The 115,343-nt window shown below is 63.4% G+C and carries 97 protein-coding genes, 1 tRNA gene and 5 pseudogenes (2 of these 103 only partly in view); 46 read left to right on the top strand and 57 right to left on the bottom strand.

The window, feature by feature from the left end; all coding sequences use genetic code 11:
• On the top strand, window positions 1-655 hold the 3' portion of the coding sequence (locus CKW37_RS19675; RefSeq protein ID WP_095157512.1) for a CSS-motif domain-containing protein. The gene continues 146 nt to the left of window position 1, outside the view; only the last 655 of its 801 coding nucleotides appear in the window; the start codon falls outside the window, past its left edge; the stop codon is at window positions 653-655.
• A gap of 171 nt (window positions 656-826) precedes the next feature.
• Here CKW37_RS19675 and hppD read toward each other — a convergent pair whose 3' ends face one another.
• The gene (gene hppD, locus CKW37_RS19670; RefSeq protein ID WP_095157510.1) at window positions 827-1,903 is read right to left on the bottom strand and encodes a 4-hydroxyphenylpyruvate dioxygenase; all 1,077 of its coding nucleotides are present in this window, start codon (window positions 1,901-1,903) and stop codon (window positions 827-829) included.
• 362 nt (window positions 1,904-2,265) lie between these two features.
• Between hppD and CKW37_RS19665 the strand changes: the two genes are divergently transcribed.
• The gene (locus CKW37_RS19665; RefSeq protein WP_095157508.1) at window positions 2,266-3,846 is read left to right on the top strand and encodes an EAL domain-containing protein; all 1,581 of its coding nucleotides are present in this window, start codon (window positions 2,266-2,268) and stop codon (window positions 3,844-3,846) included.
• Between the two features lie 43 nt (window positions 3,847-3,889).
• Window positions 3,890-4,777, top strand: a complete 888-nt coding sequence (gene rarD, locus CKW37_RS19660; protein WP_095157506.1) for an EamA family transporter RarD — start codon at window positions 3,890-3,892, stop codon at window positions 4,775-4,777.
• Here rarD and CKW37_RS19655 read toward each other — a convergent pair.
• The 12 genes and pseudogenes from CKW37_RS19655 to CKW37_RS19605 form a co-directional block, all read right to left on the bottom strand.
• Window positions 4,740-6,311 carry a TerC family protein gene (locus CKW37_RS19655; RefSeq protein ID WP_095157504.1) on the bottom strand — a complete coding sequence of 524 codons (1,572 nt, stop codon included), beginning with the start codon at window positions 6,309-6,311 and terminating at the stop codon, window positions 4,740-4,742. The two genes, rarD and CKW37_RS19655, sit on opposite strands and share 38 nt — an antisense overlap.
• Window positions 6,312-6,596: 285 nt before the next feature.
• Window positions 6,597-8,072, bottom strand: coding sequence for a TolC family protein (locus CKW37_RS19650; RefSeq protein ID WP_095157502.1), 1,476 nt, complete (start codon window positions 8,070-8,072; stop codon window positions 6,597-6,599).
• 50 nt (window positions 8,073-8,122) lie between these two features.
• Window positions 8,123-18,253 (bottom strand): DUF4347 domain-containing protein, encoded by a 10,131-nt coding sequence (locus tag CKW37_RS19645; protein WP_095157500.1) that lies wholly within the window; start codon window positions 18,251-18,253, stop codon window positions 8,123-8,125.
• Window positions 18,254-18,343: 90 nt separating this feature from the next.
• Complete coding sequence (locus CKW37_RS19640; RefSeq protein ID WP_095157498.1) at window positions 18,344-18,889, bottom strand: phage tail protein; 546 nt, start codon at window positions 18,887-18,889, stop codon at window positions 18,344-18,346.
• Between the two features lie 41 nt (window positions 18,890-18,930).
• Entirely contained in the window at window positions 18,931-19,272 is a 342-nt protein-coding gene (locus CKW37_RS19635) for a hypothetical protein (protein WP_095157496.1), read from the bottom strand.
• The gene (locus tag CKW37_RS19630; RefSeq protein WP_256587809.1) at window positions 19,269-19,676 is read right to left on the bottom strand and encodes a GNAT family N-acetyltransferase; all 408 of its coding nucleotides are present in this window, start codon (window positions 19,674-19,676) and stop codon (window positions 19,269-19,271) included. The genes CKW37_RS19635 and CKW37_RS19630 overlap by 4 nt, the downstream gene beginning before the upstream one ends.
• 208 nt (window positions 19,677-19,884) lie before the next feature.
• Entirely contained in the window at window positions 19,885-21,984 is a 2,100-nt protein-coding gene (locus CKW37_RS19625; RefSeq protein WP_177454449.1) for a site-2 protease family protein, read from the bottom strand.
• Window positions 21,981-22,985: pseudogene (locus tag CKW37_RS19620) on the bottom strand (efflux RND transporter periplasmic adaptor subunit); the annotation flags it as partial. The pseudogene CKW37_RS19620 and the gene CKW37_RS19625, both read right to left, overlap by 4 nt.
• Before the next feature lie 83 nt (window positions 22,986-23,068).
• Window positions 23,069-23,300 (bottom strand): annotated as a pseudogene (locus CKW37_RS33715) (HlyD family secretion protein); the annotation flags it as partial.
• The gene (locus CKW37_RS19615; protein WP_095157489.1) at window positions 23,297-24,058 is read right to left on the bottom strand and encodes an efflux RND transporter periplasmic adaptor subunit; all 762 of its coding nucleotides are present in this window, start codon (window positions 24,056-24,058) and stop codon (window positions 23,297-23,299) included. The gene CKW37_RS19615 and the pseudogene CKW37_RS33715, both read right to left, overlap by 4 nt.
• A gap of 78 nt (window positions 24,059-24,136) precedes the next feature.
• On the bottom strand, window positions 24,137-24,469 hold the full coding sequence (locus CKW37_RS19610; RefSeq protein ID WP_095157487.1) for a hypothetical protein: 333 nt from the start codon (window positions 24,467-24,469) through the stop codon (window positions 24,137-24,139).
• Between the two features lie 182 nt (window positions 24,470-24,651).
• Window positions 24,652-25,074, bottom strand: a complete 423-nt coding sequence (locus CKW37_RS19605; RefSeq protein WP_095157485.1) for a hypothetical protein — start codon at window positions 25,072-25,074, stop codon at window positions 24,652-24,654.
• A 233-nt stretch (window positions 25,075-25,307) separates the two neighbouring features.
• Here CKW37_RS19605 and CKW37_RS19600 point away from each other — a divergent pair, with 233 nt between their 5' ends.
• A complete protein-coding gene (locus tag CKW37_RS19600) occupies window positions 25,308-26,621 on the top strand; it encodes a glycosyltransferase family 4 protein (RefSeq protein WP_095157483.1) in 1,314 nt (437 codons plus the stop codon).
• Here the strand turns inward: CKW37_RS19600 and cobF are convergent.
• The gene (gene cobF / locus CKW37_RS19595) at window positions 26,590-27,327 is read right to left on the bottom strand and encodes a precorrin-6A synthase (deacetylating) (protein WP_095157481.1); all 738 of its coding nucleotides are present in this window, start codon (window positions 27,325-27,327) and stop codon (window positions 26,590-26,592) included. The genes CKW37_RS19600 and cobF overlap by 32 nt on opposite strands.
• 53 nt (window positions 27,328-27,380) lie before the next feature.
• Window positions 27,381-28,670, bottom strand: coding sequence for an OprD family porin (locus tag CKW37_RS19590; protein ID WP_095157479.1), 1,290 nt, complete (start codon window positions 28,668-28,670; stop codon window positions 27,381-27,383).
• A 343-nt stretch (window positions 28,671-29,013) separates the two neighbouring features.
• Here CKW37_RS19590 and CKW37_RS19585 point away from each other — a divergent pair, with 343 nt between their 5' ends.
• Both CKW37_RS19585 and gloA read left to right on the top strand, forming a co-directional pair.
• On the top strand, window positions 29,014-29,373 hold the full coding sequence (locus tag CKW37_RS19585) for a histone-like nucleoid-structuring protein, MvaT/MvaU family (RefSeq protein ID WP_095157477.1): 360 nt from the start codon (window positions 29,014-29,016) through the stop codon (window positions 29,371-29,373).
• Between the two features lie 216 nt (window positions 29,374-29,589).
• Window positions 29,590-30,111 (top strand): lactoylglutathione lyase, encoded by a 522-nt coding sequence (gloA, locus tag CKW37_RS19580; protein WP_095157476.1) that lies wholly within the window; start codon window positions 29,590-29,592, stop codon window positions 30,109-30,111.
• Window positions 30,112-30,213: 102 nt separating this feature from the next.
• On the opposite strand, the gene CKW37_RS19575 is transcribed toward gloA, so the two are convergent.
• A complete protein-coding gene (locus CKW37_RS19575; protein WP_095157474.1) occupies window positions 30,214-31,614 on the bottom strand; it encodes a cytosine permease in 1,401 nt (466 codons plus the stop codon).
• A 330-nt stretch (window positions 31,615-31,944) separates the two neighbouring features.
• Here CKW37_RS19575 and CKW37_RS19570 point away from each other — a divergent pair, with 330 nt between their 5' ends.
• From CKW37_RS19570 to CKW37_RS19560, 3 genes are all read left to right on the top strand, one after another.
• The gene (locus CKW37_RS19570) at window positions 31,945-32,430 is read left to right on the top strand and encodes a flavin reductase family protein (RefSeq protein WP_095157472.1); all 486 of its coding nucleotides are present in this window, start codon (window positions 31,945-31,947) and stop codon (window positions 32,428-32,430) included.
• Between the two features lie 94 nt (window positions 32,431-32,524).
• Window positions 32,525-33,568, top strand: coding sequence for an LLM class flavin-dependent oxidoreductase (locus tag CKW37_RS19565; protein ID WP_095157470.1), 1,044 nt, complete (start codon window positions 32,525-32,527; stop codon window positions 33,566-33,568).
• 206 nt (window positions 33,569-33,774) lie between these two features.
• Window positions 33,775-35,187 carry a PLP-dependent aminotransferase family protein gene (locus tag CKW37_RS19560; RefSeq protein WP_095157469.1) on the top strand — a complete coding sequence of 471 codons (1,413 nt, stop codon included), beginning with the start codon at window positions 33,775-33,777 and terminating at the stop codon, window positions 35,185-35,187.
• Here CKW37_RS19560 and CKW37_RS19555 read toward each other — a convergent pair.
• The 7 genes from CKW37_RS19555 to CKW37_RS19525 all read right to left on the bottom strand — a co-directional run bounded on the left by CKW37_RS19555 (window position 35,138) and on the right by CKW37_RS19525 (window position 41,071).
• Window positions 35,138-35,428 (bottom strand): hypothetical protein, encoded by a 291-nt coding sequence (locus tag CKW37_RS19555; RefSeq protein ID WP_095157467.1) that lies wholly within the window; start codon window positions 35,426-35,428, stop codon window positions 35,138-35,140. The two genes, CKW37_RS19560 and CKW37_RS19555, sit on opposite strands and share 50 nt — an antisense overlap.
• 41 nt (window positions 35,429-35,469) lie before the next feature.
• Window positions 35,470-36,180: a class I SAM-dependent methyltransferase gene (locus CKW37_RS19550; protein ID WP_159985275.1), complete on the bottom strand. Its 711-nt coding sequence runs from the start codon at window positions 36,178-36,180 to the stop codon at window positions 35,470-35,472.
• A gap of 117 nt (window positions 36,181-36,297) precedes the next feature.
• The gene (locus tag CKW37_RS19545; protein ID WP_095157463.1) at window positions 36,298-37,197 is read right to left on the bottom strand and encodes a DMT family transporter; all 900 of its coding nucleotides are present in this window, start codon (window positions 37,195-37,197) and stop codon (window positions 36,298-36,300) included.
• 65 nt (window positions 37,198-37,262) lie between these two features.
• Window positions 37,263-37,886 (bottom strand): 2OG-Fe(II) oxygenase, encoded by a 624-nt coding sequence (locus tag CKW37_RS19540; protein WP_095157461.1) that lies wholly within the window; start codon window positions 37,884-37,886, stop codon window positions 37,263-37,265.
• A 2-nt stretch (window positions 37,887-37,888) separates the two neighbouring features.
• Window positions 37,889-39,127 carry a hypothetical protein gene (locus tag CKW37_RS32800; RefSeq protein WP_095157457.1) on the bottom strand — a complete coding sequence of 413 codons (1,239 nt, stop codon included), beginning with the start codon at window positions 39,125-39,127 and terminating at the stop codon, window positions 37,889-37,891.
• Window positions 39,127-40,170: a hypothetical protein gene (locus CKW37_RS19530; protein WP_143502041.1), complete on the bottom strand. Its 1,044-nt coding sequence runs from the start codon at window positions 40,168-40,170 to the stop codon at window positions 39,127-39,129. The genes CKW37_RS32800 and CKW37_RS19530 overlap by 1 nt, the downstream gene beginning before the upstream one ends.
• 160 nt (window positions 40,171-40,330) lie before the next feature.
• A complete protein-coding gene (locus tag CKW37_RS19525; RefSeq protein ID WP_095157452.1) occupies window positions 40,331-41,071 on the bottom strand; it encodes an SDR family NAD(P)-dependent oxidoreductase in 741 nt (246 codons plus the stop codon).
• 331 nt (window positions 41,072-41,402) lie between these two features.
• Here CKW37_RS19525 and CKW37_RS19520 point away from each other — a divergent pair, with 331 nt between their 5' ends.
• The 7 genes from CKW37_RS19520 (at window position 41,403) to CKW37_RS19490 (ending at window position 46,751) form a co-directional block, all read left to right on the top strand.
• On the top strand, window positions 41,403-41,993 hold the full coding sequence (locus CKW37_RS19520; protein ID WP_095157450.1) for an amino acid synthesis family protein: 591 nt from the start codon (window positions 41,403-41,405) through the stop codon (window positions 41,991-41,993).
• 75 nt (window positions 41,994-42,068) lie between these two features.
• Window positions 42,069-42,902 (top strand): alpha/beta fold hydrolase, encoded by an 834-nt coding sequence (locus CKW37_RS19515; protein WP_095157448.1) that lies wholly within the window; start codon window positions 42,069-42,071, stop codon window positions 42,900-42,902.
• Window positions 42,899-44,380 (top strand): aldehyde dehydrogenase, encoded by a 1,482-nt coding sequence (locus CKW37_RS19510; RefSeq protein WP_095157446.1) that lies wholly within the window; start codon window positions 42,899-42,901, stop codon window positions 44,378-44,380. Before CKW37_RS19515 ends, CKW37_RS19510 begins: the two co-directional genes overlap by 4 nt.
• Before the next feature lie 13 nt (window positions 44,381-44,393).
• Window positions 44,394-44,879 carry a flavin reductase family protein gene (locus CKW37_RS19505; RefSeq protein ID WP_095157444.1) on the top strand — a complete coding sequence of 162 codons (486 nt, stop codon included), beginning with the start codon at window positions 44,394-44,396 and terminating at the stop codon, window positions 44,877-44,879.
• Between the two features lie 73 nt (window positions 44,880-44,952).
• Window positions 44,953-45,342 (top strand): carboxymuconolactone decarboxylase family protein, encoded by a 390-nt coding sequence (locus tag CKW37_RS19500; protein ID WP_095157442.1) that lies wholly within the window; start codon window positions 44,953-44,955, stop codon window positions 45,340-45,342.
• A gap of 90 nt (window positions 45,343-45,432) precedes the next feature.
• Complete coding sequence (locus CKW37_RS19495) at window positions 45,433-46,185, top strand: GntR family transcriptional regulator (RefSeq protein ID WP_095157554.1); 753 nt, start codon at window positions 45,433-45,435, stop codon at window positions 46,183-46,185.
• A gap of 2 nt (window positions 46,186-46,187) precedes the next feature.
• On the top strand, window positions 46,188-46,751 hold the full coding sequence (locus CKW37_RS19490; protein WP_095157440.1) for an NUDIX hydrolase: 564 nt from the start codon (window positions 46,188-46,190) through the stop codon (window positions 46,749-46,751).
• Between the two features lie 3 nt (window positions 46,752-46,754).
• Here CKW37_RS19490 and CKW37_RS19485 read toward each other — a convergent pair whose 3' ends face one another.
• From CKW37_RS19485 to CKW37_RS19465, 5 genes are all read right to left on the bottom strand, one after another.
• Entirely contained in the window at window positions 46,755-47,633 is an 879-nt protein-coding gene (locus tag CKW37_RS19485; protein ID WP_095157438.1) for a LysR family transcriptional regulator, read from the bottom strand.
• A 73-nt stretch (window positions 47,634-47,706) separates the two neighbouring features.
• Window positions 47,707-48,618, bottom strand: a complete 912-nt coding sequence (locus CKW37_RS19480) for a hypothetical protein (protein ID WP_143502039.1) — start codon at window positions 48,616-48,618, stop codon at window positions 47,707-47,709.
• A complete protein-coding gene (locus CKW37_RS19475; RefSeq protein WP_095157434.1) occupies window positions 48,603-49,253 on the bottom strand; it encodes a hypothetical protein in 651 nt (216 codons plus the stop codon). The genes CKW37_RS19480 and CKW37_RS19475 overlap by 16 nt, the downstream gene beginning before the upstream one ends.
• A 152-nt stretch (window positions 49,254-49,405) precedes the next feature.
• The gene (gene map / locus CKW37_RS19470) at window positions 49,406-50,173 is read right to left on the bottom strand and encodes a type I methionyl aminopeptidase (protein WP_095157432.1); all 768 of its coding nucleotides are present in this window, start codon (window positions 50,171-50,173) and stop codon (window positions 49,406-49,408) included.
• Complete coding sequence (locus tag CKW37_RS19465) at window positions 50,170-50,424, bottom strand: ParD-like family protein (protein WP_095157430.1); 255 nt, start codon at window positions 50,422-50,424, stop codon at window positions 50,170-50,172. Before CKW37_RS19465 ends, map begins: the two co-directional genes overlap by 4 nt.
• 184 nt (window positions 50,425-50,608) lie before the next feature.
• On the opposite strand from CKW37_RS19465, the gene CKW37_RS19460 reads away from it, so the two are divergent.
• The 11 genes from CKW37_RS19460 (at window position 50,609) to CKW37_RS19410 (ending at window position 61,788) form a co-directional block, all read left to right on the top strand.
• Window positions 50,609-51,211 (top strand): CDP-alcohol phosphatidyltransferase family protein, encoded by a 603-nt coding sequence (locus CKW37_RS19460; protein WP_095157428.1) that lies wholly within the window; start codon window positions 50,609-50,611, stop codon window positions 51,209-51,211.
• A 27-nt stretch (window positions 51,212-51,238) separates the two neighbouring features.
• Window positions 51,239-52,996 carry a bifunctional alpha/beta hydrolase/class I SAM-dependent methyltransferase gene (locus tag CKW37_RS19455; RefSeq protein WP_095157426.1) on the top strand — a complete coding sequence of 586 codons (1,758 nt, stop codon included), beginning with the start codon at window positions 51,239-51,241 and terminating at the stop codon, window positions 52,994-52,996.
• The gene (locus CKW37_RS19450) at window positions 52,993-54,312 is read left to right on the top strand and encodes a phosphatase PAP2/dual specificity phosphatase family protein (protein ID WP_095157424.1); all 1,320 of its coding nucleotides are present in this window, start codon (window positions 52,993-52,995) and stop codon (window positions 54,310-54,312) included. The genes CKW37_RS19455 and CKW37_RS19450 overlap by 4 nt, the downstream gene beginning before the upstream one ends.
• Window positions 54,309-54,764 carry a hypothetical protein gene (locus tag CKW37_RS19445; protein WP_095157422.1) on the top strand — a complete coding sequence of 152 codons (456 nt, stop codon included), beginning with the start codon at window positions 54,309-54,311 and terminating at the stop codon, window positions 54,762-54,764. The genes CKW37_RS19450 and CKW37_RS19445 overlap by 4 nt, the downstream gene beginning before the upstream one ends.
• A gap of 10 nt (window positions 54,765-54,774) precedes the next feature.
• Entirely contained in the window at window positions 54,775-55,398 is a 624-nt protein-coding gene (locus CKW37_RS19440) for a 1-acyl-sn-glycerol-3-phosphate acyltransferase (protein WP_095157420.1), read from the top strand.
• A 1-nt stretch (window position 55,399) separates the two neighbouring features.
• Window positions 55,400-56,332, top strand: a complete 933-nt coding sequence (locus CKW37_RS19435; protein WP_095157418.1) for a phosphatidate cytidylyltransferase — start codon at window positions 55,400-55,402, stop codon at window positions 56,330-56,332.
• A gap of 219 nt (window positions 56,333-56,551) precedes the next feature.
• Window positions 56,552-57,472 (top strand): 3,4-dihydroxyphenylacetate 2,3-dioxygenase, encoded by a 921-nt coding sequence (hpaD, locus tag CKW37_RS19430; RefSeq protein WP_095157417.1) that lies wholly within the window; start codon window positions 56,552-56,554, stop codon window positions 57,470-57,472.
• Between the two features lie 233 nt (window positions 57,473-57,705).
• A complete protein-coding gene (locus tag CKW37_RS19425) occupies window positions 57,706-59,004 on the top strand; it encodes an FAD-binding oxidoreductase (RefSeq protein WP_095157415.1) in 1,299 nt (432 codons plus the stop codon).
• 187 nt (window positions 59,005-59,191) lie between these two features.
• Window positions 59,192-60,175, top strand: a complete 984-nt coding sequence (locus CKW37_RS19420; RefSeq protein WP_095157413.1) for a DUF1852 domain-containing protein — start codon at window positions 59,192-59,194, stop codon at window positions 60,173-60,175.
• 27 nt (window positions 60,176-60,202) lie between these two features.
• Window positions 60,203-61,237 (top strand): methionine synthase, encoded by a 1,035-nt coding sequence (locus tag CKW37_RS19415; RefSeq protein ID WP_095157411.1) that lies wholly within the window; start codon window positions 60,203-60,205, stop codon window positions 61,235-61,237.
• A 35-nt stretch (window positions 61,238-61,272) separates the two neighbouring features.
• Window positions 61,273-61,788 (top strand): flavin reductase family protein, encoded by a 516-nt coding sequence (locus tag CKW37_RS19410; protein WP_095157409.1) that lies wholly within the window; start codon window positions 61,273-61,275, stop codon window positions 61,786-61,788.
• Window positions 61,789-61,836: 48 nt separating this feature from the next.
• On the opposite strand, the pseudogene CKW37_RS33710 reads toward CKW37_RS19410, so the two are convergent.
• Together CKW37_RS33710 and CKW37_RS33705 are read right to left on the bottom strand one after the other, a co-directional pair.
• Window positions 61,837-62,022, bottom strand: a pseudogene (locus CKW37_RS33710) (methyl-accepting chemotaxis protein); the annotation flags it as partial.
• A gap of 102 nt (window positions 62,023-62,124) precedes the next feature.
• Window positions 62,125-62,340: pseudogene (locus CKW37_RS33705) on the bottom strand (PAS domain-containing protein); the annotation flags it as partial.
• A 998-nt stretch (window positions 62,341-63,338) separates the two neighbouring features.
• On the opposite strand from CKW37_RS33705, the gene CKW37_RS19400 reads away from it, so the two are divergent.
• Both CKW37_RS19400 and CKW37_RS19395 read left to right on the top strand, forming a co-directional pair.
• A complete protein-coding gene (locus CKW37_RS19400) occupies window positions 63,339-63,602 on the top strand; it encodes a hypothetical protein (RefSeq protein WP_371864306.1) in 264 nt (87 codons plus the stop codon).
• A 34-nt stretch (window positions 63,603-63,636) separates the two neighbouring features.
• Window positions 63,637-64,314: an MFS transporter gene (locus CKW37_RS19395; protein ID WP_371864305.1), complete on the top strand. Its 678-nt coding sequence runs from the start codon at window positions 63,637-63,639 to the stop codon at window positions 64,312-64,314.
• Between the two features lie 23 nt (window positions 64,315-64,337).
• Here CKW37_RS19395 and proS read toward each other — a convergent pair whose 3' ends face one another.
• Entirely contained in the window at window positions 64,338-65,828 is a 1,491-nt protein-coding gene (gene proS, locus CKW37_RS19390) for a proline--tRNA ligase (RefSeq protein WP_095157552.1), read from the bottom strand.
• A 233-nt stretch (window positions 65,829-66,061) separates the two neighbouring features.
• On the opposite strand from proS, the pseudogene CKW37_RS19385 reads away from it, so the two are divergent.
• The 4 genes and pseudogenes from CKW37_RS19385 to CKW37_RS19370 all read left to right on the top strand — a co-directional run.
• Window positions 66,062-66,288, top strand: a pseudogene (locus tag CKW37_RS19385) (transposase); the annotation flags it as partial.
• Window positions 66,289-66,452: 164 nt separating this feature from the next.
• The gene (locus CKW37_RS19380; protein WP_095157403.1) at window positions 66,453-67,712 is read left to right on the top strand and encodes an MFS transporter; all 1,260 of its coding nucleotides are present in this window, start codon (window positions 66,453-66,455) and stop codon (window positions 67,710-67,712) included.
• The gene (locus CKW37_RS19375; protein ID WP_095157401.1) at window positions 67,709-68,155 is read left to right on the top strand and encodes a heme-binding protein; all 447 of its coding nucleotides are present in this window, start codon (window positions 67,709-67,711) and stop codon (window positions 68,153-68,155) included. The genes CKW37_RS19380 and CKW37_RS19375 overlap by 4 nt, the downstream gene beginning before the upstream one ends.
• Before the next feature lie 13 nt (window positions 68,156-68,168).
• Entirely contained in the window at window positions 68,169-68,825 is a 657-nt protein-coding gene (locus CKW37_RS19370; RefSeq protein WP_095157398.1) for a LuxR C-terminal-related transcriptional regulator, read from the top strand.
• Here the strand turns inward: CKW37_RS19370 and CKW37_RS19365 are convergent.
• Window positions 68,785-69,708, bottom strand: a complete 924-nt coding sequence (locus CKW37_RS19365) for a phosphate/phosphite/phosphonate ABC transporter substrate-binding protein (RefSeq protein WP_095157396.1) — start codon at window positions 69,706-69,708, stop codon at window positions 68,785-68,787. The two genes, CKW37_RS19370 and CKW37_RS19365, sit on opposite strands and share 41 nt — an antisense overlap.
• The gene (locus CKW37_RS19360) at window positions 69,696-72,023 is read right to left on the bottom strand and encodes a bifunctional diguanylate cyclase/phosphodiesterase (RefSeq protein ID WP_095157550.1); all 2,328 of its coding nucleotides are present in this window, start codon (window positions 72,021-72,023) and stop codon (window positions 69,696-69,698) included. Before CKW37_RS19360 ends, CKW37_RS19365 begins: the two co-directional genes overlap by 13 nt.
• Before the next feature lie 157 nt (window positions 72,024-72,180).
• Here CKW37_RS19360 and CKW37_RS19355 point away from each other — a divergent pair, with 157 nt between their 5' ends.
• The 4 genes from CKW37_RS19355 (at window position 72,181) to CKW37_RS19340 (ending at window position 76,048) form a co-directional block, all read left to right on the top strand.
• Window positions 72,181-73,002, top strand: coding sequence for a molybdenum cofactor biosynthesis F family protein (locus CKW37_RS19355; RefSeq protein ID WP_095157394.1), 822 nt, complete (start codon window positions 72,181-72,183; stop codon window positions 73,000-73,002).
• Entirely contained in the window at window positions 72,995-73,786 is a 792-nt protein-coding gene (locus tag CKW37_RS19350; protein ID WP_095157392.1) for an SDR family NAD(P)-dependent oxidoreductase, read from the top strand. The genes CKW37_RS19355 and CKW37_RS19350 overlap by 8 nt, the downstream gene beginning before the upstream one ends.
• The gene (locus CKW37_RS19345) at window positions 73,783-74,538 is read left to right on the top strand and encodes an SDR family oxidoreductase (protein ID WP_095157390.1); all 756 of its coding nucleotides are present in this window, start codon (window positions 73,783-73,785) and stop codon (window positions 74,536-74,538) included. The genes CKW37_RS19350 and CKW37_RS19345 overlap by 4 nt, the downstream gene beginning before the upstream one ends.
• A 202-nt stretch (window positions 74,539-74,740) precedes the next feature.
• Entirely contained in the window at window positions 74,741-76,048 is a 1,308-nt protein-coding gene (locus CKW37_RS19340; RefSeq protein ID WP_371864312.1) for a hypothetical protein, read from the top strand.
• 88 nt (window positions 76,049-76,136) lie between these two features.
• On the opposite strand, the gene CKW37_RS19335 is transcribed toward CKW37_RS19340, so the two are convergent.
• The 3 genes from CKW37_RS19335 to CKW37_RS19325 form a co-directional block, all read right to left on the bottom strand.
• Window positions 76,137-77,246, bottom strand: coding sequence for an MFS transporter (locus tag CKW37_RS19335; RefSeq protein WP_095157548.1), 1,110 nt, complete (start codon window positions 77,244-77,246; stop codon window positions 76,137-76,139).
• Window positions 77,247-77,330: 84 nt separating this feature from the next.
• Window positions 77,331-78,044, bottom strand: a complete 714-nt coding sequence (locus tag CKW37_RS19330) for an alpha/beta fold hydrolase (protein ID WP_256587808.1) — start codon at window positions 78,042-78,044, stop codon at window positions 77,331-77,333.
• Window positions 78,045-78,243: 199 nt separating this feature from the next.
• Window positions 78,244-79,134, bottom strand: coding sequence for a LysR family transcriptional regulator (locus CKW37_RS19325; RefSeq protein WP_095157386.1), 891 nt, complete (start codon window positions 79,132-79,134; stop codon window positions 78,244-78,246).
• Window positions 79,135-79,239: 105 nt separating this feature from the next.
• Between CKW37_RS19325 and CKW37_RS19320 the strand changes: the two genes are divergently transcribed.
• Both CKW37_RS19320 and CKW37_RS19315 read left to right on the top strand, forming a co-directional pair.
• A complete protein-coding gene (locus tag CKW37_RS19320) occupies window positions 79,240-80,631 on the top strand; it encodes an aldehyde dehydrogenase family protein (RefSeq protein ID WP_095157384.1) in 1,392 nt (463 codons plus the stop codon).
• A gap of 208 nt (window positions 80,632-80,839) precedes the next feature.
• Window positions 80,840-81,451, top strand: a complete 612-nt coding sequence (locus CKW37_RS19315; RefSeq protein ID WP_095157382.1) for a hypothetical protein — start codon at window positions 80,840-80,842, stop codon at window positions 81,449-81,451.
• Window positions 81,452-81,495: 44 nt separating this feature from the next.
• Here CKW37_RS19315 and CKW37_RS19310 read toward each other — a convergent pair whose 3' ends face one another.
• The 4 genes from CKW37_RS19310 to CKW37_RS19295 form a co-directional block, all read right to left on the bottom strand.
• Window positions 81,496-82,926 carry an aldehyde dehydrogenase family protein gene (locus CKW37_RS19310; protein ID WP_095157380.1) on the bottom strand — a complete coding sequence of 477 codons (1,431 nt, stop codon included), beginning with the start codon at window positions 82,924-82,926 and terminating at the stop codon, window positions 81,496-81,498.
• Between the two features lie 6 nt (window positions 82,927-82,932).
• The gene (locus tag CKW37_RS19305; RefSeq protein WP_095157378.1) at window positions 82,933-84,432 is read right to left on the bottom strand and encodes a cytosine permease; all 1,500 of its coding nucleotides are present in this window, start codon (window positions 84,430-84,432) and stop codon (window positions 82,933-82,935) included.
• Between the two features lie 126 nt (window positions 84,433-84,558).
• On the bottom strand, window positions 84,559-84,951 hold the full coding sequence (locus tag CKW37_RS19300) for a nuclear transport factor 2 family protein (RefSeq protein WP_371864311.1): 393 nt from the start codon (window positions 84,949-84,951) through the stop codon (window positions 84,559-84,561).
• A 169-nt stretch (window positions 84,952-85,120) separates the two neighbouring features.
• The gene (locus CKW37_RS19295; protein ID WP_095157374.1) at window positions 85,121-86,347 is read right to left on the bottom strand and encodes a benzoate/H(+) symporter BenE family transporter; all 1,227 of its coding nucleotides are present in this window, start codon (window positions 86,345-86,347) and stop codon (window positions 85,121-85,123) included.
• 133 nt (window positions 86,348-86,480) lie between these two features.
• On the opposite strand from CKW37_RS19295, the gene CKW37_RS19290 reads away from it, so the two are divergent.
• Window positions 86,481-87,977 carry a PLP-dependent aminotransferase family protein gene (locus CKW37_RS19290; RefSeq protein WP_095157372.1) on the top strand — a complete coding sequence of 499 codons (1,497 nt, stop codon included), beginning with the start codon at window positions 86,481-86,483 and terminating at the stop codon, window positions 87,975-87,977.
• Window positions 87,978-88,103: 126 nt separating this feature from the next.
• Window positions 88,104-89,315, top strand: a complete 1,212-nt coding sequence (locus tag CKW37_RS19285; RefSeq protein ID WP_095157370.1) for an MFS transporter — start codon at window positions 88,104-88,106, stop codon at window positions 89,313-89,315.
• Between the two features lie 68 nt (window positions 89,316-89,383).
• Here the strand turns inward: CKW37_RS19285 and CKW37_RS19280 are convergent, their stop codons facing one another.
• Window positions 89,384-90,310: a LysR family transcriptional regulator gene (locus CKW37_RS19280; RefSeq protein ID WP_095157367.1), complete on the bottom strand. Its 927-nt coding sequence runs from the start codon at window positions 90,308-90,310 to the stop codon at window positions 89,384-89,386.
• Window positions 90,311-90,449: 139 nt separating this feature from the next.
• Here CKW37_RS19280 and CKW37_RS19275 point away from each other — a divergent pair, with 139 nt between their 5' ends.
• The 3 genes from CKW37_RS19275 (at window position 90,450) to CKW37_RS19265 (ending at window position 93,319) form a co-directional block, all read left to right on the top strand.
• Window positions 90,450-91,868 carry a coniferyl aldehyde dehydrogenase gene (locus tag CKW37_RS19275; protein WP_095157365.1) on the top strand — a complete coding sequence of 473 codons (1,419 nt, stop codon included), beginning with the start codon at window positions 90,450-90,452 and terminating at the stop codon, window positions 91,866-91,868.
• Window positions 91,869-91,942: 74 nt separating this feature from the next.
• Window positions 91,943-92,620, top strand: coding sequence for a type 1 glutamine amidotransferase domain-containing protein (locus CKW37_RS19270; RefSeq protein ID WP_095157363.1), 678 nt, complete (start codon window positions 91,943-91,945; stop codon window positions 92,618-92,620).
• A gap of 78 nt (window positions 92,621-92,698) precedes the next feature.
• Window positions 92,699-93,319, top strand: a complete 621-nt coding sequence (locus CKW37_RS19265; RefSeq protein ID WP_095157361.1) for a glutathione S-transferase family protein — start codon at window positions 92,699-92,701, stop codon at window positions 93,317-93,319.
• Window positions 93,320-93,629: 310 nt separating this feature from the next.
• On the opposite strand, the gene CKW37_RS19260 is transcribed toward CKW37_RS19265, so the two are convergent.
• A tRNA-Ser gene (locus CKW37_RS19260) sits at window positions 93,630-93,717 on the bottom strand.
• 125 nt (window positions 93,718-93,842) lie between these two features.
• Between CKW37_RS19260 and CKW37_RS19255 the strand changes: the two genes are divergently transcribed.
• Window positions 93,843-94,514, top strand: a complete 672-nt coding sequence (locus tag CKW37_RS19255; protein WP_095157359.1) for a Bax inhibitor-1/YccA family protein — start codon at window positions 93,843-93,845, stop codon at window positions 94,512-94,514.
• Between the two features lie 69 nt (window positions 94,515-94,583).
• On the opposite strand, the gene CKW37_RS19250 is transcribed toward CKW37_RS19255, so the two are convergent.
• The 5 genes from CKW37_RS19250 to CKW37_RS19230 form a co-directional block, all read right to left on the bottom strand.
• Window positions 94,584-95,405, bottom strand: coding sequence for a bifunctional 2-polyprenyl-6-hydroxyphenol methylase/3-demethylubiquinol 3-O-methyltransferase UbiG (locus CKW37_RS19250; protein WP_095157357.1), 822 nt, complete (start codon window positions 95,403-95,405; stop codon window positions 94,584-94,586).
• Window positions 95,406-95,493: 88 nt separating this feature from the next.
• Entirely contained in the window at window positions 95,494-98,028 is a 2,535-nt protein-coding gene (locus tag CKW37_RS19245) for a TonB-dependent siderophore receptor (protein WP_095157355.1), read from the bottom strand.
• A gap of 106 nt (window positions 98,029-98,134) precedes the next feature.
• Complete coding sequence (locus CKW37_RS19240) at window positions 98,135-99,088, bottom strand: FecR family protein (protein ID WP_256587807.1); 954 nt, start codon at window positions 99,086-99,088, stop codon at window positions 98,135-98,137.
• Window positions 99,089-99,598 carry an RNA polymerase sigma factor gene (locus CKW37_RS19235; RefSeq protein WP_256587806.1) on the bottom strand — a complete coding sequence of 170 codons (510 nt, stop codon included), beginning with the start codon at window positions 99,596-99,598 and terminating at the stop codon, window positions 99,089-99,091.
• Between the two features lie 109 nt (window positions 99,599-99,707).
• Window positions 99,708-100,613, bottom strand: a complete 906-nt coding sequence (locus CKW37_RS19230) for an AraC family transcriptional regulator (RefSeq protein ID WP_095157348.1) — start codon at window positions 100,611-100,613, stop codon at window positions 99,708-99,710.
• A 173-nt stretch (window positions 100,614-100,786) separates the two neighbouring features.
• Between CKW37_RS19230 and CKW37_RS19225 the strand changes: the two genes are divergently transcribed.
• Window positions 100,787-101,845: an NAD(P)-dependent alcohol dehydrogenase gene (locus CKW37_RS19225; RefSeq protein ID WP_095157347.1), complete on the top strand. Its 1,059-nt coding sequence runs from the start codon at window positions 100,787-100,789 to the stop codon at window positions 101,843-101,845.
• 59 nt (window positions 101,846-101,904) lie between these two features.
• Here the strand turns inward: CKW37_RS19225 and CKW37_RS19220 are convergent, their stop codons facing one another.
• From CKW37_RS19220 to CKW37_RS19175, 10 genes are all read right to left on the bottom strand, one after another.
• A complete protein-coding gene (locus CKW37_RS19220; protein WP_095157346.1) occupies window positions 101,905-102,651 on the bottom strand; it encodes an outer membrane beta-barrel protein in 747 nt (248 codons plus the stop codon).
• 266 nt (window positions 102,652-102,917) lie between these two features.
• Window positions 102,918-104,105: an amino acid aminotransferase gene (locus CKW37_RS19215; RefSeq protein WP_095157344.1), complete on the bottom strand. Its 1,188-nt coding sequence runs from the start codon at window positions 104,103-104,105 to the stop codon at window positions 102,918-102,920.
• A 10-nt stretch (window positions 104,106-104,115) separates the two neighbouring features.
• A complete protein-coding gene (locus tag CKW37_RS19210) occupies window positions 104,116-105,762 on the bottom strand; it encodes a thiamine pyrophosphate-dependent enzyme (protein ID WP_095157341.1) in 1,647 nt (548 codons plus the stop codon).
• A gap of 20 nt (window positions 105,763-105,782) precedes the next feature.
• Window positions 105,783-107,186: an amino acid permease gene (locus CKW37_RS19205; protein ID WP_371864304.1), complete on the bottom strand. Its 1,404-nt coding sequence runs from the start codon at window positions 107,184-107,186 to the stop codon at window positions 105,783-105,785.
• A gap of 197 nt (window positions 107,187-107,383) precedes the next feature.
• Window positions 107,384-108,334: a LysR family transcriptional regulator gene (locus tag CKW37_RS19200; RefSeq protein WP_095157338.1), complete on the bottom strand. Its 951-nt coding sequence runs from the start codon at window positions 108,332-108,334 to the stop codon at window positions 107,384-107,386.
• Window positions 108,335-108,344: 10 nt separating this feature from the next.
• On the bottom strand, window positions 108,345-109,064 hold the full coding sequence (locus tag CKW37_RS19195; protein ID WP_159985273.1) for a B3/4 domain-containing protein: 720 nt from the start codon (window positions 109,062-109,064) through the stop codon (window positions 108,345-108,347).
• 289 nt (window positions 109,065-109,353) lie between these two features.
• On the bottom strand, window positions 109,354-111,120 hold the full coding sequence (locus tag CKW37_RS19190) for an acyl-CoA dehydrogenase (protein ID WP_095157336.1): 1,767 nt from the start codon (window positions 111,118-111,120) through the stop codon (window positions 109,354-109,356).
• Window positions 111,117-112,358: a thiolase family protein gene (locus CKW37_RS19185; RefSeq protein WP_095157334.1), complete on the bottom strand. Its 1,242-nt coding sequence runs from the start codon at window positions 112,356-112,358 to the stop codon at window positions 111,117-111,119. The genes CKW37_RS19190 and CKW37_RS19185 overlap by 4 nt, the downstream gene beginning before the upstream one ends.
• The gene (locus CKW37_RS19180; RefSeq protein WP_095157542.1) at window positions 112,355-114,196 is read right to left on the bottom strand and encodes a feruloyl-CoA synthase; all 1,842 of its coding nucleotides are present in this window, start codon (window positions 114,194-114,196) and stop codon (window positions 112,355-112,357) included. The genes CKW37_RS19185 and CKW37_RS19180 overlap by 4 nt, the downstream gene beginning before the upstream one ends.
• 117 nt (window positions 114,197-114,313) lie before the next feature.
• A protein-coding gene (locus CKW37_RS19175) for an aldehyde dehydrogenase (protein WP_095157540.1) crosses the window boundary here: on the bottom strand, window positions 114,314-115,343 show its 3' portion. The gene runs 419 nt beyond the window's last position; 1,030 of the gene's 1,449 nt are visible here — the last part of the coding sequence; the start codon falls outside the window, past its right edge — the gene reads right to left on this strand; the stop codon is at window positions 114,314-114,316.

Here is a 115,343-nt window from a genome sequence, read left to right as displayed (position 1 = left end):
GCGCGAAGCCTTGCGGCGCGTTGACGGGCTGATCGAGTCCCTGCACGGAGCCAGCAACAAGGTACTCAACCTCGCAGAGTTACCGTGCGACAAGGCCCTGCCGACGCTGTACACCGAGGTGGTGGCAAACCCCGAGCTGCGTTCGCTGACACTGGTCCGGGAGAATCGTGCTTATTGCAGCACCTTGCGCGGGGAGTCCGGGCTGCTGGTGGATCCCGGCGACTACTTCAATCACCGGCTGCGCCTGGAACCGGGCAACGACAACACCCCGGACTCGGCGATTCTCTACTACCGCTTGCAGGAATACCCCTACGGTGTACTGGCGGTGGCTGACGGCGCGATTCTTCAGCGCCTGCTGAATGGCATCCGTGAGCCGGCCAATGTGATCCTGCAATTCGGGCCGACATCGATCGGCGCCAGCGGCGAGGTGCAGGAGAACGCCGGCATCGTGGACATGGAGCAGTACGCAAGCCTGGTCTCGCCGATGTACGGCTACACCCTGCACGTCGGCTATCGGCCGGGCCATACCGCCCGGCAGTTGCTGGAAAACAGCCTGGCCGTCGCCCCGTCGCTGCTGTTGGTCGGCCTGATGACCGCCATCGGTAGCTACTGGGCGATGTACCGTCGACGCCAGCCCACCGCGCGGCGGGTGTGAAATGGGCTTAAGGATGCAAGGCGGTTGAACCTGTGGGGCCTTTCGCGAGCAAGCTCGCTCCTACAGCATCATGAGCCGCGCCGCTCGTGTAGGAGCGAGCTTGCTCGCGAAGGGCCACTGAAAACCCATAAAAAAACGCCGGCATGCCGGCGTTTTTTTTGCTTTCCGCTATCAGTCGGCGCTAAGCACGCCACGACGAACCTGGTCACGCTCGATCGACTCGAACAGCGCCTTGAAGTTGCCCTCGCCGAAACCATCGTCGCCCTTGCGCTGGATGAATTCGAAGAACACCGGGCCCATCAGGGTTTCCGAGAAGATCTGCAGCAGCAGGCGCTTATCGCCCGGGTTGGACGAGCCGTCCAGCAGGATGCCGCGGGACTGCAGTTCGGCGGTCGGCTCACCGTGAGCCGGCAGGCGACCTTCGAGCATTTCATAGTAGGTTTCCGGCGGCGCGGTCATGAAGCGCATGCCCATCTGCTTCAGGGTATCCCAGCTCTTGAGCAGGTCGTCGGTGAGGAAGGCGACGTGCTGGATCCCTTCACCGTTGAACTGCATCAGGAACTCTTCGATCTGCCCGGCGCCCTTGGACGATTCTTCGTTCAACGGGATGCGGATCATGCCGTCCGGCGCGGTCATGGCCTTGGAGGTCAGGCCGGTGTATTCGCCCTTGATGTCGAAGTAGCGGATCTCGCGGAAGTTGAACAGCTTCTCGTAGAAGCCGGCCCAGTAGGCCATGCGCCCGCGATAGACGTTGTGGGTCAGGTGATCGATGAGCTTCAGGCCGGCGCCGACCGGATTGCGGTCTACACCTTCGATGAAGTTGAAGTCGATGTCATAGATCGAGCTGCCTTCTTCGAAGCGGTCGATCAGGTACAGCGGCGCACCGCCAATACCCTTGATCGCCGGCAGGCGCAGTTCCATCGGGCCGGTTTCGATTTCCACCGGCTGCGCGCCCAGCTCCAGGGCCCGGGCGTAGGCGGCATGGGCGTTGCGCACGCGGAAGGCCATGCCGCAGACCGACGGGCCATGCTCGGCGGCGAAATACGACGCGACGCTTTTCGGCTCGTTGTTCAGGATCAGGTTGATATCGCCCTGACGGTACAGGTGTACGTCCTTGGAGCGGTGGGTGGCGACCTTGGTGAAGCCCATGATCTGGAAGATCGGCTCAAGGGTGCCCGGGGTCGGCGAGGCGAATTCAATGAATTCGAAGCCCATCAGGCCCATCGGGTTCTCGAAGATATCTGCCATGTTCGTATTCCTCATCATCAAAACGGTTCAATAACGGTTGTAGCCAGCGTTACCTGCGGTCGATGCGGAAGAATCTGGTGGCGCGCAAGAGATGCCCCTCACACTGCGGGCGAGGTAGTCACCATAAATCAGTTTGAACCCATGACACTTCATAGGGGACCATTCCCGGCGGGCTTGATTCCCCATGAGGCGGGGAACCTTATTATTGTATGCGTAACGCGATTCTACAGGGCGTAAATGAATTTGTCGCGCACCGCGTACAGGCCCCGCCCCGCCTACAACCAATAGCAGGCGCCCCGCCCCGGCGCCCGGTTATCTCTCCGCTATCATGAGCGAACACCAAACACACGGACGGACCCGGCATGCCTCTGCAGTATTCCCGTAACCGCGGCCGCCTCACGCGCCGCCTGGTGCCTTGGCTGGTGGGCGCGGTCCCGGTGGTCTGCGGCCTGGCGATCATGCACTGGCAGGCCCAACGCGAATTGCAGGCGCGGGCGCTGGGCAGCGCGCATGAAGCGGTCAGCCACCTGGAGCGGGTGCTGGACAACGTCGCCGGTGCCGCCCGCGACCTGCTGCCACTGGCCGGCCAGCCCTGCGAGCAGGTCAACCTGGCGCTGCGCGAGCAGGTCACCCGGCGCTCCTTCGTACGCTCCACCAACCTGACCTTCCACGACGAGATCTACTGCACCTCGCTGTTCGGCGACTTCCGGGAAAAGGTCAATCCGGCCGACTACACCGAGGGTAGCCTGTGGCTGATGAACGGCAACTCGGTGTCACCCGGCCATCCGCTGCTGGTGTACCGCCTCACCGAAGGCGAGAAAGGCGCCATCAGCACCCTCGACGGCGACCACCTGACCAGCGCCCTGCGTCTTATCGCACCGAACATCGACCTGCGTCTGCAGGTCGGCGGGCACTGGATCGACCAGCGCGGCAAGGTCAACGACGGCCCGGTGCCCGGCTACGCCCTGGCGGCCGAGCAGGTGCGCTCGCAGCGCTATGCCTTTTCCCTGCACAGCGGCTTCGGCCCCGGGCAGACCTGGCAACTGATACGCAGCGAATACCCGGCGTTGTTTGGCCTGCTGCTGTTTCTCGGCGTCAGCGCCGGCGCCGCCTGCTACTGGCAGTTGCGCCGCGCTTCGTCGCAGCGGGCGGAACTGCAACGGGCGCTGGATGCCGACGAATTCCTCCCCTACTTCCAGCCCGTGGTGCGCAACGGCGACTACCGTTGGTCCGGCGCCGAAGTGCTGATGCGCTGGCAGCATCCGCGCGAGGGCCTGGTGCGCCCCGACCTGTTCATTCCCTATGCCGAGCACAGCGGCCTGATCGTGCCCATGACCCGGCGCCTGATGGAGAAGGTCGGCGAGCAACTGGCGCCGCTGGCCCATACCTTCGAGGACGGTTTCCACCTGGGCATCAACATCACCGCCGCGCACTGCCAGGACCTCTCCCTGTACGACGATTGCCAGGCGCTGCTGGCGCGCTTCCCGCCAGGTCGGGTGAGGCTCACCCTGGAACTGACCGAGCGCACGCCGATCATCCCCAGCGACACCACCGACCACCTGTTCGAACGCCTGCACACGCTCGGCGTGCTGCTGGCCATCGATGATTTCGGCACCGGCCAGTCGAGCCTGAGCTATCTGCGCCAGTTCGAAGTGGATTACTTGAAGATCGACCAGAGCTTCGTCGCCATGATTGGCGTCGATGCGCTGTCGCTGCACATTCTCGACAGCATCATCGAACTGTCGGGCAAGCTCGGCCTGGGTATCGTCGCCGAAGGCGTGGAAACCACCGAGCAACGCGACTACCTGGCCCGCTACCAGGTGGATTACCAACAGGGCTACCTGTTTGGCCGGCCCATGCCCCTGAACGACTTCATCAACGCTCTGGCCGAACAACCGACCGGGGCGATGGTTGCCGAACCGGTGGCGCCCCTGAGATCATGACCGGTCAATCCTTCCCCCCGCTTTTCGTTGTATCGAGGCCCCCTTGTCCAGAGGCATTGCTTTATCGGTGATGGCATCCTGCCTGTTCGCCGTGATGTATTACTACACCTCCCTCCTCGCCCCGCTCGATGGCGAGGAAATCTTCGGCTGGCGCATGCTCCTGACCCTGCCATGCATCACCCTGTTCATGCTGATCAGCCGCGACTGGCCGCTGGTCACCGGGCTGCTGGCGCGCATCCGCCGGACCCCGGCGTTACTCCTTGGCCTGTGCGGCACGTCGGCGCTGATGGGCGTGCAATTGTGGCTGTTTCTCTGGGCGCCGCTGCACGGGCGCAGCCTGGAAGTGTCGCTGGGGTATTTCCTGCTGCCGCTGACCATGGTCCTGACCGGGCGGTTGGTGTACGGCGAACGCCTGTCGCGCCTGCAGAAAGTGGCGGTGTTTTTCGCCATCACCGGCGTTGGCCACGAACTGTTCCAGCACGGCAGTTTCGCCTGGGAAACCCTGGTGGTGGCCGGTGGTTATCCGATCTATTTCGTGCTGCGCAAACGGCTGCGCACCGACCACCTCGGCGGGCTGTGGGCGGACATGTGCCTGCTGATGCCGGCGGCGCTGTATTTCGTGATCAAGGGCCCGCTGAGCGCGGACGACCTGGCCAGCCATCCGCAACTCTATGGCCTGATCCCGCTGCTGGGGGCGATCAGCGCCCTGGCGCTGATCAGCTACGTGCTGGCAAGCCGGGTGCTGGCGTTCAGCCTGTTCGGCCTGCTCAGCTACGTCGAGCCGGTGCTGTTGGTGATGGTGGCCCTGCTCCTGGGCGAAAGCATCGCCCAGGATCAATGGCTGACGTACCTGCCGATCTGGCTGGCCGTGGTGGTGCTGGTGCTCGAAGGCGTCAGGCACCTGCTCCGTCAGCGGCGCCGGCCGGTGTAAGGCGGACCTGCCGCACCCGCCGTTCCTCGACCTCCACTACCGTCATCCGCCAGTCGTTCCAGGCCAACTGGTCGCCCACCCTCGGCAGGCGATCGAGCAGGCTCATCACCAGCCCGGCGAGGGTCTGGTAGTCGTCGGTCGGCCTGGCGGCAAAACCGATCTGCGCCTGGATCTGGCGCAGGTTCAGCGCACCGCTGACCAAGTAACCCTCCTGGTCGGCGACGATGCCAGGGCCTTCCACTTCACTGGCGTCAGGCAACTCGCCGGCGATCGACTCAAGAATGTCGGTCATGGTCAACACGCCGGTGAAATCACCGAATTCGTTGACCACGAAGGCGATGTGCGTCGACTCGGCGCGCATCTGCTCCAGCGCGTTGAGGATGCTGAAACTCTCCAGCAGGTTCAGCGGCGCCCGCATCAGTTGCTCCAGGTCGGGTTGCTCGCCCGCGAGCATGGCCTTGAGCAGCTCCTTCTTGTGCACGTAGCCCAGCGGTTCCTCGATGCGGCCGCCACGAATCAGCGGCAGGCGCGAGTACGACGAGTTGATCAGCGCGTTGCGGATCACCTCGGGCGGCTGCGCCAGGTCGATGGCATCGACTTCGGCGCGCACCGTCATCACCGTCTTGATCGGTCGCTCGGCGAGGTTCAACACACCGCTGATCATCACCCGCTCGCGGCGGTCGAACAGCACCTGTTCCTCGCCGTCGCCCACCAGGTCGGCGATTTCTTCACCGACCTCGTCGGCCTCGACCCGGCGTCCGCCCAGCAGGCGCAGCACGGCATGGGCGGTGCGCTCACGCAGCGGCCGGTGTTCCTGCAGGCTGCGTTTGCGGCGGGCCCGGGCCAACTGGTTGAACAGCTCGATGAGGATCGAGAAACCGATCGCCGCGTACAGGTAGCCCTTCGGAATGTGGAAGCCCAGGCCTTCGGCGGTGAGGCTGAAGCCGATCATCATCAGGAAGCCCAGGCACAGCATGATCACCGTCGGGTGGGCGTTGACGAAGCGGGTCAACGGCTTGCTGGCGACGATCATGATGCCGATCGAGAAAATCACCGCGATCATCATGATTGACAGGTGTTCGACCATGCCGACCGCGGTAATCACCGCGTCGAGGGAGAACACCGCGTCGAGCACCACGATCTGCGCCACGATCGGCCAGAACGCCGAATGCCGGACCGGGCCGTTGGCTTGCACCACATGGCCTTCCAGGCGCTCGTGCAATTCCATGGTGGCCTTGAACAGCAGGAACACACCGCCGAACAGCATGATCAGGTCGCGGCCGGAGAAGGATTTGTCGAACACCTCGAACAGCGGCGCGGTGAGCGTCACCATCCACGAGATCGAGGCCAGCAGGCCCAGGCGCATGATCAGCGCCAGCGACAGACCGATCACCCGCGCGCGGTCGCGCTGATGGGGCGGCAGTTTGTCGGCGAGGATGGCGATAAAGACGAGGTTGTCGATGCCCAGAACCAGTTCAAGGACGATCAGCGTGGCCAGTCCCAGCCACGCGGTGGGATCGGCTAGCCATTCCATGTTTGGGCACTCATGCAGGAAGCGTCGCAAGGACGGTGAAGAAAGGAAGGCCGGAAAGGCCTGCTACTGGGGGGCTCCGAGAACGCTGTCATATCAACCTGAGATCAAAAAAGGGACGTTGATCCTACAGTTGTAGCGGCGTTTTACTACACAGGGAAAGTATTTCAATCTGTGGCGGCAAATTCAGGGCCGCTCTGCCGCCGTTCGCGAGCAAGCTCGCTCCTACAAGTAATTATGTAGGAGCGAGCTTGCTCGCGAAGGGCCGCAAAGCAGCCCCCGGAGCCATCAATGGTTCCAGTTCGCCTCGCCGTTCTGCAGCGCCGTGGCAATCGTCTGCAGGTTGTTGTCCGGCAGGCTGTCCGGCAGCAGGTCGGTGCCGGAGCTGACGTACAACTGCGCGTAGGCATTGCGCAGCTCTGCGTAGGACAGGTCGCGCTTGAGCTGGGTCTGCAGGTTGTTCAGTTCGCCCTGGATCAGTTCCAGTTCACCGATGTTCTGCGTCTGGAAGCGGTTGCGCAGTTGTTCGGCGATCTGTCCGTCGAGGGTCGCCAGCTCTTCGCTGGTGTGGAACTGGCGCACGGCTTCGCTGTAGTTGGCGCGGGCCACGTACAACTGCGCCAGTACCGCCATCGACATCGCCTGACGACGGGCCGCGGCAACGTCTTCACCCGCTTCGGCGACCTTGATCGCCGCCGGCGCCGAGAGCACGTTGAACAGGTTCCAGGTCACCTTGACGCCGTAGTCCGCCCAGCTCTGGTTGACCAGGAAGGAGTTGCTGTCGTAATGACCGCCAACCGAGAATTCCAGGCCCGGCAGCAGGCGCAGCATGGCCTTGCGGGTTTCCGCGGCGCTGATGCGCGCCTGATAGTCCTGCTCGCGCAGTTCCGGGCGGTTGGCCAGGGCCTTCTGCTCCAACTGGGCGAAGTCAGCCTTGAACTCCGGCACCACATAGCCCTCTTCCGGCGCCAGGGCGAAGTTGGTGTTCAGCGGCAGGTTGACCAGCGCCGCCAGCTCGGTCTTGGCCAGCGACAACGCGCGGCGCTGCTCTTCCAGTTGGCGCGTTGCTTCGATCAGCGCGCGCTGGTAGCTGAGCGACTGCACCGGATCACCGACCCGCTGGGCCGCCATGTGTTGGCTGTTGGTGCGGGCTTCGTGGATACGCGCCATCAGGCCGTCGATCTGGGTCAGCAGGCGCTGGGCCGCCACCGCACGCCAGTACGCCGAACGTACGTCCTGGGTGATGGTGTGGATCACTTTGCGCCGGCGTTCTTCGAGGATCAGACGCTGATCGGCCTGCTGCTTGGCGCTGACGTAGCTGACACCGAAGTCCAGGACGTTCCAGACCATGGTCAGGTCCGCCACTTCGCGGTCACGGTCCTGGGAGGTCGACGGTTCCAGGGATTGGGTGCCGGTGCGGACGCTCTGGCTGCTGGAGGCGCTGGTGTTGTTGCGGCCTGCGTAACCGGCCGCCACGGCCATGCGCGGCAGCATGTCGAAGCGCGCCAGGTCGACCTGGCGCTTGGACAGCGCTTCTTCCATCACTTTCAGGCGCGCTTCGAGGTTGTATTTCACCGCGCGGGCCATGGCCTGGTGCAGGGTCAGCGGGCCGTTGAGCGGTTCCTGGTCCTTGAACATGGTCGCCAGGTCGGTGCGTGCACGTTCCTCGCTGGCACTGCGGTCGATTGGCTGGCTGGTGACAGCGCAACCGCTGATGGCCAGCGCCAGCAAGCTGGCACCGAACAATTTCTGGCTTTTTTTCATCCTTGGGCCGCCCCCTGGTACGGCTTTATTTCGCAAGTGTGTGCTGTACGTCATGCCCGCTTCCCGATCTGCGCCGGCTGAGCCAGGGCTATGGCCAACTCGCGCACCTGGCGCTGGTCGGTTTCATTGATGTGATGCAGTTGCTGGCCGAGGGTCGGTGCCCCGAACACCCCGCGCAGCCCCTGGTTGAGGTCGCTCTGGCGCCACTGGCTGCCATTGAATATGTTCATTTCGCTGACACCCGGCACATCGCGACCAAAGATGTTGGCGAAGGTACTGCTGCCGAACACCCCGCCATCGCCGCCGCCAAAGCCGAGGAATCCGCCCTGGCCGCCGCCGATACCGGCGTCGCTGCTGGCGAAGACCTGGGCGATGAAGCTCGGCGCGCTGCTGCCGTTGCCGAGGAAGATGGTGCCCAGCGGCTGCAGGCTACCGCCGACGGTGCGTATTTCGAACAAGGCCGGCGCCGCCAATGGCGACACCGCCTCGTTGACGACGAAGCCCGGGACTTGCGGCTGCACCACCGCTACCTGCGGCGCGACGAGGGTATCCGGTGGGTTGAGCCGGTAGTTGAGGTCGCCGACGTCCTGCGACTGGATGGTCTGCGACTGCCCTGTGAGGGACACCGCCAGTTCGTTGCCGGCCTGGTCGCGGATGCCGCTGCCGAAGGCGTTCAGGCTCAGGGCCAGGGCTCCCGCCCCGCTCATGTTGCCGACGGTGATGCGATAGGTCTTGGCGTCGATCTGCTGCACCGACTGTACCGAACCACTGGCGCTGCCAGTACCGACCACGCTGAAGTCGCCGGCATCGACGCCGCTGACCGCCTCGTCGAAGGTCAGGGTGAAGTTCAGGGTGCGGTCGGCCGGCTGGACCGGGCCGTCCACCACGATGCCGGTTGGCCGCGGGGCCTTGGCGTCGAGGAGGATGCCGCGGGTATCGGCGACGTTGTTCAGGCCAGCCTGCACGTCGTTGCCACGGGCGTCACGGATGCTGCCGCCGTTGAGGTCGATGGCCGAGCCGACATTGAAGGTGCTGTTGCCGGACATGCCGCTGGTGACATTCAGGCGGAACACCAGGGCATTGCCGTTCGAGCCGGACACGTAGTCGGCGTAGACCACGCGACCGTTGTCCAGGGTAATCGCCAGACGCGGATTGCCGTCGCCGCTGTCCACCAGCACCGCTTCGTCGGTGCGCACGGTGAAGTCCAGATGCTGGCCGGCGACGTAGGTGCCGCTGGCCGGGACATCCACGCTGCTCACCGACGGCGCGACGCGGTCGATGCTGTAGATGGCGCCCTGCAGGCCACCCGTAATCGGGTTGCCGGCGACATCGACGATGCCGGTGCCCGTGGCATTCAGGTCCAGGCGCACGTTGCCGGCGCCGGCCAGGTTGTCCACCAGGATGGTGTAGGTGCGGTCGTTGACCCGCTCCACCGAAGCGATGCGGCCACTGGCCGAACCGGTGAAGGCCAGCGAGAAGTCGGCGCTGTCGACGCCGGACACACTCTCGTCGAAGGTCACGGTGTAGCGCACCGAACCATTGTTGGTCGGGCTGAGGTCGACGCGGACGATGTCGCCGACCTGCGGTGCCACGGTGTCGATGACCACGCCGGACGCCACGCCCGGGGTGTTCAGCGCCAGGTTCAAGGCGTTGCCGGCGGCGTCGCGCACGGTCCCACCGTCGAGGTCGAGCGTACCGCCCAGGCCTATGCCGCCACTGGCGTTGTTGCTCGGCGCGACGGTGTACTCGAACACCAGCGCATTGCTGCCGCTGCCGGACACATAGGTGGCGTAGCGGGTCACGCCGCCGATGTTCAGCGCGATACGCGGAGTGCCGCTGCTGGTGTCGACATTGACCGTTTCGCTGACGTTGACGGTGAAGCGCAGCACGTCGCCGGCGTTGTAGGCGCCCGGCGCCGGCAGGCCAACGGTGGTGACGGTCGGGACCACGGCATCGACCAGCACGCCGTCGGTTGCCGAAACGCCGTTGAGGCCCAACTGCGCATCGTTGCCGACAGCGTCACGCAAGGTCGCGCCGTTGAGCTGGATGGCATTGCCCACCGTGATGCCGTTGGTATCCAACAGACCGGTGCTGACGGTGAGGCGGAACACCAGGGCGTTGGTGCCGGCGCCGGACAGGTACTCGGCGTAGGCGGTCTGGCCGTTGTCCAGCAGCACTTCCAGGCGCGGCGAGCCGTTGCTGGTATCCAGTTGTGCCGCTTCGCTCAGGTGCACGGTGAAGTCGAGGTTCTGCCCGGCGACGTAGGTGCCGTTGGCGGGCACATCGACGCCCGTCACGCTTGGCGCGACCCGGTCGATGGTGTAGTTGACGCCAACCCGCGCACCAACCACCAGGTTGCCGGCGGCGTCGGCGATATCGGTGCCTGGCTTGACGTCCAAACGCACCAGACCGGCGCCGCTGAGGTTGCCGATGGTGACGGTGTAGACCTTGCCATCAACGCTGCTGATGTTGTCGATGCTGCCGTTGGCGGTGCCGGTGAAGAACACCGCGAAGTCGCTGGCATCGACGTTGTTCACCACCTCGCTGAAGGTCACGGTGTAGCTGACCGTGGCGCTGTTGGTCGGCGTCGCATCGGCACGCACGATGTTGGCCGCGTAGGGCAGCGTGGTGTCGACCAGCACGTTGCCGGTATTGCCGACGGCGCCGAGGTTGAGGTTCAGGGCGTTGCCGGCCGGGTCGTTGATATGGCCGCCGTTGAGGTCCAGGGTGCCGTTGACGGCGATGCCGCCGCTGGCGGTGTCGCCGGACTGCACGGTGTACTGGAAGACCAGGGCGCCATTGGCCGCGCCGGAGGTGTAGGTGGCGTAGCGCGTCACGCCGCCCACGGTGAGCACCAGTCGCGGGGTGCCGCTGGTGGTGTCGACCACCACGCCTTCGCTGGTGTTGACGGTGAAGCTGAGCACGTCGCCAGCCTTGTAGCTGCCGTCAGCCGGCAGGCCGACGCTGTCGACCACTGGGACGACCGCATCCACCGTCACGCCGCTGGTGTCGCCGACGCTGTTCAGGGTGGTGACGGCATCGTTGCCGGCCCCGTCGCGCACGATCCCGCCATTAAGGTCAATGGCACTGCCGAGGGTGATGCCGTTGGTGTCCAGTTGGCCGTTGACGACGTCCAGGCGGAACACCAGGGCGTTGCTGCCGGAGCCGGACACATAGTTGGCCCAGGCGGTCTGGCCGTTGTCCAGGGTTACCTGGATGCGCGGGATGCCGTCGGTGGTGTCGACGGTGGTGTTCTCGGTCAGGTTGACGGTGAAGTCGAGGGTCTGCCCGGCGACGTAGGTGCCGTTGCCCGGCACGCTGACGCTGGTCACCGTCGGGGCGATGCGGTCGATGATGTAGGTCTGGCCGACCAGGCCGCCCGTGACTTCGTTGTTGGCCGCATCGACGATGCCGGTACCGCTGTTGTTCAGTGCCAGCGTGACCGTACCGGCACCGCTGAGGTTGCCGATCACGACACTGAAGGCGCGGCCGTTGATCCGGGTGACGCTGGCCAGGGTGCCGGTGACGGTCCCGCCGAAGATGACGTTGAAGTCGTTGATATCGACACCGCTGACGTCTTCGCTGAACGTCACGTCATAGCTGACCGAACTGCCGTTGGAGATCGCGCCGCCGGAGCGGGTGACACCGGTCACGCTCGGTACGCCGGTATCCACCAGCACCGCCGTGGTGCTGCCAACACTGTTCAGGGCCAGGGTCAGGTCATTGCCAGCAGCGTCCTTGACGCTGCCGCCGTTGAGGTCGAGGTTGCTGCCGACGCTGATACCGTCGCTATCGTTGTCACCCGCCTGCACGGTGTACTGGAAGACCAGGGTCGCCCCGCTGCTGCTACCCGGGACCAGGGTGGCGTAACGAGTGACCCCGTCGATATCCAGGGCCAGGCGCGGCGAACCGCTGGCGAACACCGCTTCGCTGGCGTTGACCGTGAAGCTCAGCACGTCACCGGCCTTGTAGCTGCCGTTGGCAGGAACGCTGACGGTGGCCACGGTCGGTACCACGCCATCAACGAGGATGCCGCTGCTGCTGGCCGGGGTGAAGGCGGTGGCGCTGTCGTTGCCGGCCAGGTCGCGCAGGCTGCCGCCGTTGAGCTGGATGCTGTTGCCGACGGTGATGCCGTTGCTGTCCTGCTGGCCGCTGGCGACCACCAGGCGGAACACTAGCGCGCTGGTACCGCTGCCGGAGACGTACTCGGCGTAGGCGGTGCCGCCGGTGTCGAGGGTCACCTCGATACGCGGGGTGCCGCCACTGGCATCGACTACCACGTTCTCGCTGAAGTTGACCGTGAAATCGAGGTTCTGGCCGAGGATGTAGGTGCCATCGGCCGGGCTGGCGACGTTGCTGATGGTCGGCACTACGCCATCGATGACGATGGCTTTCTGGCCGGCGATCGAGGCGTTGCCGTTGAGGGCAGGCAGCGTCAGCGTCGCGTTATCACTGTGGACGCTCTGGATGGTCGCGGCGTTGAGTTGCAGCGCGCTGGTGCTGTTGTAGTTGAGGTCAGCGCTGACGTCACCGGCCTGCACCGTGTAGCTGAAGCTCAGGGTGTTGCTGCCAGAACCACTGACATAGGTCGCCAGGCGGTCGATCAGCCCGGTTTCCAGCAGAAGGGTCGGTATGCCGTTGGCAACGATCACGTTCATGTCGAAGGTAACCGTGATCGTCAGTTGCTCGCCCACCTTGTAGGCGCGGTCCGGTTGCACGACGCTGACATTGGTTACGTTGGGGTTCAGCGGCGCGACGGTGATGGCGATGACATCGGTGTCGGTCTGAGCGCCACCGGTGCCGACGGAGCCATTGTCAGTGGTGTGGATTTGCAGCGCCGCGACGCCGTTGTAGCCCGCGGTCGGGGTGAACGTGAGGCCGTCGAGGGCGGCGTTGACCGCAGCCAGCGAACCGACAAACCTGACAGTGGCATCGCCCGTGCCAGTGCCGACCAGCAGACCCAGTCCACTCTGGGTCGACAGGGTGATCAGGCCATTGGTCGCGGTCAGGGTGACGTCGATCTGGTTGCCGCCCAGGTCCACGTCGCTGACCACGATGGCATTGCCGTTGCCCGTGCTGAATGTCAGCACGCTGTCCTGCGGCACGCTCTGGCTGCCCGGCACGGTGTTGACCGGCGCATCGTTCACGGCGTCCACCACCAGGCTGACGGTCTTGCTGTCGGTCTGCGCGGAACCGCCGGTGTTGCCGTTGTCGTTGATCGACACGGTCAAGGTGACGGTGCTGGTGCTGTTGAGCGCGGTCTGGAATTTGACCGCGGAGGCGGCGATGAAGGCGTTGATATCGCTCAGCGAACCCGACAGCGTCAGCGCGCCGGTGCCGGAGCCCAGCACCGTGACGCCGCTGCCGGAGGTGGCGATCAACGTACCGCTGGGCACCGAGAACGTCGCGGTGACCGAGGCGCTGCCGGCATCGACATCGCTGAAGCTGATGCCTGTCAGTGCACCCGGGACATCCTCGACCACGCCGATCGATGGCGGCACCGTCGCCACCGGTGCATCGTTCACCGGGTTGACGGTGAGGGTCATGGTGGTACTGGTGGTGCTGGCGCTGCCGGTATCGACGCTGATGGTCAGGGTCACGTTGGCGGTGGCGTTGGCCGCCGTGGTGAAGCTCAGCTTGTTGCTGGCGATGAAGCTGTTGATGTCAGTGATGGTGCCGGTCAGGGTCAGCGCGCTGGACGTACCGCCCACGGTCACGCCGCTGCCGCTGTTGGCGTTGAGCGTGCCCGAGGCGACACTCAGGGTCACGATGGCGTTGCTGGAATCGACGTCGCTGATGCTGATCAGGTTGATGACCGAGGCAATGTCCTCGACCACCTGGGTGTTCGACGGCGCCGTGATGATCGGCGAGTCGTTGACCGCGGTGAGGGTGACGCTGCGGGTCACGGCGGACGCAGCCAGACCACCGCCGTCGGTGACCTGGAACTCGATGTTACGGGTGGTGGTGGTCGGGTTTTCCGACAGGTTGGTGTAGGTCACCGAGCGCAACGCGGCCTGCCACTGCGCCAGGCTCGCCTGGTTGCCGACCGACGTCAGGGTGAGAACGCCAGTGGTGGCGTCCCAGCTTCCGATGATGTTGCCCATGGTGGCGGGGTTGTTGATGAAGCCCAGTTGGTCCTGGCCCACGTAATGGTTGGACACGATCACAGTGGCCTGGCTCAGGTCCGGACCATCCGGGTCGGCGATGGTCACGCCGGAGTCGATGACCACCGGCGTGGACGTGGTGTTGTTACCTTCGACCCAGGACACGGTGCCGGAACTGGAGGTCATGGTCGGCGCATCGTTGACCGCGGTCACGGTCACGCTGGCCGTGTCCAGGGCCGTGGAGAACGCGGTGGTGCCGCCGGCAATGGAGGCATCGGCCTTGGTGCCCTGTTGTCCGGCGCTGGCGCCGGTCTGGTCCCAGGCGCGGAAGGTGACACTGGCACTGGTGCCGTTGATGCCATCCGGCACGAAGCGCACGTGATCGCTGGCACGCAGCAGCAACGCGCTGCTCGCCGACACGGTGCCGACGTTGCTCCAGGTGGTGCCGTCGAGGCTGTACTGCCAGGTGCCGTTGCCGCTGTTCAGGCTGGTGATGGCGATGCCTTTCAGGGCGCCGGTATCGACGTCGGTGTAGTTGGCGCCATACAGCGAACCGACCAGAACGCCGCTGTTGTTGATCGAGCCGTCGGTCAGGCCTGGCAGGGTCGGCGCGGCAGGAGTGAGCACCGGCGCGTCATTGACATCGGTGACGGTGAGCGAGGCCGAGGCGGTGCCCGAGGAGAACGCGGTGCTGCCGCCGGTGACACTGGTGTCGGCGGTGCGCGGCACGGCACTGGAGGACGCCAGACCACTGGTCTGGTCCCAGGCGCGGAACGTCAGGGTCGCGGTTTCGCCGTTGGCGCCGCCTGGGACAAAGCGCACGTACGTGGTTTGCGCCAGCAGCAACGAGGCTCCGGTGGACACCGTGCCGAAGTTGGTCCAGCCGGTGACTCCATTGGTGGAGTACTGCCAAGAGCCGCTGCCGCTGACCGCGGTCACCGCGATACCTTTCTGGGCACCGGTGTCCAGGTCACCGTAGGTGAGGCCGGCCAGCATCGTGGCTATCGAGGTTCCAGTGGAGGTGGTGTCTTCGTTCGTGCCAGGCAGGACATAAGGCCCACCGGCCAGGGTCGGAGCATCGTTCACTGACACCAGGGTCACCACGCTGGCGATCGACAGCACGCCGATTTCAGTCCCGCCGTTGGCGACGCCGCCGCTGTCACGAACAGCGGTCAGGGTGGCGGTGCGTGAAACGCCCTGCGGGCTGTCGCTGTCGTTGCGGTAGGCGATGTTGTTGACGATGGTCTGCGCCAGCGCCGTGGATATCCCGGCATGGGTGACGGTCACGGTGGCGGTACTGCCGGAGACGGCAACCGACACGCTCAGGCCGTTGGTGCCCGTGGTCACCGACGTCAGGTCGGTGAGGTTGACAGTGGTGCCGTCGATGACCAGCTTTTCCAGGCTGCCATCGGCCAGGTTGCTGACCTGCATGATCAGCCCGGTGATGGTCTGCCCCGCTTCGATGGTACTGATGGTGGTGCCGCTGAAGAGGATGGCCGCCGTACCGTTCTCGGTGAAGGTCGGGTTGGCGCCGGTGGCGGTCAGGGTCGGTGCGTCGTTGACCGCGTTGATGCCTACCGTCACCAAGGCCGCAGCGCTGGTGGCGCCGGTGCCATCGCTGATGGTGACCTGCACGGTGCGCGCCGGCGTGGCAATGTCGGCATCGTTGGTGTTGCGGTAGGTCAGGTTGCGCACCAGCGCAGTGACGGCAGTGGCGTCCGCGGCGCCGTTGAGGGTGATCACCAGTGGGCTGCCCGCTGTGCCACCGGTGAAGGTGCCGATCTGGACGCCGCCATAGGAGATGTTGCTGCTAGAGACGCTGATCTGCGTGGGGCCTGTGCCCTCGTTGAAGACAAACAGGACGTCTTCACCGGACACACCGTTGCTGGTGATCGACGCGGTGACGGTGCCACCGGTGAACAGGGTGGTGTCGGCATCGGTGACGGTGGCATTGCCGCTGGCATCGAGCCGCGTGCCAGTGCTGCCTTCGGTGTAGCTGACGGAGTCGCCGTTGAGGTTGGCGATTACCGGCGCGGCGTTGGCCGCGGTGGCGAAATTCAGCGTGGTGTTGTTCTGGATACCCTTGAAGACAATGCCGTCGGCATCGACGAAGGTCTTGGCGTCGGCACGCAGGGCATAGGAAGTGCCAGCGGCCAGGGTGATCGACGGATCGATGGTCCAGGTGGTGCCGGAACCCACGATCTGCGTACTGCCGACCGGGATGGTTTCGACTATCACGTTGTCCGAGGTCCGCACGATGTAGAGGTTGCCGGTGCCCTTGGTGACCGACTCGCTGAAGGTCAGCACGATATTGGCGGTCCGGCTGACACCGGTGGCATTGTCGCTCGGGGTGGACGCCGTGACCTCGGGCGGCGAGCCGTTCTGCACATAAAAATTGCCCGAGCTGGAGTTGGTGGCCGAGAAGATATCGAGGTCACCATCGCCGTCGAAGTCGCCGACGCGGTAGTTCGCGCCGGTGTGGTCGACCAGGGTCAAGCCCGCCAGGGGCGAGTTTGCGAGGGTCAGGAGGGTGAAGGTGCCATCACCATTGCTGCGTGCATATTGGAAGGCAGTACCGTTGGCACCGGTCTGGTAGAGAATGTCGGCGTCGCCATCGCCGTCGAAGTCGCCGACCAGCAGGCGTCCGTTGGCGGCGGCCGCGGGGAAGGTTGTAGTGGAGCCGCTACTGAAGCTGCTGCCATTGTTGCGCAGGAAGGTGCCGGTGGCTCCGCTGACCGCGGCCAGGATGTCCAGGTCACCATCGCCGTCGAAATCGGCAACGTAATAGTTGTTGCCCCCATGGTCCGGAAGTGTCAGCCCGGCGAAAGGCGAAGTCGCCTGAGTCAGAATCGTGAAGTTGCCACCGCCTTCGCTGCGGGCGTAGGCCCAGGCGCTGCCAGAGCCGCCCGTCTGATAAAGGATGTCGGTATCACCATCGTTGTCGAAATCACCCACCACCATGCGGGAGCCGACAGCGGGCTGCGGAAAGCTCGCACTGGATTGGCTGCTGAAAACACCATTGTCGTTGCGCAGGAACATCCCGGTGGTGCCGTTCACCCCGACCAGCACATCGATATCACCATCGCCATCGAAATCGCCAACGAAGTAGTTGGAATTGGTATGGTCCGGCAGCGCTAACCCGGCAAACGGCGATTGCGCCAATGCCAGTTGGGTAAAGGTGCCATTGCCGTTGCTCCGCGAATAAGCCCAGACGCTGCCATTGGCGCCGGTCTGATAAAGAATGTCGGTATCGCCGTCGCCGTCGAAATCGCCAACCACCACACGACCGGCCGCGCCAATGGTCGAGGAGCCCAGCGGGGCATTCCCGGTGCTCCAGGTGGTCACCAGCAGACCGTCGTAGGCATCCACCGTCAGGGTGGCCGTTTCGATCACGCCGCTGCTGCGCTCCAGCGTCCAGTTGCCGCCCAGCGCCGCGGCCCCGGTATCGTCCGAGGAGGCCGCCACATCGGCGCCGGTGATGCTTGCCAGGTCATCGATAAACGCCTGGCCCTTGCTGCTGTCGCCGACGCGGCAGCCGTAGAGCATCAGGTCGCCGTCGGCCTTGAGCGCGGCACCGATGCTTTCCAGCGCCGCCTGATGCTGGGCCAGGTTGCTTTCCGCCAGCCAGACATTGCCCACCTGCACGGTGCCGTCCGCGCCATGGGACAACAGGTGGATCGCGTCCAGGCCTTCGCGGCCCTTGAGGTAGTCGGCCATCTGCTGCAGGCCGTCCTTGCTCGGGTCGAGCACCACGACCTCGGCGTTGGCCGGCAGGCCGGCGATCAGCCCGGCGGCGTTGCCGACCTGGCTGTCGACGAACACCACTTCGTGGCGTTGTGCATTGTCGCTGGTGCTGGCACGGGTGTCGGCGCTGGCGGCGGCCTGACTGGTGTTGTCTGCGGAGGTGCTGTCCTTGGCGGGCTCGGCGGCGGCCTGCGCGGCATCCTGGGCAACCACGGCAACGGACGCATCGAACATGATTCGCGGCTCGAGGGCCATCAGCAACGGCGCGGCACCGGGGTCGACGGAATGCGGCTGCGAAGCGGATTTACGCGAGAATCGTTCGATGAATTTCATGTTGCACCTCCTGGTGTGCCACCGCCCTGTCCGATGCGGTCAAGGCGGCAAAAAAAGTGGCGGTCCCCATGGGCACCGCCGGTTGTTGCATTAGTTGCGGCTCGGGAACTCGCCCACCAGCGCGATGATGAAGCTGACGGCGAGGAACGGGTTGCGAATGCCGAACGGCTGGGAGCCACCCGTGATGGTGCTGGGCAAGGAGCTCAGGGCGACCGGGGTACCCGCGTCGGTGGTGTACAGATTCACCGGGTTCAGGTCCTTGTCGGTGGCCGCGCCCAGGTAACCGTTGGCGATAGGCGTGGGGCTGGTGGCGTTCGCAGTGGAGACCGTCAGTCCCATCTGGTGGATGTGCGCAGGCATCTGGCTGGTCACTTGGGTGACCGACTCGGCGCCCGCCACCTCACCGAGGAGAATGTTCGTCAGGCCGGTGCCCTGACCCCAGTGGAGGGGCGAACGACCGCGGAAGTCCGGCAGGCCGAAGGTCGACTGACCGTTGCCGCCGTAGGTGGTGCCCAGAATCGCGAACAGTGCAGTGTTCTGGGTGAGTGGCAGCAATTGCCCGTTGCAAAAGGAGTAGCCGCGCGGGGCGAAATTTCCGCCAAACATCTTGATTTCGCCAATAAACGGATCGCTCATCGAACACTTCCTTAAGTTGAATAGCGTTAGGGTGAAACTCTTCAGCTCTCGGTGCTGGTCGCCAGACCCACTTCACGGTGGATCACGCCTTCCAGCACATTGCGACCGTCCGGTTCCGGCATCACTTGGGTCAGCAGCAACAGCCATTGCTGCCCCTCGGGACCGAACAGTCGATACACGTCCGATGGCAACGTCACCCCGACGGGCAACGCGAGCATCAGCGAATAGCATTCGTAGCGCGCATCCATCGGCACGCCTTCGCGGACTTCCAACAGTGAAACCCGCAGCCCCTGTTCCGGGGCGAATTGCAGAATGAAGCCCTCGGGATCCGCCGTTTCGAGTTCGGCCCGGCTGGGCATGGTGAAGAGCGGCTCTTGGCTCATGACACTTTCCTGACTGCGGTCTGGGGTTCGCGGCGCAGGCGCAGGTAAACCCCGGACTCGTTGATGACATGGAATCCGAGGCGGCCATACAGCCGCTGGGCACGGTTGTAGTTTTCGACGAACAGCTCGACCACCAGGCCTTGCTCATCGGCGCGGCGCAGCATGTCCTCGATCAACCCACTGCCAATGCCCCGCCCCTGATACTCGGCGACCAGTGCGATATCGATCAGGTTCACGGTGCTCGGCCCCCAATACCGATACAGCCGGCCGATAGCCTGCCCTTCATGCTCGATGATGAGGAACTCGGCGTCGGCGTAATGGGCTTGGTAGTAGGCGTGCTGGGTATGGAATTGCTGGCTGAGGAAGGTTGCGATCTGCTCGGCGGGCCAACCGCTATGAGACATTTCTTCCGCGCGCGTAGCGGCATAGAGGCGTTCGATGAACGCCATATCATCTGAATGCAAGGCACGGAGCGTCACAGCGTACTTCGGCATCAAAGCAAACTTCCCTGTCATGACTACTTTGTGGACTAAATAATTTTGTGACGGGCGTCACAGTTAAGGGCGTGGCAAATTGACAGCAGATTACTCCAACTGTCTTACAATCGCACTACTAAAATCCACTTTCTCTTACCCCCAAAGCGGCCAGTCGTCGCCATGCGGATCCCAATAACGACATGGCCTCTCCGTCCAGCACCACAAGGCCTCTTTGCGGGTGTGACACCTGCTGCGGCGCACCCTTTTCGAGCGTAAAACGAACGCCATATTGAGCCTCCAGCGGCTGCGCCCGCTTCTCTTCGTCGCGGCGCACGGCAATCGGTCCGTGCTGGTCCGACACCAACGCTTCCTGGTCGATGTAAGAGACGCCGTTGGCATCCACATCTTTAAGGCTCACCGGCAGCGAATCACGCAATACGTCATCGGCGACAAAATGCCCCGACGTGCCCGGCGCCACGCGCCACAGGTCAGCCTCGGCCAGGTAACCACGCAAACGCAGACCACCGCCCGCGACCTGAGCCAGCGGCAGGTCCACGCCGATCCAGCGTCCGGGCGCGAGATTCTTCGCCAGGTCACGCACCACACCGGCGTGCGGCGCACGCAGGCTCAGGCGTTCGCGCTGGGCCGCCAGGCCACGGTACTCGGCCACCGCCTCGGCCAGGCGCTGTTCAAGAATACCGCTGTCCGCCGCAGTGGCACTGCGCCCCGACTGACGGCGCAATTGCAGTTGCAGGATCTCGATCTCGCGGCGGGTGATGCTCATGCGCGAGGCGAGGTCCGGAGACTCCAGTTCCACCACTATCTGGTTTTCGGCCACTTGCTGGCCATCTTTAACCAACACTTCGCGAATCCGTGCCGGGGCCGGCGCGTGCAAGGCACTGACCCGTTCCGCTTCAAGCATCGCCGGCACCTCGACGCCGCTGCGCCATGGCACCACCAGCACCGCCAGCAACACCAACAGGCCAGCGCCGAGGAACAGCACCTTGCGCGGCTGCGCCTTTTCCCGGTGCTCCCACCAATGTCCCCACTCGCGCCAGATCGGCAGACCGATGAACCACACCAGTTCGACCATCATCAGGAAGATGCCAAGCACCTTGAAGAACAGGTGATAGACCGCCAGGGCGATCCCGAAGAACAGCGCCGCGCGCCAGATCCACGAGGCATAACCCCAGCACAGCAGGCGCTTGCGCAGCGCCGGCGACCAGCGCTCGGGCGCGGGCTCGCCATAGCCGAACAGGCGCTCGCGCAGGTGCCAGCGGCACAGGGCAAAGCCGCGGCTCTGCAGGTTGTCGACGCCCCACAGGTCGCTGAGCAGGAAGTAGCCGTCGAAGCGCATCAGCGGGTTGACGTTGATCGCCACGGTGGTGATCCAGGTGGCGCTGGCGAGCATGAACGCCGCCGTGCGCCCTGCCCCGTCCGGCAGCAACGACCAGGCGAGCAAGGCGATACACGCCAGCACCAGCTCGGCCAGCACGCCGCCCGCACCGATCAGCAGCCGGGTGCGGCGGTCTTGCACGCGCCAGGCATCGCTGACGTCGGTGTAAAGCATTGGCAGCAGCACCATGAACGCCACGCCCATGCTCGGCACCCGGCAACCGGCGCGCTTGGCCATGTAGGCGTGGCCGAATTCGTGGCAGAGCTTGGCGAAACCCAGGGCAATGGCGAAGGCCGCCGCACCGCCCAGGCTGAGCAGGTGTGGAAAGGTCGCGAGGAAGCGCTCCCAGTCGCGCATCACCAGGAAAATTCCCAGCAACAACACCGTCGGCAGACCATAGCGCAGCAGGTTCGGGCCGAACCGCTCCAGCCACGGCCAGGTGCGATTGAGGAAAGCGTCCGGGCGCCACAGCGGAATGCGGAAAAACAGGTATTTGTGCAGCAGTTGCGTCCACACGCCCTGGCGCTGGCTGGCCGCCTTGACCTCATAACCGGCGCGCTGCTCGGCGTCGCTGGCGCTGATCAGGTCATGCCCGCGGAGAAACCGCAGCAGCTCGTCCACCGCCTGCGGCCCGAGCGGCGCGCCGGGCTCGGCATTGGCCGCCTTCAGCACCCGGTTCGGATCGCCCAGCGCCCAGTGGCGCAACAGCCGCATGGCCGGCGCGCCCAGTTTGAAATACTTGCCACGCAGCGGGTCGGCCAGGGTCCATTGCGGTGAACCGTCGAGCCCCGGCGCACCCGCCGAAAGCTGCAGGTCGGCACGCAGCGCCGGCAACATCACAGGCCCACCGCCTGACGCAAGGCCGCCAGCGGCCGGCGCAACAGGTACAGCGCCAGCGGCGCACGGTCACCGAAGACCTTGGCCGTGCCACGCAAACCGATACGCGGCGGGGCGGCGTCGAAGGCCGCATCGAGCCGGTAGGCCAGTTGCCCGGCCGCCGTGCTCTGCGCCTGGTACGCGGCGCGCTCGAGCGTCGCGCTGTGGCGGTGCAGCGGGTCGCTGTCGAGGAACAGCGCCACTTCGGCGCCCTGCTCCAGGCCGATGGCATCGGCCACCGGCAATTCGATCCGCAGCTCGGCCTGGGCCGGGTCGGCGATGTCCAGCAGGCGCTCGCCCGTGCGCACCGGCTTGCCGGTCCAGCGCTGGGCATCGGCGAACACCGCGATGCCGTCGCGTTCGGCGCGCACTTCGCTGCGCGCCAGCAGGTCACGGGCGTAATCACGTTCGGCGCGTTTCTGTTCGACGCGGGCGGCCAGCAGGTCCAGCCGGGCACTGGAGTCGGTATCGGAAAAAGCCCGCTGGGTGTTGGCCTTGAGTTCGGCCTCGGCGACACCCAGGGTGCGCTCGGCAACATCGGCCTGGGCCTTGAGGCTGGTGGCGTCGAAGCGCACCAGCACCTGCCCGGCCTGCACCGGCTGGTTAGGCTTGACCAGAAACTCGGCGACCACCCCGTCCAGCGGCGCCGCAACGACCTGACCGTTGCGCGGCACCACTTCAGCCGGCGCCAGCACCGACTGGCGCACCGGCACCAGCAGCACCAGCAACAAGGCCCCGGCGAGCGCCCAACGGGTCCGCGCCGGCCAGCGCAGGCGCCACGGTTTGCCCGGTTGCAAGGCGCGCCAGGCGTGACTGTAGCAATCGCCCAACTGCGCCAGCAGCGCCTGTTCGGCCTCGCTCCAGGGATTGTCGCGGGCCAGCCACAAACCGCCGAACACCTCGCCTTCGCGGTCCTTGAGCGGCAGCCAGAACGCATGGGGCGCCGAAAGCGCTTGCCAGTCGTCGCGGCTGGCCTGGTCCAGACTCTCCGGCGGCACCGCGCCGGGCAAGGCGAAGCGATCGCTCGCCGCCAGACGCCCGGCGACCCGCTCGATAAACACTACGAATGGCGCGTTCGGTTCGACCGCGCTGATGCCGGTCAGGGCACGGACCTTGCCGGTGATCAGCAACGCCGCGTGACGAAAACCGAACAACGCCTGGCTGTCGTTGACCATGCTGAAGGACAGCACCTCCACTGAAGCGGCGGCGCGAGCCTGCCGTTCCAGCTTCAGGTAATGCGCCAGAAGCTGTTCCAGCGCGCCGGGAACAGGCGCGTTCATTGCGGCTCCGCAAAGTGCGCGGTGCCGCTCATCCCGGCCAGCAGGCCCGGGGTGTTGGCCGGCACGCTGCCGATCAGCAGCAGGGTCTGGCTGCCCTCGTCTATGCGCGCGCCGAGGCGCTTGACCACGGCATTGATCGGCGTGCCGGTTTCATCGGGGACGAAGCTGAACGTCTGCTCGGGCTTGAGCTTGCCGAGCCAGCGCGACGGCACCAGCAAATGGATTTCCAGGGAGCGGTTGTCGACGATTTCCAGCAGCGGCGAGCCACTGGCAACGCTCTCGTGCGCCTGGACCCGGCGCACCACGACCTGACCGTCGAACGGTGCCTTCACTTGGCAGCGCTGGACTTGCACCTGATAGACCTGGGATTCGGCCTGGGCCTGGGCCTGCCGGGCTTCGGCGAGGGCCACTTCGAAGCGGCCGACCGAGTTGAGGGCCGCCAACTGCTGCTTGTTGCGCAATTCTTCACGGGCGGCACGCACCGCGGCGCCGGAAGCGTTGGCCTGGGCCTGGTAGGCACTGCAGTCGAAACGCACCAGCACGTCGCCCTTGCTGAACGACTGGCCTTCGGCGAAAGGGATTTCGGTGACGCGGCCGGGCAGTTCGCTGGCCAGCACCGCCTGGAAGCGGGCGCGCAGCACACCACGAACCTCACTGGCGGTGGAAGTGGCACCCTCAAGCAATGGATCGCTCTCGGTCGCGGCCTGCGCCACGCCACTGATCAGGGCCAAAACCGCCCACCACGCTACCTGCTTCATCTCGCTACGTCCCTGTAAAGGTTTGGAATGTTTCAATTTGAGTATCGACTGAATTGCGCCGAACCTGACCACCGTTGGTCAGCGTCGGTGGTAGCTCTTCTTGCCGCCGGGGGTGAGGCAGTAGACACCGCCACGCGGTCCGGTGCAGTAGGCGCCCGAGCCACAGCCGCATTCGCTGCTGGTGTCCAGCAATGGCCGGGCCACAGCAGAGGAGCCACGTCCACCGGTAGAGGCGGCGCAGCTTTTTTTCGAGGCACTGATGGAACCGTCGTTACACAGGAAGGCATCACCATCACAGCCGGCAATTCCACCCTTGCGTCCGGAGCAAGGCGTGTTGCCAGCCCAGGCGCTGGTGGCTGCGAGTATCAGCAGCAACGTTGGGGCAATCAGACGAATCGAGAACTGCGTCACAAAAACCGCCCTCCACGAACTGGCCGGATGCTATCAACCTTTTTCTGATCGAGGAAGTGGTCTGCCGGGGGGCTTGATGAAATTTGCGGGGCGGTTGCGAGGAATCGTTCGGAAAAGCTCGCGATCAAGCGGACACGGCGTCAAACCGTGTCCGTTGCGGAGCGTGTTGCGGGGCGTATCGGTTAGCGCTTGCTGTTTCGGGTGTCCTGACCGCCGTAGCTGTTGGAGCGGCTGGTGGAGCTGGAGCCATCGCTGTTGCGAGTGTCCTGGCCGCCATAACTGTTGGAGCGGCTGTTGGACGACTCGCCGTTGCTGTAGCGGGTATCCTGGCCACCGTAGCTGTTGGCGCGGCTGCTGGAACTGCTGCCATCGCTGAAGCGGGTTTCCTGGCCACCGTAGCTGTTCGAACGGCTGGTGGAAGAACGGCCGTCGCTGTAGCGCGTGTCCTGACCACCGTAACTGTTGGAACGACTGGTCGACGTGGTGCCATCGTCGTACCGGCAGTCTTGTCCGCCGTAGCTGTTCGAACGGCAGTTGTCAGCCTGCGCGTAAGACAGCGGCAAGAGCAGCAGGAGGGAACCCAACAGGGCAGTTTTGATCTTCATGAGAGTCCTTGCGTTAAGTCGGAATTGCACGGACGGAGCTGCAGTACAACACCCACGGCGTCCGAGACGTGGCAGCTTGCCATTACAGACTGACAATATCGAAACTTGTTTCAGTAGCCGCGCAAATATTTTCCCTCAAGAGGCCGTGCGATCCTCCAGACAGAGCGCTTGCGCAGCGCAGCAGCGAAGCTGAATCTGCTTTAATACGCCCTTTTTCCAAGGCCCCACCGCACATGTCCGCATCGCCCCTGCACGTCCTGGTCATTGGTTATGCCTGGCCCGAGCCGACCTCCCCGGCCGCCGGCGGACACATGATGCAGATCCTCGAAAGTTTCCTGGCCCACGGCTGGCGCATCACCTTCAGCAGCCCCGCAGCGGCCGGCGAGCACAAGGCCGACCTCGCCAGCCTGGGCATCGGCGAGCAGGTCATTGAACTGAACGACGACAGCTTCGAGCGTTTCATCAGTGAGCTGGCACCGGACGTGGTGCTGTTCGACCGCTTCATGATGGAAGAGCAATTTGGCTGGCGCGTGGAGAAACACTGTCCGGACGCCCTGCGCGTGCTGGAGACGTCCGAGCTGCAGAGCCTGCGCGAAGCGCGTCATGTCCTGCTGCGCCGGCGCCTGACGCATGGCCTGGACCCCAACGATTTCCGCGAACTGTTCGCGACCTCCGGCCCCGACCTCTACCGGCAGATGGCGCCGACCGACCTGACCCAGCGCGAACTCGCAGCGATCTACCGCTGCGATTTGAGCCTGATGATCTCCGACGTGGAGATCAACCTGCTGGTCAACGGCTTCGGCGTGCCGCCTGACCTGTTGCACTGGTGTCCGTTGATGCTGCAGGTGCCGGGCACTGCGCCGCGACCGTTTGCCGAGCGCGCGCATTTCATCAGCATCGGCAACTTGCGCCATGCGCCGGACTGGGACGCGGTGCTGTGGATGAAGCACAACATCTGGCCGATGATCCGCCGCCGCCTGCCCGATGCGCAGTTGCACATTTACGGCGCCTACGCCCCGCCCAAGGCCACTGCGCTGCATAGCGTCGAGGACGGTTTCCTGATGTTTGAGCGCGCCGACGATGCGCTGGAGGTGATGGGCAAGGCGCGGGTGTGCCTGGCACCGCTGCGTTTCGGCGCCGGGATCAAGGGCGAGCTCACTGATGCCATGTTGGTCGGTACGCCGAGCGTGACCACGCCGATCGGCACCGAAGCCATGCATGGCGCCCTGCCCTGGCCCGGTCTGGTGTCCGGCACTGCCGAGGGCCTGGCCGAAGCTGCGGCCAGCCTGTACAACGACGAAGCACGCTGGAACCAGGCCCAACGCGATGCCCGGCAATTGCTCGGTGCCCGTTACGATTGGCGCTGGCACAGCCAGGCCCTGGTGGAGCGTATCGAACAGACCTTGCAAGACCTCCCCGCCCAGCGCCTGTACAACTTCACCGGGGCGATGCTGCGTCATCACCAGCACAAGAGCACCCAATACATGGCGCAGTGGATCGAAGCGAAAAACCGGCTTACTGACGACGCAGCAGATAAGTGTCCATGATCCAGCCCTTGCGCGCCCTCGCCTGCTCCCGGGCGGCGAGGATCTGCGCCTTGACCTCCAGAAGCGGCCCGCTGATGAGGATTTCGTCGGCACTGCCCAGATAGGCGCCCCAATAGATGTGCAGGTCCGGGTCATCCAGCTCGGCGAACGCGCACTTGCCGTCCAGCATCACCACCAGGTTGTCGATCCGTGGCACTTCGGCCAGCCGTCTGCCGGGGAGAATCTGCAGCGGCTCGCCAATGCGGTTGAGCGCAATCCGGTGACGGGCGGCCAGGGCCTGCACGCTGCTGATGCCGGGAATTACTTCGAGGCTGAAGGCCGCGCCTTCCACCAACTCCAGAATCCGCAGCGTGCTGTCGTACAAACCCGGCTCGCCCCAGAGCAGGAAGGCGCCGCATTCCCCGTCGCGCAGCTCATCGGCCAGCAACCGGCCGTAGAGCGCGGCGCGCTGCTGGTGCCAGTCGCGCACGGCGCCGACATAATCGGCCGCCTCGCCATCGCGACGCGGATCCTCGACCTGCACCAGCCGGTACGGGCGGGTCACCCACTGCTCGAGCATCTGCTTGCGCAGGTGCAGCATGTCGTCGTTGCTCTGGTGCTTGTCCAGCACGAAGAAGACATCGGCACGGTTCAGCGCGTCGATGGCTTCAAGGGTGATCTGCCGCGGATTGCCCGGGCCGATTCCGATCAACAGCAGGTGTTTCATGGGTAAAGACTCCCGAAGTGCGCCGGCTCATTGTCGGCGCAGCCGGGCGGTTTTTACCAGATCGAGACGTTGTAGCTGACGATCACCCGGGTTTCATCCATGTCGCGGGCGAACTTCTCGTAATTGCTGCGATACGTGGAGTTGCGCAAGCGCACGCTGACATCCTTGAACGTGCCGCTTTGCACCTGGTACTTGAACTCGGTGTCGCGCTCCCATTCCTTGCCCTCGGCCAGGCTGCCGGGAACCTTGACGTGATCGCCATTGATATAGCGGGTGAAGAAGGTCAGGCCATTCAGGCCCAGGGCCTTGAAGTCATAGTCGTAGCGCAGTTGCCAGGAGCGCTCTTGCGCCGCGGCGAAATCGTTGACCTGGGCATAGTTGACCAGGTACGGGTTGCTGCCATCCAGGTACGGCATGGCGCTGTCGCCATACATGCGCTGCCAGCCGGCGCTGAGCTTGTGCCCGCCCAGGCTGTAGCCGAGCATGCCGCTGAACGCCCGATGGTCGATCTCGCCCGCGCGGGCCCGGCCGATATCGTCACTCTTGATCAGGCGCAGGTCGGCGGAAAGGCTGCCGGTCGCCAACGGCTGGCTGGCGGTAAGTCCCAGGAAGTGCTGGCGGTAGATGTTCTCCAGCTTCGCCACCTGGTACTGCGCACTGACCCGCTCGTTGATCCGGTAGTCCAGGCCGGCCAGATCGAAGTGATCGGCGCTGGTGTCGCAGGCATAGCGCTTGTTCTTGCAGTGCACGCGGATGTCCTGGGCATCGGTGGAATCGCGGGCGGTGTATTTGTCCAGGCGCATCAGGCTCAAGCGCAGGTCGCTGACTTCCTCGGACGTCAGCGAGGCGCCATGGAACATCGTCGGCAACAAGCGCCCGTCGTTGTATTTGAGCAGCGGCATGTCCGGCAGCATCGCGCCATAGTTCAACAACGTTTTCGAATAACGGACTTTGCCGGTCAGGCCGAGCTTGGCGTATTGATCCTCGGACTGGCGTGGATCATGTCCACGGGAAGGCAACAGCCCACTGTTGCTGTCGGCCGGACTCGAATCCAGTTTGAAACCATACATGCCCAGCGCATCAACACCGAAGCCAAACGGCCCGTCGGTATAACCGGACTGAATATTCAGAATAAAACCTTGCGCCCATTCCTCGCGTTTCGATGCGCCTTGGGTGGAACTGCTGTGGCCGTCACGGAAGTCACGATTGAAGTAAACATTGCGTGTTTCCACACGTGCACGGCTGTCTTCGAAAAAACCGCCGGCGTGCGTCGAAAGACTGACGAACACTCCCGCCAGGCCACACAAACGGCGCCCGCAAGAGCAAGAAAGAGGGGCAAACATGAGCAACAGGAAATCCGAATAAAGGCAAGAAACGGCCCCGCGCCAAGCACCCGGGGCCCTACACCGTCGCACGGACTCGCGCGGCGGCCGCGGATTATCGGCAAGCGCTCTGGCCCGGCCCATTGGACCATGGTCGAAGGCCTTCGCCAGACACCCTCGTTACTTCATCCGGGCACCGAACATTATCAAGTTTGAAAGTTCCATGGCCGGCGCCTTAAAAGTTCACTGTTAGTCCGTGGGCAATTGGCTACACTGTTAACCATGCTGTTATTACAGCCCCGTGGTCGTTGTGTTATTTGCGGTCATCGCAGTGCCCAACACCGTTGATACAGGAGTGGTTACCGTGTCCAGACTTGCAGAGTTTCGCGCCGCCGAGAAAGCCCTTCAGGAACAGATCGCACAACTGGAGGTATTGAAAAAGGACTCCGGCCTTAAACGTGAAATCGAATTCGAACAGAAACTTGTCGCGCTGATGAAGAACTACGACAAAGGCCTGCGCGACATCATCGCAATCCTCGACCCCGCGGCCGCCACCAAATCCGTGGCGCGCACACCGAAACAACGTCGGGCGCGGGTGGTGAAAGTCTACGAGAACCCGAATACCGGTGAACTGATCGAGACCAAAGGCGGCAACCACCGTGGTCTTAAAGCCTGGAAACAACAATATGGGGCGGATACCGTTGACAAATGGTTGCGCAAGTGAAATTCGCTTCACATATTTTTCACAATCAGTGGATCAGGATGGAGGCTGCTAAAGGATTAGCGCCCCATTCGCCCGCTTCGGCGGGCTTCTAATTCCTGCGCCCCGTGAGCTTCGGCCACGGGGCGCAATTGTTTGCGCAATGGATTCAGTTCCGTATCATGGCCGCCTGACTGTTTTGCCGACGCCCCTGGCGCCGGCCTCAATTGCGGAGTGCCCATGAGCCTGCAAGACCTCGATACCCTCCCTGGCGTCACCGCGCAGCCTGATGCCGCCACCCACAACTTCGTCTTCAACCACACCATGCTGCGGGTGAAGGACGTCGCCAAATCCCTGGACTTCTATACCCGCGTGCTGGGCTTCAGCCTGGTGGAAAAACGCGACTTCCCGGAAGCCGAATTCAGCCTGTACTTCCTTGCCCTGGTGGACAAGGCGCAGATCCCGGCCGACGCGGCCAAGCGCACCGAGTGGATGAAGTCGATCCCGGGCATTCTCGAACTGACCCATAACCACGGCACCGAGAACGATTCGGCGTTCGCCTATCACAACGGCAACACCGACCCGCGTGGCTTCGGTCACATTTGCATTGCCGTGCCGGATATCCGCGCTGCCTGCGAGCGTTTCGAGCAGTTGGGTGTGAACTTCCAGAAGCGCCTGAGCGATGGCCGGATGAAGCACCTGGCGTTCATCAAGGACCCGGATGATTACTGGGTCGAGATCATCCAGCCGACCGAGTTCTGATTGGGCTGTAGCCAGGTGTTGGGGTTGTGCCAGCACACAACCCCGAAGAACCCAAAAAAATGCCGCGATCATCGCGGCATTTTTGTGTCTGCGCAGTAGCGCTTATTGAATTCGCCAGGCGGCAACCTGCACCTGTTCCCGCCCACGGGTCGCCAGGCAGTAATACAGCGGAATGGTCACCAGCAGCCCCACCAGCCACGACAGGTCCGCGCCTTCCACCAGATTGGCATACGGCCCGACATACAGCGCCGTGTTGGCAAACGGCAACTGCACCAGGATGCCGCAGGCGTAGGCGATGATCGCGTGCGGATTGCAGCGCCCGTAGATGCCCCCGTCGGCAGCGAAAATCGACGCGATGTCGTAGTTGCCGCGCTTGATCAGGTAGAAGTCGATCAGGTTGATCGACGCCCACGGCACCAGCACCAGCAGCAGCGCCAGGATCAAACCGATGAAGTGCGAGATGAAATCGGCCGTGGCACCCAGCGCCGTCAAGCAGCATCCGAACAGGATCACCCCGGAAAGCACCACACGCACCTTGATGCTGGGCGTCCAGGTGCTGGCGAACGTCTGGATCGCGGTGACGATGGAAAGCACCGCGCCATACAGGTTCAGGGCGTTGTGGCTGATGATGTTGAGCAGGAACAGCACCATCAGGATCGGCCCCATCCAGCCGGTGGCCTGTTTCACCGCGTCCATCGCCTCGGTGCCTTCCGGCACCAGCAGTACCGCAATGGCGCCGAAGCTGAAGCAGAGGATGGTGCCCAGGGTCGCGCCGAAGTACGTCGCCCAGAACGGCCGGGCAATCCCCACTTCACGCGGCAGGTAGCGTGAATAGTCGGAGGTGTACGGCGAAAAGCTGATCTGCCAGATCACCCCCAGCGACACCGTGGCGATCCAGCCGGACAGGTTGAAACTGCCACGGGTGAGGAAGTCTGCTGGCAGGTCCTGGCCGAACATCATGATGAAGCCGGCCAGCAGCGCCGAGCCCATGACCCAGGTGCCGATACGGTTGAGGGTATGAATGAAGCGGTAGCCGATGACCCCGATGGCGGTGGCGCTCAGCGCGCCGAGGATGATCGCCGCCGGCATTGGCACGGCAGGTGCAATGCCATGGATCGACTTGCCCGCCAGAACAATGTTGGAAATAAAGAAGCCAACATAGATCAGCGCCGCAAAGAACACGATCAGCAGCGCACCGTAACGCCCGAACTGGCCGCGGCTCTGGACCATCTGTGGAATCCCCATCTGCGGCCCTTGGGCCGAGGCCAGGGCGATCACGATGCCGCCGAGCAGGTGCCCGAGGACAATGGCGATCAGCCCCCAGAACAGATTGAGGTGGAAGACCTGGACCACCATGGCCCCGGTAACGATTGGCAACGGCGCGATATTGGTGCTGAACCACAGCGTGAACAAATCCCGCGCCTTCCCGTGGCGCTCTGCTGGCGGTACGTAATCGACCGTATGGTTTTCGATCAACTGGTGTTGCGAAGACGGCTGGGACATGGGCAATAAGCTCGAAAGGTTCCGTTTTTATCTTTGTAGGAAACCACTTGCGGCACGCGGCAAGCGGCGTCGAAGCTGAAGACCATATTATGGTATTCCAACATTTTGACAACACTGATTCGCTCTTTTGCCGACCAACTGATCTGCTTTTTGTCTGCTCCCCTTCCTCCCTCATTAGCAAGAAAGCCCCGTAATCATTAGGCTTTAACCAGAATCGTCGCGTTCGTCCGGGCCGGAAAATTCCCCTTGCAAAATAGGTATTACGGTATACCATCAGACACATCAACGATAAAAACGCGGACAAAACCGCTGCATTCCGAGGACCATGCCATGATCGACGCCACCGTCTACAAGAACGTTCTGGGCTCCTTCCCGTCCGGCGTTACGGTGATCACCACCCTGGACGACGACGGCCAGGTGGTCGGCCTCACCGCCAGTGCCTTCAGTTCCCTGTCCATGGACCCGCCGCTGGTGCTGTTCTGCCCCAACTACAGTTCCGATTCCTACCCCGTGCTGATCCGCAACAAGCGCTTCGCCATCCACCTGCTCTCCGGCCAGCAACAGGCCGAGGCCTATGCCTTCGCGAAAAAAGGCAAGGACAAGGCCCAGGGCATCGAGTGGACCCTGAGCGCGCTGGGCAATCCGTTGCTGGCCAACGCCACGGCGATCATCGAGTGCGAACTGTGGCGCGAATATGAAGGTGGCGACCACGCCATCATGGTGGGCGCGGTGAAGAACCTTATCGTCCCGGAGCAGGCGCCAAGCCCGCTGGTCTATTGCCGCGGCAAGATGGCCAGCCTGCCGGCCTTCGCCTGAGCCCCTATGCTTGTGACAGGCGCCGCCCTGTCCGTCCAGACACTCGCTGCCTGATCCGACAGGCGACCGATAACAAGAGCCGAGGAAACGCCTCATGAAATTTTCGTTGTTCGTACACATGGAACGCTGGGATGAACAGGTCAGCCACCGACAACTGTTCGAAGACCTGACCGAGCTGACCCTGATGGCCGAGAAAGGCGGGTTCAGCACCGTGTGGATCGGCGAACACCACGCGATGGAATACACCATCTCGCCAAGCCCCATGCCGCTGCTGGCCTACCTCGCCGCACGCACCGAAACCATCCACCTCGGCGCCGGCACCATCATCGCGCCGTTCTGGCACCCGATCCGCGTCGCCGGCGAATGCGCCCTGCTCGACGTGATCAGCAACGGGCGCATGGAAGTGGGCCTGGCCCGCGGCGCCTACCAGTTCGAATTCGACCGCATGGCCAACGGCATGCCGGCCTCCGAAGGCGGCGCGGCGTTGCGGGAAATGGTCCCGGCGGTGCGCGCCCTGTGGCAGGGCGACTACGCCCATGATGGCGACATCTGGAAATTCCCCACCTCCACCAGCGTGCCGAAGCCGATCCAGAAGCCGATGCCGCCGATGTGGATCGCCGCCCGCGACCCCGACTCGCACAATTTCGCGGTGAAAAACGGCTGCAACGTCATGGTCACGCCGCTGATGAAAGGCGACGAGGAAGTGGTCGACCTGAAGAACAAGTTCGAAGCCGCCCTGGCCAACAACCCGGACGTGCCGCGTCCGCAACTGATGGTGCTACGCCACACCCACGTCCATGCCGAATCCGATCCGGACGGCTGGAAGGTCGGCGCCCAGGCCATCAACCGTTTCTATCGCACCTTCGACGCCTGGTTCGGCAACAAGCAGACCCCGAAAGACGGTTTCCTGGCGCCGAGCCCGGAAGCGAAGTTCGCCGAACGTCCTGAGTTCGAACTGGAAAGCCTGCACAAGACCGCCATGATCGGCACGCCGCAGGAAGTCATCGAGCGCATCCGCTACTACCAGGAACTGGGCGTCGACGAGTTCAGCTTCTGGTGCGACAACAGCCTCTCGCACGAAGAGAAGCGCAAGTCGCTGGAGCTGTTCATCAACGAGGTGGTGCCGGCGTTCCGCTGACAGCCTGCCTGAGACAAGAGCGGGCTCGCCGGGCCAAAACCACGGCGAGGCCCGCTCTACCGCCTTCCCCACGAAATACGCCACCTTCATTGGGTGTCGAGGGGAAATTAAACCTTGGTGTTGATCCGGAAAATGGGAGGACTGGTGTAACCTGCCTGCAGAAACCACAAGGTTTCGAGGCGGCAAGGTTCAGTAGGGACGCAAAAATGTTTGAGATAGATCGCAACAGCAAGGTGCTGTTGGTCGACCAGATTCGCAGTGCAATCATCAGCCGCATCGAGGCCTTCCAATGGGTTCGCGGCAGTCGCCTGCCCTCGGTCAGGGCGCTGGCAAAGCAGTTGGGCGTGAGCATTTTCACGGTCAGCAGCGCGTATGAAGACCTGGTCGCGCAGCAGATCATCGAGTCCCGCCCCGGCGCCGGCTACTACATCCTCGCCTCCGGCCCCGCCGACACCAGCAAAGACCTGGAAAAGATCATCCCCCCCTCCAGCCTGCATGCCGGATTCCTCTACCGGGCGCTGGACCCTTCGCAGTACGACACCCCCGTCAGTTCCGGTTACTTGCCACCTTCCTGGCTGGCGGACGCCGTTCCCGCGTCGGTCACCGGCCGGCTGATCCGCAACACCTTGTCGTGCAGCGTTCCGGCACCCGCCGCCGGCAGCCAGGAACTGCGCTCGGTGATTGCGAAGAAGCTTCGGGAGCTGCAGATCAACGCCTCCAGCACCCAGATCGTGGTGACCATCGGCGCCACTCACGCGTTCTCGCTTATCCGCAGCGTCATGCTGCAGCCCGGCGATTACCTGCTGGTGGAAGACCCCAGCTACCTGTTGCTGCAGTTGAAGCTGATCAAGGACCGCGACTTCAACATCATCACCGTCCCGAGAACGGCCGACGGCCCGGACCTGGAAGCCATGGAAGCGATCGTCGCCGAGTACCGGCCGAAGCTGTTCCTGACCCAGACCCTCATCCACAACCCCACAGGCGGCAACACCTCGCCGGCCAAGGGTTTCAGGATTCTGTCGCTGGCGCAGAAATATGACTTCCATATCGTCGAGGACGATATCTTCGGCGCACTGTGCACCCGGCAGATGCTGCGCCTGGCCAGCCTGGACGAGTGGAACCGCACCTTCTACCTCAGTGGTTTCAGCAAGGTGCTCAGCCCGGCGCTGCGGCTCGGCTACGTGGTGGCGCCGCCGGCGTTCGTCGAACGGCTGATCGAGCAGAAGATGTACAACGTGCTGTGTGGTTCGTCCCTGGACGAGACGATCGTGGCCTACACCCTGGAGTCCGGGCGCTACCAGCACCATCTGGATGCGTTGCGCCAACGGGTGATGCAGGAACGCATCAGGGCCCGCGACTGGCTGGGCAAGGTCGGAGTAGAGTCCGACGAGGGTGTCGCGGAGGGGCTGTTTATCTGGGCGCGCTTCCCTGCGCATGTGGATCTTCGCCGCCTGGTCGAGGAGGCACACGATGCACGGATCTTCCTGGCCCCCGGCTCACTGTTCAGCAATACCCGCGAGTTCGACCAGTACATCCGCCTGAACGTCAGTCACTGCAACGACCTTCGTTTCAGGCAGTTCCTCGACGCCCATCTATGCAGCGAAACTGCCAGCGCTTGAAGTAATCCGCCAGCGTGCTCACCTCACCCAGATCCTCATAGGAATAGATGACGCCATTGAGGATCTGCACCACATCGTTGTCGCGCAAGGCGGGGATGACGGAGTCCTCGAGGATCTCCAGACCGTTGACCGCAAGGCTCAGGTCATCAATCCAGTACAGCGGCTTACCGTCCTGCCCCGACCATATCCGGGTGTCGGCATAGAAGGACTTCAGCGCCAATCCATTGGTTTTCATCGGCATATCGTTGATCCCGGTTCGACTAATGAAGGTGTGGCTACCGCTCAGGCTTTTCGGTGAGCCTTGAAACGCAGCCGTGTTGCATCCACCGTCCAGCGCCCGCTGCCATCCAGCAGGTCGCTGACCAGTTCTTCGGTGACTTCCTCAAGGAACGGTATTCGCATCTCCATCGGCACTGCCTGCAGGTAATGGCCGCAGTTATTTCTGATCCAGTCGCCGATCGACAGTTCCGCCGACATCGGTTGTTCGAACCAACTGATGTGGCTGACGTGAAAGCCGGCCCGCTCCAGCACCCGCTGGTACTCATGGGCACTGGGCAAATACCAGCGTTCCATGCCCATCAGGTTGATGGACCTGCGTTCCAGCGCGCCACTCAGCGCCCGGCGAATCAGCAAGGCGTGACCGCGGCCGGGAAATTCCCCGACAAAGCGCCCGCCCGGCTTGAGTGCCATGAAGGCACCGCTGGCCACCTGATCGGCCTGATGCATTTCGTGCAGCGCGTTGTGACTGAACACCGCATCGAATTCCTGATGAAAATACAGCTCCTCGGCATTACCCCGTTTCACCTCCAGGCCCCAGGCGCGTGCGGCCAGCACCCGCTCCGGGTTGATATCGAAACCCACCACCTCGGCGCCCTGGTTTGCCAGTTGCGCGCTGAGGTAACCATTGCCACAACCGATATCCAGCAGCCGCTCACCCGTCTTCAGGGCCAGCAGGCCCACGACATCATCGGTGCGCTGGGCAGCGCAAAGCACAGGACTCTCCTGCGATTCGGTGCTGGGGCGGAAAAAACTCGGAGCACTCATCTGATGGTTTCCGTCTGGGTATCAGGATGAAAAGTCGCGCCAGTCGCCTGGCGCGGGAAAAAGACTTCAGATGCGTTTGGACAGCCAGACCAGAACGATCACGATGGCGCACACCGCCGGGGTCAACCAGTTCCAGGCCTCACCCATCAGCCAGATCGAGAAGGCGAAGGTGAAGAACGGTTGCAGCAGTTGCAGTTGGCTGATGCGCTGGATACCGCCCAGTGCCAGGGCACGGTTCCACGAGAAGAAGCCCAGCAGCGAGTTGATCAGCGCGAGGAACAGCAGCGCCGCAACGCCCTGGCCCGGCAGGTTGGCGATGGTCTCGCTGTCGTACAGCCAGAGGCTGACCGGCAGCAGCACCGGCAGGCTGATGACCAGGGTCCAGCACATCACCTGCCAGCCCGGCAATTCCTTGGACAGCGCGCCACCCTGCGCATAGCCGAAGCCGGCGAGCAGTACCGCGCCGAGCAGCGCCAGGTCACCGATATAGATGTCCTCGACGTTCGACTTGATCACGGTGTAGGCCAGCACGACGAGGAAACCGAGGCTCGACACCGCCCAGAACAGCTTCGACGGCCGGGTACCGGTGATCAGGGTGCCGAAGATCGCGGTGGACAGCGGCAGGGCCGCGAGCACAACGCCGCCGTGACTGACCGGCACGTGCTGCATGCCCAGTGCGGTCAGGATCGGGAATCCGTAGACGATACCGGTGGAGGTCAGCAGCATGCGCTTGACCTGGGAGCGGTTGGGCAGTGTTGCCCGACCGATGATCAGGAACGGAATCGCCGCAAACGCAGCCAGTACCGAGCGGAAAAAGCCGACTTGCAAGGCGCTCAGATCACCAGCGAGCATCTTCGCCGCCGGCAGGGTCATGGCGAAGGCCGCGACCGAAATGAGGCCCAGGAAATAGGCTTGCAGGTCCTGATTCTTTGTTTCTTGAAAGCTGGCTACAGTGCTTTGCGTCATTGCAACGGTTCCTTCTGGCTTGGCCGGTAAGGCATCCGCCCGACGTGGGCGGATGCGCACGCCGGTCAGATCTGTTTGTTGTTCAGGTTCGGTTTGTCCAGCGGGCTGGTGCTCAGGAAGAACACCAGGGAGGTACGCGTACCGCTTTCAACCTTGCGCACGCCGTGAGGGATCTCGCAGCGGTTGACCAGCACGTCGGCGTAACCGGTCTTGAGCTGGCTCGACTGGCCTTCATGCTCGATGAAGAACTCGCCGCCCTCGTAGTCCTTGCCGAACTGGATCACCACCGAGTAGCGGTATTCCAGGTTGCTGTAGGTGTCGATGTGCTTGCCGATGAAGTTGCCGGACTCCAGCAGGTTGGCCTGGCAGCGACGGATAAAGCATTCGCCGCCCATGATCCCGTTGAAGAACTCGCGGCTCTTGCCCGAGGACAGAATCTCCACCACACGCTGGCCCCACGGGTCGTTGCGGTACACCGGCAACTCGCCTTTCAGGTCTTCCATGAAGCGGCCGACCGAGAGGTAGTTCTGCTCACCCACGTCGCCAATCTCGATGATGGTCTTGGGGATGACCTGGCAGGCCTCCTCCATGTACGCCAGGTCTTCCCGGGAGAACAGTTGGGAGGCGTTGAGGGCCGCGTAGGCGCTGCTGCCGAGTTGCTGGCTTGCCGCTTGAATGGTCTCTTGCATGATCAGGCTCCTTGAGAACTGGGCGTGGGGTACAGGGTGTCTTGAAGGTCGGTCGAAGCGGCTTGCAGCGGGCCGAAGGGCTCGCGGACGCCGCGGCACAGGTGGTCGCGAATCAGGTACAGGCCCGCCATGAATCCCCAGACTTCGAGGTACGGGCCGTAGGTCGACGGCTGCCGCTCGAAGCTGGCGCGGTAGTTGGCGATATGCCGGTAATGCACGTTGGGGCGACGGTGGTGGACGTCGTGGTTGGGCAAGTCTTGCGGGTAGACATACAGGCGCACCGGCACGTCCAGCAGCAGGCACTTGAGCAGCCATCCGGTCCAGGCGACGAGGCCGTGCGACGGTGGCGTGCGGCCCTGGAAACGTCCCCAGGTCAGCCGACCGTAGTGAGTCTTGTCGCCACGCTCGGCATCGCGGTGATAGAACCAGAGGTGCTCGGTGAACAACTGCAGCCACATCGAATGCTCGAACAGCACGGCACGCGGGATCACATAGATCAGGCCGAAGGCCGCCAGCATGTCGGTGGCCCACAGCAGCGCCAGCAGTACGCCCCAGAACACCAGGCGGAACCGCACTTCACCTTGTGGCGGCCCCACGAAGCAGTCGTTCAGCGTGGCGCGCCAGCGGTGCAGCAGGTACGTCGGACGAAACGGCGTGCTGAACGCCCGCCACCAGTACTCCAGCTCCGGCATGCCCGGGTAGAAACCTTGCGCCTGGATAAAGCGCTGGTCCGGGTCGATGTCGGTGCACAGCACATGGATGTTGTGGTGCTCGCGCACATGGCTCTGGTTGTAGGTGTCCCAGTCCTGGTACAGCAGCGGCGTGGTCAGGAAGAACCGGGCGTAGCGCTGGGCGCGCGCCTTGTCCTTGAGCACCGCGCCGTGGGTCAGGTAATGGAAGGTCGCCTGCATGCTGCGCAGCCGATTGACCATCAACACCCAGGCCGCGAGCACCAGCAACACCGACACCAGCGGATGGAAAACCCCGTCCAGCACCGCCTGGCCGAGCAGCACCAGGCCGATCATCGTGCCCCAGGTGAACAGCAGGTGCGCCACCAGGAACGGCTCGCCGGTCTTGTCCATTTGCGCCTTCAGGACCTCAGGCGCCAGCGCCCTGCCCTTGCCGGTCAGCCAGGTCCACAGCGGCTGGAACGGCAGGTGCGCATAGCTTTCGCGCACGTTGCCCTGCGGCCCGTATTGGCAGTAATGAGTGCCTTGATTGGCACGTTCTTGAGTGCTCATCAGTACACCCTGGTCAGGTAGAGGACAGGGATGGTGCTGTACAGCCAATAGAACGGCTGCATGCGGTTGTGGTCGGCGCCGATCACGATCGGGTTGCGCCATTGCCGGGCGAACACCTGGCCGATGGCGGCGTATTCCGCACCCTGGGCGTAGAGGATCTGCATCAGTTCTTCATTGCTGCGCTGCTGATGCCAGGCCTGATAGAGCGGCAACCGGGCATTGAAGATCGCGGCGTAATCCAGGTCGCTGTCGACGATGCAACCGTTGTCGCGATTGGCCAGGCGCTGCTCGGCGTCCGCGGTCAGCGCGCGCCATTGCGCCTCGCCGCCCGCCGCGCCGGCGATCATGATCGACTCGGTCTGCGGCCCCAGCGCATCGAGAATCTTCTGTTGGCTGATGCGCAGCTTGTGGGCGAAGCCTTCGCGGGTTTCCTTGAGGCGATCGAGGGTGGACGCGTCGAACCCTTCGAAGTCGCCGGCACCGATGGCAATCCGTGCATCGATGCCGTGCTTTCTCAGGACCGCCTGCAGGTCAGGCAGGGTCTTGACCACACGCCCGGCTACCAGCCCGATGCCTTCGCCGAGGTAGTCGAAGGTGTAGCGCAGCCGACCGTTCTTGTTCTCGTAGCCGTAGTCCGGGCACACCGGCGACACCAGGGTGATGGTCTCGCCCGCAAGGCCCTTGACCAGCGTCTCGGCGAACCGCGCCATGAAGTGCGGTGCGGAGGTGGTGAAGGACAGGCGCTCGAATGCCCGCTCCAGGTCCACCACCAGGGCGTCCGGCAATTCACGCATGGCCGGGTAACGGACCTTGAGTGCCGGCGTGGTCACCGTGTTGTCGTTGACCGCGCATAGCAACAGGCTCAGCAGCGACGGACGACTCTGGTTGATATACGGCTTGTCCAGAATAAGTGTCTTCTTGCCTTCGCTGTTTCGCACGTGCCATTGGAAGCCGGGAAACTTCGACTGAATGAAACGATAGAACGGCATATAACGTGGCAGCCCGGTACTTTCATCACCTTCCTGTTGGAAGCGGGCATACACTGCCGACAACCTGGACACTTCATCTTCAATGCAAAGAGCCTTGACCAGATCGGCCGGCGGTTGTTGCGACAGAGAGATTGGCGACAACACACGCTTGCTGATCAACTTATGAGTAAGTTTGTTTCTGACGTAATACTTCGCGAGAGTCTGGCTCATGGCATCACCGGTACGAAAGTTCCTGGTCAGCAGGCATTAGTTCGATAAGGTTGATATTCACGTGTTCCGGCTGACTTAATGCCCAGAGCACCGAGTTGGCGACATCAACCGGTTCCAGCGGGGTCAGGGTGCTGTACACCCGGTCGGCCTTTTCCTGGTCGCCGTCGCACTGCACCAGGGCGAACTCCGAACGGGTCTTGCCCGGTGCAACGCTGGTCAGCCGCACCTTGCTGCCCACCAACTCGGTGCGCAGGCAGCGCCCGAAGTGATCGACAAAGGCTTTCGAAGCGGCGTACACATGGCCGCCCTTGTAGTGCACATGGGCACCGATCGAGGTCAGGTTGACCACATGCCCGCGACCGCTTTCGATCAACTTCGGCAATACCGCACGGGTGACGTTGATCAGCCCGTGGACATTGGTATCGAGCATGGTGGTTATTTGCTCGTCCGTTATATCCAGCAACGTTCCCTGGCCTTGAAGCAAGCCGGCACCGTTGACAAGTTTGCTGAAGGCGGCGAACGCGTCGGGTAGTTGATTGATCAATTTGGTAATTGACTGGCTGTCGCGAACATCACAGCTCACCGGATAAAAACGTCCGTGGAATTCATCCGCCAGTGCATCAAGACGATCTTCCCGACGTCCGATTCCTACAACTTTACTTCCCTGCTCTATCAAAAGTCTGGCGCAAGCCAGCCCAATGCCAGACGTCACGCCAGTGACGATGACCGTTTCATCAGTTTTCAAGTGATGCTCCTTTTTATTGCACTTTTCGATGGGTAATTGCAGTTACAGAAGCGTCCGTGCCTGATGAACACGTGCAGGTTAGAAAGCGCGAGGCGGGATGTACCGGTACAGCGAGAGGGGCGCGCGCCAAACTGTCTGGTCGCGGGACCATGACAGTTCGGGAGGGCAGCGGGCAGGCGTGGCTGTTCATTTGCGGATCACGCGCGGGGGACATGCGCTGCCCAACCACTTATCCCCTCCCCGCAGAAATTTTCTGCAACCTCTTGCACATCAAATATTATGGTATACCATCAGACAACAAGACCTAATCAACACTCCGCAGGAGCCGCTCATGAGTTTCGAAATCCGCAAGATCGTCACCTACTCCGAAGAAACCCGCATCGAAGGCGGCAAGGCCACCGACAAACCGGTGACCATGGTCGGACTGGCCGTCGTGATCAAGAACCCTTGGGCGGGCCGCGGTTTCGTCGACGACCTCAAGCCTGAAATCCGCGCCAACTGCTCCGAGCTGGGCGCGCTGATGGTCGAGCGCCTGACCGCCGCCATCGGTGGTGCCGACAAGATCGAGGCCTATGGCAAAGCCGCCGTGGTCGGCGCCGACGGCGAGATCGAGCACGCCTCCGCAGTGATCCACACCCTGCGCTTCGGCAACCACTACCGCGAAGCGGTCCAGGCCAAGAGCTACCTGAGCTTCACCAACAAGCGCGGCGGCCCAGGCACCTCGATCCAGATCCCGATGATGCAGAAGGACGACGAAGGCCTGCGCTCGCACTACATCACCCTGGAAATGCAGATCGAAGACGCCCCGCGTGCCGACGAAATCGTCGTGGTCCTGGGCGCTGCCGACGGCGGTCGCCTGCACCCGCGCATCGGCAACCGCTACATCGACCTGGAAGAGCTGGCCGCGGAAAAAAACCAATAACAACAACGTCCATCGGGCCGGGGCGTGCGTTCGGTCCAGACCGCAGCACGCCCGACTCTCAAGGAGCGCCCCACCATGATTCAGCCTGTTGCTGAACGTACACCTGCCGGAACCAGTTACCTGGCCAGCGGCCAGGGCCATCCCGTGGTACTGATCCACGGCGTGGGCCTGAATAAAGAAATGTGGGGCGGACAGTTCGTCGGCCTCGCCAGCGACTACCGCGTCATCGCCTATGACATGCTCGGCCACGGCCAGAGCCCGCGTCCGGCGCCCGGCACCGACCTGCAAGGCTACGCCGCGCAATTGGCCGAACTGCTGGAGCACCTGCAGATTCCCCAGGCCACGGTGATCGGCTTTTCCATGGGCGGCCTGGTCGCCCGCGCCTTCGCCCTGCACTACCCGCACAACCTGTCGGCACTGGTGGTGCTCAACAGCGTGTTCAACCGCAGCCCCGAGCAGAGCGCCGGCGTTATCGCCCGTGCCGCCCAGGCCGCCGAACACGGCCCCGACGCCAATGCCGAAGCGGCCCTGGCGCGCTGGTTCAGCCGCGAATACCAGGCGGCCAACCCCGCGCAGGTCGCGGCCCTGCGCCAGACCCTGGCCAGCAATGACCCGCAGGGTTACCTGACCACCTACGAACTGTTCGCCACCCAGGACATGTACCGCGTCGACGACCTGGGCAGCATCCAGGTGCCGACCCTGATCGCCACCGGCGAGTTCGACCTCGGCTCGACCCCGGCCATGAGCCGCGAACTGGCCGAGCGCATTCCCGGCGCGCAAAGCGTGGTGCTGGCCGAACAGCGGCATATGATGCCAGTGGAGTCGCCGCGTCTGGTCAACCAGATGCTGCTGGACTTCCTCGGGCACGCCCGAACCCTCTCCGACTCAGCCAAGGGGATCGTTGCATGACGCTCACTCGTTTCCAGATGTGCATCGACGGCCAGTGGCTCGATGCCCACAGCGGCAAGACCTTCGACAGCCTCGACCCGTCCACCGCGCAGCCCTGGGCGCAACTGCCCGATGCCGATGAAACCGATGTCGAACGCGCCGTCCAGGCCGCCCAGAAAGCCTTCGACAGCAAAGCCTGGCGCGGCCTCACCGCCACCGCCCGAGGCAAACTGCTGCGCCGCCTTGGCGACCTGATCGCCGAAAACAAAGAGCACCTGGCGCAACTGGAAAGCCGCGACAACGGCAAGCTGATCCGCGAAACCCGTGGTCAGGTCGGCTACCTGCCAGAGTTCTTCCACTACACCGCTGGCCTGGCCGACAAGCTCGAAGGCGGCACCCTGCCGCTGGACAAGCCGGACCTGTTCGCCTACACCGTGCACGAACCGATCGGCGTGGTCGCCGGGATCATCCCCTGGAACAGCCCGCTGTACCTGACCGCGATCAAGCTGGCACCGGCCCTGGCCGCCGGCAACACCATCGTGCTCAAACCGTCCGAGCACGCCTCGGCGACCATCCTCGAACTGGCCCGCCTGGCCCTCGAAGCCGGCTTCCCGGCTGGCGTGGTCAACGTCGTCACCGGCTACGGCCCGACTACCGGCGCAGCGCTGACCCGTCATCCGCTGGTGCGCAAGATCGCCTTCACCGGCGGCGCCGCCACCGCTCGTCATGTGGTGCGCAGCAGCGCGGAAAACTTCGCCAAGCTGTCGCTGGAACTGGGCGGAAAATCGCCGAACATCATCTTCGCCGACGCCGACCTCGACAGCGCCATCAATGGCGCCGTGGCCGGCATCTATGCCGCCTCCGGGCAGAGTTGCGTGGCCGGCTCACGGCTGCTGGTGCAGGACGAAATCTTCGACGAATTCGTCGAGCGCCTGATCGAACGCGCCAAGCGCATCCGCATCGGCAACCCGCAGGACGAAGGCAGCGAAATGGGGCCGATGGCCACCGCCCAGCAACTGGCCGTGGTCGAAGGCCTGGTCGCCGCTGCCTGCGCCGAGGGCGCGCGCCTGCGCCTGGGCGGCAAGCGCGCCGAGGTCGAAGGTGACGGCTGGTACTACGAGCCGACCCTGTTCGAATGCGATAGCAACTCGATGACCATCATGCAGGAAGAAGTCTTCGGCCCGGTCGCCGCGGTGATCCGCTTCAAGACCGAAGAAGAAGCCCTGGCCATGGCCAACGACTCGCAGTTCGGCCTCGCCGCCGGCATCTGGACCCGCGACCTCGGCCGCGCCCACCGCCTGGCCCGCGACGTGCGCTCGGGGATCATCTGGGTCAACACCTACCGCGCCGTCTCGGCGATGGCGCCCATCGGTGGCTTCAAGAACAGTGGCTATGGCCGCGAAAGCGGTATCGACTCGGTGCTGGCCTACACGGAACTGAAAACGGTCTGGATCAACCTCTCGACCGCGCCCATGCCCGACCCCTTCGTCATGCGCTGACAGGTGAACTGAAATGATCGAACCCGGCATCTACAAAGACGTGATGGGCTCCTTCCCGTCCGGCGTGACCATCGTCACCACGCTGGATGCCGAGGGCGGCCTCGTCGGCATCACCGCCAGCGCCTTCAGCGCGCTGTCGATCGACCCGGCGCTGGTACTGTTCTGCCCCAACTACGCCTCCGACACCTACCCGATCCTGCGCGACGCCAAACGCTTCGCCATCCACCTGCTGGCGGCGGGACAAACCGCCGAAGCCTACGCCTTCGCCGGCAAAGGCAAGGACAAGGCCAAAGGCATCGCCTGGCACCTCAGCGAGCTGGGCAACCCGCTGCTGGACAACGCCACGGCGATCATCGAGTGCGAGTTGTGGCGCGAGTACGACGGTGGCGACCACGCCATCATCGTGGGTGAGGTGAAGAACCTGGTGCTCCCTGAGCAGCCGGCCACGCCGATGATCTATCACAAGGGCAAGCTGGGCGCGCTGCCGCCCCTGGGTTGATTTTCAGGGCCTTATCACCGGCGAGCCGGCGATAAGGCCTGCCCTTTTTCCACCTGTGGAGAAACACTCCGGCATGAACAACGAAAAATACGAAAAAGGCCTGGCCATCCGCACCCAGGTGCTGGGCGAGGACTACGTCAACCGCTCGATCCAGAACGCCGACGAATTCACCAAGCCGCTACAGGAGCTGGTCACCGAGTACTGCTGGGGCCACGTCTGGGGCCGCGACGGTTTGTCGCTCAAAGAGCGCAGCATGATCAACCTGGCGATGATTTCGGCGCTCAACCGACCGCACGAACTCAAGCTGCACATCCGTGGCGCCTTGCGTAACGGACTTAGTCGTGAGCAAATACGCGAAATCCTCCTCCAGGTCGGTATCTATTGCGGCGTACCCGCGGCCGTGGACAGCTTTCGCCTGGCCCGCGAAGCCTTCGCCGAGGCCGACTCGGAGTCAACCAGTTAAATACTGGCTGTTCGAAACCACCGCAGGGAGCACCCGGTTATCGAGTGCTCCGATGTCGCTGGCGCAACAGCCAATTGCAGAGCGCAGATGATGAAACGCCAGCCCCTCGACGACAGCTTCAAGGTCAACCGCAACCCCGTTACCCTGCGTGAAATCGTGCTCGACAAACTGCGCGGCGCGATCATGAATTTCCACCTTCTGCCCGGCGACCGTCTGGTCGAACGCGACCTCTGCGACCGCCTCGGCGTCAGCCGCACCTCCGTCCGTGAAGCCCTGCGCCACCTGGAATCCGAAGGTCTGGTGGAGTTTGCCGACGCCAAGGGCCCGCGCGTTGCCATCATCACCCTCGAAGACGCCCGCGATATCTACGAATTGCGCTGCGTGCTCGAAGGCCTGATCGTCCAGTTGTTCACCCTCAATGCCAAGGCCAAGGACATCCGCGCCCTGGAAAAGGCCCTCGAAGAAAACCGCGAGGCCCTCAAGGACGGCGAGCTGCAACAAGTGATCGACTCGGTGCAGGGCTTCTACGATGTGCTGCTGGAAGGCTCCGGCAACCATGTCGCCGCCACCCAGTTGCGCCAGTTGCAGGCACGCATCAGCTACCTGCGGGCCACCTCGGTGTCCCAGCAAAACCGCCGCGGCGCCAGCAACCAGGAAATGGAAAAGATCGTCGAGGCGATCAAGAGCGGCGATCCACTGGCCGCACACCAGGCTTCCGTGGACCACGTCCGCGCCGCCGCCAAGGTGGCCCTGGACTACCTGCGTTCGAAACAGGACGACGCCGGCAAGATCCGCGAAATCGCCACCCCCATCGCTCTGAAAGAGCCCCGCATAGGTCGCTGATCATGCCCGCCGTCCCGCGTTTCTGCCCGCAATGCTCCGCCGCGCTGCACCAGGGACGGCCGGACGGCGACACCCACGAGCGGCTGCTCTGCGCCGCCTGCGGCTACATCCACTACGTCAATCCGAAGATCATCGCCGGCTGCATCATCGAGCGCGAGGGTAAATACCTGCTGTGCCAGCGCGCGATCCCGCCGCGTCCCGGCACCTGGACGCTGCCGGCGGGCTTCATGGAAGCCGGGGAAACCACCGAGCAGGCGGCCCTGCGTGAGGTCTGGGAAGAAACCGGCGTACGCGCCGATATCGTCTCGCCCTACTCGATCTTCAGCGTGCCGAAGATCAGCGAGGTGTACATCGTCTTCCGCGCGGTGGCGGTGGAAATCACCGGCCAGTACGGCCCGGAAACCCTCGACTGCCGCTTCTTCGCGCCCGATGAAATCCCGTGGGACGCCATCTATTACCCGGCGATCCGGCAGATCCTCGAACGCTACATCGAGGAACGCCAGGCCGGGGTCTACGGCATCTATATGGGCAACGACGACAGCGGCAAGGTCCACTTCATCCGCTGACCCTCAGCCCAGGCGCTGCTTGAGAAACTCGATCAGCGCCTGCACCGGCCGCGCACTCTGTCGGTGCTGCGGGTACACCGCCGACAGTTGCAACGGCTCCGGGGCGAACGCCGCCAGCACCGGCACCAGCGAACCGTCCTCCAGCGCATCGCCGACGATGAACGTCGGCAAGTAGGTGATGCCCATCCCGGCAACCGCCGCTTCGCGCAGCAAGTCGCCGTTGTTCGCCCGCATCCGCCCGCTCACCGTCACCACCCGCGCCTTGCCCTGCTCGACGAAACGCCATTGCACCTGGCGGCCATGGCCGTAGGGCAGGCAATCGTGTTCGGCCAGATCGTCCGGCCGCGCGGGAGTGCCGCGCCGGGCCAGGTAATCCGGACTGGCGCAATAAACCCGGTCCATGGCCGCAAGTCGCCGGGCAATCAGCGTCGAGTCCTCCAGCACACCGATGCGCAGCGCCAGGTCGTAGCCCTCGCCCAACAGGTCCACCGAGCGGTCGCTGAGGTCCACCTCGACACTGACCTGCGGATAGCGCTGCAAAAACTCCGGCAACAGCGTGCCCAGATGCGCCACGGCGAACGACAACGGCGCGCTCAGGCGCACAGTACCGCGGGGCTCGCTGGTCTGCCCGGCGATGCCCTGCTCCACCTGTTCCACCTCGGCCAGCAGGCGCTGGGCCGATTCGTAGTAACTCTGGCCCAGCGGGGTCGGGTCCAGGCGCCGGGTCGAGCGGTTGAGCAGGCGCACACCCAGGCGGTCTTCCAGTGCCATCACGCGACGGCTGACGAACTGCTTGGACAGCCCCAGCTTGTCGGCCGCGGCGGTGAAGCTGCCGGACTCCATGACCTGGGAAAAAATACGCATGTCTTCGAACGGGTTCATTGTCGCTTCCTGGTGGACAGTGACAGGCCTTATAACCGCTTTTTGACGCGCCGACGAGGGTGCGATCAGGCCTTCAAGCCGGGGTGATCCAGAAGATGTCCTTGCTCTTTACCCGGATCTCCATCCGCCCGTCCTTGCGCACACGCAGCACCGAGTTCTTGTAGACCGCCTGCTCGTCCTTGAAGTACTTGTCGCTCGCCCAGTAAGCGCCGCCCTTCTCCTCGTAGGCCACGAAGTTGCCGTCCTGCTGCAACATCAACCGCCCCGCCTTGACCTTCCTGTCGCTTGCCGCCGACCAGACCACTTTCTGGTCCCGGGTTCTGACCAGCTCCAGCGCACCTTCATGCCGGAAGTACAGGCGATAGGTGCCCATGTCGGAGGTCAGGAAACAGCCCGGGATCAGGTGCTCATCGACCTCCAGGCGATCACGCTCGGCGAACGCGCTGACATAGGGATCGATGTAGAACTGTTGATCGTTATCGTGCGGGTGATCGGCGCGCTTGCCGTCCAGCCGGCAGTCCGTGACCGACTTTCCGCTCCGCGTGATCAGGCGGCTGTCGTTGAACGGGTCATCGGGCTTGCTCTTGTATTGCAGGTTGAACATCTTGGTCGAGCGGTTCCAGGTGATCTTCCACGCGAGGTTGCGGTCTTTGCCATCAACCGCGCCAGGTTTCCCGCCAAACTGCAGGACCTTGCCGGAAACCGCGTGCCTGACGCGAAAACGATGATCGATATGCGGATTGAACACCAAGGGCTCGATCGCCTCCAGCCGCCACTCCTGGATCACCGAGCACAGACGGACCTGATTGTCGCTGCCAAAACGCATCCCGAAGTCGCCCAGGCCAGAGCGAAACGACACCTGGAGACCCTGCGTATCCAGCACCAGCTCCTGGACCAGCGCCTTGACCTCGCCCGGCAGCACATGGGTCATCTCGATTTCCTGCTTGCCCAGCTCGCGCTCGAAGTTCTTCAGCTCATCTCCCAACCGGTAAGGCGTGCAAGGTCCTGGTCGACCAGGTGCAGCAGCAACATTGCCTTGACCTGCACCAGGTAAAAACGGGCGTATGTGTACTGGGTCGCAAAGAAGAACGACACGAAGTCACGCCGGCCCTGGTCTTCCTGGAACGGGGAGAGAAAATCGTATCCGTAGACATTACTCAGCAACGCCTGAAGGATCTTGAGATTTTCCCGAACCTCACTGGCAACCCGGCTACCCAACAAGCCGAGACGGCCGAGCGCGACCATCCGGTCGGCCGCGCCCTGCAGGCCACCCGCCGCGTGTTCGCGAATCGCCCTGGCCACGGTCTCGAGCAAGCCGTCGTATTCCCGATAAATGCTCTCGATGGTGGTCACGGCGGGCGCAATCGCATACTTCGAGAGGTCGAGGCGATACAGGTCGACCTGCCTGTCGACCCGAGTGATGTTCAAGCGGGCAGTGTCCAGCAGGTCGAGGTCGCGTTGCAGGCGCTGGTCGACCTCGTCGAACGGCACACTGCGGTGATCTGCGAGCAGCACGCCCCAGACGCCTTTGACCGCCTGCGGCACAAACGCAAGACCGGTCTGCTCGGCAAGCTCCCGGGCGGAAATCGATAGGCCGTACTGAAGCGGTGAGTTGATCATCGACGCCTTTCTCCCTGTGCGGCTGGACAACCCAACCGGCTGCGAGAACCGATTGTAGGAGGAAGGACCGAACGAATAAATAGCAAATAGCCATCAACCAGCAATGCCGCATGGCCTCTCACGAGGCCATCATTCAGGTGGCGTCGGAGCGCTCAGCGCAGCTCCGGCCAGGTGGTGAGCACATCGAAACCGTCGTCGGTGACCACCACCATGTGTTCCCACTGCGCCGACAGTGAATTGTCACGAGTGACCACCGTCCACTGGTCGGCCAGAGTCTGGGTCTGGCGCTTGCCGGCGTTGAGCATTGGCTCGATGGTGAAGATCATGCCCGGCTTGAGCTTCATGCCCAGGCCGCGCTGGCCGAAGTGGAGGATCTGCGGCTCGCCGTGATAGACCTGGCCGATCCCGTGGCCACAATACTCGCGCACCACGCTGAAACCGGCGCCCTCGCCCACGGACTGGATGGCGTGACCGATGTCACCGAGGGTCGCGCCCGGGCGCACGCTGCGGATACCCGCCCACATGGCGTCGAAGGTGACATCCACCAGTCGCTGCGCCTCGTCGCTGACTTCGCCGACGCAGTACATGCGGCTGGTGTCGCCGTACCAGCCGTCCTTGATCACCGCGGTGTCGATATTGACGATATCGCCGTCCCTGAGCACCCGATCCGACGGAATGCCATGGCAGACCACCTCGTTGACCGAGATGCAAAGGGTCTTGGGAAAACCGTGGTAACCAACGTTGGCCGGAATGGCCTTCTGCTCTTTGACGATGTAGTCGTTGCAGATGCGGTCGAGTTCATCAAGGGTGATGCCCGGCTGCACATGGGGCTTGATCATCGCCAGGACATCGGCGGCCAACTCGGCGGCGACGCGGGCTTGAGCGATCTGCTCGCGGGTATGAAGGGTAACGTTTCTCAATGTTGGGCTCCCATGCCGGCTGACTGCGCCGTGCTGTCCAGCGCGCAGACCCGCTTGAGGTCGAGGCCGCCCTGCTGCTCGGCCTGGATCAGCAGGCGGCAGATTTCATTGTGGTTCAGGTCGGGGTGCAACTCGGCGAGCATGCCGATGCGCATCCAGTGTTCGGCCTGCGCATTGATGGAGCGGCTGAGCGCGTTGCTCGCGACGCGAAGGCTCTCATGCATTGATTCTGAGATTTTTACGATGCCCACGGAAAGTTCCTATATGAAACGCTGACGTTTCGTATATTAGCTGAAAACTTGCGCTAGGTAACATTTCCCGCTTGATCCGCTGTACGTCGGCGCGCTGGAAAAGCACAGTTTCACGCTTACGCTTTACAGGCAGGGCCGCCGGCCCCGCCGAACCCTGTGTCGTGTCAGTCAAGGAAGTCGCCGCGTGCCCTCCATCTACCAGCTCAAACCCCGCTTCCAGGCGCTGTTGCGCCCGGGTGTCAGCCGCCTGCATCAGCGCGGCGTCACCGCCAACCAGGTGACCGTCGTCGCCGCCCTCGTCTCCGTCCTGCTCGGCCTGCTGCTGGCCTGGGGCAGTCAGCACGCCTGGCTGTTCGCCCTGTTGCCACTGTGGATGCTGCTGCGCATGGCGCTCAATGCGGTGGACGGCATGCTCGCCCGCGAATTCGGCCAGCAGTCGCGGCTGGGCGCCTACCTCAACGAACTCTGCGACCTGATCGCCGATGCCGCGCTGTACCTGCCGTTCGCCCTGCTGCCCGGTGTCTCGCCGTTGCTGGTGGTACTGGTGGTGTTCGCCGCGCTCATCAGCGAATACGCCGGGGTCATGGGCCCGCTGGCCGGGGCCTCGCGGCGCTACGACGGGCCCATGGGCAAAAGCGACCGGGCCTTCGTCTTCGGTACGCTAGGCCTGGCCGTGGCGTTCGCCATTCCGGCCGCCTGGGTCAACGGCGTGCTGCTGGTGGTCCTGCTGCTTTCCCTCTATACCCTCTACAACCGGGTGCGCCGAGGTCTCGACGAAACCCGCTGATTCTCTCGCCGGATAAGGATCTGTCCCATGCGCCAGGCGCAATCGCTGCACTTCACCACCCATGACGGCGTCGAGCTGTATTACCGCCACTGGCCGGCGCAACGCGAGCCGGGCCAGCCGAAACGCGCGCTGGTGATGTTCCACCGCGGCCACGAACACGGCGGGCGCATGGCCCATCTGGTGGATGAACTCAACCTGCCCGACCACGACTTCTTCGCCTGGGACGCCCGTGGCCACGGCCAGTCCCCCGGCACCCGCGGCGACAGCCCCGGCTTCGCCACCAGCGTGCGCGACGTGCAGACCTTCATCGAGCACATCACCCGCCAGCACGACATCGCCGAGCAGGACATGGCCGTGCTGGCGCAAAGCGTCGGCGCGGTGCTGATCGCCACCTGGGCCCACGACTATGCGCCGAAGGTACGCTGCCTGGTGCTCGCCTCGCCGGCCTTCAGCATCAAGCTCTACGTGCCCTTCGCCCGCCCCGGCCTGAAACTGCTGCGGGCCTGGCGTGGCAACTTCTTCGTCAATAGCTACGTCAAGCCGGCGCTGCTCAGCCATGACCCGGAGCGGGTGATGTCCTACACCAGCGACCCGCTGATCACCCGGCCAATCTCGGTGAACATGCTGCTCGGGCTGTATGAAGCCGCTGACCGCGTGGTGGCCGATGCCCAGGCGATCCAGATCCCGACCCAGGTGCTGATTTCCGGCGCCGACGTGGTGGTGCGGCGCAAACCGCAGGAACAGTTTTTCGACCGCCTTGGCACCTTGCACAAGGAAAAGCACATCCTCCCCGGTTTCTTCCACGACACCCTCGGCGAGCGTGATCGTGCCCATGCCCTGGCGCGGATCCGCCGTTTCGTCGGCCAGTGCTTCCAGCAGCCGGTCGAACGCCCTTCGCTGCTCGATGCCGACCGCCAGGGCGCCAGTTGCGCCGAAGCGGAAAGCCTCGCCGCGCCGCTGCCGAAATACTCACCGCGCAACCTTTACTGGCAAGCCACCCGCGCCTCGCTGCGCCTGGGCAAGCAGTTGTCCGAAGGGGTCAAGCTCGGTTTCGACACCGGCTTCGACTCCGGCAGCACCCTGGACTACGTCTACCGCAACCAGCCCACCGGCAAGGGCAAGCTCGGCCAGCTGGTGGACCGCAACTACCTCGATGCCATCGGCTGGCGCGGCATCCGCCAGCGCAAGCTGCACGCCGAGGAGCTGCTGCGCAACGCCATCGAACGCCTGCGCCAGCAGGGCCGTCCGGTGCATATCGTCGATATCGCCGCCGGCCATGGCCGCTACATCCTCGAAGCGCTGCAAGGGCTGGAACAGCGCCCCGACTCGATCCTGCTGCGCGACTACAGCGAACTCAACGTCACCCAGGGCAACGCCCTGATCAGCGAGAAAGGCCTGGGCGACATCGCCCGCTTCGTCCAGGGCGATGCCTTCGACCGCGCCTCCCTCGCCGCGCTTGATCCCAAACCCACGCTGGCGGTGGTCTCCGGGCTGTATGAACTGTTCCCCGACAACGACCTGGTGCGCACGTCGCTGGCGGGCCTTGCCGATGCGATCGAAGACGGCGGCTTGCTGGTCTACACCGGCCAGCCGTGGCATCCGCAACTGGAGATGATCGCCCGCGCGCTGACCAGCCATCGCGGCGGCGAAGCCTGGGTCATGCGCCGGCGCAGTCAGGCGGAAATGGACCAACTGGTGCAGGCCGCGGGCTTCCGCAAGCTGGAACAGCGCATCGATGAATGGGGCATCTTCAGCGTCAGCCTCGCCCAGCGGGTGCGCGAATGAGCGTACCCCGCGAGCCCGGCCTGATCCGCCGCGGCGTGCTATGGCTGTTGTTGCTCGGCCCGCTGTTTTTCATCAGCTACGGCCTGAGCAACAGTTTCACCGCCCAGCGCGACGACGTCGGCAGCCTGGTCTTCGCCTGGGAGCGGCAGGTGCCACTCTGGCCGTGGACGATCATTCCCTACTGGTCCATCGACCTGCTCTACGGCCTGTCCTTCCTGGTGCCACGCAACCGTGGCGAAATGGATCGCCACGCCCTGCGCCTGCTCAGCGCCCAACTCATCTGCATCGTCTGCTTCCTGCTCTGGCCGCTGCGTTTCACTTTCGAACGCCCGGAGCTGGAGGGCGTGTTCGGCTGGCTGTTCGATGTGCTGATGGGCTTCGACAAGCCCTACAACCAGGCGCCATCGCTGCACATCGCGCTGCTGGTGGTGATCTGGGCGATGTTCGCCCGGCACACCCGCGGCGTGCTGTTGCGCGGGTTGCTGCATGTGTGGATGGTGCTGATCGGCCTGTCGGTGCTGACAACTTGGCAACACCATTTCATCGACCTGCCCACGGGCGCGCTCGCCGGCTTCCTCTGTCTCTGGCTGTGGCCGCGCGAAGGTCCATCACCGCTGCACCTGACCCGTCTGCCCGACACACCGGAGCGCTACCGCCTGGCCTGGCGCTATGCGCTCGGCGCCGCGCTGCTGGCGGGCGCGGCATTCGTCCTCAAGGGCGGCTGGCTGTGGCTGCTGTGGCCTGGGCTCGCGGCGCTGATGGTGGCGCTGAACTACCTGCTGTTCGGCGCCGGCGGCTTTCAAAAACGCGCCGATGGCTCCCAGCCGTGCGCCGTGCGCTGGTTGCTGGCGCCGTACCTTGCGGTGGCCTGGATCAATTCGCGGCTGTGGACCCGGCGTCACCCGCAAGCCGACGAGGTCTGCGACGGGGTGTTCCTCGGGCGCCTGCCGGCGCGGGGCGAAGCCGCGGCATTCCCCGCAGTGGTCGACCTGTGCGCCGAACTGCCGATAAAGGTCCTCCCCGGTCAGCATTACCGCAGCCTGCCGAGCCTGGACCTGGTGGTGCCGGAACAGGCGCTGTGCCGTGAAGCGGCGGACGCCATCGAAGCGCTGCGCGTCCACGGCCCGCTGCTGGTCTGCTGCGCCCTGGGCTACTCGCGCAGCGCCAGCGCCGTGGCGGCGTGGCTGGTGCTCAGCGGGCGCTGCGCCGATGTCGCCGCCGCCGAAGCGATGATTCGCCGCGCCCGTCCCGGCGTGGTTTTGCACCCAGCGCACCGGCGCCTGCTGGAGCGCCTGCAACCCGGAGCCTGTCCATGAGCGACGACGCCCAGCTTGCACTGACCGCCCGCCTGCTCGCCCGCGGCCGGCAGATCGAGCGCCTGTCCGACGGCATCAGCCTGCTGGCCCTGGCCTACGGGCTGGCGCCGCTACTGATCGTCGCCAGCCACCCACGTCTGACCGGCCTGCTCTGCGCCGTGCTGGTGGTGCTCGGCATCGCACAGAAGTACTTCGCCCTGCGGGTCGCCCTCGATGCCGACCTGATCGGCCACCTTGCCAGCGACGCCGGGCGCCTGAGCAGCCGCACCCGGGCGCTGGATCAGGCCCTTCACGAACTCGGCCTGAAACCCGCCGCCGGCCGCGAACGGGACTGGACGTCGCGCTGCCGCGGCGCCTTGCGCCTGCTACGCGGTCAGGCATTGTGCCTGGGGTTGCAGGTTTTCCTCGCCGTGCTCACGCTGCTTTCCCTGCCCTGGCTTCCGGCCGCATAAGGACGTTTTCATGCTTGCTGCCTTCACCGCCTTCCTCATCACCTCCTTCGCCCGCCTGGTCACCGGCGCCCGCGCCCTGTGGCTGGGCTGCAGCCCGCTGCCGGTGCAGCGGCTGTATTTCGCCAACCACAGCAGCCACGGCGACTTCGTGCTGATCTGGGCCTCGCTGCCCGAGCCACTGCGCCAACGCACCCGCCCGGTGGCCGGCGCCGACTACTGGCTCAAGCCCGGCGTACGCAGTTTCCTGATCAGCAAGGTATTCAACGGCGTGCTGCTGGACCGCCAGCGCAGCGGGCCCGAGGCCGATCCGCTGCAACCGGTCAAGGACGCCCTGGCCCAGGGCGATTCGCTGATCTTCTTCCCCGAAGGCACCCGCAACCTCGGCGACGAACCGCTGCTGCCGTTCAAGAGCGGCCTGTTTCATCTGGCTGCCGCGCAACCGCAAGTCGAACTGGTGCCGGTGTGGATCGCCAACCTCAATCGCGTCATGCCCAAGGGCCGCACCCTGCCGCTGCCACTGTTGTGCACCCTGAGCTTCGGCGAGCCGCTGCAACTTGCACCGGACGAAAGCAAGCAGGCCTTTCTCGAACGTGCCAGTCACGCCCTGATGGCCCTCGCGCCGAAGGAGGTCTGAAATGGAACACAACACCTGGACCCTGTTCGCCGGCATCGGCGCCCTGCTGCTGCTCGCCAGCCTGATCGGCCGTCTGCTGAAATGGCGCGCCGGCCCTGGCCCGCACGCAGTGATCGACAACCTCAACGCCCGCATCGACGCCTGGTGGGTGATGGTGCTGGTCATCGGCCTGGCGTTCATCTTCGGCAAGACCGGAGTGATCGTGCTGTTCTACCTGGTGTCCTTCTACGCCCTGCGCGAGTTCATCACCCTGACCCCGACCCGCCGTGGCGACTACCCGGCACTGGTGCTCGCGTTCTACGTCGCCCTGCCCGGCCAGTACCTGCTGATCGGCTTCGACTGGTACGGGCTGTTCAGCATTTTCATCCCGGTCTACCTGTTCCTCCTGCTGCCAATCCTGGCCAGCCTCGGCGGCGACACCACGCGCTTCCTCGAACGCGCCTCGAAGGTCCAGTGGGGGTTGATGATCGCGGTCTACTGCGTGTCCTCGGTGCCGGCGTTGATGACCCTCGACATCCCCGGCTACGAAGGCCGCAACCTGCTGCTGATCGCCTGGCTGATCCTGGTGGTGCAGATCAGCGACGTGCTGCAGTACGTCTGCGGCAAGCTGTTCGGCAAGCGCAAGGTGGCGCCGCGGCTGTCGCCGTCCAAGACCCTCGAAGGCCTGCTGGGCGGCGTGTTCCTGGCGACGCTGATCGGCGCGGCGCTGTACTGGATCACCCCGTTCAACCTCTGGCAGGCGGCACTGATGGCGCTGGTGGTCAACGTCATGGGCTTCTTCGGCGGGCTGGTGATGTCGGCGATCAAGCGCGACCGCGGGGTCAAGGACTGGGGGCACATGATCGAGGGCCACGGCGGCATGCTCGACCGCATGGATTCGGTGTGCTTCGCCGCGCCGATCTTCTTTCACTTCGTCCGTTACTGGTGGGCCTGAGCGCGCCAGGCTGGCAAGCTCGATCAACTATCTGGCAGAGCCAGGCAAGCGGCGCCCTCGACAAGCGTGTTCAATGGGCAGCCAGCATTTCCCGCGCGGGAGGTGCCAGGCCTGATCGACAAGAGCCACGATGTCAGTGGCCGGTATCGCCTGCGTGCCAACATCCCAGATAATCGATGCGCCCTCGTCTGGAGGGCATCTGCCACCAGGAGTACCGTCATGGGCAAACTTGCTCTGGCTGCCAAGATCACTCACGTTCCATCCATGTACCTGTCCGAACTGCCCGGCCCGCGCCAGGGCTATCGCCAGGCCGCCATCGACGGCCACAAAGAGATTTCCCGCCGCTGCCGCGAACTCGGCGTCGACACCCTGGTGGTCTTCGACACGCACTGGCTGGTCAACGCCAACTACCACATCAACTGCGCGCCGCACTTCAAGGGCACCTACACCAGCAACGAGCTGCCGCACTTCATCGCCAACATGGACTACGAAGTGCCGGGCAACGACGTGCTGGGCCGCCTGCTGGCCGAGGAATGCAACCGCCAGGGCGTCGAGACCATGGCCCACGACGCCACCAGCCTCGGCCCGGAATACGGCACCCTGGTGCCGATGCGCTACATGAACGCCGACCAGCACTTCAAGGTGGTCTCGGTCTCGGCGCTGTGCACCTCCCACTACCTGAATGACAGCGCGCGCCTGGGCTGGGCGATGCGCAAGGCCGTTGAGGACCACTACGACGGCACCGTGGCGTTCCTCGCCAGCGGCTCGCTGTCGCACCGTTTCGCCCAGAACGGCCAGGCGCCGGAATTCGCCGACAAGGTCTGGAGCCCGTTCCTGGAAACCCTCGACCACCGGGTCGTGCAGATGTGGGAAAACGCCGAGTGGGACGCCTTCTGCACCATGCTCCCGGAATACGCGGTGAAGGGTCACGGCGAAGGCTTCATGCACGACACCGCGATGCTGCTGGGCGCGCTGGGCTGGTCGAAGTACGACGGCAAGGCTGACGTGGTCACGCCGTATTTCGGGTCGTCCGCTACCGGCCAGATCAACGCGATCTTCCCGGTGACACCGCAAGACGGCTCGGCCGTTCCTGCACCCCAGGCATCTTCGGGGCAACTGGCCGCCGTCGGCCGCCTGTAACACCGCCAGCGCGACGGTCCGCTACGCCGGACTGTCGCGAAGGGCTTTCTCCGAGCTCAACGTCACGCCCTCCTCCCCCGCCATTTCCCCGCTAAAACCTGGCAGCCTCGATCAAAACCGACAGCAGGCTCGGTCAAGAACCTATCGTTCGTTAGGCATTTAATGCAAAGTGTAACAGGCGCTCCAGACGCCCCTTGCTGCCTCAGCCAACTCCAACTATTCAGGCCGCCCCCATGATCAACATCGAAACGCCCACCTATTACACCGCGACCAAGAAGTACAACCTCAGCTTCCCGATCCTGGAAAACGATATCGAGGCCGATGTCGTGGTGATCGGCGGCGGTTTCTCCGGTATCAACACCGCCCTGGAGCTGGCCGAGAAAGGCATGACCAACACCGTGGTGCTGGAAGGACGCTACCTGGGCTTCGGCGGCACCGGGCGCAATGGCGGGCAGATCATGGCGGGCATCGGCCACGACCTGGAGAAAATCAGGAGCAGCGTCGGCGACAAGGGCCTGCAGGAAATCTTCGAGATCAGCGAACTGGGCGCCGGCATCATCAAGGACCGGATCGCCAAGTACGACATCGATGCGGACTTCTGCCACGGCTACGGCTACATGGGCTTCAACGCACGCCAGGAAAAGACCCTGCGCACCTGGGAAAAAGAATTCAAGAAGGTCAACAGCAAGGACGAAATCCGCTTTCTCGGCGGCTCCGAGGTCAAGCAGATCATCGGCTCCGACGCCTACGGCAGCGCCCTGCTGCACATGGGCGGCGGCCATGTGCACTCGCTGAACCTGCTGCTCGGTGAAGCCAAGGCCCTGGTTGGCCACGGCGTGCGCATCTTCGAACACAGCGCCGCGCTGGAAGTCACCTACGGCGAGAAAATCACCGTGCGCACCGGCCGTGGTTCGGTCAAGGCCAGCAAACTGCTGTGGGCCTGCGACAGCTTCCTCAACAAGCTGGAACCGGAGCTGCACAGCCGGACCATCAACACCTACGCCTTCCAGTTGATGACCGAGCCGCTGTCGGACGAAATGATCCAGCGCATCAGCCCGATCCGTGGCGCCTACAGCGATATCCGACCGGTGATCGATTACTACCGGGTCACCAACGAAAACCGCCTGCTGTTCGGCGCGGCCACGCCCTTCATCGAGCACATCCCCAACGACCTCAAAGCCTGGAACCGCGCGCTGATGCTGAAGATCTTCCCGTACCTGAAGGACGTGAAGATCGACCTCGCCTGGGGCGGCCCGATGGCCACCAGCGCCAACCTGTTCCCGCAGATCGGCACACTCAGCGGGCGGCCGAACGCGTTCTATGTGCAGGGCTATTCCGGGTTTGGCGTAACCCCGAGCCACATCATCTGCAAGATCCTCGCGGAGGGCATGGCCGAAGGCTCGAGCCGCTATGACCTGATCAGTTCGGTGAAGCATGCGCGGATCATCGGCAAGGACAATTTCCGGCCGCTGATTCTCAGTGCGGGGAAGACGGTGCACCAGGTGTCAGGGTTCTTCAACGGGCGGCGTTGAAGGCTTCGCTACAATCAACCGCGCACCACATCATGAATATGACTAAAGATGCGGTGAAACCAATTCAATTCCATTCATCCAGGGGCTAAGGATAGAATTATTCTCAATTGGAAAGAACATAGATACCGCTGAGTGAAAGCCTGAATACATTCAGGCTTTCACTCAGAAATAAGGACATCCGCCCCCGATGAACAACGAGTTTACTTTTACCGTCAACAGCATTTGTTTCGACGAAAATTATCGCCCCGCCGAAAACACCCGCACCACCACCAACTTTGCCAACCTCGCCAAAGGTCAGAATCGCCAGGAAAACTTGCGCAATGCGCTGACCATGATCGACAACCGCTTCAATGCGCTGGCGCACTGGGATAACCCTAAAGGCGATCGCTACACCGTCGAACTCGAAATCATTTCCGTAGAGATGAATGTTGGCGTTGAAAGCAGCGGCAGTTCCCTGCCTTTGATCGAAATCCTGAAGACAACCATCGTTGACCTGAAAACCAACGAGCGCATTGAAGGCATTGTCGGAAATAACTTCTCCTCTTACGTGCGGGACTATGACTTCAGCGTGCTGTTGCTGGAGCATAACAAAGACCAGCAGGGTTTCAGCACCCCCGACAATTTTGGCGATCTTCATGGAAAGCTGTTCAAGCACTTCGTCAATTCGAGTGCCTTCAAGGAGCATTTCACCAAACCACCGGTCATCTGCCTGAGCGTTTCGAGCAGCAAAATCTACCACCGAACTGAAAACCAGCATCCGGTATTGGGTATCGAATACCTGCAGGATGAGTACTCATTGACCGATGAGTACTTCAGTAAAATGGGTTTGAAAGTTCGCTACTTCATGCCGCCGAACAGCGTTGCGCCGTTGGCCTTCTACTTTGCCGGCGACTTGCTGGGTGATTATTCCAATCTGGAGCTGATCAGTACCATCAGCACCATGGATACCTTCCAGAAGATTTACCGACCCGAAATCTACAATGCGAATTCTGCTGCCGGCAAATCCTATCAGCCCAGCCTGCAGCACCAGGATTACTCATTGACCCGAATTGTTTACGACCGGGAAGAACGTAGCCGCCTGGCTATCGAGCAAGGAAAGTTTGCCGAGGAGCACTTCATCAAACCGCACCACGCTGCCCTTGAGCAATTTTCCGCTAATTACGCTCTTTGACCTTTCGACTACACAAGGCTATCCACCGTGAAAAAACTACTTCCCACCTCAACTGCTGGCAGCTTGCCAAAACCTTCCTGGCTGGCCCAACCGGAGACGCTTTGGTCACCGTGGAAACTGCAAGGTGAAGAACTGATCGAGGGCAAACAAGATGCCCTGCGCCTGTCGTTGCAAGAACAACAACAGGCCGGCATTTATATCGTCAGTGACGGCGAGCAAACGCGCCAACACTTCGTCACCACCTTTATCGAGCACCTCGAAGGCGTCGATTTCGAGACGCGCGAGACCGTCAGGATCCGTGACCGCTATGACGCGAGCGTGCCGACGGTCGTTGGCGCGGTAGCCCGGAAAAAACCGGTGTTTGTCGAAGACGCCAAGTTCCTCCGTCAGCAAACCGGGCAACCCATCAAGTGGGCGCTGCCAGGTCCGATGACCATGATCGACACGCTTTACGACAACCACTACAAAAGCCGCGAAAAACTGGCCTGGGAATTCGCCAAGATCCTCAACCAGGAAGCCAGGGAACTGGAAGCGGCCGGCGTCGATATCATTCAGTTTGACGAGCCCGCCTTTAATGTCTTCTTTGATGAAGTGAATGACTGGGGCGTCGCTACCCTGGAAAGAGCAATTGAAGGCCTCAAGTGCGAGACCGCCGTGCATATTTGCTATGGCTACGGCATCAAGGCCAATACCGACTGGAAAAAGACCCTGGGTTCTGAGTGGCGGCAATATGAAGAAGCCTTCCCCAAGCTGCAGAAATCCAGCATCGATATCGTCTCGCTGGAATGTCACAACTCCCATGTGCCCATGGACCTGATTGAACTCATTCGGGGCAAGAAGGTGATGGTCGGGGCTATCGACGTGGCCAACCACGCTATCGAAACCCCGGAGGAAGTGGCCAATACCCTGCGCAAGGCCCTTCAGTTCGTTGATGCCGACAAGCTCTATCCGTGCACCAACTGCGGCATGGCGCCCCTGCCCCGCCCAGTTGCAAGAGGCAAGCTGAATGCGTTGAGCGCAGGCGCGGAAATCGTCCGAAGAGAACTCGCCAGCCAGCGCTGAGTTGAACGGACTGCACTCACTATTCAGGATCAGCCATGTCGCTTTCCAGTACGGCTATCGAGCCCTTGCGCTTTCGCGAAGCGCTCGGGCACTACGCATCCGGTATCACGGTGATTACCTCCCAGGTTGAGGGCGAGCCGGTTGGTTTTACGTGCCAGTCGTTCTACAGCGTGTCGATGAGCCCGCCGCTGGTTTCATTCAGCGTGAAGTCCAGCGCGTACAGCTATCCAAAAATCCGCCAGGCAGGCCGATTCGTGGTGAATATCCTGTCGGGTGAACAGGTCAGGATTTCCAACCAGTTCGCCCGGCAAGGCACGGACAAATGGCATGGCGTCGAATGGCAGGAATCGCCGCTGGGTAATCCGATCATTGCCGGCAGCCTGCACTGGCTTGATTGCGAGATTCACGCGGAACATGTCGCCGGTGATCACCTGATCGTGATTGGAGAAGTGAAGGCGTTGAGCCTGCAAGAAACTGCGGCGACGCAGCCATTGCTGTATTTCAAAGGGCAATATTGCAACCTCGCCGCAGCTGGCGCGGAGTACGCGTAGCGCTACGCGCGGGCAAGCGGCGCTCCGCTCGCCTGTGCGCCCTCAGCTCAACATCGCCTGAATCTGCTGCGTCGCCTGCCGCGTGCTGTCCGCCAGCTTTTTCACTTCCTCGGCCACCACCGAGAAGCCCCGCCCTACTTCCCCCGCCCGCGCCGCCTCGATCGCAGCATTCAGTGCCAGCAGGTTGGTCTGTTCAGCAATGCTCTTGATCACCCCCACCACCGTGGCGATCTGCGCGTAGGTGGTCTGGTTCTGCGACAGCATCTGCTCGTGGCTGGCCTGGGCGCTGCGTTCATCGCTGATGTCACGCACTGCGCCGATCACCCGCAACAGCACGCCACGCTCGTCACGCACCGCGCAGCCGCGCTCGCGGCACCAGATGTAACCGCGTGACTTGTGGCGCATGCGGTACTCGAAGACGTACTCGCCACTGGCGCCAGGCTTGAGGATCTCGCGGTCGAACACCGCCATGATTAGCGGCAGGTCGTCCGGGTGGGTGATGCTGACCTGGGCGTTCCAGCCGTCGGGCAATTCGCTGGCGCTGTAGCCCATCAGCGCACGGAACTGATTGGAAATGCGCATGTTGCTGTCGGGGTGCTGCACGTCGCCCTGGACCACGCTGATGTCCCAGGTGCCTTCGGTGAGCGTGGATTGCAGTTGCGCCCAGATCGCCGCCTGCTGCTGGTGCGCCTGCAGTTGCTGCGCCTGTTCGCGCAGTGCGTCTTCCAGGTGCTGGCAGCGCTGCTCCAATTGCCGCGCTTCATCCCGCGCGGCCTCGTCCTGGCGGTGGGCGTGTTCGAGCTGGTCAGTCAGTTCGCTGCAACGGGCGCGGGCTTCGTCCAGCAGGCGCTGGTCCTGCTGGCGTTCGCCGGCCAGTTCGCGCAGGGCCAGGAGCAGCGCCGGGTGACGCTCCAGTTGCGCGCTGCGCGGCCCGTCCCAGTGCTGTCCCTGGCTGATCTGCGTCAGTCCTTGTTCCAGCTCCCGCACCCAATGATCGTTCCTGAAAAACATCAGCGCACACCGTTCGGCAGTGAAACCCCGAGTTGACCGGATTGCCGCGCCGGCGTCTTGCACGCAAGTGCCGGGTACTTGACCGTCCCTGCCAGAAAAAAGGCGTGTGATGGTCCTATCAGGTGTTGCATAAAGCTACAAAGATCAGGTCACTTCTCGCTTTGATGTAGGTAGTTTCCCAATCATACTTCCGCCCCTTATCAGCCGTTGCGCTCCTGGAAATCGGTACTTGGTCTTCGCCCATCGTTGCGCATCAACGATGGGCTTTGACAGGCCGGAAGACATTTCTTGAGGAGACGCTGGTCGTTATGGCGGCTGTGTGTGTGGGCGCTTTCGGGCGCGCCAGGTTTTCTCCTCATGGTCCCTGGTCTGTCAACCCGCGCACAGTGCCACCCTCCCGTTTGACAGCCGGTTTGTGGTAGCTCCTTCTGACCTGAGGAGAAAACCATGAAAAAACCGGTGCCCGATCCACCCGCCTGCGCCCCTCGCCTCACGACTGCCCACACCTTCTTCAGCGTGTTAACGACAGTCATAAACCCTTGTTTGCCGTCTGCGCCGGCGTCGATATCGAAGATGCCCTCGTGCACCTGTCCATGACCCTGAAATCGGCGTTAGAAACCAACCTGCAGGTCTGCGAACTGGACGAACGGTCAGTGGGAGACTTTGCGTGGAGCAGCTACCACTCACTGGAAATCTCCCGGGCATTGGTAGAGTCGCTGTTGAGCGGTATCGCGAGCCGGAAAGATGAAGGCGGCTCTGTACGAAAAGAGATGTCGCAAACACCGCATAGAACAAGCCAGTGAGACCATGGCGGCATAACTTTTTGCGATCGTGCTGATGGCCCTGACTCCATTTACCCTGCCTAGAGTAAATGGCCAACCAGAGGATCAGGACCATGGACTGTGGGCAACGCTAGTAGTGATGACCAAGGATCGCAATCTGCTGAAATTCACTCTGGCCAGTGTGCTATTGGCCGGCGTCTTCGGGCAGTTTCACATGTATGTTGGGCAATATTTAATTACCCATTATTCCGCTGCGCAGATGTACGAAATCATCAATGCGGTGTTCGTCACGAATGCCCTAACCTCGATTCTATTACAGTACCTGATTGGTCGACGGGTGACGGCCGAGCGCTTCAGGTTCTGGGTCAGCGCTTGCATCATATCGTTCATGATGGGTCTAGCAGGGTTCGCCTTTTCTACCAGCCTGATTACCTGGATCCTGTTTACCGCTATTTTTACTGTGGGCGAAATCATCATTCAGCCTCTGGAGTTTTTCTATATCACTCGAATTGCCCCACCGCACATGGCTGGGGCCTACTATAGTTCGCAGAATCTGACCTACCTTGGTGCTGCCTCCACTCCGGTGGTATGTGGCTTTATTCTGGCCGGATTCAATGCACTGTACTTCCTGTTGTATCTGCTTGGCTTGTTGCTGGTAGGTGGCACAATTCTCTACGTGGAGGGGGGCAGGCTGGCCAGGGAACTCGTGGTTAAACAAAATAGTCCCGCATAAGCGGGACTGGGGGCGATCAAGGCTCAGTATGACTTGGCGTAAAGAGCCCATGTACGGGTAAGCGTTCCGGTAAACAAACAGGGCGCCTCGGTCTTGGGTTGCTGCAATGGAATACAACGTACGGTTACTCCAAGCTCGGCGATGCCTTTCTCAACTTGCTCATCATCAATGAAGGGTGCCATGACAAATGCATTAAGCTTATCCTTACGCGCAAACGCCTGTTTGAACTCCTCCAACGTAGTGACCACCCTTGTATTGGCAGACATTTTTTTCCTAGAGCTTTCCAACATTTCCTTTTGAATACCACCCAGGATTTTTGATAGATTCCTTACAAAGCTACCAACTTCATCTTTCGACACCACACCGCACTCATTACGACACGAATAAGAAACCATATTTTGTTGCAGTTCCTTTATTCCAACCTCGACTCGCACAGGCACCCCACGCTTAATGTGATACCACTTTTTCTCACCGCCATTCATTTCCCTTTTATCAATGCTGACCCGCAGGCTCTGCCCCTTTAACTTCTTGCGTGAAATTTGCGTTTGCAGTTGGTCACAATAAGCATGAATGGCTTCAGCATCCTGTTCATCGCGTATGATCGGCACAATGATCACTTGCGTGGGCGCCAGCAGAGGCGGAACTCTCAGCCCGTCGTCATCTCCGTGGGCCATGATCATCGCGCCGATCATGCGAGTCGAAACACCCCACGAGGTGGTCCAGGCTAGCTCTTTGACGCCCTCCTTGTTGACGAAACGAATGCCCGAGGCTTGGGCGAAATTCTGTCCCAGAAAGTGTGAGGTCCCCGCCTGGAGGGCCTTGCCGTCTTGCATCATCGCCTCGATAGTGTAGGTACTGACAGCGCCTGGGAAGCGCTCCCAAGAACATTTGACGCCTTTGACCACCGGGATAGCCAAGTATTCGGTGCTGAAGCGTGCATAGATATCAAGCATCTGCAGCGTTTCGTCGAGTGCCTCTTGGCAACTGGCGTGAACCGTATGGCCCTCCTGCCACAGAAACTCAGAAGTACGCAGAAATACTCTAGGGCGCATTTCCCAGCGCAGCACGTTGGCCCATTGGTTGATGAGCATGGGCAAGTCACGATAACTCTGAATCCAGCGAGAGAATGAAGCACCAATTACGGTTTCACTGGTGGGCCTGATGATCAGCGGTTCTTCCAGTTCGCCAGCAGGTACAAGTGTGCCATCGGCAGTTTGTTCCAGACGATGGTGGGTGACTACCGCACATTCCTTAGCAAAGCCATCGACATGGTCTGCCTCTTTTTGCAAGAACGACAATGGAATCAGCAGCGGAAAGTACGCATTTACATGTCCGGTTTCCTTGAACTTCCGATCAAGTTCACGCTGTATGTTTTCCCAAATGGCATAGCCCCATGGACGAATCACCATACAACCTCTTACGGGGGAGTTTTCTGCCAACTCTGCCTGGCTGACGACTTGTTGATACCACTCGGCAAAATTTTCACTTCGCGTAGGACTTATTGCGTTCTTCATAAAATCTCGCTGCGTAGAAAACATACAAATTTAGTCCAACACCAAGACTATATATGGGGGGGTGCGGAGGTTTTTTTGGACTGGTTATACTGCAACCCCCAGATACTACCGGCATTCCAGGGGGCTCAGGCCACCGAGAGAGCGTTTAATTTGATGCTAGTTGTACCAGCGGATATAGATGACCTTCTGCCGACGCCGAGCACGCCGGCAACCGAAAGCAGACCCGCAAAGAATTGTTCCTGATTGAAATGGATCAAGTGGTGCCTTGGAAGGATTTGATCGCCCTGATCGAGCCGTCCACCCAAGGATTGAATGCGGTCGCCCGGCCTACCCATTGCTGGCGTTGCTGCCTATACATCTGACACCGAACTGGTTCGGCTAAAGCGATCCGGCAATGGAAGAAGCGCGGCATGCGACAACCCTCCTACGTCAGTTTTCAGATCTGAGTCAGGAAGGAATCCGCACCCTTTTCATCTCTACCAAGACCGCCTCCCGGCTGGCAGGCAAACACATGCCATCGACAGCCTCAGGCAAGACGCCCCCCGCGCAACCGGGTAGAGTCGGGCGCGGCGTTCGCTGGCGGCGGGCTCCCTTGTCCTTTTCCATGCACTGGCGTCCTCGATCGTGAAAGCTGCGCAACCTTCCGGGCCAAACCGCTGGCCCAATGTCCTGCGGGCGTTGCATCACCGCAATTTCCGTCTGTATTTCATCGGCCACGCCATCTCCACCCTCGGCACCTGGGTGCAAACGGTGGCGCTGTCGTGGCTGGTCTATCGGCTGACCGACTCGGCCGCGCTGCTCGGTATCACCACTTGCGCGACCTTGCTGCCGCAATTGTTGGTCGGGCCGATCGCCGGGGCCTGGATCGATCGCCACGACAAGCGCCGCCTGCTGATGTTTATCGAAAGCCTGCTCGCAGTGCAGGCGCTGGGGCTGGCGCTGCTGACCTGGCTGGAGCTGATCACGCCGACGCTGATCGTGACCCTCGCCGCCACCCTCGGCATTCTCAACGCCGTGGACACCCCATTGCGCCAGTCGCTGCTCAGCCGCCTGGTCGACGACCGCGACGATCTGCCCAACGCCCTGGCCCTCAACGCGATGTTGTTCACCTGCTCGCGCTTCGTCGGCCCGCCCCTGGCCGGCCTGTTGCTGGCGCTCACTGGCGAGGCGCTGTGCTTCGCGCTGAACGCGTTGTCTTACACCGGCCTGATCTTCGGTCTGCTGGCGATCCGCCTGGCACCGGGCGAAAAAGCCAGCGGCAGCATGCGCAACATGTTTCGCGAAGGCCTCGACTACACCCTGCGCTCGCCCTCGCTGCGCGCGCTGATCATCGGCGTGCTGATGGTCAACCTCACCGCCTCCACCTATGCCGTGCTGCTGCCGGTGTTCGCCCGCGACATCTTCGCCGGCGACGCCCGCACCCTCGGCTGGCTGTGGGGCGCCGCCGGACTCGGTTCGCTGCTCTCCACCGTGCTGCTGGCGGGGCGGCAGAGCGCGGCGAAACTGCGCGGGCTGATCCTGTTTTCGGCCATCGCCAGCGCCCTCGGCCTGCTGCTGTTCGCCAGCAGCCGCACCCTGCCGTTGTCGCTGCTGGCGATGATGATCCTGGGGTTCGGCGTGACCATTAATAACGTCGGTACCAATATCCTTTTGCAAAGCCAGGCGCCGGAAGCGCTGCGCGGCCGGGTGATATCGATCTACACCTCGACCCGCTTCGGCTTCGATGCCATCGGCGGCCTGCTCGCCGGGCTGCTCGCCGCCCATATCGGCGGCCCCTGGGCCATGTACATCGCCGCCGCGCTACTGTCGGTCTACTGTCTCTGGCAACTGCTTCTGCTGCGTCGGAAACGCCCTGAACATTCCATCGAGGAAACCGCCCAATGAATCCTTTGCTGCGTCAGCAACAGACCATCACCCTGCACCTGGCCATGCAGGCCCTGGATGCCGCGGTCAGCTTCGCCGAACAGGCCGGCGTGCGCGTCAGCGTGGCGATCCTCGACGCCAGCGGCCAGCCGATCAACAGCGCGCACATGGACGGCGCGCCACGCCCCTGCCAGGCCATCGCCCTGAACAAGGCCCTGACCGCTGCGGGCTTCGGCGTCTCCACCCAGGTTTGGGAAGAACGTTTGCAGAAATGCTCGACAGCGGTCCGCGAGGGCCTGCCGTTGCAGCCGAACCTGGCCTTGTTCGGCGGTGGTGAACCCTTCTTGCTGGACGGTCAGGTGATCGGCGCCATAGGCGTGTCCGGCGCCTCGGAAGCCCTGGACGCCGGCTGCGCCAAGGCCGCCGTGGACAAGGTGCGCGAACTGCTGGACAACGCCCGCTGAGAGGGATGCCACGATGAACGCTGCCCACGAACTCGGTAACTACTGCCTGCACGCCTTCAGCCAGCAGGTGCCCGCCAGCCTTGCCGCCTTCTACCGGGTCGACGAGCAGTTGCAGGCCTGCGATTTCCAGTTGCTGGGCATGCAGCCACCCATGCACCACCACTACCTCGAGCACTACCGCCATCTCGACCCGCTCAACCCGGACAACTGCCAGGCCATCGGCCTGCCGGTGGTGTCGCTGCGCCAGGGCTTGGCGCGCCACGATGCTGCCCGCGGCCGCGAGTACCTGGGGTTCCTGCGTCAGCACCGGGTGGTGGATGTGGTGGAAATCGTCGCCTGTGTCGACGAGCGTCCGGTGGCCGGCCTTTCGCTGCTGCGCGAAGGTGCGCTCGGCCCGTTCGAACCGAGCGAACTGGAGCGCCTGTTGCCGCTGCACGGGCTAATGCAAATGGCCGCCCGGCAGTTGCCGAAAACCGCCCCGGACCGCCTCGCCGGACTGACCCCGCGTGAACGGGAAATCGCCCTGCTGTTACAGAACGGCGCCTGCAACAAGACCCTGGCCCGGCAGCTGGAGTTGGGTTTGCCGACGGTGAAGACGCACCTGATCAACCTGTTTCGCAAGGTCGGGGTCAAGAACCGGACGGCGTTGATCGGGGCGTTGTTTCTGTAGTGGGCGGAGGGGTGCCGGCAGACCTGCCTTGCATCATCCGCACCAGCGGCACGTACTCGGTACGACTGACCGGGGCGATGCCGCTGGCATCCTGCGAGGCCAGAAATTCCGCCAGGCCGTCCTGGTTCTCCAGCATCGCCGCACGGATGCGCGCCTTGTATTCACCGCACAGGCTGCCACTGAAGACGTAAGGGTCGTAATAGATACGCTCCGAACGCCAGAGCACATTGAAGGTGTCGCGCTCGATGCGCCCGCTGTTGAGGTACGCATCAGCGCGCACGCTGGCGACGAACGCGGCATCCACCCGGCCCTCCAGCAGCGCATCCAGTGACTTGTCATGGGAGCCGGTAAACACCACCGAGCCGAAGAACTGCGCCAGCGGCTCGCCGACCTGGGCGGAGAACTCGACGTTGGGCACCACGCTGCCGGAGGTACTCGCCGGATCGCTCAAGGCGCCGCGCTTGCCGCGCAACGACGCTACGTCATCCGCCGTGCCGCGACGCGCCAGCAGCAGGGCCTGATAGTGATGCCCGGCCGGGGTGAAATAGCCGTTGTTGATGGTCAGGCTGGCGAACGGTTCGATGCGCGGGTCACGCTGCTGCGCCAGCACATAAGCGGCTGGCCCCAGCCAGGCGATGTCGACGCCGCCCGAAACCACGGCATCGACCACGCTCTCATAGGACGACGCTGGCACGATCGCCGCAGGGACGCCCACGGCGGCACTCAGCCGCTCCAGCAGCGGCTGATAATCCTTGATCAGCACCTCCATGCTCTTCTTCGGAATCACCGCGATACGCAGACTCGGCTGCAAGCACTGGGCCTGCGCGCTGGTCGTCAGCAATGCGCTCAACAGCAGGCAGGACAAGGTGTTCAGTGCTCGCATGCAGTCTCCGTCGCATCAATGAAAGGTGGGTATTGGTCGAGCTGCGCCGCCGTCAGCGGCCGGCTGAAATGATACCCCTGGGCAAAATCACAACCTGCCAGACGCAGGTAGACCACCTGCTCGCGGGTTTCCACGCCCTCGGCGACCACCTCCAGCCCCAGGCGCTTGGCCAGGATGATGGTGGATAGCACGATGGGGCTGTCGTCGTGGCTGTTGGAGAGCTGGGCGATCAGGGCGCGGTCGATCTTCAGGCAGTTGATCGGCAGCGCTTGAAGGTGGGAAAAGCCCGAATAACCCTGGCCGAAATCATCGAGGCTGATGCTCAGTCCGGCATCGCGCAGCACCTGCAGGTGCTTGATCGCCTGGCCTTCGTCATCCAGCACGGTGGTTTCGGTGATTTCCAGCTCCAGCCGCGCCGGTTCGACGCCATGCCGGCGCAGCACCTCCAGCAACTGCGCGCTGAAATCCGGCTGGCGCAGTTGCAGCGGCGAGACGTTCACCGCCAGGCCCGCGTGGATGCCCCGCGCCTGCCAGCGCACCAGTTCTTCACAGGCCAGCCGCACCACCTCCCAGCCCAGCGCGACAATGAAACCGCTGCGCTCGGCGAGGGAGATAAAGCGGTCCGGGTAGAGCAGGCCGAACTCGGGATGCTGCCAGCGCACCAATGCTTCGTAGCCCACCACCCGCAGGGAGTCGAAGCGCACCTGCGGCTGGAAATGCAGGACGAACTGCCGCTCCTTCAAGGCCGGGCCGAACGCCTGCTCAAGGGCGAACTCGGCGACGTTGACCACGTTCAGCGAGGGGTCGAAAAAACGGTACTGCCCGCGCCCTGCCTGCTTGGCCGAGTACATCGCGGCATCGGCATGGCGGATCAGTTCGTCCACCGCCTGGCCGTCCCGCGGGCAGATGCTGACGCCGATGCTCGGGCTGCTGTTCAGTTCATGGGCATCCAGCGAGTAAGTCGCCGACAGCTTGTTCAACAGCATGCGCACCCAGGCGTCTATCTGCTCTTCACTGCGCGAGCCCGCCAGCAGCACGACAAACTCGTCGCCGCCAAAGCGCGCCGCCTCGTCACCCGGCTCCAGCGCCCGGCTGATCCGCCCCGCCACCGCCTGCAACAACAGGTCGCCGACCTTGTGCCCGAGCGAGTCGTTGATCGACTTGAAGCGGTCCATATCGATGAACAGAATCGCCAGCAGGCGCCGCTTGCTGCGCTGCTCGGCCAGGGCCCGCGCCGCCGTCTCCATGAACTGCCGTCGATTATGCAAACCGCTGAGGTGATCGGTCGCGGCCGCATGGCTGCTGCGCCGGTGCTCTTCCTCCAGGCGCTGGATCAACTGCTGGTTGATCTTCTGCGCCTGCTCCAGGGCGCTGAAGGCTTCCTGGCGCTTGCCCAATACCCGCCAGCTCCACAGCACCCCGGCGAGAATCAGCAGGGTCATGCTCAGGTTCAGCCACAACTGGTGGGCGTAGACCTGGCGCGACGGCGCGAGAATCTCTTCCTCCTGCTGGCTCACCACGACACTGAAGCCGCGTTGCGCCACATGGCGAAAAAGACTCTGGTAATAGCCATCGACGCTGAACTGGCTGATCCGGCCCGACGCCTCGACGTCATGCGGCAGGTCGGGTTTCAGCGGCTCGCCCGCCACCACCACGCCACTGTTGCCGATGCGCAGCCGCTCCTGGCCGACGCGGTCGAGCAGGCGCATCAGGCCGCTGCTGCCCAGGTCGATGTTCTGGAACAGCACCGCCAGGTAACCGATGTCCAACTGCACCAGCAGGATGTTGCCAGTGCCGCCGCCGGCCGTGTCCGCCAGCGGCAGCAGAAACGGCAGGCGCCAATTCAGCTCGGCGGCCTGTCGGTCGAGGGCATCGAGGGGCGGCAGGAACGGCCTGACGCTGTAGCGATCGCCGTGCTCTTGCAGTTGCGCCAGCCATTGCGCGGGCAATTGCCGCGGCTCATCGGCATGGCTGGCATAAAGCACGCGACCGTCAGCGCTATACAGGCTCATGCGCTTGAGCACCGGATCCTCGGCGAGCATTCGCGCCAGGCTCCAGCGCCCTTGCGCCGGGTCGCCCATGTCGGTCTGCAATGCGCGGCCGATAGTCTGGGCGCGGTCGACCAACTGGCTGAGGTTCTCGGCCGCCATCGTCGCCAGATTGAGGTGCTCCGAAGCTTTGGCAGCCAGCGCCTCTTGCGCGGACGCCGCCTTCTGCTGGAAATACAGCACCCAGAGAAACAACAGAATGGCCGCGGACGACGAAAGCAGGAGGAACTGGAGAAAACCCAGAGAGGACACGGACCGGCGGATCACCACATTTCATTCCTGCCGTTGAGTGATGGCACATTACTACCAGCGCGTGACAATCCCGTGACTGGCACACCACGCCACCTCAACCATCCGGTTGATACCGCATCACCCGCCCGCGCGGCACCATCACGGCTCCAACAACAACCACGAGCCACCTCCCATGACCACCCATTCCGACTGGATCACCGTAGGCGCCCTGGCCGAGGGCTTTGCCCCGGAAGCCTTCATCCTGCCGCAACTGGCCGAGCTGGCCGGCCAGCGCATGACCCTGAACTTCGCCAACGGCTGGTCGATCGAACACCGCTTCGACGCCGACCAACTGCACTGGCACGCCGCTGACGGCCACTCGACCGGCAGCGCGCCGTACCGCGCCACCTCGGTGCGCCCGGGCATCGTCCTGGTCGACTTCCTCAAGACCGAGCACAGCCAGACCTGGTCGATCACCCTGGTGCTGGACACCCTGAGCCAGTCCTTCACCGCGGTCATCGGCAACATGCCCAGCGCCGAAGAAACCCGCGAAGGCATGTACTCGCGCGCCCTGTCCGGCAAGAACCTGACCGCCGTCGAGGCGCAGTTCCTCCACGGCACCCTTGATCGCCCATGGCAGGACGGCGCCTGCCCGCACGCGCCGACCCGCGAGCTGGTGGGTATCCGCAACCGCTACCGCTACAGCCCGACCGAGGAATACGAGCACATCTACCTCAACGAGCACTACTACACCTGGCAGTGCCTCAAGGGTGTCGAGAAGGGTCTGTGCGACACCGACCGCTGCCACTACTACAAGATCACCGACGAGCTGTATCTGTTCGTCTGGCGCGAGAAGATCATCCCGACCCTCGGCCTGGTGATGATCGACCTGCGCGAGCACCGCAGCGACGGCAAGATCTTCGGCTACGCCGAAGGCAGCTTCGACGCCTTCAGCAACTTCCCGGTGTCGTCCTACTGCAACCTGATCAACACCACGGACCACGGCCATGACTAAGACCGTGCTGATTACCGGTGCCGGCACCGGAATCGGCGAGGCCTGCGTCCAGCGCATGGCGGCGCTGGGGCACAACCTGGTGCTGGTGGGCCGGCGCCGCGAGGCGCTGGAGCGGGTGGCCGCCGGTCACGACGCCCTGGTGCTGGCCGGCGATGCCGCCGACAGCGCGGTGTGGGCCGGCTTCATCGCACAGATCCGCGCCCGCTTCGGCGGTCTCGATGCGCTGATCTGTTGCGCAGGCGGTCATGGTTTGGGCAACGCGCTGGAGACCAGCGATGACGCCTGGGACGCGGCGATGCGCGGCAACCTGCACAGCGCCTTCCACAGTGCCCGCGCCTGTTTGCCGCTGCTGATCGAGCGGCGCGGCAGCATCGTCCTGCTCGGCTCCATCGCCTCGCTGGCGGCGGGCCCGCAGGTGTGCGGTTACACCACCGCCAAGCACGCGCTGGTGGGGCTGAACCGCTCGCTGGCGCGGGACTTCGGGCCGCAAGGCGTGCGGGTCAACTGCGTGTGCCCGGGCTGGGTGCGCACGCCGATGGCCGATGAAGAAATGCAGCCGCTGATGGAGCACCACGGTGAAGGCCTGGATGCGGCGTATCGCCGGGTCACCGCCGATGTGCCGCTGCGCCGCCCCGCCAGTGCCGACGAGATTGCCGCGCTGTGCCAGTTCCTGGTCAGCGACGACGCCTCGATCATCACCGGCGCGGTGATCGCCGCCGATGGTGGGTCGACCGTGGTCGATGTGCCGACCCTGGCCTATACCCGACTGGAGAATCCGTCATGAATGCCACCTTCGATTACCGCGGGCAGCAGGTGTTGGTCACCGGCGGTGCCCAGGGCATTGGCCGGGCAATTGTCGAGGGCTTCGCCCGCGGCGGTGCCGAAGTGCTGATCGCCGACCTCGACCTGGCCGGCGCCCAGACGCTGGCCGACAGCCTGCGCGCCGAGGGTCTTCTGGCTCAGGCGGCGGGCATCGACCTGGCCGACCGCGAGGCGATCTTCACCTTGCTCGACGGCCTGGAACGCCTCGATGTGCTGGTGCACAACGCGGCGTATTTTCCCCTTACCCCGTTCGAGCAGATCAGCGAAGCGATGCTGCGGCGCACCCTGGATGTGAACCTGTCGGCGCTGTTCTGGCTGACCCAGGCAGCGCTGCCGCTGTTCCGCCGCCAGGGCCGCGGCAACGTGCTGGTGACCTCCTCAGTGACAGGGCCACGGGTGGCCTATCCGGGGCTCAGCCACTACGCCGCGTCCAAGGCCGGAGTCAACGGCTTCATCCGCAACGCCGCGCTGGAACTGGCGCCGCTGGGCGTGCGGGTCAACGGCGTGGAGCCGGGGATGATCCGCACGCCGGCCATGGACAACCTCGGTGACGCCGACCTCAGTGCGCGGATTGCCAGCGGCGTGCCGTTGGGGCGGCTGGGCGAGCCGGCGGATATCGCCGCGGCCATGTTGTTCCTGGCCTCGGACAATGCCGGCTATGTCACCGGGCAGACGCTGATCGTCGATGGCGGCGCGACGCTGCCCGAGTCGTAAGTCTGCGGGAGCGAGCGTGCTCGCTCCCGCAATCAAAAGCTGGCGACCCCAATCAACTCTGCTGGCAGCCACGAACAAGACGTACGCCCACCGACAGCGCCCTAATACCTCGTCACGGAGCATTCGTCGACGGGGCCGGGCCAGGGCGCGGCCATCTGCCAATAACAACTGGGGAATCACAATGGACAAACAGCATCGCCTGATGCCGATCGCGCGGGCCGTCGGCCTGAGCCTGGTCACGCTCGCCGCCGCGCAACCGGCACTGGCTTACGAACTCTACGCGGACGACGACACCCACCTGAACGCCGACATGCTCGCCGTGTTCGGCATGTTCAACAGCCGCAAGAACTACGACGGCACAGCGGGCGGCTCGACCTGGCGCGAAGGTTTCATCAAGTACGGCGTCAGCGGTGACCAGGGCCTGGGCGGCAATGGCACGTTGTACGGCACCTTCAATCTGGTCAGTTCGGCGACCTGGGGCGACGGCGACGCCGCCGGCAACACCGACGGTTCCGAGCGCACCACCAAGATCGAAGACGCCTTCCTCGGCTGGCGCTCCGGCGATCTGTTCCCGGCCCTGGGCAAGGACGGCGTGGACTTCTCCGCCGGTCGCCAGGTGGTCAAGATCGGCAGCGGCTTCCTGATCAACGACGACGGCCCGAACCTCGGCAAAGGCCCGGCCGACGGCGACCTCAACCGTGGCGGCGCCTACTACCTCGCCGCCCGCCACGCTTTCGACCGCACCGCGGTATTGAAACTGGGTGGCCAGGACGGCCTGCACGGCAGCGTGCTCTGGCTCAAATCCGACAACCGCGCCCAGGCCGAAACCGAACTGGCTGCCGGCACCCTGGACTACACCACCGACGCCGGCACCCTCGGCCTGACCTGGGTGCACGGCCTCGACGTCACCGACCAGTGGGCCAGCGACTTCCAGAAAGAACGCGAGAACATGGACGTCTACAGCGTCCGCGGCGAAGGCAGCGCCGGCATCGAAAACGCCAGCTTCGCCTTCGAATACGCCTGGCAGGACAAGGACGCCGGGCCGGAAAAAGCCTGGTACGCCGAAGCCGGCTACACCTTCGCCGACGTGGCCTGGGCGCCAAAACTGAGCTACCGCTACACCCGCTACTCGCAAGGCTGGGACTCGCTGTTCACCGGCCTGAGCACGGGTTACGGCACCTGGTTCCAGGGCGAAGTGGCGGCCAACTACTCCGGACCGTTCAACAGCAACACCGGCGTGCACCATGTCGGCCTCAAGGCCACGCCGCTGGAGAACCTCACCGTCGGCGCGCTGTACTTCGACTTCCACACCCTGCGCACCCGCGACACCCTCAACCTCGATGCCCGCGAGCTGGATTTCTATGCCGAATGGGCGGTCAACGAGCACCTGATCATCAGCCCGGTGATCGGCCTGTACCAGCCGAAGAAGGATGAAACCAACGGCGGCAATCAGGTGGGCGGCAATGGCACCAACATCTACAGCCAACTGACAGTAGCGGTGCCCTTCTAAACACCCAACCCCTGTAGGAGCGAGCTTGCTCGCGAAGGCGTGCAACCCAAGCCCCGCCAATCTCGCCCCGCAGGTTTATGAACGCGCACTACAACCGCCGCATCAACATCCCCACCAGCAGCACATTCACCCCCGCCAATCCGGCCATCACCCCGAGCACCGCGCCCGGCCCGGCGCTCTGCAACAGCCAGCCGCCGACCAACGGGGTCGCCGCCTGCCCGACCAGCGACGGCAACGACATCTTGCCCATCAGCAGCACATAGTTGCTCGGCGACATCAGCACCAGCGGCAACAGCCCGCGCACAATGGCCCGCAACCCGTTGCCGAAGCCATACAACACCAGCCCGAGCAAGGTCGCCGCCGGCACCAGCGCCACCAGCAACAAGCCGCTCGCCACCAGCACCACTGAAATCAACGTGGTCCACAGCGGATGGCGCTTGCGAGCGAAGATCTGCACGATCCGCGAACCCACCTGACAAGGCCCCAGCACCGCCGCGAAGCCGATGGCCGCCACCAGGCTGTGGCCCTGCCCTTGCAGAATCGACACCAGATGCACCGCCACCGCAGTCATCAATACCGCGCCAATGGCGAAGATCGTGGTCAACAGCCAGTAGACCTGCGGGTCGACCCGGTCCTCGGCGGCCTGTTGCGCCTTGCTGGCGATCTTGATGCCGACACCCGCCGGCAGCGCCCGCCAATACAACGGCGCCACGCTGAGCAGCAACACCACGGCGTAGGCGACGCAGGTCATGCGCCAGCCCAGATGCTCGATCAGCAGCGCCACCAACGGCCAGGTCAGGGTCGAAGCGAACCCCGAAATCAGTGTGATGCCGGTAATCGCCCCGGCCGCCTTTTCGCCGTACAGCGCACCGAGGCTGGCAAACAGCGCTTCATACAACCCCAGCGCCATGCCCACGCCGATCACACCCCACGCCAGCAGAAACCAGCCCAGCGACGGCGCCGCTGACATCAGCAGCAAGCCCACAGCAACCACCGCGCCGCTGCTGGCCAGCACCGGTCGGCCGCCGAAACGGGCGATCAACCGGCTGGTCAACGGCGCCAGCATTGCCGATACCAGCAAGCTCAAGGACAACGCGCCGTACACCCACTGGAGGGCCCAGCCGGTGTCGCGAACGATTGGCGCGGCCATCACCGCCAGCAAGAAGAACGAACCGCCCCAGACCAGAATCTGCAGCAGGCCGAGCAGGAAAATACCGGACAGGCCGGGTGTATCAGCGGGGTCTTTCACAAGGACTTCCGGGGGACAACGGGATAAACGGAATCAGGCATCGAAGGCGCCGGCCAGCCACTGCGCGAGCAGTTCGCTGGTGCGTTGGGGATGCTCCAGCGGCGGCAGGTGGCCGCACTCGCCGATCACTTCCAGGTGCGCGCCGCGGATGCCCTCGTGCATCAGGCGGGCCTCGGCCAGCGGCGTGATTTCGTCCTGTTCGCCGAACAGCACCAGGGTCGGCACGCCGATGCTCGCCAACAACGGCCGGTAGTCGGCGCGGTCGATGATTGCCTGCTGCTGGCGGATAAAGCCTTCGCGGCCAATATCGTCAGCCATCGCCATCACCACCTGCGGCACACAGGTGTCGAGCGCGCGGGCGTGCATCAGGCGCGGCAGCAGTTGCGGCGTTACCCCCTTGAACTTGCCCAACCCGGCCAGTTCCAGCAGACCGCGACGCACGCGGGCGCGTTGCGGGTCGTCGGGGCGGGCCATGGTGTCGAGCAATGCCAGACGCTCGACCCGCTCAGGCGCACGGCGCAGGATCTCGAACGCGACATAACCTCCCATCGACAGCGCCGCCAGGGCGAAACGCGGCGGCGCCTGCTCCAGCACGCGCTCGGCCATGGCGACGATGGACGCGTCCTGGCTGAGGTCGGGAATCAGCACCTGGCGGGAAGGTTCGAACGTGGCCTGGGCGTGGGCCCAGAGGCGGTGGTCGTTGAGCAGACCGGGGAGCATGACGAGCGGAAGGTTGTTGCGGGACAAGCGGAAACTCCTGGGGAATGCAAGGCCTGTGATTGGGGCGGCTCTGGCGCCCTTCGCGAGCAAGCTCGCTCCTACCGGATCGGCACCGCTTTCTTTTGTGTAGGAGCGAGCTTGCTCGCGAAGAACCCCAGCAGGCCTGACTGACTGACATCAAGATAACGGGCAGTTTATACAGAATGTGTCTATGCATGTTGTGTCGTCACGCCTCCGCGCCTTCGGCCTCCAGCACATCACCGCGCTCGCGCAGCAACTCGACAAAGGTGCTCAGGCAACGCGACATCATGCCCTTGCGCCACACCAGCCAAGTGCGCAGGTAGCGGAAGCGCTCAGACAACGGCCAGACACTGACCGTACTGCAACCCGGCATGCTGTCCAGCATGCTGCGCGGCATCAACGCCAGCCCGGCGCCGGCGCTGACGCAGGCGAGCATGCCGTGGTAGGACTCCATTTCGAGGATCTTGCCCGGCACCGCTTCGTCCTGGGCGAACCAGTTTTCGAAGTGATGGCGGTACGAGCAGTTGGCGCGGAAAGCGTAGATGGTCGAGCCGTTGACCTCGGCGGCGCGGCGGATGGGCCCGTGGTTCAGGGGTGCGATCAGGACCATTTCCTCGGTGAACACCGGCACCCCTTCCAGCGCCGGGTGCAGCACCGGGCCGTCGACGAAGGCCGCGCTCAGGCGCCCGGCCAGCACGCCATCGATCATCGCCCCGGAAGGCCCGGTGCTCAGGTCCAGTTCGACCTTGGCGTAACGCTGGTTATAGGCTGCCAGCAACGCCGGGATGCGCACCGCCGCGGTGCTTTCCAGCGAGCCGAGGGCGAAGGCGCCCTGGGGTTCGTCGCCGGCTACGGTCTGCCGCGCCTCGGCCACCAGGTCGAGAATGCGCCGCGCATAGTCGAGGAAGTTCCAGCCGGCCGGCGACAAACGCAGGCGGCTTTTCTCGCGAATGAACAGGTCCGCCCCCAGTTCCTGCTCCAGTTGTCGGATTCTTGTGGTCAGGTTCGACGGCACCCGATGAATGTGCTGAGCCGCGGCACTGATGCTGCCCTGCTCTGCCACGGCCTTGAACATCTCCAACTGCACCAGATCCATAGAGTCATTCTCTCTGCGTGAACGTTTCGCTCAGTATTATTCAGTTCAAGGGAAAGACACAACGCAGTAGGCTTCGATCCATACACCGTCCATGAGAACTCCAAAATGACCGTGATCAGCCACAAGACCCATGCCTTGTCGATCAATCCCGCCACCGGCGAGCAGATTGGCCACTATCCCTACGAAAGCGCCGCCGTGCAGGACGCCACCCTCGCTCGCGCCGCCGCCGGCTACGCCGCCTGGCGCCGCACCCCGGTCGAAGCCCGGGTCGAACGCCTGCTGGCGCTGGCCGGCGCGCTGCGCGACAACGCCGAAGCCATGGCGCGGATGATCACCGCCGAAATGGGCAAGCCGATCGCCCAGGCCCGTGGCGAAATCGAGAAATGCGCCCAGCTCTGCGAATGGTACGCCGACGCCGGCCCCGACATGATCGCCCCCGAAGCGGCGCCCGTAGCGGTGGGCAAGGCGCGCATCGAATACCGTCCGCTGGGCCCGATCCTCGCTGTGATGCCGTGGAACTTCCCGATCTGGCAAGTGCTGCGCGGCGCGGTGCCGACGCTGCTGGCCGGCAACGTCTACGTGCTCAAGCACGCGCCGAACGTAATGGGCAGCGCCTACCTGCTGCTGGACGCGATCAAGCGCGCCGGCTTCCCGGAAGGCGTGTTCGAAGTGCTCAACGTTACCCCTGACGGCGTGTCCGCCGCGATCGCCGACCCACGCATCGCCGCCGTCACCCTGACCGGCAGCGTGCGCGCCGGCATCGCCATCGGCTCACAGGCCGGTGCCGCGCTGAAGAAATGCGTGCTGGAGCTGGGCGGTTCCGACCCGTTCATCGTGCTCAACGACGCCGACCTGGACGAAGCGGTGAAAGCCGCGGTCATCGGTCGCTACCAGAACACCGGCCAGGTCTGCGCCGCGGCCAAGCGCCTGATCGTCGAGCAAGGCGTGGTGGAGGCTTTCACCGCGAAATTCGTCGAAGCCACCCGCGCCCTGGTGGTGGGTGATCCGGACAACGCCGACACCTATATCGGCCCGATGGCCCGCTTCGACCTGCGCGACGAACTCGACGGGCAAGTCCAGGCAACCCTGGCCGAAGGCGCCACCCTGCTGCTCGGTGGTGGCAAGGCCGAAGGCATTGGCAACTTCTACCAGCCGACCGTGCTGGCTGACGTGACCGACCAGATGACCTCGTTCAAACAGGAACTGTTCGGCCCGGTGGCCTCGATCATCACCGCCCGCGATGCGCGGCATGCGCTGGAACTGGCGAACGACAGCGAGTTCGGCCTGGCCTCCACCGTCTACACCGCCAACGCGGCATTGGCCGAGCAACTGGCCGATGAACTGGACACCGGTGGCGTGTTCATCAACGGCTACTGCGCGAGCGATCCGCGGGTGACGTTTGGTGGCGTGAAGAAGAGTGGTTTCGGGCGCGAACTGTCGCACTTTGGCGTGCGCGAGTTCTGCAATGCGCAGACGGTGTGGCTGGATCGGAACTGACACGCAGCCACAGGAACCTCCAGCCCCCATCGACAACGTCCGTGTCCGGCGCCCTGTCGATGGGGGCTGGCACTTTTCAGGGACCTTGATCGCTGACAGGAGTTATACAGCGGTCGTTGCGAAGATGATGCTCAATTGACATCATTCGCCGCGACTGGCCGATGCGACCCGGCCATCACGACAAGACACAAAATCAAGGATGTAGTGCATGACGCTGACTGACGTAGTGGGAATCATTGAAACCATAATGTGGGCTGGTCTGTGGTTCTGGATAGCCCGGCACCTGAAACACAAGGGACGAGGTGCTCTGCTCCGTCACATCACCGGTTTCTCGGCGGGCGGACTGCTGACCTGGGGGCTATTCACTGTACTGTTCTACACCGGCTCGCTGCCGCCGAACCCGAAAACCTTCGATCTGACCCCCGAGCAATATGCCGCGCGGCTCAATCCATTGCTCCAGGAGTGGGAGCACCAACCCCGGATGGATCCTACGCATATCATCGACGAGGGCAGATACACCATCGTCCAGACCCCTCTCGCCCCTGGAATCACCCTGGTTGTCAATGTGTCCAAGATGGATGGCAAGGTGTTCTTTATCACTGTGGAAGGGCTGTACAGAAGGGACCTTGGCAGCTTCGGCGATCTGAAGAGACTGGCGTCGGTCGCCGTGGCCGCGACCCAGGCGGGCACCGTCAGCGATGAAGTCATTGCCCCGCTGTCGAAGCTGGAAGATGGCCCGACCGTGATCCTCGCCGGAGCAAAGGTGAAACGCGAATCGAAGGATGAAGTCGGTATGAACTTCTATCTTGACCCGCTCTAGATGAATCAAGGACCACCGTCTGGGGCGGTGGTCCTTCCTGCACGTCACCCCAGGCAACGAGTCACATGCTTGACCGACTGATACGCCGACAACCCCCAAGGCCCCAGCTCGCGACCAATGCCGCTGCCCTTGGTCCCGCCCCATGAGGTTTCGACGAACACCGCCTGGATCGAGTTGATCCACACATGCCCCACTTCCAGCGCATCGGCAACCCGCTCGGCGCGCTGCAGATCTGCACTGACCACGGTCGCGACCAACCCGAAGCGGCTGTCATTGGCCAGGGCAATCGCCTCGGCCTCCGTGCTGAAACGCTGGCTGCACAGCACCGGCCCGAAGATTTCCTCGCTCCACAGACGGCTGTTCGCCGGCACATCGGCGTACAGCGTCGGGCTGACGAACCAGCCGGCGCGGTCCAGCGGCTCGCCGCCCGTCAGGCACTTCAAGCCTTCTTCCCTGGCCACGGCGAAGTACGCCGCGACTTTCAGCCATTGGCCCTGGCTGGTCAGCGGGCCCATGTCGACTTCTTCGGTCAGCGGATTGCCGACCCGCAGTTGCGCCAGCGCCACCTGCAACTTCGCCAGCAGCGCATCAGCGATGCCGTCCTGGATCAGCAGGCGCGAGGTGGCCGAGCACATCTGGCCGGCGTTCCAGCAGATACCCGCGACGATCCACTCCACCGCCTGATCCAGGTCGCAGTCATCGAACACCACGATCGCTGACTTGCCACCCAGCTCCAGGGTGACCGGGCGGCACTGTGCCGAAGCACTGCGCATCACCTGGCTGCCCACCGTGTTGCTGCCGGTGAACGACAGTTTGTCCAGGCCGTTGTGGTTGCTCAGGGCGATGCCGGTTTCGGCCTTGCCGACGACGATATTCAGCACGCCCGCCGGCAGGCCCAGGGCCTCGGCGATCTGGCCGTAGCTCTGTTCGATCAGCGGCGTGATTTCCGAGGGCTTGAGCACTACGGTGCAGCCGGCGGCCAGGGCCGGGGCGAGTTTCCAGGCGCTGGTCACCAGCGGGAAGTTCCACGGCACGATCAGGCCGACCACGCCCACCGGCTCCAGCCGGGTGCGGGCGCTGAAGCCCGGCGCGGCCAGGGCGACGTTCGGGTCTTTCTGCGCCTGTTGCTCGATCAGGTCGGCGTAGTAACCGAAGGTGGCGACGGCGTCGTCCAGGTCTACCTCGGCTTCAAAGCGCGGCTTGCCGTTGTTGCGCATCTGCAGGCTGATTAGTTCTTCGCGGCGCAGGCCCAGTTGTTCGGCGAAGCCGCGCAGGTAACCGGCGCGCTTTGCCACGTCCAGTGCTTTCCAGGCCGGCAGCGCCTTGCGCGCGGCGACCACGGCGTCATCGACCTGGGCGGCGCTGGCGGCCTGCAATTCAGCGAAAGGCTCGCCCAGGGACGGGTCGAATACCTTGATGCAGTCGGCAGTGGCGCCGTCTACCCAGCGGCCATCGATGTAATGAGTCATGTGCAGCTCCAGTCAGGCCGTTTCGGCACGGGTCAGCGGCGCCTGCGCCACTGGTTTTCGGAATACCCAGCGAGGGCCCTTGGGGCCAAACACCGCGGCGGGCTCGGGAAAGAGGTTGATCAGGGCCAGGTACAGCACGGCAGCCATGCCGAGGGTGATCGGCAGGCTGATGTCGATGCCGCCGGCCAGCTCGCCGAGGGCACCAACGAACTGCCCCGGCAGGTTGACGAAGCACAGGCCGACCAGCGCGCTGGGGATCCACGCGCCCATGCCGCGCCAGTTCCAGCCATGGGTGAACCAGTAGTGACCGCCGCGCTCGCCGCGGGTGAACACTTGCAGGTCATCGGCGTGGTAGAAGCCACGGCGGGTGATCAGGCCGAGGATCATGATGATCATCCACGGGCTGGTGCAGGTGATGATCAGCACCGCGAAGGTGGACACGCTCTGCACCAGGTTGAAGGCGAAGCGACCGATGAAGATGAAGGCGATAGCGGCGACGCCGATCAGCAAGGTCGCGCCGGCGCGGCTGAGCAGGCGCGGGAACACGCTGGACATGTCCAGGCCGGTGCCGTAGAGCGCCGTGGTGCCGGTGGACATGCCGCCGATCACCGCGATCAGGCACACCGGCAGGAAGAACCAGCTCGGCGAAATCGCCAGCAGGCCGCCGACGTAGTTGTTCGCCTCGATGTACTGCGGGGCGTGGCTGGCCACCAGGGTGGCGGTGCACAGGCCAAAGAAGAACGGAATCAGCGTGCCGATCTGCGAGGCGATTACCGCCAGCATGATCCGCGACTTCGGCGTTGCGCGCGGGATGTAGCGCGACCAGTCGCCGAGGAAGGCGCCGAACGACACCGGGTTGCTCATCGCCAGCAGCGCCGAGCCGATGAACGCCGCCCAGAAGCCCGGCTGGCCGAGGTTGACGCTACCGGCGAAGCCCGCGTCGAACGGGCCGGCGAAGGCGACGATGCCCAGCAGGAACATCAGGCTCGACGCCCACACCGCGATCTTGTTGACCCACAGCATGAAGCGGAAACCGTAGATGCACACCACCAGCACCAGCACCGCGAACAGGCCGTAGGCCAGGCCCAGGGTCAGGTCGGTTTCCGGCAATCCGGCCAGGCGCTTGGCGCCGCCGACCAGGGCGTCACCGGAGCTCCACACCGACAGCGAGAAGAACGCCACGGCGGTCAGCAGCGATAGGAACGAACCGACGATGCGCCCGTGCACGCCGAAATGCGCGCCGGACGACACCGCGTTGTTGGTGCCGTTGAGCGCGCCAAACAGGCCCATCGGTGAAAGGATCAGCGCACCGACGCCGACCCCCAGCAAAATCGCCCAGACCCCGGCCTGGAACGACAGCCCGAACAGCACCGGGAAACTGCCCAGTACCGCGGTGGCGAAGGTGTTGGCGCCGCCGAAGATCAGGCGGAACAGGTCCAGCGGGCTGGCACTGCGTTGATGATCGGGAATCTGTTCGACCCCGTTGGTTTCGATCCGCGTCGATTGGCTCATGGTGATGCTCCAGCGCCTGTCTTGATTGTTATAAGGCTGGCGCGCAGGCGCCGCCCTCTTGTCTGCCCCGCGGATCGCTCCGCGGGTGAGTGCGTTGGCAGTAGCGGCAAGGCCGCCGAAATAAAATCAAGCGTCGCTGAGGACCGACAGGTGCTCGTGACAGGCCAGCCAGCGTTCGCCGTGCTGGCGGAAGACGATGGTTTCCCGTTCCTGCAACCGGTGTTCTTCACCGCCGAGGCGGATGTGGGTGGCGACGTCATGCATGAAGATCGCCACCTCGCCTTGCAGGCTGACCTGGCCATTGCTGGACTGGCAGCCGAGCACGGCGAAGCCTTCGGCCTGCCATTGCTGCCAGACCTGTTCATAGGCGTGGCGCGAGGTCAGCGGCTGGGCAAGGGTGTGGAACAGGAAGGTCGCGTCTTCGCTGAAGCAGGCGAAGTAGCGGGCGGTGTCATTGCTGGCGAAGGCATCGACCAGGGCGGCGGCGGCCTGCAATACCTGATGTTCGCGCGAGGGAATCTGGGTCACGGAGGCGGTACTCACGATTTTTGTAGTTGTCGTGAGGGATTCTGGCGAGGGGCCTGCGCGGGAAAAATCGCTGATGACAAATAATCAGTTCAGGAATTTCTGAACCATCGTGCCGGGGATGACCCGGGAGTGCGCCCGCGAGCGCACGCCAACGGGCCGGTCAATTGACCGCTTCACGCTCCGACGCGGACGCTGACCGGCGCGGCAGGCGGCCATTGAGCACGGCATGGGCGCCGAGGCCGATAAGCAATCCCCAGAACGCGCCGCCAATCCCGAACAGGGTGATATTGGCGGCCGCGGCGAGGAAGGTGATCAACGCGGACTCGCGGCTGCGCGCATCCGCCAGGGCACTGGCCAGGCTGCCACCGATGGTGCCCAGCAGCGCCAGCCCGGCCAGGGTGGTGATAAAGCTGGCCGGAAACGCCATGAACACCGCCGCCAGGGTGACGCCGAAGATCCCGACCACGATGTAGAACAGCCCGGCGGCGATACCGGCGATCCAGCGCCTGGAGGGCAGTTCGTGGGCTTCCTTGCCGGTGCAGATTGCCGCGGTGATCGCCGCGATATTGAACGCGTGGGAACCGAACGGCGCCATCAGCAGCGAACCCAGCCCGGTCACGGTGACGATCGGATTGGCGCTGGTGCGAAAGCCGTCATTGCGCAGCACCAGCATGCCGGGCATGTACTGGCCGGTCAGGGTAATCAGGAACAACGGCATGGCCACGCTGAGCAGCGCGTTGAGGGAAAACGCCGGCGCGGTGTACACCGGGGCGGCGAACTGCAACTGCAGTCCGGAGAAATCCAGTCGTCCCTGCGCCAGCAACAAAACCATGCCCAAGGCGAGAATCGCCACCACGGCGTAGCGCGCGGTAAAGCGCTTGAACACCACATACACCGCGATCAGCACGCCCGCCAGCAGCGGATCGACGCTGACGCTGGCAAAGGCGCCAATGCCGAACGGCAGCAGAATGCCCGCCAACAAGCCCGCCGCCACCCCGGGCGGCACCAGGCGAATGACCTTCTCGAAGCAACCGGACAGGCCCAGCACCACGAAGGCCGCCGCGGAAATCAGATACGCCCCCACCGCCTCGGCATAGGGCGTGGTCGCCAACGCGACCACCAGAAAGGCCGCGGCCGGCGTCGACCAGGCGGTGATGATCGGCTCTCGCGTGGCCCAACTGAGCAGCAGCCCGGTCACCCCCACGCCGATCGACACCGACCACACCCAGGACGCCGTCAGTTCCGGGCTCAAACCCGCCACCCGTGCGGCCTGGAACACCAGGATGAAGGTGCCGCCATAGTTGACGATGACTGAAATCAGCCCGGCGATGATCGGGTGAATGAGGTCGCCCGGCCCCGGCCGGGCAATGGAAGTTTTTGCTGACATGGCATCTGGCTCCTGACAGGACGGGCTGACGGGCCCGAACGGGGAGCATTTATAGCTTCGCAATGGCCTGCCGTGCCCCTACACTTTGCAGCCAATCAGCAGACCACTTCTTCGCGCAGGGAGCGCCGATCCGATGGCCAGCACCTTCGAACTCGAAACCTTGAACATGCGCCTGGGCGCCGCCGACCTGCAGCCGCTCGACCTGCACCAGCGCATTCAGCGGGCCTTGCGCGCCTTGATTCTCGAAGGTGCCCTGGCGCCCGGACTGAAGCTGCCGGCCAGCCGCGTCCTGGCCGGGTCCCTTGGGGTTGCCCGCGACACGGTGGAAAACGCTTATGTGCACTTGCACCGCGACGGTTTCATTACCCGCCGCGAAGGCTCCGGCAGCTACGTCTCGAACACCCTCGGCCCCGAGCTGCGGGGCGGCGTCCAACGCCGTCCCGGCGCGGGCCGGCGCCGCGAGACCAGCCCGCCAACCGCGCCGGCGCTGAGCCGTCGCGGCCAGCTCATCCTCGAACAGGGCGGCGTCAGTGACCAACAGGAGATCCGCGCCTTCGCCCCCGGCCTGCCGGAAACCCGCGCCTTCCCCCTCGCCGTCTGGGAACGCCTGCACCGCCAGGTGATGAAGGACTATCGCGGCAGCGTGCTGCTGCACGGCGATCCGCAGGGCGCCGAGCCGCTGCGCAACGCCATCGCCACATACCTGAATCTGGAGCGTGGCGCCAAGTGCTCGCCCGAGCAGATTCTGGTGCTGAGCAGCACCCGCCAGGCCCTGCTGCTCTGCGCCCAATTGCTGGCCGATGCGGGCAAACCGGTGCTGATGGAAAACCCCGGCTACATTGGCGCGCGCAGGGCCTTCGAAGCCGCGGAAACCCGGGTGATCCCGATCGATGTCGACGACCACGGCCTGCGCACCGACCTGCTGCGCGCCGACACCAGCGGCGCCGCCTGCCTGTACGTGACGCCCTCGCACCAGTACCCCACCGGCGCGACCCTGCCACTGGAGCGCCGGCTGGACCTGATCAACTGGGCCGCGGAACAGCGCCGCTGGATCATCGAGGACGACTACGACAGCGAGTTCCACTACGACGGCCTGCCCACCGCCTGCGTGCAGGGGCTGGACCCGTACCGGCGGACGATCTACCTGGGCACCTTCAGCAAAACCCTGTTTCCCGGCCTGCGCATGGGCTACATGGTGCTGCCGCCGGAACTGGTCGACGCCTTTACCCGCGCCCGCAGCATCATGGACGGCCACACGCCGCAGTTGCTCCAGTTGACCGTGGCGCGGTTCATGGAAGACGGCCATTACAACGCCCACATCCGCGCCATGCGCAAGCTATACCGGGCGCGACGCACGGTGCTGCTCGACGCCGTCTCGCGCCATCTGCCGGGCATCGCCAATGCGCTGCCGCCACCGGGCGGGCTGCAGATTCCGTGCTTCCTCGCCGATGGCTGGTCGGAAGAACGCACCCTGCGCCAGGCCGCCAGCGCCGGCATTCAACTGCTGGGGCTCAGCCCGTTGTATGCGGGAACGGCGAGCCGCCCGGGTTGGCTACTTGGCTATGCCTCTCTGACGGAACATGAGATCGAAGCGGCGATGCGACGGCTGGCCAAGGTGCTGAAGCGTTAGAAAAGTGGTCTGGTGAGCGCACCCGGAATGGACGGCCGCGCTGGACCACCCTCCGCCTAGAATCGGCGGCGTATCCCCGGCACGCCACAGCGGCCGGGACCACGCCGATAAAGGAACCCCAGCGTCATGCCGAGTCGTATCGGGCTGCTGCCCCAGGTCGCCAGCGCCCACAGCATCAGCCATTTGCACATCATGGCCCTCGCCGCCCTGTTTCCACTGCTGCCCGCCTGGTTCGGCGTCGGCTATATCGAACTGGGGTTGGCGCTTAGCCTGTTCAATATCGTCAGCGCGTTGTTGCAAGCACCCATGGGCTTTGCCGTCGACCACTACGGCGCCCGCCGCGTGCTGATCGCGGGGCTGGCCCTGGGCAGTTGCAGCTTCCTGCTGATCGCCCTGTTTCCCACTTACACCTGGCTGCTGGTGGCCATGGCCCTGGCCGGTGTCGCCAACGCCGTCTACCACCCCGCCGACTATGCCCTGCTGGCCCAGGGCATCGACCCGGCGCGGATGGGCAAAGCCTTTTCCATACACACCTTCGCCGGCTTTCTCGGCGCCGCCGTCGCGCCGCTGGTGCTGCCGGCCATCGCCGCGGCCAGCGATCCGCGCCTGGCCTTCGTCGCGGTGGCGCTGGCTGGCTTTGCCGCCCTCGCCCTGCTGCTGGTGCCGGGATCGGGCATCACCCGGATCGCCCCGGCCCGCAACGCCAAGGCCACTGCCGACAAACCCGGCAGCGACCGGCGCCGGCTGTGGTCACCGATGATCCTGACCCTGACGCTGCTGTTCGTGCTGCTCAACCTCAGCACCAGCGCCATCGAGAAATTTTCCCTGCCGGCGCTGATGCAAGGCCAGGGCATCGCCCTGCCGTGGGCGAATGCGGCGCTCAGCGCCTTTCTCTTCGCCAGCGCCTTCGGCGTGCTGTCCGGCGGTGTCCTGGCCGACCGCACCCGGCGTCACGGCCTGGTGGCCGCCGCCGCCTTCGGCCTGGCCGCGCTGCTCACCGCCCTCGTCGCCACGGCAGGATTCAGCGATCAGGCACTGGTCATCGTGCTCGGCGTGATCGGCTTCCTCACCGGCGTCATCGCCCCGTCCCGCGACATGCTGGTCCGCGCCGCCTCGCCGAAAGGCGCCGAAGGACGGACCTTCGGCATTGTCTCCAGCGGCTTCAATATCGGCGGCGCACTGGGGCCGGTGGGGTTTGGCTGGCTGCTCGACCGGGGGTTGCCGGAGGGTATCTTCTGGGCGTCGGTGGTGTTTATGGGGCTTACGGTGGTGATGACGCTGGCCCAGGAGGGGTGGCGGAGTCGGTCCAGCCGGCGTATCAAACACTCCTTTTCATGAGTAGGCGCCTGCAAACAGAATCTTCGGGCACAGGTATGGATATCATCGGGAGCGCCCGGACATACCTATCAAGAAGCTGGGTGCCCCCCAATATCAGCTTGGTTTCGCTCTCCATTGCGCATATGCCAGAGCAACGTCTGCCGAGCATGAGCAACGCGAGGCTGCCTCAGGGCCGCAGGCGCCCAAAGCAGATGGTAATCACGCGTGGTGCGTCCAACCGGGCTGGGTATCTCTTGAAGCTCGCCCCGTGCGATGTGAGGTTCACAGAGATAGGCCGGCAACGTGCTCCAACCGAACCCATCCATCATGAGCGTTCGCAGCGTACGCAAATCCTGGCCGGCCATCGCCGGGACAGAAGACTCAAGCTCGATTTCATTCTTTTCAAGCCAGGCGTCCACCAACGGCAGTTCCAGGCTGTAGGCCAGCAACGCCTCTGCACCGAGCCCCTTTTCAAGGGTTTCAGCCGCAGCGATTCTCTGTGCAACCGCCGGCGCCGCTACGGCCACAATTTGCTCTGTGAACATCAGCTCATTACGCAGTCGGGGTGTATTGGGTGGAGAGGCGGATATGCCCAGGTCACATTCCCCCTCGATGAGCATCCGCGTGATCAGCTCATGGTTGCCACTGCGCATGCGCAGGCGAATGCCATCCTCAAGTAAAGGTCGAAGCTGCTTGGAAACGACCTCGGCCAGGAAGTCAGCATGTCCGATGATCTGCAGCGCCCCGGCCAGTTCCACCGACCGTGCTCTTGCGGTGGCCAAAGCGGACTCCGCCATGTCCAGCTTGTCCCCCAAGTCCGATGCCAACTCACGAGCGGCAGCTGTTGGTTCCACCCCCCGAGCCTGTCGGTCGAACAAGGTTCTGCCGATCGCTGATTCCAACCCTGCGATGTGCTGCGACACAGCTGGCTGGGTCAAGTTCAGAGACCGCGCGGCGCCGCTGATTGACCGCTGACGATAGACCTCAATGAAGGTTCTCAACCTGACCAGCGACATGACGCACCCATAATAAAATTTATATGAGCGCTAAAATACGCTGTCTACTCGCCGTCACGCCACTGCCCTACGATTGCTTCCACGATTTGAACGCACTTATCACGGGCGCAACGACAGCCCCTCGATCTGAGGAAATCCAATGACTGGCAACCAAGACACTCAAGATCTTTTCGCAATTTTGCGCAGCATGAAGCGAGCCCATATTGCGTCGGGGCCAGCCAGTGCAGAACTGCGCCGCGACAGGCTCAAACGCAGCGCCAAGCTGATCCGAGACAATCACCAGGCTATCAGCGAAGCGATCAACACTGACTTCGGCAACCGCAGCATTTATCAGTCGCTGGTTGCTGACCTCGCGACCACCCTGAAAATGCTGGAGCACTCTGCTGATCATCTGGAAACCTGGATGAAGGCAGAGAAAGTAGAAAGCCCTGGGCCTGGAATGGAGGCCTGGATCGAGCAACAGCCACTCGGTGTTGTTGGCGTAATAAGCCCTTGGAACTTCCCGATCAACCTCGCTTTTGGCCCTCTGGCAGGCATCTTCGCCGCAGGCAACACCGCGATGCTGAAGCCATCAGAGCTGACGCCGGCCACTTCGCAGCTCCTGGCGGAGTTAGTGCCCGCCTACTTCGAACCCTCCGAGCTTTCGGTAGTGCTGGGTGATGCGAGTGTAGGGGCGGCGTTCAGCTCCCTGCCCTTCGACCACCTCGTTTTCACCGGAAGCACTGGCGTCGGACGGCATGTGATGCGCGCAGCAGCTGAAAACCTGGTACCTGTCACGTTGGAGCTTGGCGGCAAGTCCCCGGTGGTGGTGGCGGAAGGTTTCGATATCGCGGTTGCCACCGCACGGACGCTGACCATCAAGACGTTCAATGCGGGTCAGATTTGCCTGTCGCCGGATTACATAATGGTGACGCCGGAGCAGCAGGAATCGTTGGTGATGTTCAGTAAGGAATTCATCGCCAACAGCTTCCCCACCCTGCTCGGCAACCCGGAATACACCTCGATCATCAGTGACCGCCATTTCGACCGGCTGGTTGGCCTTCTGGCGGACGCAGAGCAGAAGGGCGCTACGCTGATCAACCTGGCACCGGGCAGTGAGCCAGCGTTCGATGCAAAAACCCGAAAAATCGCCCCGCACCTGGTGCTCGATGTGACCGACGAGATGGCCATCATGCAGGAAGAGATCTTTGGGCCGCTGCTGCCGGTGAAAACGTACACCGATGCTTCCGAGCCTCTTCAGTACATCAACAGCCATCCGCGCCCTCTCGCTGCGTATTACTTCGGAGATGACAAGGCCCAGCAAGAGCTGTTCGCACGCCACACCACCTCAGGGGCCCTGGTGATCAACGATGTCATGACCCACGCCTCGATCGATTCACTGCCGTTTGGTGGCGTAGGCGCGTCGGGCATCGGCGCCTATCACGGCGTGCATGGTTTCCGCCGTTTCACCCATGCCAAGCCAGTGGTCGTGCAAAGCAAGGACGGCGCTTCAAACCTGAGACTGCGGGCGCCCTACAGCGACAACTTGCAAACGATTCAGGCTTTTTTTGCAGGCTGAGCCTCCAGAGACTGAGCTCCGGACAGCGTGCTCGAACGCCCGGAAACCTTTAAATCAAGAGCATGGAAATCCAGATGAAAGTATTGATGGTGTTGACTTCCCACGATCAGCTCGGCGACACCGGGCTGAAGACAGGCTTCTGGCTTGAAGAGTTCGCGGCGCCCTACTACGTGTTCAAAGATGCGGGCGCCGATGTGGTAGTAGCCTCGCCTGCAGGCGGGCGACCTCCGCTTGATCCCAAAAGCGATCTACCGGAATTTCAAACTGAGCTGACTCACCGCTTCAAAGCCGACCCTGACGCCCAGCGTGTCCTCGCATCTACCGTGAAGCTGGATGCCGTTTCCCATGAAGAGTTCGACACTGTCTTTTACCCAGGTGGACACGGCCCGCTTTGGGATCTTGCGGAGTCTCGCAAGTCGATCGATCTGATTGAAAGCTTCGAGCGAGCCAACAAGCCAATCGGATTCGTTTGCCACGCACCGGGTGTGCTGCGCCATGTAAAGACCGCTGACGGTGAGCCTCTGGTTAAAGGCCGACACGTGACGGGGTTCACCAATGGCGAAGAGGAAGATGTGCAACTGACCAACGTGGTTCCGTTCCTCATTGAGGACGAATTCAAACGTCAGGGCGCGCTGTACGAGAAGATCGAGAATTGGGCGCCTTTCGTCCTGGTCGACGGCAAGCTTGTGACTGGCCAGAACCCTGCTAGTTCGGAAGAGGCCGCCAAGGCCCTTCTCAAACTGGCTCAATGACACATTTGAAGGGGTCTACATCGCAACCATCACGGATGTCGACCCACTTTCACCTCTTCCAACCGAAGGAACACCTACATGATCACCTTGCACCACTTGAACGAATCGCGCTCCATTCGCACGCTTTGGCTGCTGGAAGAGATGGGGGTGCCTTACGAGGTCAAATTCTATACCCGTGATCGAGCGACCCATTTTGCCCCTGAGTCCCTCAAAGCCATCCATCCACTGGGCAAGTCGCCGGTGATTGAGCTCAACGGGAAGGTGGTAGCAGAGTCGGGTGCGATCACGGAGACTCTGATCGAACGCTTTGCCCCGCACTTGGCCCCGGCGAAAGAAAGCGATGAGTATGTCGAGTATTTGCAATGGCTGCATTTCTCCGAAAGCTCCGCCATGCTGCCACCGCTGCTCCAAGTCTTCATGCAGCGTGAGACTGCCGAGCTCGTTTTTCTTCCGAGCTACGCCCGAACCGAAAGCAAAAAGGTCTTCACGTACCTGAACGATCAGTTGGAAAACAAAGACTACCTGGTGGGCGGCAAGCTCAGTGGCGCCGACTTCATGATGTTCTTTGTAGCCGAAATCATTCAACGCTTCGATAGCAAAGGCCAGTATCCACACATCAAGGAATACCTGCAGAATCTCAAATCGCTTGAAAGCTGGCAGCGGGCACAAGCGATCGAGGCCCGCCACTACGCTAAGTGAAAAGGCCCGTCTCGTCGTACTTGAGCCAACTTCCCTGAAAGCCGCGAACAGGCAAACCATCGGTTTTGGCACCGCGTTCGCGCCGCCGTTGAGCTCTGAATACAAGAGTCGGTCGATGGCTCTTTCCCTGATGCTATCTATTGATAGATGGGCAAGACGGCGCTTGATGGGTAGGTCTGGGTGAGTAAAAACAGTTTCAGAATATGACTGAAAAGAGAGTGAACCAGGAAAGGAAGACGTGGGTGTAAACGTGGTTAGAAAACCTGCAGGCAGAAAAAAGCCCCTTCTTTCAGGGGCTTAGATCAGAATATGGCGGAAGCGTAGAGATTCGAACTCTAGGATAGTTGCCCATCGACGGTTTTCAAGACCGTTGCCTTAAACCACTCGGCCACGCTTCCACTTTGTCATGCGGGCGCCATCATACCGAAATGAAACAAGCTGTCAAACTCTCTGGATGGCCTGTTTCCAATGCTCTGTTATGATCTTTGCAACTCAACGTTTCAAAACCCACAGGAGTGTCGCCATGCGCGAACAGGATTACGCCGTCAACCACGGCCTGCAGGTCGAACAGCAGGAGGTCAGCCGAGTCCTGCGCAACACTTACGGCTTGCTGGCCCTGACTCTCATCTTCAGTGCTGTCATGGCCTACGTCGCACAGCAGATGCGCGTCGGTTACCCGAATATCTTCGTCGTACTGATCGGTTTCTACGGTCTGTTCTTCCTTACCGCCAAGTTGCGTGACTCGGCCTGGGGCCTGGTTTCCACCTTCGCCCTGACCGGGTTCATGGGTTTCCTGCTCGGCCCGATCCTCAACCGTTACCTGGGCATGGCCGGTGGCGCCGAAGTGGTCAGTTCGGCCTTCGCCATGACCGCACTGGTGTTCGGTGGTCTGTCGGCCTACGTGCTGATCACCCGCAAGGACATGAGCTTCCTCAGCGGCTTCATCACCGCCGGTTTCTTCGTTCTGCTGGGTGCCGTGGTCGCGAGCTTCTTCTTCCAGATCAGCGGCCTGCAACTGGCGATCAGCGCCGGCTTCGTGCTGTTCTCGTCGGTGTGCATCCTGTTCCAGACCAGCCAGATCATCCATGGCGGTGAGCGCAACTACATCATGGCGACCATCAGCCTGTATGTATCGATCTACAACCTGTTCGTCAGCCTGCTGCAACTGTTCGGCATCATGAGCTCCGACGACTGATTCACCCGCTGTTGAAAAAGCCCGCTTCGGCGGGCTTTTTTTGTCCATTACAAAAGCCAGTCCTGTCCCTCACCGCTTGATCGCCTGCAAGGTGTAGCTCAAAGGCAGACGCCATGGGTCAACTTTCAAACGCCACTCCCCATCCTCCCCGAGAACCATCTGCCCAGGCAGCACTTCCCACGGAATGCAGTCATGTTCCTCGATGGCGACAAGATTCAGCCCATGACGCAAAAGCGCCGAAATGACCTCGCCAAGGCCGTGGTTCCACTCATGGGTGATGGTTGCCTTCAGCGCAGTATCGACTTCGACATAAGTGCTGTCATCGTTCCATACCGTCGGCTCGGGGCGCTCGAAATACGGGTGGCTGATCCTCAGCTCTTCCTGGCAACCCTCATCCAGAGCCAGGAGCATCGGATGCCCTTCACGCAGAAACAGGCGGCCTCCGGGCTTGAGCAACGCAGCTACCGTTCGGGCCCACTTATCAATGCTGGGCAGCCAGTTCAATGCACCGACGCCGGTGTAGACCAGATCGAAGCCACCACTACCAAGGGCTTGCGCGGCCTCGTAAACCGGCGCTTCGACGTAGTGAATCTCAGCGCTGCAGTCGGTCGCCAGTCGCCGGGCTTGATCCAGTGAGACGGGAGAAAAGTCCAGGCCGGTCATAACCGCCCCAAGACGGGCAAGAGAAAGGGTGTCTGTGCCGATATGGCACTGTAAGTGCACCCCTCTCAGGCCGGAAATGTCACCAAGGCGAGGCTGATCGAAACGAACCACTGCCGATAAATGATCCGCAGAGGCGATAAACCTTGCAGCTTCATAGTCAGGAGACGCGGCGTGGAGTGGCGCTCGTTCATCCCAGTTCGCTCTATTGAACTCAAGATAGTCATCCATCTCTGCACTCCTTGGCTTAGGTGTATGGGACGCGGTGTGGGGGGCAGTTACCTGCCCCACACCTTGCGGCTTTTCCGAGGCCCGAGAACTACCAGAAAGTGCCACGCAACGTCAGCATATGGTTGCGCGGCTCACCGTACCAATTCTGCCGGCCGGACGAGCCTACGGTCGCGTAGTAGGTCTTGTCGAAGGCGTTGTTGAGGTTGTAGGTCAGCGCCCAGTGCTCATCGATCTGGTACTCGGCCAGCGCATTCCACACTGCGTAGCCGGCTTGACGGTAATCGAACGCGTCGTAGATCACATCGCCATCGCCATCGAGCACTGGCTTCATGGTGTTGTCGAGCCGTGCAGCAAAGCCACTGACATAGTCGGCACTCTGCAGGTTGACCCCGCCCCCCACTTTCAAGTCTTTGAGGGCACCTTGCAGTTGATAGGTCGACCACACTTTTACGCTGTGCTTGGGCGTGACGGTACTGAAGGGTGAATTGCTGGTGCGGTCCTTGTTGATGTTGTAGGTATAGGCCGCCATGAGGTCCCAACCTTCCATCACCTCACCGCTGATCTCAGCATCAAAGCCTTTGCTGACGACCTTGCCTTCGGCGACATAGCAGCAACTGCCGGCGAACAAGATGTCCGAGCCCGGATAGGCAGGGTCCAGTACCGCCCTGTTTTCCTGCTCGGTGTAGTAAACCGACAGCGCAGCATTGACGGCGCCATCCCAGAGTTCGCCTTTCAGACCCAGTTCATATGTCTTGCCCGTCATCGGTTCCAGGGGACTGCCCGGCAACGGCCCTTTGGCTTGTAGCTGCTGTGGTTTGTAGATCTCCGAATAGCTGGCATAGGTCGACCAGTCTTTGTTCAGATCAAACACCAAGCCACCATAGGGCACGACCTTGGTCGGTTCACGGCGACTGACGTCGGAAATCGGCACCCATTGGTCAGGGTCGAAACCGGCGACGTTCTTCTCGCTATTGACCTGTTCGAACGTGTAGCGCTGAGCCCTCGCACCGATGATCAGGTGCAGCGGGTCGGCCAGTTGCAGGCGCAACGTTGAGTACAGCCCATACTGCTCTTGGGTGTTGGGACTGTAGTCACGCACGTAACGGTCATCATAGGGTTCATCCCAAGGTGTTGAGCCTGGATCGAAGACATTCACGTCTCCCCCGCCCATCAAGCCGCGCGTGCCGCGCCAGCGGCTGGTGATTTTCTGGTAATCAGCCCCCATCAGCAGCTCATGCTGGCGGTCAAAGGCTTCGAACTTGCCGGCCACGTTGACATCGAACAGATGCTGTTCGCTGAGATAGCGGTTGACCGAGCCGTACCAGAACGGGCCGCTCTTATCCACCAGGTCGGCGCCGCCCATAACCGCCGAACTCTTGATCAGTCCGCTGTCACGGGTCTGGGTGTAGGTGGCGTTGGCTTTCCACTCATCATTGAAGTCGTGATCGATCTTGGCGAACACTTCATCCGAACGTCCGTCCTGATACGCCCAACGGGTGGTCAGGCTGTTGTGACGTGGCAAGCCCAGGTCATCGCCGTTGATGTAACGCGGCACACCCGTGCCGATGCCATTGTCGTGCAGGCGCTCCGAACGCCCGCCCAGGGTCAGCATGGTGGAGTCGCTGATATCGCCTTCGAGCACGCCATACAGGATCGGTTTCTCGGTGCTGCGATCATCCAGGAAATACTGACGGTCGGTGTAGGCCGCAACCAGGCGACCACGCAGGCGCGCATCAAAGCCGATAGGGCCTGTCACGTCGAGCTGGGTACGGTAGTTGTCCCAAGACCCCACGGACGTATCTACCTTCAGTTGATAGCTATCCAGAGGTCGTTTGCGCACCAGGTTGATCATGCCTCCCGGATCACCGGTACCTCCAAACAGCCCCGACGAACCGCGCAGAACCTCGACATGGTCGAACTCGACCAGGTCGTAGTTCTTGTACGAGTAGAAACTGCCCGCCGTAGTACCAAGGGCCATGGGCGCAGCACCATCGATCTGGATGTTTTCGATGATGAAACCACGGGAATAAAAGTTGGACAGGTTGGAGTTGGCGGATTTAACCGTGATGCCCGGCGCCGCCTTCATAGCCTCGGTCAGACTGGTCATACGCCGTTCCTGGATCACCTGGTCGGTGACCACCGAGACGGTTTGCGGCGTCTGCCGCAGGCTGGTTGGCGTCTTCGAGCCGACACTGGCCAACCCTGTGGTGTAGGAGCCAGAGTTTTCGGTCATCTCTCCCATCCCTTGTCCCTGGATGGTGGTAATTCCCAGTTCGAGTGCCGCTCCCGGCGTCGGGGCTTTCTCGACCAGGATCACATCGCCGCTGATCCTGGCACTCAAACCACTGCCCAACAACAGTTGATCCAGGCCCTGCTGAAGCACATGACGCCCTTGCAATCCTTCCGAATGCTGGCTGGTGATCACTTCGCTGGCCACCATCAGGCGCAATCCTGCTTGATCGGCAAAGCGGGTCAGCGCCTGGTCGAGCGGGCCTGCCTCAATATCGAAAGTGTGCTCGACGGCTTGCTGGTGATCCGCCGCCCACGCCTGATGGCTCACGCCCACGCTGCTGGCCGCCACTAGCGCAAGGCTCAAGGCGGTGTGTCTGATCAGATGCTGCATAACGCTCCCCTGCTGAAATCAGCGTAATAAAAATCAATAACGACAGGAAAGACGTCAGTCCTCTGAAAACCGACAGTGGCGAAAAATAATTATTTTTGCGCAGGCACTACTTTGAACGTGAGTCGTCACGTTCAATCACGGTCAACCATGGGAATTGCCGCACCCGCAGCGGCAGAGTCCTTTGCAATAGCTGCAATTGCGCGTCGGTGTCGTCGGTCGCGACGACGCCGGTAACCGGTAGCTGGCGCAGGTCGTTGTCGCGCACCCAGATAAGCCCGCGATGGTAGCGGCCAATCTGCTCCAGCACCTGGGCCAGCGGCTGGCGATTGAACACCAGCCGGTCACGACGCCATGCCGTTGCCGCACCGACATCGACCGGCTGGGTGCGCGACAGGCCATCGGGACCGTACTGCACGGCCTGCCCGGCCTCAACGTCTACGGTTTGCGAATCATCCTCCAGGCTCACCCGCACCGAATGCTCAGTGACAACCATGTGCACCTGCTCGCCCGCGCGCCGAACATCGAAACCAGTACCCAGCGCCCGCAGGCGCCCACGGCCAGCCAACACATCGAATGGACGCTGCGCATCGGGGGCCACCTGCACGAACAGTTCGCCGGCATAGAGGTGCACAACCCGGTGATCAGCCTCCATCTCGATATCGACGCGGGTGCGAGGCGCCAACTCAAGGCGCGAACCGTCGGCCAGGGTCAGGCTGCGGTGCTCGCCCAGACCGGTCACCTGGTCCGCCATCCAGCCTTGCTTACCGGCCTGCCAGTACAAAGCCCCGGCCAGGCTCAGTACCACGGCGAGCCCCCACTGCGGCAATCGCCGCGCCGCACTGGGCGGGCGCTCCAGCGTGATGCCCAGACTGTCCCACAGTTTTTCCGCCGCATGGGCGGCACGCTGATGATCGGACGATGTGTCGCACCATTGCAGATAGGACTCCCAGCCTGGTGCCTCAGGAAGGCCGGAATGCAAGTCGACCAGCCACTGCAACGCCTGCTCGGTCAGCGTCGGCGGTGATGTGTTCCTGGAAGCGTCGACGATACTGCGTTTCACTCAGTCATCCATCAAGTCGAGACGGCGGGCACAGTGAAGCAAGGCACTCATGATGTACTTGCTGACCATGCTGAGGGACACCCCGAGTCGCTCGGCGATGGCCGCATGACCGAGGCCATCCAGGCGGTTGAGCAACAAGGCCTGGCGAGCGTTGTCGGGCAACTCCGTCAGTGCCCGGTGCAACAGCACCAACTGCTGACGCAACTCCACCAGCGCGGCAGGCCCCGGGGACGGATCGAGCATCTCGTGCTGTACATCCTCCAGAGAGCCCACCTGCCCGCGCCGAGTACGCGTACGCCTCAGGTCGATGATCAGGTTGCGCAGCACGCGGATCAGGAAAAAACGCGGGTTGGCGATCAAATGCGTTCGCTGCTGGCGGTCCAGGTCGGCGTAGCGTACGAACGCATCCTGCGTGAGGTCTGCCGCTGTTTCCCGATCACCCAGACGATGATAGGCAATCTTCTGCAGTTCGCGGTGATACAGGCGAAACAACTGATCCAGATTATCCAATGCACGCTCCAGGAGCCCCCATGTTCCAGGCACAGGTGGCAGGGGCGCTAGAGTACAAATTATGAGAATCGTTCGCAATATCAAAAGATAGCGGCCGCCTGATCGCGCCCTAAACCGCCATCCCCCGATAAGGCACCTCATCCCCCGGGCTCCGCGAAAACTGCCTTTTGTATTCCCGACTGAACTGCGAGCTGCTCTGGTAACCCACGCGGTGCGCGACCTGGGCGACGCCCAACCCCTCGCCGATCAACATCTGTTGCGCCTTCAACAACCGCAGCCGCTTGAGGTACTGGATAGGCGACAGCAAGGTGTTGCGCTTGAAGTGTTCGTGAAACGCGGAAGCGCTCATGTTCGCGCGGCCGGCCAGTTCGTCGATGCTGAGCGGGTCGGCGTAGTGATCGCGCAGATACGCCAGCGAGGCGCCGATCCGGGCGAAGTGGCCCTGCTGCTCGACCAAGGCTCTGAGCGCGCCGGCCTGCGGGCCGTTGAGCGCCGCGAAATACACCTCGCGCACCCGCGCGGCGCCCATCACGCGGGCGTCTTCGGGTCGTTGCAGGCACTGCAACAGCCGCAGCACGGCGTCCTGCATCGGCTCATCAAGGGGCGCGGAGCTCATGGACTCCGGGGTCTGCGCGCGGACCAGGCCAGCGGGAAGCGGGTCCATCGCCTGGACCATTTCGCTCAGGACCAGTGGATCGATACCGACAGCCACGCCGTACAGCGGCTCGGCCTCGCTGGCGAAGGTCTCGCACATGAACGGCACCGACAGCGCCTGCACCAGGTACTGCCCTGCCCCGTAATCCAGCGTTCGTTCGCCCAGGCGCGCCAGCTTTCGGCCCTGCGCCAGGACCATCAGGCTGGGTTCGTAGATCTGCGGGCTGCTGGCCACATACTCCGCCCAGGAAAGCACCTGCACGTCACTGAGCAAGGTGTCGACAAAGCCGGGGCGCGTGGCCAGCGGCTTGATCAGGTCGCACAGGGCCTGGCGTACTGGAAAGTGATGAGGATCGGACATGAGGGAAGGCAAGAGTGATTGAGGCGCCCATGATCCCAGATTTCACGGCCGGGTTATCGTCAATCCACGCGGCACTGGAGGAATAGGCATGACACCCGGAGGATTACCCATCGGCATCCCCGCCCCTCGCCCGCACAATGCGCCGCCTCTTTTCGCTGTGCAGAGACACCCTTATGTACAAAGCCATTGGCTACGCCGCCCAGTCGGCCAGCGCGCCGCTCGCCCCGATGACCTTCGACCGCCGCAGCCCGCGCCCGAACGATGTCGTCATCGATATCCTCTACTGCGGCGTCTGCCATTCCGATATCCATCAGGCACGCAACGAATGGGGAATCGCCGTCTACCCGCTGATGCCCGGCCACGAAATCATTGGCCGTGTCCGCGCCACCGGTAGCGCGGCGAGCAAGTATCAGCCCGGCGATCTGGTCGGCGTCGGTTGCATGGTCGATTCCTGCCAGCACTGCGACGCCTGCCACGCCGACCTCGAGCAGTATTGCCTCGAAGGCCCGACCATGACCTACACCACGCCAGACCGCGTGGACGGCAGCTACACCCTGGGCGGTTATTCCAACTGCATCGTGGTGCGGGAAGATTTCGTGTTGCGGATCCCGGACGGCATGGACTTGCCGAGCGCGGCGCCGATCCTCTGCGCGGGCATCACCACCTACTCGCCGCTGCGCCATCACGGCGTCGGACCGGGTCACCGCGTGGGCATTCTGGGCATGGGCGGGCTCGGTCATATGGGTATCAAGCTGGCCAAGGCGCTGGGCGCCGAAGTCACGCTGTTCACCCGTTCGGCGGCGAAGGCCGAGGAAGCCCACCGTCAGGGCGCTGATCACGTCGTGGTCTCGACCGATCCGGCGCAAATGGCTGCAGTCGCCGATCACTTCGATTTCCTGCTCGACACCATCCCGGTGCAGCACGACCTCAACCCCTACCTCAAGACGCTCAAGTTCAACGGCGTGCATATTCTGGTGGGCCTGATCGAACCCATCGAGCCCGCCATCGATGCGGCCCATCTGGTGCTCAAGCGTCGGGTGATCGCCGGGTCGTTGATCGGCGGCATCGCCGAGACCCAGGAGGTGCTGGATTTCTGTGCCACGCATGACATTCGCTGCGATATCGAAATGCTCGATATCCGCGCCATCAACGAAGCCTACAGCCGCATGATCGCGGGGGACGTGAAGTACCGCTTCGTCATTGATATGGCGACGCTGCAGACCGCGGAGTAACGGCGCACTCCGCTGCCGATATCGAAGGGCCGCCCCGGCCCTTCGAACCGATCAAGCGCTTAGAACGCCAGACCGACCTTCACACCGAACTCGTCACGCTTGAGTTTGGTGTTGTCGGCCACGTCCGAGTCTTCGTCCAGCTTGTACTCGGTACGGGTGTAGTACGCGCCGACCTGCACCGGCATGCCGCCCTGCTGGTTCAGCAGCAGGCTGACTTCGGCGTACGGGTTGGTGCGGTCCTTGAGGTCCACGGTGTCGCTGCCGAAGTCGTCGACCTTGAGCTTGGCGCGGCCGTCGATGGTGTGACGGGCGCCGACTTCGACACGCAGGGTCGAGGTGTCGAACTGGTGGTTGTAGCCCAGCGCAGCCTTGGCGAACGGCGATTTTGAGGTGATTTCCACGTCGATGTCGTTGATCGCCGGCTCGAAGCGCGTCCAGCCATAGCCGCCGCCCACGGTCACGTCGATGAAATTGCGCGCATCCAGCGCCGCGCGCCAGCCGAGGTCGAGATCGGCCTGGGCTTCCTTGAGTTTGTTGTCGTCTTTTTTGCCGTACTTGGCTTCGGCACCAACTTGGTAGATGAAGCCGGATTCGGCAGTCAGCTTGTTGCCGAAGGTGGCGAACACGCCGCCCTGGCCGAGATGGTCGGAGTCGGACTCGTCACCGCCTTCAAACTTGAATTTGTCGTAGCTGCCCGTCAGGCCGAGGGTGAACAGCGGGTCGGTGCTCGGTGCGGCAACGGCCGCCAGAGGTGCGCCCAGCAGGGCCAGGATGCAGGTCGGTGCGAGCAATTTACGGGTGGGCATTCGGGAAGCCTCCATGACTGTAATGTATTAACGAACGCACCGCTTTGAAGCACCGTTCTCCGCTAAAGTTCGAAATAAATTGACGTAAATGTGAAATGTTTCTCGACTTTGAGGGCTCTATTTCGCGGCTTTGATGGATGGCTTCGAGCCATTATCCGAGGGTTCGCACACCGTCACGCGCCCGTAAACATTGGCTGGCGGCATAAACGATCGAACAAAAAAAGCGCCCCGAAGAGCGCCAGAGGCAACTTAAAAAAACAGCCCTCTCAATGGTCCGAAAGTGCCCTGGCCACCGTCGCCAGGTTGGATTGGTTTAGGCCCGCGACACACATCCGCCCACTGCGAATCAGGTACACCCCATGCTGCTCGCGAATGCGATCGACAGCGTCGGCGCTCAGCCCGGTGTAGCTGAACATGCCTTTCTGGCGCAGCAGGTAACCCACCTCCCGGCGCGCATCGATACGCCGCACTTCATCGAACAGCGCCTGGCGCATGCCCACCATCCGCGCGTGCATGGCGTCCAGTTCCTGCCGCCACAGCGCCGTCAGTTCGGCATCGCCGAAAATCGTCGCCACCAGCTCCGCGCCATGCCGTGGCGGGTTGGAGTAGTTGGTGCGCACCGTGCCCTTCAACTGGCCGGCTACGCGCCGGGCAATCTCGCCGTCCTTGCACACCACCGACAGCGAACCGACCCGCTCGCCATACAGCGAAAACACCTTGGAAAACGAGTTGCTCACCAGTCCGGTGATACCGCTGCGGGCCAGCGCGCGGATCGCGTAGGTGTCCGCGTCCAGCCCCTCCCCCAGCCCCAGGTAGGCGGCGTCGAGAAACGGGATCAGCGACCGCTCGCGGAACAGCGCGTACAAGCGCTGCCACTGCGCTGGCGTGAGGTCGACGCCGGTGGGGTTGTGACAGCAGGCGTGCAGCAACACGATGCTGTGGGCCGGCAGTTTGCCGAACACGTCCAGCATGGCCGCGAAGTCGACCGCCTGACCGCTGGCGTCCAGGTACGGGTAGCGGTTCACCGCGAAACCGGCGCCCTGGAAAATCGCCAAGTGGTTGTCCCAGGTCGGGTCGCTGACCCACACCTGCGACTGCGGGTAGTAGCGCTTGAGAAAGTCCGCGCCGACCCGCAGCGCGCCCGAACCACCGACGCTTTGCAGGGTGACGATGCGCTCGCTGTCGACGCCATCAAGGTCGCCGAACAGATAGCCCTGCACCGCTTCGCGGAATCCCGGATGGCCGTCCATGGGCAGGTACAGGTTGGCGCTTTCCGCCCGTGCGTCCAGCAACGCCTTGGCCCGGCGTACCGACGGCAGCACCGGCACTTCGCCGTACTCGTCGTAGTAGAAGCCGATGCTCAGGTTGACCTTTCCGGCCCGCGGATCGCGCTGGTAATCGTCCATCAACGACAGGATCGGGTCGCCGGGGTATATCTCGACATGTTCGAACATCAGGGGCTCCTCAGTGAGCGAACGTGGGGTGAAGGAAAGGCCACGGGCTCGCGTCGCCGCCGCGCGGCACGCTGACCTCGATCAGCACCGGACGGTCGGCGGCGAACGCCTGCTCCAACACGGGACGCAGTTGCGCCGGCGAGCCGACCCGGAACGCCTGAACGCCGAAGGATTCGGCAAATCTCACAAAGTCCGGGTTCACCAGTTCCGAGCCCAGCAGCCGACCGGCGAAGCTCTCTTGCTGGTCGCGGTAGACGTTGCCGAAGGCACTGTTGTTGAACACGATGGTCACCAGGTTGAGCCGGTACTGCACCGCCGTGGCCAGTTCCTGGGCGGCGAACATGAAGCCGCCGTCGCCGCAGATCGACACCACCGCCTTGTCCGGGTGCGCGGCCTTGACCCCGAGTGCGGTGGGAAAGCCGAAGCCGAGGGTGCCCTGGTGCCCCGAGGTAACCAAAGTACGCGGTTTGTACACCGGGAAACCGAAGATCGAGGTGAAGCCGACCTGAGAGATTTCCTCGACGAAGAAGCCGTCACGCGGCAGCACCTCGCGAATCACCCGCAGGTAGTCGAGCTGCGGTTGCACGCACTGGATCGCCTGTTCCGCCGCCGCCTTGGCTTCGGCAATCTCGGCGTCGCGGCGCTTCGGCGGACCGGCGCGGAGCACGGCTTCCGCCAGGGCGCTGGCGCCCTCCCCGGCATCGGCCAGCAGGTTGACCTCGGCCGGCATGCGCCGCACCTCGGCCGGGTCGATGTCGATGCGGATCAGCTTCAGCCCCGCCGGACGATGGCGCCAACGAATGTCCAGCAGCTCGAAGCGCGAGCCGATGACCACGGCAACATCGGTCTGCGGCCACAGTCGGGCGCCGGCGGCAACGGTAAAGCCCAGCGGGTGATCATCCGGCACCACGCCGCGACCGCCACGGAAACTCACCACCGGCGCACCCAGCACCTCCGCCAGTTGGCCGACTTCGGCGCTGGCTTCCAGCGCTCCGGAACCGACGAAGATCATTGGCGCCTTGGCCGCGCTTAGCAGTTTCGCCGCGCGCTCGACGGCATCGCTGTCCACCGGTGGTGTCGGTTGCAGCGCCAGCGGCGCCTGCATGCGCACCGCCGCGCTGCGGGTGAAGAAGTCCCAGGAGGCTTGCAGCGATACCACGCCGGGGCGCCCGGATTGCATGGCCTGGAACGCCTGGGCCACCTGCCACGGCGCATCGGCCGGCTGTTCGATATGCGCCGCCCATTTGCCGATGCCCTGGAGGATTTCCAGTTGCCGCGGCAGCTCATGCAACTGGCCACGGCCACGGTCCTTGAAGCCGCTCATCACATCACCGGTCAGCGCCAGCACCGGCGCATTGCAGCCGTGGGCGGTGAGCATGGCGGCACTGGCATTGAGAATGCCGGGCCCCGGCACCACGCTGAACACACCGGGGCGACCGCTGGAGCGGGCGTAGCCGAACGCCATGTAGGCGCTGGTCTGTTCATGTCGCGCACCCAGGGTGCGGATGCTGTCGGCATTGCGCGCCAGGGCGTCGGTCAGGCCGTAGATTTGCGCGCCGGGCAGTGCGAATACGGTATCGACGCCCTGCACTTTCAAACTCTCGACCAGGGCATCGCCGCCCGTGAGCTGCTGAACAGCGGGAAGTTCGGTTTTCATTGTTAATTACCTGTTGCGGATTATTCGAAGTTGAGCGCGGCGGGTTTGATGGATTGGTATTTACGGAAACTGGCGTAAACAACTATCAGCCACAAAGGAATTAGCCAGACCGATATACGCATCGCCGGAATGAACGCCATGATCAACATGATCGAAAAGATGAAAGCGATGCACAGATAGTTGCCAAAGGGAAACAACGGCGAACGATAGTGCGTGTGCTCGCCCGTCGCCTGTTTGGCCCGGCGAAACTTCAGGTGGGTATAACTGGTGAGCATCCAGTTCATGATGGTGGTGGCAACCACCAGTGCCATCAAGGCTTCCAGCGTGCCGTTGGGCGACAACCAGTTGAGCAGCACCGCCAGGGCTGTAATCGCCGCCGTCACGATCAGCGCGTTGACCGGCACATTGTTGCGATTGAGCTTGAGCAGTTGCCGCGGCGCATGGCCCTGCCCGGCCATGGCGTGCAACTGGCGCACGGTGCAATAGACCACGGCGTTGTAGACCGACAGCGCGGCGGTCAGCACCACCAGATTAAGGACATGGGCCGCCGCGCCGATGCCCAGCAGGTCGAGGATTTTCACGAACGGGCTGGCGCTGTACGGATCGCCGCCGGCGGACAGCGAAGCCACCAGGTCATCCCACGGCGTCAGCGCCAGCAACACCGCCAGGGCGGCGATGTAGAACAGGCCGATGCGGTGCAGCACCTTGTTGATCGCGCTGGGAATGGTCTTCGATGGATCGCGTGCTTCGCCGGCGGTAAAGCCGATGAACTCCAGCCCGCCAAAGGCGAACATGATCAGCGGCAACGCGAGAATCAGCCCGCTGATGCCGTTGGGCAGGAAACCACCGTGGCTCCACAGGTTGCTGACCGCAGCCGTCGGCGGCGGTGTCGGGCCGAACAGCAGCCAGCCGCCGAGGGCGATCATCATCAGCACCGCCGTCACCTTGATCACCGCGAACCAGAATTCCGCCTCGCCGTAGACTTTCACCGCCAGCAGATTGAGGCCGTTGATCAGCACGAAAAAGAACGCGGCGCAGGCCCAGGTGGGCACGTCCGGCCACCAGAACTGCACGTACTTGCCGACGGCGGTCAGTTCCGCCATGCCCACCAGGATGTAGCCGGCAGTGTAGTTCCAGCCGGCGAGGTAACCGACGAAGGGCGAACAGTATTTAGTCGAGAAATGGCTCAGCGAACCGGACACCGGCTCGTCCACCAGCATTTCCCCCAGTTGGCGCATGATCAGGAACGCGATCAGCCCGGCCACGGCATACCCCAGCAACAAGCCAGGGCCCGCCAGCTTCATGACCCCGGCACTGCCGAGAAACAATCCGGTGCCAATGGCACCGCCGAGTCCGATCATTTGAATATGACGATTGGACAAACCCCGCGATAACGCGTGATCCGTAGGAGTGGCTCTGCTCATCGTTTTATTATCCATATTGTTTTTCGGACACGGCACGACCCGGCGCCCGACGATAGTTCGGCAGGTGAAGTTAAAAGTTGATGTTGTGTTTTTGTGCTCGAAGTTGCTTGGTTACTTCGATGGCATTCACGTTATCAGCAATGCTGGAAATGAACATCCAGCCAGAGTGAATGGCAACTATGCGAATGCCGGATTGTTCACGCCGGATACACCGGAAGTTGTTCGCCGGGGCTGAGAAACTGCGAGCCACGGCAATGCTCATAAACGAAAGTGCGGAACCACTGCTGTTCCGCCGAGCTATGGGTGCGGCTGTGCCAGACCACCCAATAACGGAACGGATGGCGGACGAATGCCAGCGGGCGCCAGCAAACGTCGGCCTGCTCGACCCATTTGCGGGCGATATGCTCGGGCAGCATCAGCAGCATGTCGCTGCGCTGGATCACCGCCAGCGCCGCCGAGTAATACGGCACCGTGAGTTTCAGGTCGCGGTGCAGGTTGTGCTTGCGCAGGTAGGCATCGACGAAGCTGTCCTTGTCGCCGCCGGTGCTGATCTTCAAATGCGGCCAGTCCAGAAACTGCTCCAGGCTCAACTGCGTCTGCGCCGCGAGCGGATGATCGCTGCGCATGCAGCACACGGCGACGTCCTCGCCGATCACCCGGCCATGAAACTCGGCGGGGGTGTCTTCGATCATGCTGGTGGCCAGGTCGACTTTGCCGCTGGCCAGCCAGTCGAAACGGTTGGCCTCCCACGGGCGGAAATCGATGCTGACGTTCGGCGCCACCCGCGCCAGGTCGGCGAGCAGTTGCGGCAGGATGTGCTCGGCAACGTGATCGGAGCCGGCCATGGCGAAACGCCGTTCGCAAGTGGCCGGCGAGAACCGCGAGGGCGTGCCCAGCGCCTGTAACTGTTCGAGCACCTGCTTCAACGGTTCCAGCAGTTCCACCCCGCGCTCGCTGAGGATGTACTGACGCCCCTGGCGCACCAGCAGCGGATCGCCAAACGCCTCGCGAAACTGCGCCAGGTGCCGGCTCAGCGCCGACTGGCTGGCGCCCAGGCGCGTCGCCGCGTGACTGAGGTTGCGCACGTCCAGCAGGGTCGCCAGCACGCGCAACTGGGTCACGCTCAGGTTGTTGAAGGCGGGATTCATGTCGACGGGCTCAGTCGAGGCTGAGGGTCAGGGTCGGCTGTCCGGCGTGCAGCACGGCGTGGCCGACACACTCGCCACCGCAGTAGCGCGCCACCAGTTCGACCAGGTCGGCCATGGCCGAACGCACGTCCTCGGCGGTGGTCGGCGGCAGGCCGTCGATATCGAAGAACACGCAGCGGGTATCGGCCAGGGTGCGGGTATCGGCGGCCTGGCGCCAGGTCCAGCGCCGGGTCAGCACCCGCGTGCCGGCGGCCAGGACGATTTCGCCGGGCGCGATGGTTTCCGGCTCGGCGGCGGCGTCCACCAGAAAGCGGTCGGCGGCCACGGTCTTGCGCAGTTCGATCGCCTTCGATTGCGGGCCGATCGGGTGCACGCCAGCGGGCAGCACATAGCGCAGGGACAACAGGTTGCCGATATCCACCAGCGGGTTGATGTCCGGCAGGTTGTCGGGCTTGAGTACCCGGCGCGCGAGGGCTTCGATGGCGCTGCGGTGCTCCGAGGGTTTGGCGCCGAAACGGCGATAGGCCTCGCGCCAGGCGGCGATCTGCGGGTAGTCGGCGGGATTGCCAGTGACCCGCTCGCGCAGTGCTTGCTCGGTGGCGCGCAACAGCGCGGTCAGCTCGGCGTCGGGGAGGGTGTTGTCGAGGTTGCGGAAGACCACCACGCCACGGCGGTAGTCGGGGTGATCGTCAAAGACATCGGGGCTGACCGTATAGGTAAAGGTGCTCACAGGCGCTCCTCTGGAATGCGGGTTCGGGCAGCTTGGCCAAGCCGGGTGGCAGACTATAGCACCGGGCCTGAAGCTGGGAGCTCACCGATTTCTGCAAGGTTGCCATGCGGGTTGTGGATAGCTGGATGGGGGTGGCCGGGTGTTTTTCAGCGTTCTCAAGATCGAGCGCCGCCTCCGCGGCGCATCGCGAGCAAGCTCGCTCCTACAAAACGCCTGGACCACAGTGTAGGAGCGAGCTTGCTCGCGATGCGCCGCGTAAGCGGTGCTCGATCTCAAGGACGCTGAAAACTCACTCTCCTCCAACAAACGGCAACGGCAACCGCGCCGCCCGAACCCCGGCAAGCTGCCGATCAAAATCCGGCAACAGATAATCAAAACAGAACCCCGCACTTTCCAGCTTTTCCCGACGCAACGGATCATCCTCCGCCAACCCCGCCACGCAGCGGGCACTGCGCGCCCAGGCGAACGCCAGCAGGCTGGTGGCGCAGAGCTGGAGAAAATCACCGGCGGCGCGGTACGGGTATTCACTGTCTTCAGCACTAAACGCTCGAACCTCAGGCAGCAACGTTTCAAGCCGCTCGCACACCTCACCCAAAGCATCGGAAAACGCCACACCGGACGCCCGCCCCGCCGCGACCTCAGCACGCAACTCAGCCAGCAGCACGGCGAACACCTCACCGCCATCGCCCAGTACTTTGCGCAGCAGCAGATCGTTGGCCTGAATCTCGTTGCTGCCCTCGTAGATCATCGCAATGCGGCTGTCGCGCAAGGTCTGCTCAATGGGGAATTCACCCGTGTAGCCATAACCGCCAAACACCTGCAGCGCCTTGCTCGCGAGGCTGAAACCCTGTTCGGTAAAACTGGCTTTGACGATCGGCGTAAGCAACGCGGCCAGTTGCCCGGCCTTGGCGCGCTGCGCCGGGTCGGCGGATTCGCTGGCGATATCCAGCCAGTGCGCCGCCCAGTAACCAAGGGCACGCATGCCTTCGCTGCGCACCCGCAGTTCCAGCAGGATGCGGCGCATCGCCGGGTGCAGGTGGATCGGATCGGCATCCGCGGCCGGCACCTGTTCGGGACGACGCGGCGCGCGCATCTGCCGGCGCTCCAGGGCATAGTCGCGAGCGCTCTGCCAGGCTGCTTCGGCATGCCCGAGCCCTTGCAGGCCGACATGCAGCCGCGCCGAATTCATCATCACGAACATCGCCGCCAGCCCGCCGTGGGCCTCGCCCACCAGCCAGCCCTTGGCCTGATCGAAACGCAACGCGCAGGTGGCGCTGCCGCGAATGCCCAGTTTGTGTTCCAAGCCGTCGCAATAAACGCTGTTGCGCTGGCCGTCGTCGAGCCATTTAGGCACCAGCAGCAAGGACAGCCCGCGACTGCCTTGCGGTGCATCCGGCAAACGCGCCAGCACCAGATGCAGGATGTCGTGGGTCAGGTCGTGTTCGCCGCCGGAGATGAACAGCTTGTTGCCGCTGACGCTGTAGCTGCCATCGGCCAGGGGCTCGGCGCGGCTGCGCAGCAGGCCGATATCGCTGCCAGCCTGGGGCTCGGTCAGGCACATGGTCGGCAGCATTTCGCCCCTGATGATGCCCGGCAGGTAACGCTGCTGAAGCGCCGCCGAGGCGTGGGTCTTGAGGCACAGGTAAGCGCCGTGGGCGATGCCGGTGTACATGGCCCAGGCGTGGTTGCTGGCGTAGAGCATTTCCTGCAGGGCCGCATCGAGCACCTGCGGCAGGCCTTGACCGTCCAACTGCGGATCGCAGGCCAGCGCCGGCCAGCCGCCGTCGACGTAGGCACGATACGCGGCGGCGAAGCCCTCGGGCGTGTGCACTTCACCGTCGCTGAAGCGGCAGCCCTGGCGATCACCCGGCCCGTTCAACGGCGCCAGCACTTCGCCGGTAAAACGCGCGGCTTCTTCCAGCACCTGCATCGCCAGTTCCAGATCGACCTCGGCGTAGGCCGGCAGCGCCTGCCAGTCTTGCTCGACCCGCAGCCAGTGTTGCAGCACGAATTGCATATCGCCCAACGGCGCCTTGTAGGCGATGCGTGACCTCATCCTTTGAAGTGCGGGTTTTCGATCAGCAGCGCCATGCCCTGCCCGCCGCCGATACAGGCGGCAGCGATGCCATAGCGCAGGTTGTCGCGGCGCAGTTGCCGGGCCAGGGTCTGCACCAGGCGCAGGCCGGTGGCTGCCAGCGGATGGCCGAGGGCGATGGAGCCGCCGTGCACGTTCAGCCGCTGCGGGTCCAGCTCCAGCGCCTGAACCACGGCCAGCACCTGGGCGGCCTGGGCCTCGTTGATTTCGAAGCGGTCGATCTGCTCCAGGCGCAAACCGCTGCGCTCCAGCAGCAGGCGAATCGCCGGCGCCGGGCCGATGCCCATGGTGCCCGGCGCAACCCCCACCGCCGTGACCATCAGCAGCCGTGCCAGCGGTAGTGTGGAACAGGCGGAATAACGACAGACCAGCGCCGCCGCCGCGCCGTCCACCACCGCGCAACTGTTGCCGGCGGTCTGCACGCCACCGCTGTGTACTGCGCGAAGGCGAGCCAGGGCGGCGCTGTCGGTGGGCCGTGGATGGCTGTCGCGATCCACCACGCTGACACCGCGAGGCAGCTCGATGCTGCGCGGCAGGCACTCTTCGGCTTCGAAGGTTTCGCTGCGGACGCTGACGATTTCCTCGTCGAACCAGCCCGCCGCCTGGGCTTCCAGGGCGCGCTGATGGCTGCGCAGGGCCCAGGCATCCACGACGTCGCGGCTCAGGCCGTACTCGCGGGCGAGGTTTTCCGCGGTGCCGATCATGTCCACCCCGGCCGCCGGGTCGTATAGCGCTTCCCAGAGAAAATCCTTGAAGCCCACGGGCGCGCCGAGACGGAAACCGCCGCGGTGCTCGTAGGCGGCAATCGGATTGCGCGACATGGATTCGGCGCCCACGCACAGCACCTGCTCCACGCCACTGTGCAATTGCTCGCCGGCCTGGCGCAGCAGTTCCAGGCCGGTGCCGCAGATACGTTGCACGGCCAGCGCCGGTACGCTTTGCGGCACGCCGCTGTACAGGCCGATATGCCGCGGCAGCATGTAGGCGTCGAAGCTGGCCTGGGCCATGCTGCCGCCGAGCACGCTGTCCACCGTGGCCGGATCGACCCCGGCGCGGGCCAGCACTTCACGCCCGGCCTTGATGCCGAGGTCGATGGGCGACACCTGCGCCAGCGCGCCGCCAAGATCGGTCCACGGCGTGCGCACGATCTCGACAATCGCCGCGTCCTCGAAGCGGCTGCACAGCCCGCCGCCGCTCATGGCCGCACCTGGGCGCGAAGCATGCTCGCGTCCTCGCCGCGGTACAGCGCCTCGACCCGCGCCGCACGGCGCTGCAACACGGCGCGCTGGTTGATCGAGCCCTTGTCGGTGATTTCGCCGAGGTCGATCGACGGTGCTTCTTCCATCAGCGCCAGCCATTCGATGCGGCTGGCGTTGCCTTGGGCGTCGCGGTTCAGCCGCTCCAGCCAGCCGGCGAACCAGGTGCGCACCGCCGCGCTGCCGAGCACCTCGGCGTCACTCGCGCCCTCCCCCAACCCGGCCAGTTGCCGACACTCCGGCAACCGCGCAAACACCAGAATGCCCAGGCATTCACGGTCCGGCGCGGCGACCACGATGTCTTGCACATAAGGCGAGCCTTCCAGCACCGCGCGGTTGCGCAGCGGACCGACGCTGACGAAGACCCCGGAAGACAGCTTGAAGTCTTCGGCAATGCGCCCGTCGAACATCAGACCAAGCTGGCTCTGCCGTGGGTCGGCGAGCTTCAGGGCGTCGCCCGAGCAATAGAAACCTTCCTCGTCGAACACCTCGGCAGTCTGCTGCGCCGCGCGCCAGTAGCCGGGCATGATGTGCGGGCCGCGGAAACGCCCTTCCAGTTTGTCGCCCACCGGCACCAGCTTCACTTCGCAACCCGGCGCCGGCAGGCCGATGTAGCCGGCCATGGACAGCGGCCCGGTGGTGAAGGTGCAGGACGGCGAGGCTTCGGTCATGCCGAGGCCGGCCATCATGCGGATGCGTTCGCCGCAATGCGCTTCGGCGACCCGGTCGAGGCGGTCCCAGACACTTTGCGACAGGCCCGCGGCGGCGAAGAAGAACAGCTTCATGCGGGCGAAGAAACAGTCGCGCAACTCGCGGTCCTGCTCCAGCGCCTTGACCAGTTCCTCCCAGCCCTTGGGCACGGTGAGGTAGGCCGTGGGGGAAATCTCGCGCAAGTTGCGCAGGGTTTCGGCGAAGCCCTGGGGCGTCGGCTTGCCGCCGTCGAGGTAGAAGCTGCCGCCGTTGTACAGGACGATGCCGAGGTTGTGGCTGCCACCGAAGGTGTGGTTCCACGGCAGCCAGTCCACCAGCACCGGCGGCTCCTCGGCGAACACCGGGAAGGTCTGCAACAGCATCTGCTGGTTGGCGCAGAGCATGCGCTGGGTGGTGATCACCGCCTTCGGCAGTTTGGTCGAGCCGGAGGTGAAGAGGAATTTGGCGATGGTGTCGGGGCCGGTGGCGGCGAAGGCGGCATCGGCTTTGGTCAGGTCGCCGCTTTGCAGCAGGCTGGCGAAATCCACCGTACGCCGGCCTGGCACCGTGCCGCGCACGCTGATCACTGCGACGGATTCGTCCAGCACTGCGTCGATGGCGCGCTGGAACGGTTGGCTGTCGGTGACGAACACCAGGCCCGGCGTCAGCACGTCGCAGACATGCCGCAGCTTGGCGAAATCCTGGGACAGCAAGGCGTAGGCCGGCGACACCGGGCAATACGGAATGCCGGCGTACATGGCGCCGAGGGCAATCTGCAGGTGCTCGATATCGTTGCCCGAGAGAATCGCCAGCGGCCGCTCGGCGGACAAGCCGAAGTCCAGCAAGCCGGCGGCGATCGCCCGCACCTGCCCGAGCATCTCGGCGTAGCTGATCTCGCGCCAGGCGCCGTCGCCCTGGCGGGCAGCGATAAAGGTCTGTTGCGGACGCACCTCGGCCCAGTGCAGCAGGCGGTCAAGCAGGCGCGCGGGGAGCGGCGCGAGGGGTTCGATGGCACGCATGCGCAGGACGCCGTCCACCTCGCTCACCGCCACTTCGGGATGACCGATGGACACCTGCCGGTAGCGCGGCATTTCGGCACGGGCGTTCGTCCGTGGGCTGGCTTCGGAATTCACGCAGGTTGCTCCTTGTTCTTGTTGTCTGTCGTGCCGCCGCCCGGATGCGCCAGGCGGCGGGTGTTGCTCGACGTGTCAGATCGGGTAGTGCCGCGGGCCATGCTGCAAGGTGATCCAGCGCAGTTGGGTGAACTGGTCGATGGCCGTGCGGCTGCCGAAGCTGCCGTAGCCGCTGGATTTCACGCCGCCGAACGGCATCTGCGCCTCGTCGTGCACGGTCGGCCCGTTGATATGGCAGATGCCCGATTCGACGCGCTGGGCCAGGACCAGCGCCCGCGAGGTGTCGCGGCTGAAGATCGCCGCCGAGAGGCCGAATTCCGAATCATTGGCCAGGGCCAGCAGGGCTTCGTCGCCGTCGCCGCGCAGCACCACCGCCACCGGCCCGAAGGACTCTTCGCGGTACAGGCGCATGCTCGCGTCAACGTTGTCGAGCAGGGTCGGCTGCAGGATGCTGCCGTCCAGTTGGCCGCCGCAGACCAGCCGCGCGCCCTTCTGCACAGCGTCATCGATCAGCGCTTTGATCCGCTCGCCGGCGCCGCTGTCCACCAGTGAACCGAGCACCGAGGTCGGGTCTTTCGGATCACCGGCCGGCAACCCCGCGACCTTGGCCGCGAGCTTGTCGACGAAGGCGTCGGCGATACGGTTGTCCAGCACCAGGCGCTCGGTGGACATGCAGATCTGCCCCTGGTTGAAGTAGGCGCCGAAGGCCGCGGCCTCGACGGCGGCGTCCAGGTCGGCGTCGTCCAGCACCAGGAACGGTGCCTTGCCGCCCAGTTCCAGCAGCGCCGGCTTCAGGTGCCGCGCCGCCAGTTCGCCGACGATACGCCCGACATGGGTCGAGCCGGTGAAATTGACCCGGCGCACGGCGGGGTTGGCGATCAGCCGTTCGACAATCGCCGGCGCGTCAGCCGGGGCGTTGCTGATGACGTTGACCACGCCATCGCCAAGGCCGGCATCCTGCAGCACCTGGCCGATCAGCCGGTGTACGGCGGGGCTGAGTTCCGACGCCTTGAGCACCACGGTATTGCCGCAGGCCAGCGGCATGGCGATGGCGCGGGTGGCGAGAATCACCGGCGCGTTCCACGGCGCAATGCCCAGCACCACG

This window comes from Pseudomonas sp. Irchel 3E13 (assembly GCF_900187455.1).
Lineage (GTDB): Bacteria > Pseudomonadota > Gammaproteobacteria > Pseudomonadales > Pseudomonadaceae > Aquipseudomonas.
The sequence above is the reverse complement of the archived record's forward strand: the minus strand, read 5'-3'. Positions and strand labels throughout refer to the sequence as shown.

What these genes read in the sequence shown, in the direction of transcription:
- hppD (WP_095157510.1), bottom strand. Translation starts at nt 1,903, where the DNA reads ATGGCAGATATCTTCGAGAACCCGATGGGCCTGATGGGCTTCGAATTC.
- CKW37_RS19665 (WP_095157508.1), top strand. Translation starts at nt 2,266, where the DNA reads ATGCCTCTGCAGTATTCCCGTAACCGCGGCCGCCTCACGCGCCGCCTG.
- CKW37_RS19655 (WP_095157504.1), bottom strand. Translation starts at nt 6,311, where the DNA reads ATGGAATGGCTAGCCGATCCCACCGCGTGGCTGGGACTGGCCACGCTG.
- CKW37_RS19650 (WP_095157502.1), bottom strand. Translation starts at nt 8,072, where the DNA reads ATGAAAAAAAGCCAGAAATTGTTCGGTGCCAGCTTGCTGGCGCTGGCC.
- CKW37_RS19645 (WP_095157500.1), bottom strand. Translation starts at nt 18,253, where the DNA reads ATGAAATTCATCGAACGATTCTCGCGTAAATCCGCTTCGCAGCCGCAT.
- CKW37_RS19640 (WP_095157498.1), bottom strand. Translation starts at nt 18,889, where the DNA reads ATGAGCGATCCGTTTATTGGCGAAATCAAGATGTTTGGCGGAAATTTC.
- CKW37_RS19635 (WP_095157496.1), bottom strand. Translation starts at nt 19,272, where the DNA reads ATGAGCCAAGAGCCGCTCTTCACCATGCCCAGCCGGGCCGAACTCGAA.
- CKW37_RS19630 (WP_256587809.1), bottom strand. Translation starts at nt 19,676, where the DNA reads ATGTCTCATAGCGGTTGGCCCGCCGAGCAGATCGCAACCTTCCTCAGC.
- CKW37_RS19615 (WP_095157489.1), bottom strand. Translation starts at nt 24,058, where the DNA reads ATGAAGCAGGTAGCGTGGTGGGCGGTTTTGGCCCTGATCAGTGGCGTG.
- CKW37_RS19605 (WP_095157485.1), bottom strand. Translation starts at nt 25,074, where the DNA reads ATGAAGATCAAAACTGCCCTGTTGGGTTCCCTCCTGCTGCTCTTGCCG.
- CKW37_RS19600 (WP_095157483.1), top strand. Translation starts at nt 25,308, where the DNA reads ATGTCCGCATCGCCCCTGCACGTCCTGGTCATTGGTTATGCCTGGCCC.
- cobF (WP_095157481.1), bottom strand. Translation starts at nt 27,327, where the DNA reads ATGAAACACCTGCTGTTGATCGGAATCGGCCCGGGCAATCCGCGGCAG.
- CKW37_RS19590 (WP_095157479.1), bottom strand. Translation starts at nt 28,670, where the DNA reads ATGTTTGCCCCTCTTTCTTGCTCTTGCGGGCGCCGTTTGTGTGGCCTG.
- gloA (WP_095157476.1), top strand. Translation starts at nt 29,590, where the DNA reads ATGAGCCTGCAAGACCTCGATACCCTCCCTGGCGTCACCGCGCAGCCT.
- CKW37_RS19575 (WP_095157474.1), bottom strand. Translation starts at nt 31,614, where the DNA reads ATGTCCCAGCCGTCTTCGCAACACCAGTTGATCGAAAACCATACGGTC.
- CKW37_RS19570 (WP_095157472.1), top strand. Translation starts at nt 31,945, where the DNA reads ATGATCGACGCCACCGTCTACAAGAACGTTCTGGGCTCCTTCCCGTCC.
- CKW37_RS19565 (WP_095157470.1), top strand. Translation starts at nt 32,525, where the DNA reads ATGAAATTTTCGTTGTTCGTACACATGGAACGCTGGGATGAACAGGTC.
- CKW37_RS19560 (WP_095157469.1), top strand. Translation starts at nt 33,775, where the DNA reads ATGTTTGAGATAGATCGCAACAGCAAGGTGCTGTTGGTCGACCAGATT.
- CKW37_RS19555 (WP_095157467.1), bottom strand. Translation starts at nt 35,428, where the DNA reads ATGCCGATGAAAACCAATGGATTGGCGCTGAAGTCCTTCTATGCCGAC.
- CKW37_RS19545 (WP_095157463.1), bottom strand. Translation starts at nt 37,197, where the DNA reads ATGACGCAAAGCACTGTAGCCAGCTTTCAAGAAACAAAGAATCAGGAC.
- CKW37_RS19540 (WP_095157461.1), bottom strand. Translation starts at nt 37,886, where the DNA reads ATGCAAGAGACCATTCAAGCGGCAAGCCAGCAACTCGGCAGCAGCGCC.
- CKW37_RS32800 (WP_095157457.1), bottom strand. Translation starts at nt 39,127, where the DNA reads ATGAGCACTCAAGAACGTGCCAATCAAGGCACTCATTACTGCCAATAC.
- CKW37_RS19520 (WP_095157450.1), top strand. Translation starts at nt 41,403, where the DNA reads ATGAGTTTCGAAATCCGCAAGATCGTCACCTACTCCGAAGAAACCCGC.
- CKW37_RS19515 (WP_095157448.1), top strand. Translation starts at nt 42,069, where the DNA reads ATGATTCAGCCTGTTGCTGAACGTACACCTGCCGGAACCAGTTACCTG.
- CKW37_RS19510 (WP_095157446.1), top strand. Translation starts at nt 42,899, where the DNA reads ATGACGCTCACTCGTTTCCAGATGTGCATCGACGGCCAGTGGCTCGAT.
- CKW37_RS19505 (WP_095157444.1), top strand. Translation starts at nt 44,394, where the DNA reads ATGATCGAACCCGGCATCTACAAAGACGTGATGGGCTCCTTCCCGTCC.
- CKW37_RS19500 (WP_095157442.1), top strand. Translation starts at nt 44,953, where the DNA reads ATGAACAACGAAAAATACGAAAAAGGCCTGGCCATCCGCACCCAGGTG.
- CKW37_RS19495 (WP_095157554.1), top strand. Translation starts at nt 45,433, where the DNA reads ATGAAACGCCAGCCCCTCGACGACAGCTTCAAGGTCAACCGCAACCCC.
- CKW37_RS19490 (WP_095157440.1), top strand. Translation starts at nt 46,188, where the DNA reads ATGCCCGCCGTCCCGCGTTTCTGCCCGCAATGCTCCGCCGCGCTGCAC.
- CKW37_RS19485 (WP_095157438.1), bottom strand. Translation starts at nt 47,633, where the DNA reads ATGAACCCGTTCGAAGACATGCGTATTTTTTCCCAGGTCATGGAGTCC.
- CKW37_RS19475 (WP_095157434.1), bottom strand. Translation starts at nt 49,253, where the DNA reads ATGATCAACTCACCGCTTCAGTACGGCCTATCGATTTCCGCCCGGGAG.
- CKW37_RS19455 (WP_095157426.1), top strand. Translation starts at nt 51,239, where the DNA reads ATGCGCCAGGCGCAATCGCTGCACTTCACCACCCATGACGGCGTCGAG.
- CKW37_RS19450 (WP_095157424.1), top strand. Translation starts at nt 52,993, where the DNA reads ATGAGCGTACCCCGCGAGCCCGGCCTGATCCGCCGCGGCGTGCTATGG.
- CKW37_RS19445 (WP_095157422.1), top strand. Translation starts at nt 54,309, where the DNA reads ATGAGCGACGACGCCCAGCTTGCACTGACCGCCCGCCTGCTCGCCCGC.
- CKW37_RS19440 (WP_095157420.1), top strand. Translation starts at nt 54,775, where the DNA reads ATGCTTGCTGCCTTCACCGCCTTCCTCATCACCTCCTTCGCCCGCCTG.
- CKW37_RS19435 (WP_095157418.1), top strand. Translation starts at nt 55,400, where the DNA reads ATGGAACACAACACCTGGACCCTGTTCGCCGGCATCGGCGCCCTGCTG.
- hpaD (WP_095157417.1), top strand. Translation starts at nt 56,552, where the DNA reads ATGGGCAAACTTGCTCTGGCTGCCAAGATCACTCACGTTCCATCCATG.
- CKW37_RS19425 (WP_095157415.1), top strand. Translation starts at nt 57,706, where the DNA reads ATGATCAACATCGAAACGCCCACCTATTACACCGCGACCAAGAAGTAC.
- CKW37_RS19420 (WP_095157413.1), top strand. Translation starts at nt 59,192, where the DNA reads ATGAACAACGAGTTTACTTTTACCGTCAACAGCATTTGTTTCGACGAA.
- CKW37_RS19410 (WP_095157409.1), top strand. Translation starts at nt 61,273, where the DNA reads ATGTCGCTTTCCAGTACGGCTATCGAGCCCTTGCGCTTTCGCGAAGCG.
- CKW37_RS19395 (WP_371864305.1), top strand. Translation starts at nt 63,637, where the DNA reads ATGGCCCTGACTCCATTTACCCTGCCTAGAGTAAATGGCCAACCAGAG.
- proS (WP_095157552.1), bottom strand. Translation starts at nt 65,828, where the DNA reads ATGAAGAACGCAATAAGTCCTACGCGAAGTGAAAATTTTGCCGAGTGG.
- CKW37_RS19375 (WP_095157401.1), top strand. Translation starts at nt 67,709, where the DNA reads ATGAATCCTTTGCTGCGTCAGCAACAGACCATCACCCTGCACCTGGCC.
- CKW37_RS19370 (WP_095157398.1), top strand. Translation starts at nt 68,169, where the DNA reads ATGAACGCTGCCCACGAACTCGGTAACTACTGCCTGCACGCCTTCAGC.
- CKW37_RS19365 (WP_095157396.1), bottom strand. Translation starts at nt 69,708, where the DNA reads ATGCGAGCACTGAACACCTTGTCCTGCCTGCTGTTGAGCGCATTGCTG.
- CKW37_RS19355 (WP_095157394.1), top strand. Translation starts at nt 72,181, where the DNA reads ATGACCACCCATTCCGACTGGATCACCGTAGGCGCCCTGGCCGAGGGC.
- CKW37_RS19350 (WP_095157392.1), top strand. Translation starts at nt 72,995, where the DNA reads ATGACTAAGACCGTGCTGATTACCGGTGCCGGCACCGGAATCGGCGAG.
- CKW37_RS19345 (WP_095157390.1), top strand. Translation starts at nt 73,783, where the DNA reads ATGAATGCCACCTTCGATTACCGCGGGCAGCAGGTGTTGGTCACCGGC.
- CKW37_RS19340 (WP_371864312.1), top strand. Translation starts at nt 74,741, where the DNA reads ATGCCGATCGCGCGGGCCGTCGGCCTGAGCCTGGTCACGCTCGCCGCC.
- CKW37_RS19325 (WP_095157386.1), bottom strand. Translation starts at nt 79,134, where the DNA reads ATGGATCTGGTGCAGTTGGAGATGTTCAAGGCCGTGGCAGAGCAGGGC.
- CKW37_RS19320 (WP_095157384.1), top strand. Translation starts at nt 79,240, where the DNA reads ATGACCGTGATCAGCCACAAGACCCATGCCTTGTCGATCAATCCCGCC.
- CKW37_RS19315 (WP_095157382.1), top strand. Translation starts at nt 80,840, where the DNA reads ATGACGCTGACTGACGTAGTGGGAATCATTGAAACCATAATGTGGGCT.
- CKW37_RS19305 (WP_095157378.1), bottom strand. Translation starts at nt 84,432, where the DNA reads ATGAGCCAATCGACGCGGATCGAAACCAACGGGGTCGAACAGATTCCC.
- CKW37_RS19295 (WP_095157374.1), bottom strand. Translation starts at nt 86,347, where the DNA reads ATGTCAGCAAAAACTTCCATTGCCCGGCCGGGGCCGGGCGACCTCATT.
- CKW37_RS19290 (WP_095157372.1), top strand. Translation starts at nt 86,481, where the DNA reads ATGGCCAGCACCTTCGAACTCGAAACCTTGAACATGCGCCTGGGCGCC.
- CKW37_RS19285 (WP_095157370.1), top strand. Translation starts at nt 88,104, where the DNA reads ATGCCGAGTCGTATCGGGCTGCTGCCCCAGGTCGCCAGCGCCCACAGC.
- CKW37_RS19280 (WP_095157367.1), bottom strand. Translation starts at nt 90,310, where the DNA reads ATGTCGCTGGTCAGGTTGAGAACCTTCATTGAGGTCTATCGTCAGCGG.
- CKW37_RS19275 (WP_095157365.1), top strand. Translation starts at nt 90,450, where the DNA reads ATGACTGGCAACCAAGACACTCAAGATCTTTTCGCAATTTTGCGCAGC.
- CKW37_RS19270 (WP_095157363.1), top strand. Translation starts at nt 91,943, where the DNA reads ATGAAAGTATTGATGGTGTTGACTTCCCACGATCAGCTCGGCGACACC.
- CKW37_RS19265 (WP_095157361.1), top strand. Translation starts at nt 92,699, where the DNA reads ATGATCACCTTGCACCACTTGAACGAATCGCGCTCCATTCGCACGCTT.
- CKW37_RS19255 (WP_095157359.1), top strand. Translation starts at nt 93,843, where the DNA reads ATGCGCGAACAGGATTACGCCGTCAACCACGGCCTGCAGGTCGAACAG.
- CKW37_RS19250 (WP_095157357.1), bottom strand. Translation starts at nt 95,405, where the DNA reads ATGGATGACTATCTTGAGTTCAATAGAGCGAACTGGGATGAACGAGCG.
- CKW37_RS19245 (WP_095157355.1), bottom strand. Translation starts at nt 98,028, where the DNA reads ATGCAGCATCTGATCAGACACACCGCCTTGAGCCTTGCGCTAGTGGCG.
- CKW37_RS19230 (WP_095157348.1), bottom strand. Translation starts at nt 100,613, where the DNA reads ATGTCCGATCCTCATCACTTTCCAGTACGCCAGGCCCTGTGCGACCTG.
- CKW37_RS19225 (WP_095157347.1), top strand. Translation starts at nt 100,787, where the DNA reads ATGTACAAAGCCATTGGCTACGCCGCCCAGTCGGCCAGCGCGCCGCTC.
- CKW37_RS19220 (WP_095157346.1), bottom strand. Translation starts at nt 102,651, where the DNA reads ATGCCCACCCGTAAATTGCTCGCACCGACCTGCATCCTGGCCCTGCTG.
- CKW37_RS19215 (WP_095157344.1), bottom strand. Translation starts at nt 104,105, where the DNA reads ATGTTCGAACATGTCGAGATATACCCCGGCGACCCGATCCTGTCGTTG.
- CKW37_RS19210 (WP_095157341.1), bottom strand. Translation starts at nt 105,762, where the DNA reads ATGAAAACCGAACTTCCCGCTGTTCAGCAGCTCACGGGCGGCGATGCC.
- CKW37_RS19205 (WP_371864304.1), bottom strand. Translation starts at nt 107,186, where the DNA reads ATGAGCAGAGCCACTCCTACGGATCACGCGTTATCGCGGGGTTTGTCC.
- CKW37_RS19200 (WP_095157338.1), bottom strand. Translation starts at nt 108,334, where the DNA reads ATGAATCCCGCCTTCAACAACCTGAGCGTGACCCAGTTGCGCGTGCTG.
- CKW37_RS19190 (WP_095157336.1), bottom strand. Translation starts at nt 111,120, where the DNA reads ATGAGGTCACGCATCGCCTACAAGGCGCCGTTGGGCGATATGCAATTC.
- CKW37_RS19185 (WP_095157334.1), bottom strand. Translation starts at nt 112,358, where the DNA reads ATGAGCGGCGGCGGGCTGTGCAGCCGCTTCGAGGACGCGGCGATTGTC.
- CKW37_RS19180 (WP_095157542.1), bottom strand. Translation starts at nt 114,196, where the DNA reads ATGCCGCGCTACCGGCAGGTGTCCATCGGTCATCCCGAAGTGGCGGTG.